Below are 115,343 nucleotides of genomic sequence, written 5' to 3'. Positions count from 1 at the left end.
CGCAACAAATTAGCCATCGTCGCCCGCCATATTTATTCTGATTCGCGTTTGCGGACCGGCTTCGCGCATAGATTTTCGCCGACAGCGGCCGAGTTGGATCAAGATTTACCGGCTTGGTCGCCAAGTCCGCGGTGGCTCAGGCCTGATCGATCGGCTCACGGTCCCGTGCGTAGGTGCGAAGGCCTTCCTCCAGCCCCCGCAGCCCGGCTTCGAGCTTGCCGTCCTCCTGGCAAAAGCCGATGCGGACATGACCGGGAGCGCCGAAATATTCGCCCGGCGCGACGATCACGCCGGAGCGCGCGATCAGCCACTCCGAAAAGGCGCGGCTGTCGGCGATGCCGGTCAGCGACGGGAAGCAGATGCAGCCGTCATCCGGCAACGCTCCACCCATCAAGCCTTGGGCGACCATGTCGTTGAACCATGTCTGAAAACGCGGCCGGCAGCGTTCGACATAGCTGCTCGAATGCTGCTCGAATGCAGCTCCGTTCGACAGGACGTGCGCGGCGATGGCGTGCGACAAGGTCGATACGCCGAATTCCACGCGACCGTTCAGGCGCCGCAGAGGCTCGAGCACTTCCGGCGCACCGACGATCCAGCCGCAGCGCAGCACGCCCAGGCCGTAGATCTTGGTCAGGCTCGACAGGCTGACGACTGCCGGCGACAGCGCCGAAGCCGGGCCTGCACGCCGCTCGCGCGCGGCATAATCCCCATAGACTTCGTCGACCACCAGCAGAAAGCCACGCCGCTCCGCGAGCTCGGCCAGGCCCCTCATCACGCCGGGTGCAATTCCCATGCCCGAAGGGTTGTGCAGATCGGACAGAACCACCAGCCGGGTGTTGGGGCGCAGCAGTGCCTCGATCTCGGTCACATCTATCGCGAACGCAGAACCGCTGCGGTGGAAGCAATCGGTCGAAGCGCCAGAGGCCTCCGCCAGGTGGCGGAACAAGTCGAAACCCGGGGTTTCGATCAGCACATGGTCGCCGGGCTTCACGAAAGCGCGATAGACCAGCGACAGGCCTCCCGTGGCACCGGTTGTGCAAAGAATTTGGTTGCGGTCGACCGCATAACGTTCGGCGAGCATGTCGCGGACGAAGGGATTTCCGTCGCCGAACGCGCTGACATAATAGCGCGAAAACTGGGGCTCGACCGCCTCGAGCACGGTGTGGCGCAGCAACTCGCGCGGTTCGGGTACCGAGCTTTCGAAAAGGCTGACCGCATTGCCCTGGCGCTGGCGGGCGGTGACGAGCGCGGCACGGACCCAGTCCGCATAGCTTCCCGCTTCGGAAGAAGGCGTCGGCATTGGCGTGGATAACTGGTTCGACATGACGCCTCTCTACCGCCGGCGGCCGGCACTAATTATTCTATCTCGTGAGGCCGGCGCGCCATTGCGCATAATTTGATCGCTTAACCGCCCAAAGCGCGGGTGGCCTTGCCGCGCGCCTCGAACCAGCCCTTGGCGAACCAGTAGACCAGACCGACGACCAGCCAGCCGCCGACCAGCATATAGGGGCGGGGGTCAGCTTCGATTCCGAAGATCCCGACCAGAAAGGCACAGATCACCCCCGCATAGCCGACAGCAACGACCGTTCGGGGGGACAGGCGCAGCGCCGAGCGGGCGTGGATCTCCGGATGCCGGCGCGCCACGACCGTAGCCGAGTAGGAGCAGGCCATATATTTGAGCATGGTCGGGACATTCACCGCCAGCAGCAGGAAGATGAGGCTGGGCGGAAGGAACAGCCCGGACATGGCGCAGACATAGCCGAGCAGTATCGCCCGGTGCGGCGTCCCGAAGCGGGGATGGATCGCACCGATCGCCCGCGGCAGAGCGCCGTTGCGGCCCATGGCGAACAGGCTGCGCGAGAAGGTAAGCGTGGCGGCGTTCATCGACTTGATGATCGAGAAGCAGGCGGCGCCGACGATCAGCGGCACCGCCAGACCGCCCAGCACCACCTGCGCCGCCTCGAGCAGCGGCGCCTGGCTCACCGCGAGCTTCGCCGGTCCGATGAGGCCGAGCGCGGTCAGCGCGACGAGCCCATAGACCAGCGCGGTCACGCCGATCGCAAGCGCGATACCGAGCGGGACGTTGCGCTGCGCATCGCGCACCTCTTCCCCGATCTCGACGGCGGACTCGATCCCCAGAAACAGCGAGATCATCAGCGGCACGACGGCAAGGATCGCCAGCGGTGGCGCATCGAGCGGATTGCCGACGAGGACGGGGTCGAAATGCGGCAGGCCCGTGCCGACGAAGATGGCGAGGATGATCAGCAACAGCGCCATCAGCTGCGCCTGTACCTTCGCTGCGATCGACACGCCGACATAGTTGAGCGCGAAGACGCTGGTTATCGCCACCGCCATCGCGGGTTTGAGCGGTATCGGAAAGACCATGCCGAGGTAGCTGACCATCACCTGCGACAGGATCGTCAGGGCGCCGACATTGGCGATAACGCGCAGCCAGGCGATCATGAAGCCGACACCCGGATGAATGAAGCGCGTCGGCCATTCGTAGGAGGCGCCCGACACCGGAAGCGCCGAGCCGAGATAGGCATAGGCGACCGCAAAGACCAGCATCGGCAACGCCGCGACCCCGATCGCAGCGAGCAGTCCCGATCCGGCGACGGCGGCGGTCGGCTGGAGAATGGAGAAGATCGAGACCCCGATGGCGGTGCCGGCACCGAAGGTGACGACGCCGACGAGTCCGACACTCTTGCGCAGCGTCGCGCGATCGGCGGGCGCGGTCACTTGGCGTCGACCAGAAAGGCGCGCAGATCGCGGGCCAGTGCGGTTCGGGCCCTGGCGCCCAGATAGGGCGCATGACCCGATTCATAGTGGCGGATGCTCGTCCGGGAGAGCGGTATGCCGGCATGGGCCAGCACGTAATCGGCCTCGCCCAGCGGGGTCACCAGATCGTAATAGCCGGTACCGACCATCAGCCGCATCGCCGGATTGCGGTTCATGGCCGTGGCGAGATCGAGCGCATAATTTCTTCCCACCGGCACCCCCGATCCGAAACCATAATCCCAGCGGCCGTTGACCTCGCGAAAGGCGATCGGCTCATAGGGGACGTCCAGATCAACCTTGAGCCCCTTGGCCGCATAGTCGGCCCAGGCACCGACGAAGCCCGGCACATATTGGCCCATCGCCGGATCGTCCGCGACCGGATCGCCGTCCGCTCCCTGCAATGGCAAGGTGAAGCGCGCATCGTAGAGGCCGAGCCGCTTCCCGTCCCCGGCCAGTAGCAGCTTCGCGAACGCACCACCCGCGATGCGCAGATCGGCGGCAACCACGTCTTTTTCTTCTAGGCCCACCAGCGATGCCAGTTCGCGAGCGACCGCCGTCCTGCGGTCGGCAGGCAGTTGCGAGCCGGCGTACAGCGCCGGGAGATAGGTCGTTTCGATGAAGCGCCTCGCCGCCTCGATCTGGCTCTCCGGGCTGCATCCCGCCGGCCCCTTGCCGAAATGGCAGGCGGTGGCGGCAAGCGACGGCAGAATGGAGAGATAGGTGCGATCGCCCTCGCCACGCGCCATGTCCATCGCTTGCCCGAGCATAACCACGCCATTCAGCGTCAGCCCATCCATGCTGCCGGTCTGGGTCGGGCCACCCGCCATCATCCGCGCCATCACCGCCGCGCGGACCGTGCCGTAGCTTTCGGCAACGATATATTTGGGCGAGTTGATACGGCCGTGGCGGCGCAGCCACTGCTGAACGACCTGAACCAGGGCGCCGGCATCCTGCTCCACGCCGTAGAAATCGGTGGTTCTGCCGCTGGACAGGACGCGGCTATAGCCGGTGCCCGGCGGGTCGATCAGCACGATATCGGCGACATCGAGCGGACTGTCGGGGTTGTCCACGGTTGCGAAGGGCGCGACGGTCTGCGGCCGGGTTGCATCGTCGAAGTCGACGCGGCGCGGACCCAGAAGGCCGAGGTGCAGCCACAAAGATGACGAGCCCGGCCCACCGTTGAAGGCAAAGACTACCGGCCGTTTGGCCGGCTCGCCGGTATCGTTGCGCACATAGCTGGTCACGAAAACGCTCGCGCCGGGCAGGAGGAACTCCTCGACCGCCGCGCTGTAGCGCAGCGTCGTCCCCCCGAATGTCCCGCGCCCCTCCGATCGGAAGATGCGTGGCTGTGCCGGGGCATTGGCGGAAACAGCCACCTGGGGCGGGGCGGCGATTGCCGGCAGCGTGGCCAGCCCGATCGCAAGCCCGATCAGGGCACGGTCAATCCACATGGACGTGATCCCCATAGCCGAATCCGACGGCATCATTGCCGCTGCCGGGGCCTGTGGTCGTCGAGGCGGGGCGAATGGCCGGCGCGATGGTGAAGGGCTCGATCCCCAGCGCCGTGTAGATTTCGGAGGGGAAGTAAACCGTTCCGCCCTTCACGACCATGCGCGGCCGCCGGATCGCGGCGATGTCGCGGGTCGGATCGCCGGGCACCAGCACGAAGTCCGCCAGCTTTCCCCGGGCAATGGTCCCCAGCCGATCGGCGCGGCCCAGGAACTCCTCGGCACCCAGGGTCGCGGTGCGCAGCGCCTCGGCCGGCGTCAGCCCCGCCTTCACATAGAGTTCGAGCTCGCGCAGGACGAAAAAGCCGGTTGCGTCGTCGGTACCGGGTAGCAGGCGAATCCCCTCCCTGTGCAGCATGCCGACCGTCTCCAGCATCTTGTCATAGCCAGCCTGATAGGCGTCGGCCTCGGCCTTGTCGGCGATCGTGACGAAGGAGCGTTTGCGATAACGCTGAAAACCGATCGGCATGTGCGAGAGGAAGTCTTCCTGCCCCATCGGCACCTGACCCGCGCGGCTCATCATCAGTTGCTCGAGAATGACGACCGTGGTGTCGAGCGCGGTGCCTCGCCGCTGCATCAGACGCACGGTTTTCTGGACCGGCTCCGATCGCAGGTCGAGCGATCCGCCGCGCGCCATCGCGGTCAGGCGCAGCGTGGTGCGACTGTCCTCCCCGGGCCGCAATATCCAGCCGAGCATCAGCTGGTTGAGGTGCGCGATCGAGTCATAGCCGTCCTCGATAACCCGGTCGGGCGTGTCGAAAGCCGGAACATGGCCGGTGACCCGCATACCCAATCGATGGGCCTCTGCCGCGATCGGCCTGACCCAGTCCGGACTCATGGAGTTGTAGATCTTGATCTCCGCATAGCCGCGATCGGCGTACCAGCGGACGTCCTTCAGCGCCTCGTCGATCGAGCCGGGGATGAACCCGTGGCGGGCCGAATAGGGGCTGCGCCCCTCGATGAACCCGTTGGCCTGGATGCGGGGCCAGGCGACCTGTCCGGCGTCGATCTTCTGCAGCAGATCCTGGAGGAATGCGTTGTCGTTGCCCATGTCGCGGGTCGCGGTGACCCCTGCAGCCAGATACAGCAGCCCCGAAGACAGGGTCGCGTGCGAATGCATGTCGTGCAGGCCGGGATAGAGAGTGCCGCCCTCGCCATCGATCACCGCCTGGTCCTCGGCAATCGGCAGGTGATCGTCCGCTATCACTTGCGTGATCGTGTCGCGCATGAAGACAACGGTCGAGAGGGGCGAGAGCTTGCCGCTGTCGGGGTCGAAGATCCGCACGTTGCGAATGCGGACGGGGCTGTCGAAGCGGTGCGCGAGCTTCCGCTGGAGCGCCAGGGCCTGCTCGGTCTCCAGCTCGACCCCAAGCCTGTCGAGTACGGGCACGGCGGCCTCATAGCCGGCTCTGACCGTTGTCCCTTCGGTGCCGGGTCCGAACACCGCGAACAGCTCGAGGTCTTTGTCGAGCAGCAGATAGCTGGGGTTGAGCTGTACCCCGGTGAGCCGCCAGGCGGTGACCTCTGTTGCGGCGTCGCCCTCGCCGAGCTTCAAGGTCCGGAGCTTCTCCATCGCGATCCGGCCGGAGGGCAGCACCGGGACGCTATGGTCGGGCCGGGCCAGCGCGGCGCGGGCATAGACCCAGGTCGCATAGGGGCTTCCGTCGTTGACGACATAGAGGGGCGGTTGTTTCGCGGTCACGCTGCCGGCGTCGGCCTGGCTGCTCCACAGGGCACGACCGTTGGCGAAGCGGTAGCTCTCCTCGACCGCGCCGCCCATCAGGGACGTTCCCTTGATCGCCCATGCGACGGGGATGCCATCCGGCCCGAAATTCAGTTCCTCCCTGTGCTTCGGGCCACGGCCATTATTGTCGACCTTGTAATCCACGACGGCGCGATCCCCGTCGGTGTCGATCACCACCGATCCGACCTGCTCGCCATTGGCGACGATCGAAAGCCGCTCAGTGGCGGCGAAGGCTGCAGCGGATATGCCGACAAGCAACGGCACCAGCAGCACATGGAGGAACGGTATCCTCATGCGACGAGATCTCGACCGGTGGCGCGCGCGTGAATATAGGCCGCCGCCGCAAGATCCTGCACGACGTGGCCGAGCGACTTATAGATCGTGATCTGCTCGACGCTTTCGCGTCCGACCAGCGTGCCCGCATGGACTTCCCCGATCTCGCCGACGACATGGCCATCGGTGACGAGCCCCGCCTCTCGAGCTATGGCGAGTTCCGCCGACTGGGCCAACACGCCCGGCCGGTAATCGGCGATGTAGCGGCTGGCGACGACCAGTGCCGCATCGACCTCTGCCGGGCCTAGATGGCTGGACCCGACGAGGTTTACATGGGTCCCATCGCGAACCCATTCGCGCAGCAGGATCGGCTCGGCCGAGGCGCTCACCGTGCAAATTATGTCGGCCTGCTCGGCCGCGCGCTGTCCCTCGGAAACCGGCTCCACCGCCACACCGAGTTCCGCCGAAAGCTTGCGAGCCAGCGCGCCCGCCGTGTCGAACGAACGCCCCCACAGCAGGATGCGGTCGAAGTTGCGCACATGGCTCAGCGCGCGGACATGGGTCTCGGCTTGCAGGCCGGTACCGAATATCGCCAGCACGCGCGCATCCGGCCGTGCAAGAGCATCGGTCGCCGCCGCTGTCGCACAGGCGGTGCGTATCGCGGTCACCGCATGGGCATCGCATATGCTTTCGAGCTCGCCAGTGGTGGCGGAAAAGGAGACCACGACGCCCAGATGGCGAGACCGCCCCGGTCGGTTGGGATCCTTGGCGATACTGAGCAGCTTGGCACCAAACCGGTCGATCGCGGGCAGGTCGCCCGGCATCAGTCCCAAGGTCGCATTCTCGGAAATGGGAACGATCTGTCGCAGCGGCTGCGCCTTGTTCGCCTCGGCCAGGCCGCGCATCGCCTCGCGCATCGCTGCGATGCAACCGGGATAGTCGAGGAGCCGCTCGACCTGTTCGCTGTCGTAAAAGGCGATGCTCATAATGATCTCCCGGGTCAACGAACGAGGGCGCGGATATCGTCGCCGATGGCTTTGGCCGTGGCCGCCACCGAATAACCGGTGTGACCGCCGTCATAATAGCGCAGCGTCACGCGGGCAGAATCCCAGCCCGACTGGTTCGCGAGCAGTTCGGCAGCCCCCATCGTCGTCTGGGTGTCATAGATGCCGTTCCCGATCAGCAGGCGGAAATCAGGGTTGAGGAGCATCATTTTGCTGATGCCCTTGTAATATGGCCAGTCGGCAAAGGGACTGGAACCGTCGCCCCAGATCCAGTCGTCGAGGCTGCCGATCTCGACCGCCGGCACATAGGGTTTCTTCCAGTCGACCTTGAGGTCCTCGCGCAGATAGACCGGCATGAAGCGCTGCACGGCGTGCGCCAGCACGTCTGCGGGATCGGGGCCGTTGCCCTGTTCGGTGATCGGCGCGGTGTAGCGTGCGTCCGACCGTCCCAGCAGCAGTCCGCGGTCGCGCAGCAGTTCGACCCGGTAGCGCTCCTTGGTGATCTTCAGATCATTGGCCAGATACCAGTCGGCGGAAATGCCGCTGAACTCCGCGAGGTGATCGGCGACGCGGCGCCGGTCGGCATCGGACGCCGCGCTGCCCTGATAGAGGGTGGTCAGATAGTCGCCCTTGGCGAAGCTGCGTGCATCGGCGAGGAATGTTTCGAGCGAGCGCCCCCTGCGGTCGGCCTTACCATGATAATAAGCGATCGCGGCGATCGTCGGCAGCGAAGCGACATAGCTGATGACATTGGCGGGACGCTGAGAATATTCGACGATATTGGCGGCCTGCCCGTACAGGAAGATGCCGGCCAGCTTCAGCGGCTGGGCGCTGTCGGCCAGTTGCCCGGCGATCTCTGCCGCGCGGTTGGTGCCATAGCTTTCTCCCATCAGATAGACGGGCGACCGTTCGCGGCCATGCGCCTTCAACCAGGCGCGGATATAGGCGACGAACTGCGCCGCATCCGCCTTAACCGAGAAATAGGCGCGGGGATCGGTCCCCCGTGCGACCCGGCTGAAACCGGTCGAGGCCGGATCGACGAAGACCATGTCGACCGCGTCGAGCGGTGAGGAGATATTGTCGACGAGGGCGAAGGTCGATGGATCGGCCTTCACATCGTCCGGATAGGCCACGCGCTTTGGACCGATGCCCCCGATGTGCAGATATTGAGAGGCGACGATCGGGCCGCCGTTGAATAGGAACATCACAGGCCGCTTCGCCGGATCGGACCTGTCACGGGTATACGCGAAGCTGACGATCCTCGCGCCCTCGGCCGCAGCGGTCGTCACCGACAGCCCCTCGACCGTCGCGGTGTAGGTGATCGTCTGCCCGCCGAACCGACCCTTGTGCCGGGTCACCACGGCAGCGTAATCGACTTGGTCGAGCACCCCCCGAACATCGCTCCGCCCCGCTGCGGCGGGCGCCGCAATGACGCCGCCCAGTCCTATGCCGATAGCCAGAACGGCGCCGCCGAAAGCTGTTGCGAACTTCATGCGCGAGAAACCCTCCGACTACGCAATCTATGTGTTGCATCGCGAAATGATTATGCGAAGTTCCGTTCGGCGCGCGGCCATTCTGCATAGAAAATTCGGCGCCTTCGCATCAGAGCCCGTGCGCGTCGCGCCCGTCTGCGGCGTTGCCGTGCTGGGGAGATCGGTCAGCATGAGGCAAGCTTAGCCGGCATTGCCCGCATCGCCGGTAGATTTATGTTGTGGAAGTACGGCCGCTCTCGGACATATTGGGCCGTACCTGGGGGATATCATGACCGAAGCCCTGACGCCGATCGACATCAAGATTCTGGAGCAGATTCAGAAGGACGCAGCGCTGTCGACGGCGGAACTGGCGGAACGTGTTGGCCTCTCGCAGTCGCCCTGCTGGCGCCGGCTCCAGCGCCTGCGCGACGAAGGCTATATTATCGGGCAGGTGGCCGTGCTCGACCGCAAAAAGTTCGGCGACAGCCTCTACATTTTCGCGACGCTCAAGATGGTAACGCTCAGCGACGAACTCCGCGCTGAGTTCAACCGCAAGATCGAAAACACGCCCGAGATCGTCGAATGTCACACCATCTTCGGCGAGCGCGACGTCATGCTCAAGATCATCGCGGAATCGCTCGACTGGTATCAGCAGTTCATTTTCCGTGTGATCCTGAAGCTGCCCGGCGTACAAGACGTCCAGTCGACGGTGACGCTTTCCGAAATCAAGCAGACGACAGCGATCCCGGTGCGCAAAAGCCGTCTCTAGATGCTTGCATAGCCGTACGATACGAAGACCTATAGCCGCCCAAAAGGCGCGCTGCCGGCCGCCCGATCAGGGGATCAGCACCGCCTTGATGCACTGGCCGGCGGCCTGTTCGCCGATCGCGCGATTGATGTCGGCGAGCGGATAGGTGGAGATGAGGCGGTCGAACGGGAAGCGGCCGGCGCGATGGAGGGCGACCAGTTCGGGGATGAAGCCGTCCAGATCGCTGTCGCCCTCGATGATGCCTATGATCCGATGGCCATAGGTGATCAGCGAGGCGAGGTTGACCGACAGGCTGCTCTCCGGGCTGGACGGTACGCCGACCAGTCCCAGCATGCCTCGGCTGGCGAGGCTGGCCAGCGCTGCCTCGACCACGGTCTCGCGTCCGCTCGATTCAAAGGCGAAGTCGACGCCTTCGGGAAGGACCGCGCGAATGGCGGCGCTGATGTCGCCCTGCATCGGGTCGATCACATGGGTCGCGCCGAGCTCCTGCGCGATGCGGCGGCGGGCTTCGACCGGCTCGACCAGAATGATCGTGGCGCATCCCTGGATGACGGCTCCCATCACGGCGGCGAGGCCGACGGGGCCGCCGCCGAAGATCGCGATGCTCGATCCCGTCGGGCAGGCGAGCGACCGCATCACGCCACCTGCGCCGGTCTGGAAGCCGCAGCCCAGGGGGCCGAGCAGTTCGATCTGAAGATCGTCGCCCTCGACCTTCACCACATTGCGTTCGCTGGCGAGCGCATGGCCGGCGAAGGAGGACTGGCCGAAGAAGTTGGAGGAGAGCGATTTGCCGTCGATGCTGAGCCCCGAGCTGCCGTCCGGGCGGCCGCCGGCATAGTTCAGAACCGGGAAGTCGCGGCAATAGGAGGGGTAATGCTCCTCGCATCGCGCGCAATGGCCACAGCTGGCGAAGCTGAGGACCACGCGGTCGCCGGGGGCGACCTTGGTCACGCCCGCGCCGACGGCCTCGACTACGCCCGACCCTTCATGGCCCAGCACGGCCGGGAGCGGGATGGGGATGAACTGGTCGCGCGTGATCAGGTCGGTGTGGCACAGGCCCACGCCCGCAATCCGCACCAGCACTTCGCCGGCGCGCGGCGATTCGATCTCGATCGGCTCGATGGAGAAGGGGGCATGGGGTTCGCGGGCGATTGCGGCGATGGTCTTCATGGATGTCCTCAATGGGCGGGAGAGAGGGTCATAGCGAGACGATGACGGACTTGGGTTCGAGATAGGCGTCGAGCACCTCGGAGCCATTTTCGCGGCCGATGCCCGACATTTTCATGCCACCGAACGGAAAGGCCGGGTCGGCCAGCAGCACGCAATTGACGAAGACGGTGCCGGCCTGAAGCTTGGCGGCGGTGCGATGCGCGGTCGACAGGTCACGGGTGAAGACATGGGCGGCCAGACCATAATCGCTGTCATTTGCGAGGGCGACAGCCTCCTCGACATCGTCGAAGGGCGCGGTGACGAGCACCGGACCGAACACCTCCTGGCGCGCGATCTCCGCATCGGGGGGCACGTCCCGGAGCACGGTCGGCGCGACATAGAAGCCGGATGAGGGCATCGCCACATCGGCCGCCAGCGTCTCGATGCCGGCGGCGCGCGCGCGATCGACGAAGGCGGAGACGCGCTGATGCTGGCGCGCGCTGATCAGCGGGCCCATGGTGCTCGACCGATCCGCGCTCGGGCCGAGCCGCTGGCCGGCGCCGAAGGCGAGGATGCCATCGATCACCCGGTCCTGGATCGACCGGTGCACATAGAGGCGCGTGCCTGCATAGCAGACCTGCCCGCTGTTGAAGAAGCAGCCCATCGCCAGTTGCGGGATCGCCTGATCCAGATCGGCGTCGGCGCAGAGGATCGAGGGCGACTTGCCGCCCAGTTCGAGGGTGACGCGCTTGAGCGATGGCACCGACGCGGCGAGGATCGACTGGCCGGTCGCTGTCGAGCCGGTGAAGGCGACTTTGGCGATAGCCGGATGATCGACGAGGGCCGCGCCCGTCGCGGCGTCGCCGGTTACGACCGACAAGACGCCTTCGGGCAGGCCGGCCTGTCGCGCAAGTTCGACCAGCCGCAGCGCGGTCAGCGGACTTTCGGGAGCGGGCTTCAGCACCACGGTGCAGCCTGCGGCCAGCGCCGGCGCAATCTTCCACATCGCCAGTACGATCGGGAAGTTCCACGGCGTGATCGCGGCGACGACGCCAACCGGTTCGCGCCGCGAATAGACATGATAGTCGCCGGGCGTGGTCGACAAAGTGCCCGCGCGACCGGCGAGCTTGGTCGGCCAGCCGGCATAGACGCGCAGCCAGTTGATCGCGACGGGGATGTCGAGCGCTTCGGTGACCGAGATCGGCTTGCCGGTATCCAGCGATTCAAGTGCGGCGAGGCGCGGCAGATCGGCTTCGATCGCGTCCGCAAAGCGGTGCAGCAGCCGCTCGCGCGCCAGCGGTGACAGATCTTTCCAGCCGGGCGCGTGCAGGGCGCGTTCGGCGGCGCGGACGATCTGGTCGACCTGAGCCGCATCGGCGCATGCGATCTCGGCGAAAGTCTCGCCGGTGCAGGGGTCGATATCCGCCATGGCTCCGCTCGTCGGCAGCCGATCGCCTGCGGCGGTCAACTCCAGCGCGGGGAGACGCAGATCTTCGAAACCCTGGATGGTTGCCACTCTTTATTCTCCTATCGGCGTCGGCGAAAGTCGCTGGGCGTCTCGCCCGCAAACTGGCGGAAAGCGCGGGTGAAATGGCTCTGGCTGGTGAAGCCCAGCCCCTCTGCGATCGTGGCGAGCGGCGTGTCCGACTGCTCGAGCATCTGGCGCGCCCGGTCGAGCCGCGCGCGCATGACATATTGATGCGGGCTGACGCCGGTCGCCTTCTTGAAGATCCGGCAGAAATGGGTCGGCGTGACGCCGGCCTGCGCGGCCATCGCCTCCAGGCTGTGATCGGCTTCGGGCCGCTCGAGGATCGCGTTCATGATGTGGTGGATGCGATAGGAGGAGAAGGCGGCGGTCGGTATCTCGGTCTTGCCGGAGGCGACGGGACCCCGCAGCATGTGGGCCTTCAACGCATCGACCAGCGCGCTGACATAGACGTCGCGCTCCGCCGTGTGCGGTGCGTAGAGTTCGCCCAGAACCTGGCGTGTCAGAGCGACGCCGAGCGGGTCCGAAAAGGCGAAGCGCATCCGCTTGAACTGATCGAGCGCGGGCGCCCGCTGCAAATCGTTGGATGCGACGCTGAGGGTCACGACGTCGAGCTCGCCGTCGACCAGCCAGCCGGTCGGCTGGCCGGAAGGAACGATGGTGGCGCAACCCGGCAGCGACGCGGTCTCGCTCCAGCCGTCGCGCTCCCAGGTCCGCACATTGGGCTTGCCGGCAATGTGCACGACGAACATCGGATCGGGCAAAGCGGGCAGGGTGTAGCTGCCGACGAACTGCCGCCAGCGACACAGCCTCCAGCGGCCATGTTCGTTGCCCAGCTCGATATCGGGGGCGCGGCCCAGGGCATCCGCAATGATGTCCTCGTCGTGCCAGCTCTGGCTCGTCATCGTCGACCTCTCCCCTCCTCAGGCGGGTGTCAGCCTCACGTCGAGATTTTTCAGGCCGTTGATGAAATTGGACCGGAAACGACGCGGCGGCTGCGCCACCTCGAAGGATTTAACATGCGAGGCGAGGAGGCCAAAGGCTACGCGCAGCTGCATCTCGGCAAGGCGCGAACCGACGCAGACATGCTGTCCGCTGCCGAAGCCGAGATGCTGAATGTTGCCCCGCGTGACGTCGAAGCGGTGCGGGTCGGCGAAGACAGTCTCGTCGCGATTGGCGGCGATGTACCACATGACCACCTTGTCGCCCTTGCGCAGCTTCTGCCCGCCGATCTCGGTGTCGGCGGTGGCGGTGCGCCGCATGTGCATGACCGGGCTGGCATGGCGCACCATTTCGCGCACGCCGGTCTTGAGCAGGTCGGGGTCCTGGCGGATCGCCTCCCACTGCCCCGGACTGTCGGAGAAGGCCGCGATGCTGTGGCTGATCGAGTTGCGCGTCGTCTCGTTCGCGCCGACCAGGGCGAGTATCAGATTGCCCAGGAATTCGCGGAAGGACACGGGCGCGCCGTCCACTTCCATCGTCGCCAGCAGCGTGGCGAGATCCTGTCCGGGCGCTGCCCGTCGTTCCTCGAACAGGCGCTGGGCGAAAGCGAGGAACTCGCCCATGATCTTCGCCATCGCCTCGGGCGACTGGCGGAAGTCGGGATCGTCCTCGCCGACGAAGGCGTTGGTCCAGTGGTAGAGATCGACCCACATGTCCGACGGCAGGTCGAACAGCTCGCACAGGGTGAGCAGCGGCAGCGGCGCGGAGAGCAGCGGGACGATATCGACCGTCTCGCCGAGCGGGATGCGCGCGATCAGCGCTTCGCAGCGTTCGCGCACGCGTTGCTCGATGCCGGCGAGCCGACCCGGCGCGACCGCCGGCATGATGAACTTGCGATATTGGGTATGGAGCGGCGGATCGACCGAAATGAAGGGGATACCGATCGCGGACTCGCCCGCTCCGGTCAGCCCCACTTCATTCTCGTTGAAGATCCTGTGCCCGCCATTCTCATAGGCCGACGAGAAGAGCCGGGGATTTTTCGACACCTCGACTATGTCGGCATAGCGGGTGAGCGCCCAGAAGCCGGGACCATCGCTCTCCGGATTCCAATGGACCGGACTTTCCCGCCGGAGGCGATCGAACAGGTCGTGCGGCACCCGGTCGAGATAGAGGTCCGGATCCTTGAGATCCGCAGGGGCGGTGGTCGTGGCCACGGGGACGCTCACCGGCCGGTCAGAAGCTGTAGCGGGCGCCGACGCCGAAGGTGCGCGGCGTGCCCGGGATCAGGAAATTATAAGGGAAGCCGGCCCCGCGCAGATCGAGGCCATAGGTATAGATCTTGCGGTTGAACGCATTGTTGATCCAGCCGCGAACCTGCACCGGTCCATGGGTCCAGGCGAGCGAGGCATTGACCTTCGCATAGCCGCCCTGCTGCAGCTCCGAATTGATCTGGCCCGTTCCCGTCGCGTTGGTCGCGTTGAACGGCGAGAAATATTGCCGGCTGAAATAGTTCATCACCGGCGAGAAGGTCACGCTGTCGGTGCCATTGTCGAAGAGCGTCCAGTCGGCGCCGAGCGTCGCCGTCCAGCGCGGGGCGAAAGGCAGCGAATTGCCCGACAAATCGGTGTTCTGCAGCGTGAGCGTCTTGTACTTCGCGCTGAGATAGCCGGCCGAGGCGTTGATCACGAAGCCGCGCACGACGCGATAGGTGGCTTCGACCTCGCCGCCATAGACTTCCGACTTGGGCGCATTGACCAGGAAGGACACCGGACCGGGGCGGGTGTCCTGCACCTGCTGGTTGCTATAGTCATAGTAGAAGCCGGCGGCCGACAGTGTCAGCGCGTTGTCGAGGAAGCGGCCCTTGATGCCCGCTTCATAGGCGTTGACCCGTTCCGGATCGATGTAGGTGATGCCGACCGATGAGGTGTAGCCGCCGCCGTTGAACGCGCCGGAGCGATAGCCACGGCTGTAGCTGGCATAGAGCAGCGTACCGCTGTCGAGCGTGTAGCTGAGCGCCACGCGACCGGTGAGAGCGTTGTTGCGCCCGGAGATCGCATAGCGGGCGGCGGGATTGTAGGCGCAGGTGCCGGGCACGCCGGTGCAGGGCACGGTCGAGGCGAGCGGGGTTTCCGCGCCGCCGATGTTGCCGGCGAAGAGATAGGCGAAGCCGTCGCTATAGCGCGCGCGATCCCAGGTGTAGCGGGCGCCCAGCGTCAGGACCAACTTGTCGGTCAGGTCGTAGTCGCCCTGGAGGAAGGCGGCGTAGGAGCGGCGGGTCTGGCGGTAATGCTGGAAGAAGCCGCCGTTCACGCCCGGCCCGAGGGCGCTGCCGATGTTGAAACGGTTGTCGGTGATCGTGCGGTCCCAGCCATAGAAGGCGCCGCCGACCAGCTTAAGCTTCTCGCCCTCGTAGTTGATCCGCGCTTCCTCGCTGAACTGGCGGAAGTTGGACCGCCAGTTGATGTCGAGCACGTCGAGCGGGGAGCCGTCGGCCGCCTGCTGAAGATTCTGCTTGCCGCCGTCATAGGAGGTGATCGAGGTCAGCGTGATTTCGGGTGTCAGTTCCAGCGCGACGTTCGCCGCGACGCCCCAGGCGTCGGTGCGGTTGTCGCCGATCCGGTTCTCGTCGACCTTGAAGAAGCCCTGGCCCGGCGTGGCGGGCCCGGTCAGGCCGTGCACGCCGGCCTGGGTTCCGCGATCACGGCCCGCATAGGCGCGGATCTTGATGTCGAGCCCGCCATTGCCCGGCTTGGCGCGCAGGTAGAAACGGCCCTGGAGCGTGTCGACGCTGTTCGCATCGCGGCCGCCTGCGGCCACGTTGCGGATCTGACCGTCACCCTTTTCGTAATTGCCGGCGACGCGGACGCCGACCTGGTCCTCGACGATGGTCGTCTCGACCGCGCCCTGGGCACGGAAGGTGTCGAAATTGCCGTAGCCTGCCTCGAAATAGCCGTTGCTGCCCTCGAGCTTCGGCGCGCGGGTCACGAAATTGATCGCGCCGCCCGTGGTGTTGCGCCCGAACAACGTGCCCTGCGGCCCGCGCAGCACCTCGACGCGATCAAGGTCGAACAGGCCCATGCCGTGGCTGGTGCGCGCGGCGATATAGACGTCGTCGATATAGACGCCGACCGGGGATGCCTGGTTGCTGTTATATTCGTTCGCGACCGAAATGCCGCGCAGCGAGAAATTGGGCTGGGTGCTGCCATAGGGGCTGCTGACCTGCAGGTTCGGCACCGCCGTCGCCAGATTGGCCGAATTGCTGATGCCCTTGTTCTGCAACGTGTCGCCGTTCAGCGCGGAAATGGCGAGCGGGACGGTCAGCAGCGACTGCGAGCGGCGCTGCGCGGTCACCACGATGTCGGCGACATCCTCGGTCACCGACGCATCCGCCGCCTGAGGTGCAGAGGTCTGGGCCTGGGCGACCGTGGCGATCGAAATGCCGGCGGCCAGAAAGGCGGGCAGGGACAATGTCCGGAAAGCAGTGCGCATAGACCTCTCCTCCATGTTGATCCGGCCTGTTCCGGCCGTTGGTCCTGACGCTGATGTAGGGGAAGACGCCCGCGCTGGCTTTACATGGCAATGACGCCGCTTTTGACATTTCTTGCGCGCCATATTGCCTCGCGGGGACCGGGTGATGCTTTTGCGATCGCGATAAGCGCGCGTGCCTCGGGACGCCGCACACCCTACGGAGAGGCGTCCCATGCATCCCTCACATTTCGCCGCGAGCAAGCCCGCTTCGCCGGCCGTCATCATGGCCGAGAGCGGCGAGACCATCAGCTATGCCGCGCTCGATGCCGCCGCCAATCGGGGCGCACATCTGCTGCGCCGGCTCGGCCTGCGACGCGGGGACGTGATCGCGGTGATGGCGGACAACGACGCGATGCTGTTCGACATCGGCTGGGCCGCCCAGCGGACGGGCCTGTATCTCACCAGCATATCGACCCGGCTGAGCCCCGCGGATGTCGCCTATATCCTGCACGACTCCGGCGCGCGGCTGTTGATCGCCTCCGACCGTCTCGTGTCGGTGGTCGCCGGTCTACGCAATGAATTGGCGGACGTGCAGGCCTTCCTGTTCGACCAGCCAGCACTGGGGATTGCGTCCTGGCGCGAAGCCTGTGCCGATCTGCCGTCGAGCCCGGTAGCGGACGAGAGCGCCGGCGCAGACATGCTCTATTCCTCGGGCACCACCGGTCGACCCAAGGGGGTCAAGCCCGCACTGCCGGAGGGGCCGATCGACGCTCCGACGCCGCTGATGGGGATGGGCACCGCGCTGTACGGCATGGGCGAGGATTGCGTCTATCTGTCGACTTCGCCGCTCTATCACGCAGCCCCGCTGCGCTGGGCGATGACGATCCACCGCCTTGGCGGTTGCGTGGTCGTCATGGAGAAGTTCGATCCGGAGGAGGCGCTGCGGCTGATTGAACGGTATCGGATAACCCACGCGACCTGGGTTCCGACGCATTTCGTGCGGCTGCTGCGGCTGCCCGACACGGTGCGGAACGGCTATGACCTGTCGTCGCTGCGCGCAGTCGTTCATGCTGCGGCACCCTGTCCCGCACCGGTCAAGCAGGCAATGATCGACTGGTGGGGGCCGATCGTCCACGAATATTATTCGGGGACCGAGTGCTGCGGCATCACCGCGCTGTCGGCCGAGCAATGGCTGGCGAAACCCGGCTCGGTCGGACGCGCCGTGCTCGGCACGATCCACATTCTCGACGAGGAAGGAACCGAACTGCCGGTCGGCGAGACCGGCGGGGTCTATTTCTCCGATGGTCCCGCCTTCTCCTACCATAACGATCCCGCGAAGACCGCGCAGGCGCATAGCCCGCAGGGCTGGGCGACGCTCGGCGACATCGGCCATGTCGACGGGGACGGCTATCTCTACCTCACCGACCGCAAGAGCTTCATGATCATATCGGGCGGTGTGAACATCTATCCGCAGGAGATCGAGAACCGCCTGACGACGCATCCGGCGGTGGCCGACATCGCGGTGATCGGCCTGCCCGACGAGGAAATGGGCGAGCGGGTCGTCGCCGTCGTCCAGCCGGCCGATGCTGCAGCAGATCATGCGGAGCTGGCGGCTGAGCTGACCCGCTTCGCGCGCGAGCAGCTGGGCGGGGTGAAGACCCCGCGGCAGTTCCTGTTCCGCGCCGAACTGCCGCGCGAGGCGACCGGCAAGATGATGAAGCGGCGGCTGATCGACGAGCTCAGGGGCGGGGACGCCGCCTGAGCCTCGCCGCCGGGGCCGCGCTCAGCGACCCCGCCACGTGGGTTCGCGCTTCTCGGCAAAGGCGCGCGGGCCCTCGACGAAGTCTTCCGAGCCCAGCATCGCCGCCATCGCCGGCCATTGCCATTGCTCGCGGATCGCGTCGGCCGTTGCCAGCCTAGCGCTCCGCCGGACAGATTCCTTGGTCGCGCGGATCGACATCGGGCTGCAGGCGAGGATCTGGTCCGCCCAGCCCCGCGCGGCGGTGAGGACATCGCCATCGGTGACCTCGTTGACGATGCCGATCTCGAGTGCCTCCGCCGCAGGCACGCGGCGCCCGGTCAGCAAAATGCCCATGGCGCGCGTTCGCCCCACGATCTGGGGCAGGCGCTGGATGCCGCCCGCCAGCGCGGCGAGCCCGACGCGGGGCTCGGGGAGAGCGAAGAAGGTGGTCGAGGCTGCGACGACGATGTCGGCCGCCAGCACGATTTCGAAGCCTCCGCCAAAGGCAGGGCCGTTCACCGCCGCGATCACCGGCTTGGTGAGACCTTCTCGCATAGTGAGCCCCCCAAAGCCGGATTCGGGCGTGAACATGTCGCCGCTCGCCGCCTGCTGTTTCAGGTCGTGACCCGCGCAGAAGGCTTTGTCTCCGGCGCCGGTGACGATCGCGACCCATTGCTCGTCATCGGTCTCGAAGGCGTCGAATGCCGCCGCCATGGCACGCTGGGCGCTTGCGTCGAGTGCGTTGCGGGCAGCGGGGCGGTTGATGGTGATGATGGTGAGGCGGCCGTCCCGCTCGACGATAACGGGCTGCTCGATCATGCCGCGAGCATCCCGGCGAGCCGCTCTGTGATGATCGCCTCGGCATCCCGGACCATGCGCGTGACGAGCTCCTGGCAGGTGGGGATATCGTGGATAAGCCCCTGGATCTGTCCCGCCCAGACGAGACCGGCATCGAGATCGCCGGTTTCAAGCGCGACGCGGCCGAGCGCGCCCGACACCAGCGGCCTGATGTCCTCGAAGGTCGCGTCCGGCCGGCTGCTGATCTCGACGACCCGATCGGACACGCTGTTCTTCGCGACCCGGCCGGTGTTGTGGAAGCGGCGGAAGATCAGGTTGGTCGACCGCTCGTCATTGTCGAGCAGGAACCGCTTGATCCGGTCGTGGATCGGCGCTTCGACCGTCGCGCAGAAGCGTGTGCCCATGTTCACGCCGTCGGCGCCCAGGGCGAGCGCGGCGGCGAGCCCGCGTCCGTCGCCGAAACCACCGCTGGCGATCATCGGGATCGTGATCCGGTCGGCGGCGGCGGGGATCAGCACCAGCCCCGGCACATCGTCCTCACCGGGATGGCCGGCACATTCGAAGCCGTCGATCGAGATCGCATCGGCGCCCATGCGCTCGGCGGAGGCGGCATGGCGAACCGCGGTGCATTTGTGGATCACCTTGATGCCATGCGCCTTCAGATCGTCGATATGCTCCTGAGGCTTGTGGCCGGCCGTCTCGACGATCCGCACGCCCTCCTCGATGATCGCGCGCCGATAGTCGGCATAGGGCGGCGGAGTGACCGACGGGAGGATGGTCAGGTTCACGCCGAAGGGCTTGTCGGTCATGCGGCGGCAGCGCTCGATTTCCCGGCGCAGCTCGTCCGGGGTCGGCTGCGTCAGCGCGGTCAGCATGCCCAGGCCCCCGGCGTTGGAGACGGCCGCAGCCAGTTCGGCCCTGCCGACCCACATCATCCCGCCCTGGACGATCGGATGCTCTATGCCGAACGCTTCGGTGAAGCGGGTGCGGATCGCCATCACAGCGCCTCCACGATAGTGACGTTGGCGATGCCGCCGCCTTCGCACATCGTCTGCAGGCCGTAGCGCAGGCCACGTGCCCGCAGCGCATGGACGAGGGTCGCGAGCAGCTTGGTCCCGCTGGCGCCGAGCGGGTGGCCGAGCGCAATGGCTCCGCCGTTGACGTTGAGCTTGGCGGGATCCGCGTCGAGGGCTTTGAGCCAGGCGAGCGGGACCGGGGCGAAGGCCTCGTTCACCTCATAGAGGTCGATCTGGTCGATCGAAAGGCCCGCGCGGTCGAGCGCCTTGCGCGTCGCGGGGATCGGCTCTTCCAGCATGATCACCGGATCGCCGGCCGAGACAGTCATGTTTACCAGTCGTGCTATCGGCGTCAGACCATAGGTCTTCAGCGCGCGTTCCGACACGATCAGCGCGGCCGAGGCGCCGTCGCAAATCTGGCTGGCATTGGCGGCGGAGATGACCCCGCCCTCGCGGAGCAGCTTGACCGAGGCGATGCCCTCCAGCGTGGCACCCGCGCGGATGCCCTCGTCGACCAGATGCGGGACGCCGTCGACGTCGAGCGGTACGATCTCGTCGCGGAAGGCCCCGGCCTCGGTGGCGGCAGCGGCCCGCAAGTGGCTCTCCAGGGCGAAGCGGTCGAGCGTCTCGCGGTCGAAGCCATATTTGGCGGCGAGCATTTCGGCGCCATCGAACTGGCTGAAATTGTCGACGCCATAACGCTGCCGGATGCGCGGGCTGATCGGGCCGGTGCCGATCCCCGTCTTTTCATGCAGTGACACGTTCGAGAACATCGGCACGCGGCTCATGCTCTCCGCGCCCGCCGCGATGACCACGTCCTGCATGCCGGACATCACCGCCTGCGCCGCGAATTGCACCGCCTGCTGCGACGAGCCGCACTGGCGGTCGATCGTCACGGCTGGCACGCTCTGGGGCAGGCCGGACGCGAGCACGGCGTTGCGCGCGAAGGCAAAGGCCTGCTCGCCCGCCTGGGTGACGCAACCGAGGATGACGTCCTCGATCGCGACCGGGTCGACGCTGGTGCGGGCGGCGAGCGCGTCGAGCACGACGCCTGCCATATCGGCCGGGTGCCAGCCCGCCAGTTTTCCATTGCGGCGTCCACCCGCAGTTCTGACGACATCGACGACATAGGCTTCGGCCATGGTCATGCTCCTTTGAAATCAGGGATGCGCTTGGCGAGGTAGGCGGCGAGCCCCTCGCGACATTCGGGCGAGCCGCCGGCACGCGTGATCGTGCGCGTCTCGCTGGCCAGCTGGGATTGCAGGTCGGTCTGGAAGCTGTCGCGCAGCAGGGCGCGGGCGGCACCCAGCGCGGCGCGCGCCGAGGCCGCCAGCGCTTTCGCTGCAGCCAGGCCTTCCTCGGCGAGCCGGTCGTCGTCGACCGTCCGGGTGACGAGGCCGATGCGCTCGGCTTCGTCCGCGCCGACCCGCCTGTTCGTCAGGATGATTTCCTGCGCCTTGCGCAGGCCGACGAGGCGCGGAAGCAGCCAGCTCATCCCGCCATCGGGCGTCAGGCCGAGGGCTCCATAAGCGGCCGTGAAATGCGCCGATCGCGCGCACAGCACCACGTCGCCCGCGATAGCGAGGCTCAGCCCTGCACCCGCCGCCGGCCCGTTGACGAGGACGAGCAGCGGTTTGGCCATAAGGGCGAAGCGTTCGATAGCGGCATGCAGCGTGGTCGCGAGTTCCTCGAGAAACACATCCACCTTGTCGCCGGCCGCGCGAAAGGCGCCGAGATCGCCGCCCGCGCAGAACAGCCGGCCTTCACCCGACAGCAAGACGCATCTTATGGCGTCGTCCTCCTCGCATCGGGTGGCGATATCCAGCAGGGCCTGCGCCAGGCGCATGTCGACCGCATTGCCGGCTTCTGGCCGGTTCAGCGTGACCCGCGCGACGCCGTCGGCGATCGACAGGCGGACGGGGCCGGCATCGTTCATCGCGGCGCCATCCGGATCGCTCCGTCGAGGCGGATCGTTTCGCCATTGAGCATGGGGTTCTGGACGATGCTTTCGACCAGCTGCGCGAACTCGGTCGGCTGGCCGAGGCGGCTGGGGAAGGGCACCTGCCGGCCCAGCGAGTCCTGCGCCTCCTGCGGCAGTGTCGCGAGGAGCGGGGTCCAGAAGATGCCCGGCGCGACCGTCATCACGCGGATACCGTAGCGGGCGAACTCGCGCGCGATGGGCAGGGTCATGCCGACGATGCCGCCTTTCGATGCGGCATAGGCGGCCTGGCCGATCTGCCCGTCATAGGCCGCGACCGAGGCAGTGTTGACGATGACGCCGCGTTCGCCGTCCGGGCCGATCGGATCGGCGTCGTGGATGCGCGCCGCGAACTTCGACAGCGTATTGAAGCTGCCCAGCAGGTTGACCGTGATGATCTTCGAGAAGTCGGGCAGGGGCAGCGCCGAGCCGTCGCGGCCGATCACCTTGGCGGGCGGACCGATGCCGGCGCAGTTGACCAGGATGCGCGCCTTGCCGTGCAGGCCTTCGGCCTCGGCGATCGCATCCTCGACGGCCTTCTCGTCGGTCACGTCGACCACGGCGAAATGGCCGCCGATCGCGGCCGCACGGCTGCGGGCCAGATCATGGTTGAGGTCGAAGATGGTGACCTTCGCGCCCGCCGTGGCAAGGCGTTCGGCTGTCGCTCCGCCGAGCCCGGAGGCGCCCCCCGTCACGATTGCGGCGATACCCCGAACGTCCATGCTCAGCTCCTCAAGAAACTTATGAGATTAATATGCACTCATGAGTGTATTGCGCATCTTCGGGTTTGGTGTCAATCAGCCCGCGCATGGAAGACGTGACCCCTTTTCGTTCGGCCGAGCAGAGGCTGGCCGACCGCGCGGCCAAGCGCGCCGCAGTGCTCAGGGCCGCAGTACGGATGTTCAACGAGAAGGGCTTCTTCGCGACCTCGCTCGACGATGTCGCGGCGAGCCTGGGCGTGTCCAAGCGCACCATCTATCATTATCTGTCGAGCAAGGATCAGGTGCTGCTGGAGTGCCTGACGATCGGGCTCGAACAGTTGCTCGAGGCGGCGGCACAGGCCCGCGCGGAACCGGGAACGGGGCGCGACCGGCTGGCGAAATTCCTGCGGCGCTATGCCGAGATCAACATGAACGATTTCGGCCGCTGCGTTATCCGGACGGGAGAGGAGGCGCTGTCGGCCGAAAGCCTGCCGCGCTATCGCGCGATGAAGCGCGAGATCGATGGCGAATTGCGCGGGCTGATCGCGCAGGCGGTCGAGGACGGGTCGATCGCGCCGGTCGACGTGAAGATCGCCGCTTTCACGGTGGCCGGCGCGATCAACTGGCCCGCCCGCTGGTACAAGCCGGACGGCGCCGAGAGCCCGGAAAAGCTAGCCGCGGAGATCGTCGATCTCCTGTTGAAGGGGCTGGATCGGCCGGGTGAAAAGCATCCGGTGTAGAGCACTATGCCTCGCCTTGGTGGGGGCGAGGTTCAAGCCTGTCGGCAAAAACCGTCGCCCCCCGTATTGCAGGTCCGCAGGCGCAAAGGCGCCCGCGTCAGGCCGGTTGATGCAGCCGGATGTTGAAGAGCGATCCCATGGTCAGGCGTCTGCCGGCCTTGGCTCCCGCCAGAACGGCGAGATCGATCACCGGCTCGATCAGGACGACGCTCATATAGGCCAGTCCGAAGGTGCCGATGCTGGCCATCGTGGCAGCGCCAAATCCTTGCCCGTAGAGCACCCAGAAAGCGACCCAGGCGACAATTCCGCCCTGATAGGCCATCGATAGGGACAGCGCCTGACGGTAGTCGAGATCGACATAGGCAGTGCCGGCCGGAACGATCCTGTTCGCGAGGCGGCTGATTCCCCACAGCGGCACCAGCACCGTCGTGACGTTCATCCCATATTGCGGCAGATCGGCCGGCGCGAACAGCATGCCCTGCATCAGCAGCCCCGCGGCGAGCCCGATCGCCGCAGCGCCAGGGCCGAAGATCAGGAGAAGCGTCGACCCGAGGATCAGATGCACCTCGGATACGCCGACGGGATGATGGGGCAGGAACTGAAAGAAGCCGAGGACAAGTGCGGTGGTGATCACACTGCGTGCCAGCAGGCTGCCGATCCCGCCATTTTGCCTAATGCTGTCAAGGGCCAGCTTGCCGGCAAGGCCGAATGCGGACACCGCCGTCGCATAACTCAGAACGATCTTGGCACTACTGACGACTCCAGGCTCGATGTGCATCGCAAACTCCTTCCGCTGAATTGAGAAATTGAAGGGACGTAGTCTCGACCGGCAAGCGCGTGCCTCGGTCTAAGGGCCGATATTGGCTGGTCTTCCCGATGATCTCTGGCGCTCTCCGGACCCCCGGGGCACTGCCGTTGCCGCCTGTATTGCGCGGCCGAGGGACGCGCTGGCAGACGAGCCCTTGAGCAGAGGATCGCGAGCGGCGCATCAGATGCGGCTCAGCGGAATGATGACGGGGTTGGCGCTCGTGCGGTCGATCGATGCGGTGATGCCATAGACCGATGCCAGGCGGTCTTCGGTCAGGACGTCAGCCGGCGTGCCGTCGGCGATCAGGTGCCCCTGCCCGAGCAGAAGCAAGCGATCGCAATAGCGCGCCGCCAGGGTGAGATCGTGGAGTATCGCGATGACCAGCGTGCCGGAACCGGCCTGCCGCTTCAGCAGGTCCATGACCTCGAGCTGGTGGCCCGGGTCGAGCGAGGCCAGCGGCTCGTCGACCACGAGCGCCGGGGCCTCGACCGCCAGCGCGCGCGCAAGCAGCGCCCGGGCTCGCTCGCCGCCGGACAGCTCGGTCGCGATCCGCTGGCGGAGCCCGCCGACGTCGGCGAGCTGGATCGCCCGGTCGATCGCTGCGGCATCTTCCGGCAACAGCCGTGACAACGGTGCCAGATAGGGCAGCCGCCCCAAGGCCACCAACCGCTCGACCGACAAGGGCCAATGCAAAGTCTGGCCTTGCGACAGATAGGCGATGGTCCGAGCCAAAGTCGGTCGGTCCATCGTCGCGACATCCCGATCGTCGATACGAATGTGGCCCGAGGCGACGGGAAGAAGGCCGAGGATCGCCCGCGCAAGCGTGGACTTGCCAGCGCCATTGGGGCCGATGATCCCGATCAGCGAGCCACCCTCGAAGGTCGCGCTGACGTCCTGCAGCACGGCCCGGCGGCCGATCGAAACAGACGCCGCTTCGATCTGGATCTTCACCATATGCGCTTCTCCCGGAGGAGGTGGAAGAGGAAGACCGGAACACCCATGATGGCAGTGACCACGCTCAGCTTGAGCTCATTGCTGGTCGGGACCAGGCGGACGCCGACATCCGCCAGCATCAGCAGCGCGGCACCCGCCAGCGCCGACGGCAGCAGGATCGCGGAGGGCGATCGGTCGGTGAACGGGCGGACCAGATGCGGCACGATCAGCCCGACGAAGCCTATCGCCCCCGATACGGCGACCGCGCCGCCGACCCCGATCGCGACGCCGATCAGCAAGCGCAGCCGCGTCTTGCGAAGGTCGGCGCCAAGTGCGCGCGCATTGTCTTCACCGAGGGTCAGTGCATCGAGCGTGCGACCGTCGATTATCAACAGCACCGTTCCGACCGCGATACAGGGCAATGCCAGCCAGATGTGGCTGAAGGATCGGTTCTCGAGGGACCCGAGCAGCCAAGTGGTGATCTCCATCGCGGCAAACGGGTTGGGCGACAGGTTCAGGGCGAGGCTGATTCCCGCGACAGCCAATGTCGCGACAGCAATGCCGGCCAGCACCAGGGTCAGCGGGCTTTCCGAGCGGCCGGCCAGCGCGAACAGCAGGAACAGCGCGGCGAGGCCGGTCAGGATCGCGAGGACCGGAAGCACCGCCGGATGAAGATCGGCCAAGCCGAAATAAAGCGCCCCGACCGCACCCAGCGACGAGGCGTTGGACGCGCCGAGCACCGAGGGCTCGGCCAGCGGATTGCGCAGATAGCCCTGGAGCGCGGCACCAGCGAGACCGAGCATCGCGCCGACGGCAAGGCCCAGCAGCATGCGGGGAAGGCGCAGTTCGAACAGGATGGTTTCGGCGATCCGGTCACCATGGCCGCCGAGCGCCGCGAGCAGACGCGCCTGCCCGATCGGCGCGGTGCCGATCAGCAATGACAGTGTCGCGGCGAGCATGAGAATAGCGATCAATCCCGGTACGAGAAGGTCATGTCTTCGGGCGATATTCACGGAAAAGGACCTCGCTTTGGATCGGTCACCCCGTCACGCTTGTGTCCCGGGGCCGTCTTGTTCATGGGGTGAGTCACCATGTGTCGATCGATTAAAACCTAGCCATGCGAAAACTCCTGTTTGCGGTTGCAGCATTTGCCTGCGTTGGGGCCACGGCGCCTTTGCCGAAGTCGGCGGCGCCGCCGAAACGGATCGTCTCGCTCAATCTGTGCGCCGACCAATATCTGCTGGCGCTGGCCGATCCCGGCCAGATCACGGCGCTGACGAGGTTCGCGCGCGATCCGGACATGTCGGCTGGCGCACGCGCCGCTACCCATATGCCGATGACACGCGGCTCGGCTGAGGATGTGATCGCGCTCGAACCCGATCTGATCGTCGCAGCACCCGGCCGGCGCAACGGGACGCGGGCGGCGATCGCGAAGCAGCACTATCCTACGCTCGATCTGTCCCCGGCCGAGAGCTACGATGCGATCATCGGCCAGATCCGCGATGTGGCTGCGGCCGTCGGCCATCGCGAACGTGGCGAGGCCATGATCCGACGGATGAACGCGGAACTTGCCGCTCTGCCCCGCGTCCGTAGCGGCCGGGTCGCCGCTTATTATCAGCGGCGCGGGTACATGACGGGAACCGGTACCCTGATCGACGACTTGATGCAGCGCGTCGGGCTGATCAACCTGGCCGGCAAGCTCGGCAAGCCCGCACTCTCGCAGCTCTCCATCGAGCAACTGGTCGCGGCTCATCCCGATTATCTGATCGTCGAGAGCGCGACCGAGCGGGTACGAGACCAGGGTACCGAAATGCTTCACCATCCCGCCCTCAGAGACATTCCGCGCATTCGGCTTCCGCAGGCGTGGACGGTCTGCGGCGGGCCAGCCTATGTCGAGGCAGCACGCAGCCTTGCGGAGCAGGTGGTCGCCGCGCAGCAGACTCCCACCCGCGCACGCTGACATAGGCCGTCCGAGAGGCGCGGCTCTGCCGGCTCCGCCTTTCCCTTTCCTGGTAACGCAAGCCTTCCCACCATGGCCGGTCGGCACCATGCGCAAGGCAGGCGCCTCGATCGAGGCGGCCGTCGGATCGTCCGGGCTGGGCGCCGCGCGGGCAATCATCAGAATTCGATGCCTGCCTGCGCCTTGACGCCCTGCTCGCGGAAAGGATGCTTGATCAGCGTCATCTCGGTAACGAGATCGGCGGCCTCGATCATCGCGTCGGGCGCATTGCGGCCAGTGACGAGAACATGGGTCATCGCGGGCCTGGCCGCGAGTACTTCGAGCACTTCGTCGAGCGGCAGATAGTCGTAGCGGAGGACGATGTTCAACTCGTCCGCGAGCACCATCTCGTAGCTCGGATCGGCTATCATGCGCTTGACCTCGTCCCACGCGCTGCGCGCCATCGCCATGTCGCGGGCGCGATCCTGGGTGTTCCAGGTGAAGCCTTCGCCCATCGGCTTGAACTCGATCTGGTCGGGAAAGGCATCGAAAACGACCTTCTCGCCGGTCGTCATCGCGCCCTTCACGAACTGGACGACGCCGACCTTCTTTCCATGCCCGATCGCGCGGACGACCATGCCGAGCGCTGCGGTGGTCTTGCCTTTCCCCTTGCCGGTGTTGACGATCAGCAGGCCCTTCTCGATCGTCTTCGATGCGACGATCCTGTCATGGGCGGCCTGCTTCTTCTTCATCTTCTCGGCATGTTGCTCTGCGGTGCGTTCCTTCATCGTCAGGCTCCCTGGAGCTGGGCGAGCAAGATGCCCGCACTGTTGGATTTGGGTTTCCACATGCCGCGGTCGAGCGCCTCGGCGAGACGGGCGGCGGTTTCACGCAAGGCGGCGGGATTGGCCTCGGCCATGAAGGCGCGAACCCTCTCGTCCTCGATGAAGGCTGCGTGGACAGCGTCGAAGTGGTGATCGCGAACGGCATGGGTGGTCGCGGCGAAGGCGAAGAGATAGTCGACCGAGGCCGCGATCTCGAACGCACCCTTATAGCCGTGGCGCATCACGCCCGCGATCCATTTGGGGTTGGTGACGCGGGCGCGGACCACCCGGCCGATCTCGTCCTCCAGCGTGCGGATGACCGGGCGTTCCGGGCGGCTGTGGTCATTGTGGTAGGAGCGCGGCCGCCTGCCCTTCAGATGCTCGACGGCGGCGGCGATCCCACCCTCGAACTGGTAATAGTCGTCGCTGTCGAGCAGGTCGTGCTCGCGATTGTCCTGGTTCTGGACAACGGCATCGGCCTGGCTCAGCCGCTCGCTGAACAGCGCGCGCTCGGCATCGCCCTCGACGCCGGAGCCATAGGCGTAGCTGCCCCAGTCGAGATAGACGTTCGCGAGATCGGCGCGGTCGTGCCACACCTTCTCGTCGATCATCGCCTGGAGACCGGCACCATAGGCCCCCGGCTTCGAGCCATAGACGCGATAGCCCGCGCGCAGCGCCGAGGCCTTGGGATCGCCGCCCTCCGCGATCAACCGTGCGGTCTCCTCGCGATAGCGCGCGGCGGCGGGATTGTCCTCGGCCGGCTCGTCCAGCGCCATCACCGCCCGGGCGGCAGAGTCCATCAGGTCGATCTGCTCGGGAAAGGCATCGCGGAAGAAGCCCGAGACCCTGAAGGTGACATCCACGCGTGGACGGCCCAGCTCGGTGACCTTCATCACCTCGAATCCGATCACCCGGCCCGACGTCCAGTCCCAGCGCGGCCGAACGCCCATCAGGGCGAGCGCCTGAGCGATGTCATCGCCGCCAGTCCGCATGTTGGCCGTGCCCCAGGCGCTTAGCGCCATCGCCCTGGGATATTCGCCTTCCTGCTGGAGGTAATCCTCTACCAGCAGCTGCGCCGAACGCTGGCCCAACTCCCATGCCGTGGCGGTCGGCACCGATCGCGTGTCGACCGAGTAGAAATTGCGGCCGGTCGGCAGCACATCGGGGCGTCCCCGTGTGGGCGCGCCGGAAGGCCCGGGGCGAATGAAGCGGCCATCGAGCCCGGCGAGGAGCGCGTTCCGTTCGGCGGTTCCGCACGCATCGACCCGACGCGACAGATCTCCCAGTACCATATCCATCACGGCTTCGGATGCCGGGCCGGGAGCGGGCCGCCCCTCGACCAGGGCGATAGCCAGCAGTTCCAGCCGCTCGACCGTGTCGCCCAGCGTACGCCAGAGGTCCTCCGAAAGCTCTTCGAGCTCTACGGGCCTGCCCCCCTCCCACGGATCGCTCATCCGGCAATCGAGCGGATCGAAACCGAGCCCCAGATCATCGGCAAGAGCACGCAGCAGCGAGGCCTGGCCAGGCAGGTCGTAGCCACGCGGCGTCCGCGACAGGGCGATCAGAAGATCGGTGCGCAACCGGCCCACGGGAGATTCCGTGAACACATGCAGTCCATCACGGATCTGCATTTCCTTGAGCTCGCACAGATAGTTGTCGAGTGCGGCCAGCGCATCGTCGCCATCGCCTATCGCACCGGCATCGGTGTCGAGCCCCTGCGAGCGCGCGAGGTTCAGGATCTCGCCCTTGAGATGGTGGATACGGCGCGGATCCATGCCGGCCGCGAGATAATATTCGTCGACCAGCGCCTCGAGCTGCTTGAGAGGGCCATAGCTCTCGGCGCGCGTCAGCGGCGGAGTCAGGTGATCGATGATCGCCGCGCCGATCCGTCTTTTCGCCTGGGTTCCCTCGCCCGGATCGTTGACGATGAAGGGATAGAGCTGCGGCACCGGGCCCGCGCAGACCTCGGGAAAACAGGCCTCGGACAGCGCCAGCGCCTTGCCGGGCAGCCATTCGAGATTGCCGTGCTTGCCGACATGGACAACCGCATGTGCCCCAAAATGGCGGTTCACCCAGAAATGGAACGCCAGATAGCCGTGCGGCGGAACCAGCGCCGGGTCATGATAGCTGGTCTTCGGATCGATATTGTAACCGCGCGCCGGCTGGACCGCGACTGCGACATTGCCGAAGCGGTGGACCGCCAGGCGGAAAGCACCGTCGCGGATGAATGGGTCCGACATGGGCATGCCCCAGCGCTCGGAGACCGCCTTCCTTACGGCTTCGGGCAGCGCACCGAAGGCCGCATGATAGTCGGCGAGCGACAGGGCGATCTCGCCGGGCCGGTCGATCGAGTCGAGCGCGTTGGTCACGCCCCCCAGCATGATCGGCATCAGCGCCGCGCCATCCCCTGGCGCATCGCCCACATCATAGCCCGCCTGGCGCAGCGCGCCGAGGATCGCGCCGGCACTTGCGGGCGTATCGAGGCCCACGCCATTGCCGATGCGGCCATCGCGATTGGGATAGTTGGCGAGGATCAGCGCGATCCTCCGGTCGGCGGCGGGGGTTCGCCGCAGCCGGGCCCAGCCGGACGCAAGATCGGCGACGAAGGCGACCCGATCCGGCGCAATCCTTGGAACGACGATGCCGCATTCGGTACGCGTGTCGAACCGCTCGGACGCCTTGAAGGCGATGGCGCGGGTGAACAGCCGGCCGTCGACCTCGGGCAGCGCGACATTCATCGCCAGATCGCGCACGCCGAGACCACGGGCGCTGTCACGCCAGGCGCCTTCCTCGACCCCGGCGAAGACGGTCTGCAGGATCGGGCAATCGGCCTGCTCGAGCACGGCGCCCAGGCGATCATCGCCGGGTGACGACGCGGCGAACGATGTCGCGTTGAGGATCACATCCGGGGCGGTCTCTCCGATCACGCCGCGCAACCAGTCGATCGCGAAGGGCTCGCGCAAGGACCGGACATAGACCGCGACTACGTTGAGCGCTCGCGCCTCAAGCGCAGAGACCAGCGCGTCCACCGCCTCAAGCGTGCCGGCGATGGTCAACGCCCGATAGAAGGTGACCAGTGCGACCGGCCGCCCCACCACCCAGCGGGCCCGCACATCATCGAGCGACGGCCGCTCATGCCCGTGCAGATGCAAGCCGGCATCGGCGACCGGGATCGGATCATCGGGCCGCCCCGCATCGAGCCCAATCAGCTGCGCGGCGTGGCGCAGGAAGTTCGTCGCATTCGTGACCCCGCCCTGCCGCAGATAGGCGCGCAGTCGTTCGCGAATGTCGTCGGGCAAGGTCGAAGCTGCATCGAGCGTCGGGTCGGGCTCGCGGCCGTCGGCGATCGCCACGAAGGCGATTCCTCGCTCGCGCGCCACGCGCGCGATCTCGTCGACGCCATAAGGCCAATAGGCCTTGCCGCCGAGCAGCACCACGCAGACGAACTTCGCATGCGCGATCACCTTCTCGACATAGAGGTCGACCGAATAGGGGTGCCTGAGCTGGAGCAGGTTGACGAGCCGGATCGACGGCGCCCCGTCACCAAGCGCTTCGGCCGCCCGCGAAAAGCATGCCAGATCACTGTCCGCCATCGTCAGGACTATGATCTCGCCCGGCGACTGGGCGAGATCGATCGCCTCGTCGCCGTTCGAAACCGTCCCGGGTGTGGCGGCCAGAAGATGCATCAGGCGCTGGCGCCGTTCAGCAATGCCAGCAACGCTGCCTCTATCGCTGGCTGATCGATACCTTTCTGACCGATCACGACGAGCTGTGACTGACGGACCTCCTCGGCTTTCCAGCTTCGATCATAATGATGCTGGATGCGCGGGCCGACCGCCTGGATGACCATCCGGGCCGGCTTGCCGGCGACCGAGACAAGGCCCTTGATCCGCAATATGTCATGCGTCTCGATGATCTCGGACATGGCGGCCAGGAGCGGCTCGATCCGATCGATATCGCCGCCCTTCAGTACGAAGCTGTCGAAATCGTCATGATCATGATCGGGGTCGGCGTCATGATGCGACGGGCGGGTGTCGAGATCATCCTCGGCGCCAGCGACCAGGCCCAGCAGAACCCCGATATCGACCGCGCCATGACTGGCCCGGATGACCTTCACGCCGCTGCGCGTATCTGCCGAAATATCGTTTTCGATCTGGCCGAGCTTGCCAGTGTCGACCAGGTCGGCCTTGTTGAGAATGACCAGGTCGGCACAGGCGAGCTGGTCCTCGAACAGCTCTTCGAGCGGGCTGTCATGGTCGAGTGTCGGATCGGCGGCACGGGCGAGCGCCAAGGCCGCCTCGTCACTCGCGAAGCGTCCCGCCGACACCGCGTCGGCGTCGATCACGGCGAGCACGCCGTCGACGGTCGCGCGGGTGCGGATGTCGGGCCACTGGAACGCCTTTACCAGCGGCTTGGGCAGGGCCAGGCCGGAGGTTTCGATGATGATATGCTCGGGCGGGTTGGGGCGATCGAGCAGCTTCAGCATCGTCGGCAGGAAATCGTCGGCGACGGTGCAGCAGATGCAGCCATTGGCCAGCTCGACGATGTCGTCCTCGGGACAGGCCTCTTCGTTGCAGCCGCGGAGCAGTTCGCCGTCGACTCCGACATCACCAAATTCGTTGACGATCAGCGCGAGCCGGCGACCTTTGGCATTCTCCAGGAGATGCCGGATCAGCGTCGTCTTTCCCGCCCCCAGGAAGCCGGTGATGACGGTCGTCGGTATCCTGCTCATGCGCAAGCACTCCGCCGGGCAGCGGACGGATCGACAGCAATGGCCTTCATCGGGACTCTCCCGGCACCTGAGCAGCGGTGGCGGGGCTTACCGTTCGATTGCCGAACGGCCGGCGCGCGACGACGGGCGGGCGCCAAAGGCACCCGTTGTCACGCAACCGTGCGGCACCCGCCGCATCGTTCGTCGCTCAGACGGAGAGAAACCGTGCCGTGACCATCCCCTGGATCAAGGCAAGAGCGACCGGTGCGTTGGCAGGTCTCCTGGCTCGCGGGTCACAGCTTGGTGCACGGCCTTCCCGGGGGCCCTAAGGCCTTCCCAGTGACTGTCCGCCTACCCGAAGGTCGGCCGACGATGGCACCTCGCTCACCGCTCACAGTTGCAGGGACAGCTGCGGATTTGGGATTGGCTCCCGCACCGCATTCCCATTTTAAGCCCTTTCGGGCACCAGCGCGATCTATGAGCCGAACAAAATCGATCGGCCCGACATGGCGCATAATCGGAATCGAAGCGCAGGCCAATCCTTCATTGCACCGCGCCATCGGTAACCCGCCGCGATCGGATCCGCACGGCCTCCGTCATACCTTTCCCCGCTCGGACGACCGCTTCTTGCGCAGATGACGCCAACCTACGACAATGCCGCTGATCGACACGATCAGCCCCGCAATCGACAGCAGGATCATCAGCCCATCTCGCAACGGCCGATATTCGAGCAATATCGGCAGATCGAAGCTGTGCAGGGCACTGAACAGCCAGCGATAGGTGCGGCGTCCCTGGATGGAGTGGCCGAGCAGCACGCCCGTCGAGGGATCGATGTACAGCCAGCTTGCCTGAGGGTCATCGAAGGCCAGCCGCAGCACCGGCAGCGGCCGGTCGTCGTGGCGCAGATCGCCCGTCGCATACCAGTAGAGGTCATATTGCGTGAGCAAGGCCGTTTCCACCAGCTGGCCCTCTCTGACAGATCGTCTGGCCAGTTTCGTCAGCGCTTCCAGGCTGTGACGAACCGGGGCCGCGGTTACGCCATCCAGCGCCCTGCCGCGATTCTCCGCATCGACGGCCAGGATCGTCGGCCGACCGCCGATGGTGAGGAAGCGCAACTCACGCGCGCCCTCCGCCATTCTGGCGAGCGCCGCGAGGTTGGTGGAGGCGAAGCGGGGAGGCTGCTCTCCGGCGTAGCGCTCGCCGATTTCGGCGCCGCCTTGGCCCATTGCCCCGAAGGGGCTCATCGATATCCAGCCGCTGAATATCCAGCCGATGAGGAACACGCCCCCGATCAGCCCGGCGATGTGGTGCCACTTCATCCAGCCCCGATAGGGACTGACGGAACTGGACCTGTATCGCGTCCTCATCCGGAGGCGCAGGATGCCGATCCACATGCCCGTGATCGCGCCGATGGTGCCGATGCCCGATGTCCAGATCACCGTCTGCCGCCAGGGTTCCTGACAGATCCGGAGCATTTCGAAATAGATCCAGTGCGGTACGGCACCCAGCCAGTTCCAGAAGCGCTCCCGGCGATCGGTGTTCTGGACGATCTCTCCGGTCTTCTGCGCAACATACGTGTCCGTGCCCAGGCCATCGGCCATCCGGACCCGCCAGAAGGGGGCGATCTTCGCATAGGCCCTCGTCACCACCCATTGGTCGTGCTCCACCAGCTCCGCAGATTCAGCGGCGGCCCCCGTCATCGCCTCGGCAATGTCGATGGCCCGGTTGCGGCCGACCGGCCCCAATAGTGCGCCAGTCCGCGCCGAAACCGCGTGCCGGCCATCCTTGTCGGTTATCCGATACACGGGTTCGTGCCCCGTCATCTCAAGGCGCATATCGTCCGGAAACATGGGGGCACCCAGCTTGGACAGCGCCTCATCCGGGCGGACCTTGACCTGCTCCCAGTCGATCGGTGCCGCTCGCGAGACACGCTCCGCATCCCGGAAGGAGGGGAAGGGGACGTACATCATCACCACGCCCGACAGGAACCAGATCGCGAAGAGCGCACACAGGACGATTCCGGTCCAGCGGTGGCTCCAGTAGAGCCACCGCTTTCCCCTTTTCAATGCTGCGTCAGAACGCAGCATTGATCGTGAACTCCACGTTGCGCGGATCGCCGAGCACCCACTGGGTGGTGCCATAGGTTGCGCGCGGATAGACTTCGTCGAACAGGTTCCGAACACGCACCCCTGCGCTGACCCCGTCCATGAAGGCCCAGCGCAGGCCCAGGTCGGTGAGCGTGTAGGACGGCAGCCGGCGCATATTGGCGGCATCCTGGAAGCGGCTGCCGACATAGCTGAGGCCGCCATCGATTACCCAGCCATCCGCGAACTCCCAGCTTGCAAAGGCGTTCGCGGTCCTCGCCGCAACGTTCGCCGGCCGGTTGCCGGCGCGCTGGAAACGGACACCGCCCACCGATTCCGCGAAGTCGTCATAGCGCGCCTTCAGCAGCGATCCGTTGAGGTTGATGCTGAAGCCCTTCACCGGTTCGAGGAAGAAGCTCGCCTCGATGCCCTTGGACGATTGCTGGCCGACCTGGATCTGGACCGTCGGAATCAGCGGATCGGATGACAGCAGCCGCTTCTTGGTGATCGTGTAGGCCGCAAAGGTCCATTGGCCCTTGCCGTCCCAGAAGACATGCTTGACACCGCCTTCCCACTGATCGCCGGTCGAAAGGTCGAACGCGCTTTGGGCGAGGCTTGTGGAGACGAGCGCGCCCACCGGATCGGCCGCGGTGGCATAAGAGGCGTAAAGCGACATGTCCGGAGTCGGGTTGAACACCGCGCCGACGCGGTAGGTCACTGCATCGGGAGTGGCGGTGAAATTGTTCGCCCTGTTGACATAATCGTCCTTGGTGATCTCGGGCCGGTCATAACGGATGCCGCCGATCACCGAGAGGCTGTCGCTGAACGCCAGCCGGTTCTCGGCGAAGATCGCATATTGGCGGATCCTGTTGATGTAGCGGGTCTTGGTCGCTGCATTGCCGGTCTGATCGATGAACGCGCCGACGATCGGGTTGACGATCGACACCAGCCTGGTCGCGTTATTGCCCGAATTGCTGACGTTCTTGTAGCTGATCCGGTTATAGTCGGCGCCGATCACCAGCCGGTTTTCGACGCCTCCACCCAGATCATTGGAGAAGGCGGCGGTCGTCCGGTTCCCGGTCTGTTTCTGGATATGGTAGAGCTCGAGGAAGCTCGACTGACGGATGCCCGCCGGCGTGGTGCCGGTCGCCGCGACATAAGTCGCGTTCTCCGAATTGTGCCAGTATTTGTTGGCGGTCAGATGATAGAAGGTGCTGCGGACCGAGATCGTCTCGCTCGGCTCCCATTCGAACTTCACCTGCGTCCAGTTGTCGCGGAAGCGCAGGTCGGCGTCGGTGACGTTGTAGTTGGTCTTGCGGATCGACCTGTCGAGGCGGTTGTCGATCAACGGCACGCCGAACCAGACGCGCGGCTTCTGCCGGCTGAAATCCTCCGACACGGTGATTGCCAGGGTTTCGGTCGGGCGGACGCGCAGCGCACCGGACAGGGCGATCGCGCTGGAATCTCCACGCGTCATCCAGCCATCGGACCGGCGATAGCTGGCATCGACGCGATAGCCGATCATGTCGTTCAACGGGCCGCCGCTGCCCCCGGCGATATTCCAGAAACCGAACGATCCCACACCGGCCCGAAAACTGTGCTGGAGGGTGTCGCCCGGCTGCTTGCGAACGACGTTCACGGCGCCGCCGATGGCACCCTCGCCGTAGAGGACCGAGGCCGGACCACGCAGCACCTCCACCGACTCCGCCATCCATGGATCGGCCGGAAAGGTCAGCGTGTTGTTGTACATGCGCATGCCGTCGTAGAGCGTCATCACCGAGTTGGTGCCGGTGAAACCTCGTGCGCTGAGACCGAAGCCGAACACCCCGGACGTGTTGACGATGCCGGTCGCGCGCGCCGCGGCATCCTGGATCGTCAGGTCGCCACGCAGCCGGATCGCATCGCCGTCGAGAATCTCGACGCTTGCCGGAGTCTCGAGAACGGTAAGGCCCAGTCGGCCGGCGCCCTCATTCGTCTTCCGAAGCTGCATGTCGCTGACGCCGGTGACGGTGATGGTCTGCATATCCGCGTCGGCATCGGTACCGCCCGCGTGGGCGGCCGGAAGGTGGAAAGGCGCAAAGATACAGCCCGCGAACAGGCAAAAGGTCTTGATGGTGGACATCACAAAAGGTCCCGGTTGCGAATGACGCAAGACGAGGCCCTGCCGACGTGCGCATGACACGACGACCCGCATGGCCCGCGACGCCGCAACGCGCCACGATCCAGACGGAGCGGCCCTCGCCGCTCGTTCGTCGCTCAGACGGAAATCACCGTGCCCCGGCCATCCCCTGGACCAAAGCAAGAGCGACCTAACGCCGGCAGGTCTCCTGGCTCACGGGTCATCACTTGATGCACGGCCTTCCCAGGCCTCGCATGATTTAGCGTCCGGCCCAGTGGCTGGCGGCTCGGGGCATGGTAGCCAGGCCGCACATGTGCATCGCGCTCGCCGCTTACAGTTGCAGGGACAGCTGCGGATTTGAGTGACACCGGATTTCACCGGCTCACCCGCACCGCATTCCCATTTTCAGTCCTTTCGGACACCGACGCGATCTATGCCCAAACACGGCTTTCGAGCCTCGCTTGGACGAAGCGTCCATTAGGAGGGTTAATACTGCCCCGCAAGAGTAGGCTGCCATATTGCACCTGGCTGAACAGCAGCGCGCAGCCGCATAGTCCGGGCGGCGATCCTGCCAGCGGACCGGGCGGATCTGTTAGGCGTCATACCCGACGTTGATAATAATCAAGCGCCGTCGTGACATGGTATAGCGAGCTTGCCGGCATGTGATCCACCAGCGCGTTGCCAAGCGGATCTATCCGATCGATCCAGCCTCCTGGAATCGATGGCGCCAAAAATGCCTGCCATGCTGCGTGGAGGATGTCCGCCACTCCCGACGGCCGGGCTGCGCGGCCCAGAGGTGCCATGAAGGCTTTCGCCGCTTCCATAGACGACCATAAGCGATACTGCGCGGTCGCTCTTTCCGGTCCCACCAGGTCCACGATTCGGCCCTTCGCGTCGATGCCGCTCAGCGCTCGCTGCAAGAGGCCTTCGATCCTCTCGTCCATGGCTATATTGCACATCGCCGCGTGGCGGGTCAGCAGCCAGACCCATTCAAAATGATGGCCGGGCTCGAACGACCGGCCCCCATCTAGAGGGCGCCATTCTTCGTCAAAATATTCCGACAGGACATTGGTCCGGCCAGTAATGAACCTGCTTTCGCACAACGCGACGAGCGCGGCGATGCGGGGGCTGAAATCGCCGCATAGCCCGACGTCCTGAAGGGCGAGAAACGCCTCAAGCAGATGCATGTGGGGGTTCTGGCGGCGTGGCAGCACGGCGCTGGGCCATTGTTCCGCATAGCCTCCCGCCGGATGAGCCATATCCTGGTCGAGAAAGGTCAGCGTGCGGTCGACAAGGTTGATGTAGCGGGGGTCGGCGTCGAGCCGGAGCAGGCTGGCCAGCGCCAGCAGAACGAAGGCATGCGCGTAGAGGTCCCGCCGGTCATCCACTATCGCGCCCTGTTGCGTGCAGGAAAAAGCCCACCCCTTCTGGGCGTCGGCATCGGTGTAGTTCCGGATCATCGAATGACCTGCCCGCAGCGCAAGGTCCGCGCCGCGGGGAAACCAGCCGTTAAGTGCCGCTGTGGAAAAGACATATATCTGCCGCGCCTGGACCATCAACCGGCGTGGCACATCGGCTTGCGGTGTGCCGCTCAGTGTCAGCCGCTCGACGAAACTGTCTTCATCGGAATCGTAGCCGGCGTCGCTCCACAAGGGCAGCGCGTCGCGGCACAGCCAATCGATCCAGAAGGTGGGGGCGGCAGGAGTCACAGACCGCTCAGGATCTGGGCAACGAACTTGTCCAGATTGCCGCCCTCGAACAGGAAGCCGGCGATCCCGGCGGCCGCTGCCGCCTCCATGTCGCTCGCCCTATCGCCGATCATGAAACTTGCGCCACGGTCGATATGATGACGATCGATCAGCCGGTTCAGCATGCCCGGCTCAGGCTTCCGGCAGGTGCAGCTATGTGCATAGCGTTCGACGCTTCCGGCGGGATGGTGGGGGCAATAGGCGATATCGTCCAGCCGCGCCGCGTCCGGCAAGTCGGCCTGCATCGCGGCGTGCACCCGGCCCACGGCGTCTTCCTCGAAATAGCCCCGTGCTATTCCCGACTGATTGGTCACCACGAACAGTCGATATCCCATGGCTGCCAGCCGGCCCAGCGCCTCTTGGGCACCGTCGATCCACCTTATGTCCCGCGGATCCGATAGATAGCCGGTGTCGACGATCAGGACGCCGTCCCGGTCGAAAAATGCCGCCCGGGCCGGTGCGCGATCCACGCGTTCTTCCTGCGAAAGCTCAGCGTGTGACATTTTCGTTCGGCATCTGGCTGGCGGTTGAATAAGCGTTTCTACGCTTGTTTGACATTGGCACAGCGGTCAAGTTCGGACGCGCGAATAACGGTTGGGGGTGGGGGATGCTGGCGCAGGTTGCGAAGATCGCGCTCATCATGCTGTCGGCAAGCCTCGCGGCCGCCGCCTGGGCGCGACCGTCGGCGTCCGATCTTGCGTCCAAGGCGGGCTGGCATTGGACGGTGGCCAGGGCTGGCGATTTCGATCTTGCGACCGCACGGCGTGCCGCCCGCGATCCTTCCGACGTGCTTACTGTCTATATCGAAGGTGATGGCTTCGCCTATGTATCGAGTGGCCGCCGCTCGATGGATCCGACCCCCAAGGATCCGGTGGCGCTGCGGCTGGCCCTCCAGCACCCGGGCAGCGGCGCGGTCGCGTGGCTGGCCCGTCCTTGCCAATATGGCCCTCGCGCACGCAATTGTCGCAGCGATTACTGGAGCATCGCGCGATTTGCGCCGGAAGTGATAGACAGCGCCAGTGTCGCGCTTGATCGGTTGAAGGCCGAGATGGGAGGGGCGATCCGGCTAATTCTGGTTGGTTATTCGGGCGGCGGCGCGCTGGCCGCGCTGCTGGCCGAGCGCCGTGGCGATGTCGCCGCGCTGGTCACCGTGGCCGCCAACCTCGATCTCGGTGCATGGGTCGAGATGCACCGCCTCACGCCACTGACCCTGTCGATCGATCCGGCTGCAAATGCCGGGCGTCTGTCGCAAATGCCGCAGGTCCATTTCGTCGGCGCGGACGACGATGTCGTGGATGAGAGGATCGCCCGCAGCTTCGTCGCCCGCATGGCGGGCGATGCTCCTGTCGCGATCGTGGTCATCCCGGATCAGGGCCATGGCTGCTGCTGGGCACAGCAGTGGCCTGCTCTTGCTCAGCGCCTCGAACTGACCCGGATCAAGGGTTGGCGTTGATCCGGAAAGATTGAGCCGTTAGCGACCGGCTGAAAGAACGGGATATTCGAATGGACAGCAACGAAATTTCCCGGCCTCATATTCTCGTGGTCGGTGATGTGATGATCGACCGTTACATCATCGGCGAGACAAGCCGCATCTCGCCGGAGGCGCCCGTGCCCGTCGTGATGGCCGGCCGCGAAGATATGCGGGGCGGCGGTGCCGCGAACGTGGCCGCGAATGTGCGGAGCCTGGGTGCTCGAAGCAGTTTGCTGACAATCTGCGGCGACGATGGTTCGGGACGCGATCTGTTCACGCTCATGGCAGCGAACGACGTCGACCTCGATTGCGTAATCGAGGCGGGGCAGCGCACGACACAGAAGACGCGGCTTATTTCCGGCGTCCAGCAGATCGCCCGCATCGATTATGATGCGGCGGTGGGCGATGCCGCAAGGGCCGAGCTCGCCCGGCGATTTGAAGTGCGCCTGGACGGTGTTCAAGCCGTCATCTTTTCCGATTATGACAAGGGTACGCTTGCCGATCTGCCTGCGTTGCTCGCGATCGCCCGGCGCCATGGCGTGCCTACCTTCGTAGATCCCAAAGCTGCGGATCGCGCCCGCTATCGTGGCGCATTTCTGCTGAAGCCCAACGCTCGCGAATTCCATGCTCTGTTCGGCGATTGCCGCGACGAGCAGATCGCTGATCGCGCCAGGCAAGGGATGGCGGAGATGAACCTCGACTATATGGTCGTGACGCGCGGTGCGAAGGGGGTGATGATGGTGTCGCGAAGCGGCGACGTTGTCGATCATCCGACCGAAGCGGTCGAGGTGTTCGACGTCACCGGGGCGGGCGATACGATCATTGCTGCGCTGGTCGTCGGCATTGCCCAGGGACTTCCCATCGCCGCCGCCATCGACCAGGCCAATATCGCGGCCAGTGTCGCGGTCTCGCGCCCCGGCACCTATGTCGTGACGCGCGCCGATCTCGAAGAAAGACTATACCGGCGCAGCCATTCGATGACCAAGCTGGCCCCCATCGACGTGCTGGCGAGAAAGCTTGCTCATTCCCGCGAATCCGGGAAGCGGATCGTCTTCACCAACGGCTGCTTCGATGTGCTTCATGCGGGACATGTCCGCCTGCTCGATGAGGCCAGGCGGCAGGGTGATATTCTCATTGTCGGACTGAACTCCGATGATTCGGTCCGTCGGCTGAAAGGCGCCTCGCGACCTGTGCATTGCCTTGCCGATCGCGCCGAGGTGTTAAGCGCTCTTGCCGCCGTAGATCATGTCGTGATGTTCGAGGACGATACGCCGCTGGACCTCATCAAGACGATCCGGCCCGACGTGCTTGTCAAAGGCGGCGACTATACTGCGGACAGCATCGTTGGCGCCGATCTCGTCCGTGAGGCCGGCGGGCAGGTCGTGATCATACCGACGCTGGCTGGGCGTTCGACCACAGCTATTCTTGCAGCACTGCATGCCTGATGCGGTCTCGAGATCGATAGCCATGCATCAATGTTGTGCTAAAGCTGACCACTCTGGGCTTCCCCAGGTTGAAACGGGCGGCGTCGCTCCTCGGAAGCAAAGGCAGGAGAGTGGCTTCAATATGTCGCGAGGGCTGGCTCCAACCGCTTTTCCAGCCCTGCCGCAGCCTGCATGTGCAGCCCTCCGGCTGGCTGTCCGCTTCCTCTTTAGGACGAAAAAACTGCCATCATGACCACTCCTCAGACAAATTTGACGGTCGAGCAGGCGCTCACCCAGGCGCATGCTCACTGGAATGCCGGTCAGGCCGATCAGGCCGAACAGCTGTGCCAGCAGGTGCTCGCGCTATGGCCGGGGCAGTCCGACGCGCTGCATCTGATGGGGCTGATGGCGCATGCCTATGGCAATCTCGATCTGGCGATCGATCACCTGCGCCGCGCCTCCCTCGCGCCGCGGGCGCCTGCGATCTACCTGAGCAATCTCGCCGAAATGTGCCGCCAGGCCGGACAACTGGCCGATGCCGAGCAGGCCGGCCGCCGCGCCGTGGCGATGGACGCCATGATGGTCGCAGGCTGGAACAATCTCGGTATCATCTTGCAGGAAGCCGGAAAGCTGGAAGAAAGCCTGACCTGTCTCCAGCGGGTGGTGACACTCCAGCCGGACTATCCGGAGGCGCACAATAATCTGGGCAATACGCTGAAGCGCCTGGGGCGACTTGATCAGGCCCGGTCCCATTATGAGCAGGCGCTGAAGCTCGCGCCATCCTATGCCGAAGCGTTCAGCAACCTGTCCAACTTGCTGAATGATCTGGGGCGGCCCGACGAAGCCTTGGCTTCGGCGCGTCGTGCGATCGACGCCAATCCACGTCTTTCCGACGCCTATATAAATGCGGCGGCGGTTGAACTGGCGCGCGACCGCTATGATGAGGCTTTGCGTTGGGTCGATTCCTTGCTGGCCTATGCGCCTCTGCATGTCGGTGCGCTGGGCGTCAGGGCGACGATATTGCGCAGGCTGAGCAGGTTGGACGAGGCGCTGGCCGACGCTCGCCGTGCCGTCGCTGCTGCGCCCGATAATGGCGAGGCGCAGAATATCCTCGGGGAAGTCCTGCAGGCCCAGGACAAGATAGACGAGGCGCTGGCGGCGTTCGATCGCGCCGCTGGATCGCTCGGCTTTGCGCCGGAAAAGGCGCTGATCAACCGCGGCGTCCTGCTCATGGAGCAAGGCGACAAGGACGCCGCGAAACAGGCCTTCGACGACGTGCTGAAGCAGTTTCCGCGATCCGCCTCGGCATGGTTCAACATGGCGGATCTGCATCGTTTCACGCCGGGCGATCCTGGCCTTGCGGCAATGGAGGCGCTGATCGGGCCTGGCGGGTTGCAGACGGAGTCCGACCGCACAGCGTTGTATTTCGCGATCGGCAAAGCATGGATGGACATCGGCGATGCCGAACGGGCCTTTACCTATCTCGACGAGGGCAATCGCCGGAAACGGTCGACATTCGCCTATGATGCGGCCGCCGTCGACCGCTGGTTTTCGGACATCATCGCGGCCTTTCCCGCCGAGCTGATCAGTCGGCCGGCGATAGCCTTGCCGGAAAGCGATCTGACGGTTTTCGTCGTTGGCATGCCGCGATCGGGAACCACGTTGGTGGAGCAGGTCCTGGCGTCGCATCCTGCCGTCTTCGGCGCGGGCGAACTGTCGACGCTGCAATCACTGGTCAACCAGGCCGGTGGCGTTCCAGCGGTGGCGCAGAAGTTATCCCCGGAGAACGAAGCCTTGCTGGGTCGCCAGTATCTCGACGCGGTGAGACCGATGGCCGGTTCCCATCGGCGGTTGATCGATAAAATGCCTTCGAACTTTCTTTTTGCGGGCCTGATCGCCCGCATCCTGCCCGAAGCACGCATCATCCATGTGCGCCGCGATCCTGTGGACACCTGCCTCTCCTGTTATACCAAGCTGTTCACCCGCGAGCAGCTCTTCAGCTATGATCAGGCCGAGCTGGCGGCCTTCTACCGCAACTACGAACGTCTGATGGATCATTGGCGCGCCATATTGCCGGCTGATCGCCTGATCGAGGTTCGCTATGAGGATGTGGTCGGCGACATTGAAACCGAAGCCCGTCGCCTGACGGACTTTTGCGGGCTCAACTGGGATCCTGCCTGCGTCGAGTTCCACAAGACGTCGCGCACGATACGAACTGCAAGCCTCAATCAGGTTCGCAGCCCGCTCTACTCCAGCAGCATCAATCGCTGGCGTGCTTATGCGCCCCACCTCGGGCCGCTGCTGGCGGGGCTCGGCGTCGATCCGGCCGCTGCGCCGGCAGATTCGGCTGAGGCCGCTGCTGCGAGCCCGGGCAAGCGAACTGGCAAGGCCGGCGCCAGGCGCGGCGTAAAGCCGACGGCTGCCGATTGAACGTCGCCGCCATGGACATCAGGGAGATCGAGGGCCAGGCGCGTGCGTTGCTGATGGCCGGCAGGGGAGCGGAAGTCGAGGCGATGATCCGCCCGCTCCTGGCTTCGGGTACCGGCGCGGTCGCATTATGGGCGCTGCTTGCGCAGGCCTTCCGGGTGCAGGGCCGGGTCGCAGAAGCAAAGCCCATTCAGGAAATGCTGGTGGATGCATTGCCGGGGCATCTTTCGACACGGTTCGATCTGTCGGAGACGCTGCTGCTGCTCGGCGACTTCGAGCGCGGCTGGCGGGAATATAGCTATCGCTATAGTCTGGCGCATACGGCGCGCATCGAACGCAAGGTGCAGCGCCCACGCTGGGACGGACGCCCGATTCCGGGCCAGACGCTGCTGATCCACGACGAACAGGGCTATGGCGACACCTTCCAGTTCATGCGCATGGTCGCCTGGGCGAAGCAGCGCAGCCAGGCGCATGTGGTTCTCGAAATCAATCACGACATGGCCAGCATCGCCAGCCGGATGCAGGGCTTCGACGCCATCACGCTGCGCGGCGAACTTCCCCCGCCATTCCAGGTCCATTGCGAGATGATGAGCCTGCCGATGGCGATGGGTTTGCAGCTGAGCGATCTGCCGGGCGATCCCATGCCATATCTTGCGGCTTTGCCCGAGCGGCGGGAGATATGGCGCAAGCGGCTTGCACCCTATGAGGGGCTGAAGGTTGCCTTTCTCTGGGCAGGGCGGCCCACGCATCTGAACGACGCCAACCGCTCCATGTCGCTGGCCACGCTGGCGCCGCTGGCACAGGAGGGCGTGACGTTCTTTGCGATCCAGAAAGGGCCGACCGAAGGCGATGCGCTGACCCCACCGCCCGGCATGAATATCGTCAGCCTGAGCCCCGACATCGGCGATTTCGAGGACACTGCGGCCATCCTTTCCGAGGTGGACCTGCTGATCTCGATCGACAGTTCGCCAGTCCATCTTGCCGGGGCGCTCGGCCGCCCGGCGTGGGTGATGCTGCCACTTCTTCCCGACTGGCGCTGGTTGCAGGAGCGTGAAGACACGCCATGGTATCCATCGGTTCGGCTTTTCCGCCAAACCGAATGGGGACGTTGGGATCAGGTCGTCGAACGGGTCGCGGCGGCTTTGGCGGAGCGGCGGGCCCAAGGCTGACCGGTGAAAGGTCGATAGCTGCGACCATGCTCCCACCGATGAGGTGGGCATCAGCCTTTACGTGGTACTACGGCATCGTTGACGACACGTTTTGTTGAGATAAGGCGACGACCGTCGCTCAATAAAGACGACGTGGGATGGGGATGCGCGGCAGGGGGGGGCAGGAAATCCGGTGAGCGTTGGCGGCAGGGCTGATGGGAAGTTTTAACTCTTCCCGGCCTAGCTGTTGCCGATCGCACCGGTCTGAAACGACCATAACTGCGGCGTAATAGATAGGGCGGCAATGGCGCATATACATTATAACCGGGCGATCCTGGCAGGTTCTTCGCTGGCAGTGATCGGCCTTGCGCTTGTCGCGACATCGCCGCTGCAGGCCCAGAATGTGACCATCACCGGCACGACTGTCGGACAGCAGGACGTGACCGGGACGATCGGCCAGTTCGTGGTCACCAACACGGGCACGATCACCGGCGGGGTTACCGCCGTCGACATCGATTCCGCCGGGTCTGTAGGCACCCTCACCAACAGCGGTACGCTGTCAGGCCTCACCAACGGCCTGAGCAATAATGGCAGCATCGGTTTGCTGTCGAACAGCGGTCTGATCCGCGGCGCGCAAAAGGGTCTCGGCAACCAGAGCACGATCACCAATATCGTCAACACATCGACGGGTACGATCCTGGGCGGGACTGCAGCGGGGCTGCAGAACGACACCTCGATGGGCACGGTGACCAATGCCGGTCTGATTTCCTCGGGATCTGCGGGCTTCGCCAATTATGGCACGCTGGGCCTTCTGGCCAACAGCGGCAGCATCAACGGTGGTCCGCAGGGTATTTATCTCGACGGCAATTCGAACACCGGCACGATCAATAACAGCGGTACGATCACTTCGGGTCAGACCGCCGTTCAGGTGAGTGGTACGCTTTCCTCTCTGATCAACAGCGGTTTCATCGGCAACGCCACGAACGGCATCAACCTGGCGGGCACGCTGGGGACGCTTGTCAACGAGGCGGGCGGTACGATCAGCGGCGTCAATGCGATTTACATATCGGGCAGCCTTGGTGGTTTCAGCAACAGTGGCGTGGTCAGGGGGAGGATCGACAATCAGTCGGCAAATGATCTGACGATCACCGGCGGCGCGACAGGCACCATTGGCACCCTGACCGGTACGTCAGGCATCGGCACCATCAACAACACGCTCAGCAATCTCATCTTTGCATCGGGCAATCTGCTGCTCAACGACCGGATCATTGCCACCGGCCGCACCGTCAGCAACACGGGCGCAAACCTGTCGCTCACCAGCAATATCAGCATCACCGGCAACTATAGCCAGACGGCAGGCACGCTGAATCTGAATCCCGGCACCAGCAGCCTGATCGTCAGCGGCGCAGCAAACATCACCGGGGGAACGATCGCCGGGAGCTTGTCCAGCACCGGCAATTTTCTCCATGGCAGCTATACGCTCGTCAGCGGCTCCAGCCTCAATCTGACCGGCGCCACTGTCTCGATCAACAGTATCACCGGTCTGGCTCGATCCAGCAGCACGGTCGGGAACGCCCTGCTGCTGTCGATCGCCAACGACTATGTCGGCGGCACGCTGGCGACGCTCAACAACGCCGCTGCGCTGACGAGCAGTGCCACCGGTCTGTACGTCGCCACGACCGGCAGCATCGGCACGGTCACCAATAGCGGTACGTTCGGCGGCGCTCAGTTCGGGGTCAACAATCGCGGCACGATCGGCACGCTGGCCAATAACGGCCTGATCACCAACGCGAACTTCACCGCCTTGTGGAATCAGGGCAGCATCGGTCAGCTGACCAACACCGGCACGATCAGCAACAGCAGCTGGGCGATCCTCAACAGCGGCACCATATCGACGCTGACCAACAGCGGCATCATCAATGGCGCCGGCATTGGGGTCCAGAACAATAGCGTCATCACTGTCGTCAACAACAGCGGCACGCTGTCGGGCGGCAGCAATGCCCTTTCCGGCACCTTTGGCACGGTCATCAACAGCGGTGTTATCCGTGGCAACATCAACCGGTTTGGCGGCTCGATCGGTACGATCATCGGCGGCAGCGACGGCACCATCGGCACCTTTACCGGCCTCAACAGCGGCACCCAGGGTACGATCGGCGCGAGCGGCAATCTGACCTTCGCCTCGGGCGCGCTGCTGCTCAACAATTCGATCGCCGCCGCCGGCATTGCCGCGAGCGCGCTGACCGTCAGCAATACGGGCGCCGACATCACGCTCTCGACGATCGTCAACGTCAACGCCAATTTCAACCAGACTGCGGGTACGCTGAACCTTGGCACCACGGGCCAGCTCGCCGTCACGCAGGCCGCCAGCATCACCGGCGGCACCGTGGTCGCCAATGCCAGCGGGATAGCGGCGAACACAACCTATCTGAGGGGCGCTACGGCGCGCACCCTGGTGACGGGGGGCAGCGGGTCCAGCTATACCGGCACCAGCCTTTCGATCAGCAGTGGCATCGCAGGCCTTTCATTCTCGCCGACGGCCAGCGGCAATGATCTGCTGCTTGCGGTCAACAATGATTATATCGGCGACACGCAGGTTTCGATCAGCAACGCCGACACGATCAGCGGCGTGGAAACTCCTTTCTATGTCGCCAGCTCCGGCAGCATCGGGACGTTCACCAACAGCGGCACGCTGACAGGCCTCAGCAACGGCCTGAGCAACAATGGCAGCATCGGTTCCCTGTCGAACAGCGGCCTGATCAGCGGCGCGCAAAAGGGTCTCGGCAACCAGAGCACGATCACCAATATCGTCAACACATCGACGGGTACGATCCTGGGCGGGACTGCAGCGGGGCTGCAGAACGACACCTCGATGGGCACGGTGACCAATGCCGGTCTGATTTCCTCGGGATCTGCGGGCTTCGCCAATTATGGCACGCTGGGCCTTCTGGCCAACAGCGGCAGCATCAACGGTGGTCCGCAGGGTATTTATCTCGACGGCAATTCGAACACCGGCACGATCAATAACAGCGGTACGATCACTTCGGGTCAGACCGCCGTTCAGGTGAGTGGTACGCTTTCCTCTCTGATCAACAGCGGTTTCATCGGCAACGCCACGAACGGCATCAACCTGGCGGGCACGCTGGGGACGCTTGTCAACGAGGCGGGCGGTACGATCAGCGGCGTCAATGCGATTTACATATCGGGCAGCCTTGGTGGTTTCAGCAACAGTGGCGTGGTCAGGGGGAGGATCGACAATCAGTCGGCAAATGATCTGACGATCACCGGCGGCGCGACAGGCACCATTGGCACCCTGACCGGTACGTCAGGCATCGGCACCATCAACAACACGCTCAGCAATCTCATCTTTGCATCGGGCAATCTGCTGCTCAACGACCGGATCATTGCCACCGGCCGCACCGTCAGCAACACGGGCGCAAACCTGTCGCTCACCAGCAATATCAGCATCACCGGCAACTATAGCCAGACGGCAGGCACGCTGAATCTGAATCCCGGCACCAGCAGCCTGATCGTCAGCGGCGCAGCAAACATTACCGGCGGAACGATCGCCGGGAGCTTGTCCAGCACCGGCAATTTTCTTCAGGGCAGCTATACGCTCGTCAGCGCCTCCAGCCTCAATCTGACCGGCGCGACCGTATCCATCAACAGCATCACCGGTCTGGATCGATCCAGCAGCACGGTCGGGAACGCCCTGCTGCTGTCGATCAACAACGACTATGTCGGCGGCACGCTGGCAACGCTCAACAACGCCGCGACGCTGACGAGCAGCGCCACCGGTCTGTACGTCGCCACGACCGGCAGCATCGGCACGGTCACCAACAGCGGCACGTTCGGCGGCGCTCAGTTCGGCGTCAACAATCGCGGCACGATCGGCAGGCTGGTCAATAACGGCCTGATCACCAACGCGAACTTCACCGCCTTGTGGAATCAGGGCAGCATCGGTCAGCTGACCAACACCGGCACGATCAGCAACAGCAGCTGGGCGATCCTCAACAGCGGCACCATATCGACGCTGACCAACAGCGGCGTTATCGATGGCGCCGGAAATGCGGTCCAGAACAACAGCGTCATCACCGTCGTCAACAACAGTGGCACGATGTCGGGCGGCAGCAATGTCCTTGCCGGCTCCTTTGACACGATCATCAACAGCGGTGTGATCCGTGGCGACATCAACCGGTTTGGCGGCTCGATTGGTACGATCATCGGCGGCAGCGGCGGCACCATCGGCACCTTTACCGGCTTCAACAGCGGCACCCAGGGCACGATCGGCGCGAGCGGCAATCTGACCTTTGCCTCGGGCGCGCTGCTGCTCAATAATTCGATCGCCGCCGTCGGCATTGCCGCGAGCGCGCTGACCGTCAGCAATACGGGCGCCGACATCACGCTCTCGACGATCGTCAACGTCAACGCCAATTTCAACCAGACTGCGGGTACGCTGAACCTTGGCACCATGGGCCAGCTCGCCGTCACGCAGGCCGCCAGCATCACCGGCGGCACCGTGGCCTTCGGTGGCCTCTCCTCCACCGCCAACTATACTGCTGGTTCCACCATCGGGACGCTGATCGTCGGTGGTGCCGGCTCGAACTATGCTGGCGCAACCATCAGCGTCGATGGCGTTTCGGGGCTTGCCGCGGCTGCGGCAACCAGCGGCACCAATCTGGTGCTGGGGGTCGGCAACCATTATGTCGGTGGTACGCTTGGCACGCTCAACAATTCGGGTAGCATCAGCGACGTCAGCTACGCGGCCTATGTTGCCGCGACTGGCAGTCTGGGAACGCTTGTCAACAGCGGCACGCTGGCTGGCTCGATCGCCGCGATCTATAATGCCGGCGTGCTCGGTCCGATCGTCAATACCGGCGTAATCGCGGGCGACATCGAAAATGCTTCGTCGTCCGAACTGCGCATCACCGGTGGCAGCGGCAGCATCTTCGGTACGCTCACCGGCTTTGGCGCCGACAGCCAGGGAACCGTGACCAACACCGCCAGCGATGTTGTGCTGACCGGCAATCTCCTGCTCGACAACGTCTTCAATCTCGGCGCGCAGAGGATCGTGGCCGATGGGGCGACGCTCAGGCTGGACGACGTCGTCCGCGTGAACGGCAGCTACACCCAGACGGGCGGTATGCTGGTGATCGGTGTTACGTCGAGCGCGGTTTATGGACAGTTGCAGGTCAGCGGGTCGGCGAACCTGGCGGATGCCACCGTCAGGATGGTGACGCTGGGTAGCGGGACCATCGCAGCGGGCGACGTCTATACGGTCGTGACTGCTGGCGGTACCCTTACCTACAGCAATCTGACAGCGTCCGTGACGGGGCTGCGGGGCAGTTTCTCGACCGTCTCGGCCAATGGCGAAACCGGTCTGCAGCTGGCGTTGAATTCACCGCCGCCACCGCCGCCGCCGCCGCCGGTCTCGCCGCCACCGCCGCCGCCGCCACCGCCGGTCTCGCCGCCACCGCCGCCGCCGCCACCGCCGGTCTCGCCGCCACCGCCGCCACCGCCGGTCTCGCCGCCACCGCCGGTCTCGCCGCCACCGCCGCCACCGCCGGTCTCGCCGCCGCCGCCACCGCCGCCGCCGCCGGTTTCACCGCCACCGCCGCCGCCACCGCCGCCACCGCCGGTTTCGCCGCCGCCGCCGTCCAGCACCTTCACCTCTAACGGGGTGCAGGCAGGTGGTGCCGGCGTGGGAACCGGGGCTGCGCTCGATGCGATCGCGGATACTGGCGGCGCTGGCGCAACGCAGGTCATAACCCAGGTCTTGTTGCCGCTCGCGGTGCTGACACCGGACCAGCAGCAGCGTGGCATCGTTCAGCTCGCGCCTTCGCAGCTGACGCCGCAGGTCATTGCCGTCGCGGTGTCACCCGCGGTGAACGCGGTCGTGCAACATCAGGAGGTGCTGGCCGCCAATTTCAGCGGTCGTGAGGAACGGGGCATGGCAGCTGGCTCGCAGGGGCAGCGCGGATCCGTGTGGGGACAGTTCTTGCTCAACACGGCCAAGCGCGGCGACAGCGGTGGGTCCTCTCCTTATAGGGCGCACAGCTATGGCGTGATCGTCGGCGCCGACCTGATCGGTACGTCTAACCTTGTCGCCGGCGGTGCCCTGAGTTGGGTACGCAGCAGCGCAAATGGGCGTTCCGATCTTTCCGGCAGCCAGACGCGCCTGAACAGTCTGCAGGCTACGGGGTACTTCACTTGGCAGCCGGGTGAAGCCGACACCCCCGGTCTTACGATCGACGGGCAGCTGGGCTTCGGCTATAATTTCTATCGCCAAAAACGCCGGATCGATTTCCTGAGCCAGACTGCGCGCGCGTCTTTCGAAGGGCAGCAATATCTGGTGAATGTGCGCGCCAGCTACACGATCCCGCTGGGAGATACTGCATCGATCACGCCTTTTGCTGGTCTGCGCGAGGTCCATCTGAGGAATGCCGCCTATGCGGAACGCGGCGCCGGTGCCGCCAATCTGCAGGTGCGCAAGCTGAACGTGGACTCGTTCGGTCACGAAATCGGCATACAGACATCGGCGATTGTCGAATCGGCATCGGGCAGCTTCGCACCGTCGCTGAAGCTGGGTTGGGTGCATAATTATACCAATGCCCCGATCCCGCTGACCGCAGTGCTTGGTGGCGTGACCTTCACCAGCGCATCGGCGCGCGGGTCTCGCGATGGTGCGGCAGTCGGCGCTGGCCTGACGTTCACGCAATCCGACAGCTTCCGGATAGGCGTGCAATATGACGGTGAGTTCCGCCGCGCCTTCCAGAGCCATACCGCCACGGTCAAACTGAGGTACAATTTCTGATGGGTACCGGCGGCAGGATCAGGGAAACCCTGGAGTCCTGCCGCCGTGCATCGAGGTATATCCTGCAACGCTGATGTAATTGGCACATTCGGCGGGGGCGAAGCGGCCGAGGAGGCTGCGGACACCCCGCTAATGCTCCGACGGTTCGTTCAGCTGCGCGTCTCCGAAGCCGTGGAGGCCTGGAGACCTGCTCGATCGGGTCGAGACCGGGCATGGCGACAGGAAGAAGATCTGTATGCTGGCCTGCCGCGCAGCAGTTCTCAGTTCGCGGCTGTCCTTGTGGCTGCCGAGATTGCCGATGCCCGCAATTGTCGTGAACGACTCGCAAGAGGTGGTACGTTTCGCCGATGTCGGCTCCGATGAGCTGAGGACGCTCCGGATAGCGGATAGAATGCGGCGATTGATTGGAAATGCGCGCTCGACGTGGCGCTGGCCGAGGGCGTAACGAGCATATGGCGGGGCAAGGCCGGTCCGGATGCGGAGATTGCGGTTTGAACGCTTCGGTCTTCGATACGCATTTTGCTGCGGCACCACCCGAAGTGCGAGAGCGCCTCGATAGGATCGCGGCCGAGGTGGAAGGCCGCGTTCCTTTGGCTGTTCGCTGTATCGCCTATCGGATGCCCGCCTTCAGGATCGGTCGCACTTTTTTCTACTTCGCTGCCTTCAACAAGCACATCGGCGTTTATCCGCCGCTTCAAGGGCCGGATGTCCTGCTCACCAGCCTGGCATCCTATCGGGGCCCTAAGGGCAGTCTCAAATTCCCCCACTCCGAACCGCTTCCGCTCGAACTCATCGGTGACGCGGCAGAACAACTGGCGGACCAGTATAAGTAATCCCGACGCACCGCGGCATTGCAGCATACGCGATCTGTTCCGCTCCGCCCTATGCTCGAGCCCTGATGAACCGGGGCGTTTCATCCCCGTCCATCCCCCTCACCGCAGCAATTCCCCGGCGATGATCACCTTGCGGATCTCGGTCGTTCCCGCGCCGATCTCGAGCAGTTTCGAGGCGCGGTAGAGCCGGTTGATCTCGGACTCGCGCATATAGCCGGTGCCGCCGAAGATCTGGACGGCGTCCGACACGACGCGGGTGCATTGTTCGGCGGCGTACATGATCGCGGCGGCGGTCAGCTTGTGGATTTCGCCGCGCCCGCCCGCGCCATGGTCCAGCGCATTGGCCTCGGCCAGGGTGCGATAGCAGAAGGTCTTCATCGTCTCGACGGCGACATACATCTCGGCGAGCTTGCCCTGAACGAGCTGGAAATCGCCGATCGGCCGGTTGAACTGGGTCCGCGTCTTCGCATAGTCGATCGCAAGATCGAGCGCGCGTTCGGCCATGCCGACGTTGATCATCGCGACGATCGCGCGTTCGAGGTCGAGGCCGCTCATCACGACGCCGACGCCCTTGTTTTCGGTACCGACCAGATTGGCGGCCGGCACGACGCAATCGTCGAACAGCAGCTCTGCCGTCGTCGACCCCCGAAAGCCCATCTTGTCGAGCTTCTGGGCAACCTTGAAACCGGGGAAGTCCTTCTCGACGATGAAGGCCGAAATGCCTTTCGCGCCCGCCGCGCGATCGGTCTTGGCATAGACCAGGATGACATCGGCAACGGGGCCATTGGTGATGTACAGCTTGCGACCGTTGAGGATGTAAGTGTCGCCCTCGCGCCGCGCGGTGGTCGCCATCGATCCGAGCGCATCCGAACCGGCGCCGGGCTCTGTGAGGCCCAGGCAACCGATCATGCTGCCGTCGCACAGGCCCGGCAGATAGCGCGCGCGGATATCCGCAGAGGCATTGCGCGCGATATTGTTGAGGCAGAGATTCTCATGCGCGACATAGCTCAGCGCGATCGAGTGGTTCCAGCGCGCAAGCCCCTGGGCGATCAGGCCCGATGTGAAGAAGTCGCTGCCGGCCCCGCCCTCTTCGGGAGAGACGGTGACGCCGAGAAAGCCCATCGTCCCGAGGCGGGGCATGACATGCTCGGGCCACCACTCCTCATTGTCCATCCGCGACTGGAGTGGCCAGAGTTCATCCTGCGCAAAGCCGCTCGCGAGATCGAGGATCTCCTGCTGCTCCGGGGTGAGGCCGAAGCTGGTTTGCGGGACATTGGGGAGGGCGGGGGCATTCATGACGATGCTCATCCTTGCTGATATGTCGACGACCGACGGTCGAAGGCCGGCGGCAGAATTCGAGTGGGGCTGCTCAGGCGCATCATGCACCTTTCCAGTCGGGTTTGCGCTTTTCGGCGAAGGCGCGCGGCCCTTCCTGCGCATCCTGGCTGCGATAGGCGGTTTCCCAGGCGTGGCGCGCTGCCCGGAGCGCGGCCGTCTTGCCCATCTCGGTCGCCAGATGGACGGTTTCCTTGCCGGCCAGGACCGACAGCGGGGCGTTCGCTGCGATCGTGCGGGCCAGGGTCAGCGCTTCCTCGATCAGCCGGCCTGGTTCCGCGACCCGGTTGACCAGCCCGATCTCATAGGCGCGCTGCGCGGTGATCGGTTCGCCCGTCAGGACGACCTCCATGAAGATCCGCTGCGGGATCATGTGGATCAGCGGCGCCGCCCAGGGCGAGCCGCGTCCGACCTTGGCCTCGGTGATCGCAAAGCGCGCATGGGTCGATGCGACGCACAGGTCGCAGGCCTGCGCGATCAGCCAGCCGCCGGCATAGGCGACGCCGTTGACCGCCGCGATCGTCGGCTTCGTCACGGTCAGGTTGTCGCCGGGCACTGGAAACATCGATGGCGGCGGAACGACCAGCTTGAGCTCTGCCATCTCCTTCAGGTCGCCGCCCGCGCAGAAGGCCTTGTCGCCGGTCGCGGTCAGGATCGCAACCTTCAGCGCAGGGTCCCGCTCGAAGCGCTCCCAGCCCGCGAACAGGCCCTCACGGACCTCGCGACCCAGCGCGTTGCGCGCCTCGGGCCGGTCGATGGTGAGGATCGCGATGCCGGGTTCGGGCACGTCGAAGCGGACGGCGTCGGTCATTCAATATCCCCTCGTCATAAGCGCATGCGCATCGCGTTCGAGGCTTTCCCGAAAATCGGGATGGGCGATTGCGATCAGGCGCCGCGCGCGTTCGGCGAGCGAGGCTCCCTTCAGTTCGGCTGCGCCATGTTCGGTGACGATGATGTCGGTCTCGCTGCGCGCCGTGGTCACCGGCCCCGACAGGGCCATGACGATCCGGCTCGCGGCACCACCCTGCGCGGTCGACGGCAGGGCAATGATCGACCGGCCGCCGCGCGACCGGCTCGCGCCGCGCACATAGTCGACCTGACCGCCGGTGCCGCCCATATAGGCGCCGCCGATCGCCTCGGCGTTGATCTGCCCGGTGAGGTCGACCTCGATGGCCGAATTGATCGAGACCAGTTTGGGCAGGGCGCTCAATATCGCATCGCCATGGGTGATCTCCGACCCGCACAGCCGCACGGCCGGGTTCTCGTGGACGAAATCATAGAGGCGGCGGGTGCCGATGAAGGCGCCGGTGATCGATATGCCACGGTCGACCGTCTTGGTGGCGTTGGTGATCGCGCCGGCTTCGACGAGATCGACGAAGGCGTCGCCGATCATGCCCGTGTGGATACCCAGATCGCGCCGATCGACCAGCAACTGCGCGATGGCGTCGGGCACGGCACCGATGCCGAACTGCAGGATCGACCCGTCCTCGATATAGGCGGCGCACAAGGCCGCGGTCGCCCGGTCGGCGTCGCCGATGCGCGCGGGTGGAACACTGACCAGCGGGCGGTCGCTGGGCACGACATAGTCGATCTCGGACGCGTGCAGCAGGTGATCGCACGGCACATAGGGCACCTGCGCATTGACTTCGGCGATCACGACCCGCGCCTCGGCGACCGCCTTGCGGACATAGTCGTTGATCACGCCATAGCTGTGATAGCCCTTGGCATCGGCCGGGCTGACCTGGACGAAAGCGACGTCGCAGCCGATCAGGCCCTGGCTGATCATGGTGCCGATCTGGCCGACATGGCAGGGAATGATGTCCAGCACGCCGGCCTTGGACAGGCTGCGCAGCGAGCCGAGCGCTCCCATGCTCGAAAAGCGGATATGGTCGGCATGCTCGGGCTTGATGACGCCCGAGAAGCTCGACCCGGCAAAGGCGGACAGGGGGCCGAGCGCCGCGCGCTGGTCGAGAAGCGCCTCTATCAGCGTCAGCGGCTCCCCGCAGGCCTGGCCCCAGACGATGGCATCGCCGGGCTTGATGATGCCGCTGAAATCCAGCGCATCGGGTTCGATCGTCCGGGTCATGCGATGCTACTCATCGATCTTGAAATAGTCGGGTTTGGCGATGGTCCATTGATCGCCCCAGATCTGGTTGCCGCCGTCGACATGGACGACTTCGCCGGTCATGAAGGACCCGCCCCGTCCGCCGACCATGCAGACCGCGTCCGCGATCTCCTCGGCCTGGCCGAAGCGCTTCATGACGTTGGTCTGGATCATGGCCTTTACCGCCGCGGGGTCATAGGCGTTCATGCCGCTCGTCGAGATCAGGCCCGGCGCCACGCAGTTGACCCGGATGTTCAGCGGCGCCCACTCGATTGCCACCGTCTTCGACAATGCGATGACGCCTGCACGCGCCGCCGCCGTATGCGCGACGCCCGGCATGCCGCGTCCGGCCACCGCGACGACGTTGACGATCGACCCCGGCCTCTCCGCATCGCGCCACTGCCGCGCGGCCGCCTGCATCATGTGCCATGTGCCCATCAGATTGGTGTCGATGACGGCGTTGAAACCCTTGGGCGCGATGTCGATCGCTGCACTGGGAAACTGGCCGCCGGCATTGTTCACCAGCAGATCCAGGCCGCCGAAGCGGTCCTGAACCGCCGCGAACAGTTGCGCGACCGCGTCCGGGTCGCGGATGTTTACCGGATGCACCATCAGCTCGGCCGAGTAGCGCGCGAGCGACGCGGCGGTCTCTTCGAGCTTGTCCTGTTTGCGGCCGCAGAGGACGACCTGGCCGCCCAGGCGCGCAACCCAATGCGCGATCGCGCGGCCCAGCCCCGATCCGGCCCCCGAAACGACCACCCTCTGTCCGTCGAAATAGCCGTCGCGGAGGGCGGGCGCGGCCGCCGCCAGTTGATCGTCGGTTCTGCCGTAAGCCGTCATATCTTGCGGTCCCGCCCTTCCCAGTAGGGACGCCGCAACTCGCGCTTCAATATCTTGTTCGCCGGCGTCAGCGGGAAGTCGCCATCCCAGAAGGTGATGCTGCGCGGCACCTTGTAGCGTGCGATCAGCCCGCGACAGTGGTCGATCAGCTCTTCCTCGCTCGCCTGGACATCGTCGTGCAGGCGGACGATCGCGTGGACGGCCTCGCCCCATTTCTCGCTCGGGATGCCGATGACCGCGCATTGTCGGACGGCCTGGTGCAAGGCGAGCGCATTCTCGACCTCCTGCGAATAAACATTCTCTCCGCCCGAAATGATCATGTCCTTCACGCGGTCGACGACATAGACGAAGCCTTCCTCGTCCATCCGGCCGCCGTCGCCGGTGTGCATCCATCCGCCGCGCAAAGCGGCGGCCGTCTCCTCCGGGCGGCGCCAATAGCCCAGCATCATATTCTCGCCCCGGACGGCGATCTCGCCGACCTCGCCGCGCGGAACTTCGTTGTCGTCCTCGTCGACGATCCTGATCTGTACGCCGACGGCCGCGCGTCCGGCCGCGCGATAGACGCCGCGCTTCCGATAGTCGCCGCGCAGAGCGTAGTCGGGCAGGATCGCGCACACCGGGGAGAGTTCGGTCATGCCATAAGCCTGGACGAAGCGGGCGCCCGGAAAGGCTTTCACGGCGCGGTCGAGCAAAGTCTCGGTGATGGGCGATGCGCCATAGAGGAGCGTGGTGAAGCTCGACGTGTCGGTCTTGGCGAAGTCCGCGTGCTCGATCAGCATCTGGATCACGGCCGGGACAAGCAGGCTTTCGGTCGCACGGTGCGTCTCGATCAGCCGCAGCGCCTCGGCCGGCTCGAACTGCGGCATTATTATCGCGGTGCCGCCGCTGCCCATCAGCGACAGGCTGGGCCAGGTGCCGGCGGCGTGGAACATCGGGCCATTGAGAAGATAGCGGGCGCTCTCGCCGAAAAGCCCTTCAGCCCAGCACATCATCGCATCGCTGATGACGTTGCGATGGCTCAGCATCGCCGCCTTGGAGCGACCGGTCGTGCCGCCGGTATAGCCGAGCTGGTAAAGATCGTCGCCGCCGCGCCCTGCATCCTCGCCGGGTCCGTGTTCGGCAATCAGCGCCTCATAATGGGGAAGGCCGTTGTGGCTGTTCCCGATCGCGATCATCCGCAGCGACGGCCGGCCGGCATGGAGCTGCCGCGCGGTGTCGAACATGCGGTCGTCCACGAACAGCAGGTCGGGTTCGCAGTCCTCTATACCGTCGGCCAGTTCGGCGACCGACCAGCGCCAGTTCAGCGGCACCACCACCCCGCCCGCGCGGGGGATCGCCGCGAGCAGCTCGAAATAGCGGTCGTTGGTAAGTGCCAGAACGGCCACGCGATCGCCATTGCGCACGCCCATCGCGCGCATCGCTGCGGCCATGCGCGCGACGCGGTCGTACAGTTCGCTCCAGCTGCGATGTCGGTCGCCGTCCAGCGTGGCAGGGTGGCGCGGACGAACCTGCGCCGTCCGCGCGAGCATCGCGCTGACGCCGATCGACGGGCGCGGGGGGATGCCATGGTCAAAATCCGACATTGTCGCCTCCCTTCAGCGCGAGCATCTCGCGCGCCTCGGCCGCCGTCGCGACCTCGAGTCCCAGGCCTTCGAGGATCTGGCGAACCTTGATGACCTGGCTGGCGTTCGATTCAGCGAGTTTGCCGGGGCCGATCCACAGATTGTCTTCCAGGCCCACGCGGACATTCCCGCCCATCGCGGCCGCCATCGCCGCGATCGGCATCTGCGATCGTCCGGCACCGAGCACCGACCAGCGATACTGATCGCCGAACAACCGGTCGGCGGTGCGCTTCATGTGCATGACGTCGTCGGCATGGCTGCCGATGCCGCCGAGCAGCCCGAAGCAGGTCTGGATGAACAGCGGCGCCTTTACGAGGCCGCGCTTCCAGAAATGATGGAGGTTGTAGAGGTGGCTGGTGTCGTAGCACTCGAACTCATAGCGCGCGCCCGTCTCGTTGATCGCGCGCAGCGCATATTCGATGTCCTTGAAGCTGTTCCGGAACACGAGATCGCGGGAGTTTTCGAGCATCTCCCGCTCCCAGTCATGTTCGAAGCTGTCGAACCGGTCGAGCATCGGGAACAGTCCGAAATTCATCGACCCCATGTTGAGCGACGCGATCTCCGGGGCCCAGCGCACGGCGGGCGCGATGCGCTCCTCGATCGGCATGAAGGGTGATCCGCCCGTCGTCAGATTCACGACGACGTCGCAGCGTTGCTTGATCACCCGCAGAAAGGGTTCGAACGCCTCCGGCGTCTGGTCCGGCCGCCCGTCCTTCTCATTCCGGGCGTGAAGGTGGACGATCGAGGCGCCTGCCTCCGCCGCGCCGATCGCCGCCTCCGCGATTTCCTCTGCGGTGACCGGAAGGTGGGGCGACATCGATGGCGTGTGGATCGACCCCGTGACCGCGCATGTGACGATCACCTTGCGCGCCTGAGAGCGTGGCACTGCTTCTCTCCCTACCGATATCGTTTCCGGTTGACGCAAAGATGAACGACATTCATTATAGTGTCAACGCGCTTCACGAGAATGGCGCAGGCCCGGGGGAGAACGCCGCACATGCCCAGAATCGCTGCGGAGAAGATGGAGGCCAGGCGCGAGTCGATCGTGCTCGCCGCGCGATCCATATTCGTGGCCAAGGGCTATGCCGCCGCCACTGTCACCGATATCGCCCAGGCGGCGGGCATCTCCGACGGGCTGCTGTACCGCTATTTCGGCGGCAAGCGCGAACTGCTGATGGAGGTGTTGGAGGTCTTCTACACCGACATCATCGCGGGCACCGAGCGAGCGATCGGCGAGGAGCCGACTTTCCAGCGCAAACTCGAGGTTCTGGTGCGCAGGCACCTGCAGGCCTTCGCCGACGACCCCGATCTATGCCGCCTCTTCATCAGCGAGGTCAGAACGCTCGACGACTATGTCGGCTCGACGACGCAGGAGCTGAACCGCCGCTATACCCATATCCTGACCGACCTCATCGCCTGGGGGCAGGAGCGCGGCTTCATCGCTCCCGACACCGACCCTCGGCTGGCCCGCGACTTCCTGTTCGGCGGGATCGAACATCTGGCCTGGCGTGAGATCGCCAGTGGCAGGACGATCGACGTCGCTCATCGCACCGCTCAGGTCGTCCGGCTGCTGATGGCCGGTCTCAGAGGAGGAGAGATCGCATGACGGCCCGCCCTTTCACGTCGGTACTCGTCGCCAATCGGGGCGAGATCGCCGTACGGATCCTCAGGACCGTTCAGGCGCTGGGGATGGAGGGCATGGTCGTCTATCACGCGGCCGACGCCGGTTCGCCCGCCGTGCGAATGGCGGACCGGGCGATCGAGATCAGCGGCGCCACGCCGGTCGCAGCCTATCTCGATGCGGCGCAGATCGTGGCCAAGGCCAGCGCGGCGGGGGCGCAGGCGATCCACCCCGGCTATGGCTTTCTTTCGGAGAATGCGGAGTTCGCCAAGGCCGTCGCCGAAGCCGGCATGGTCTTCGTCGGCCCGACGCCTGAGGCGATCGAGCTGATGGGCGACAAGGTCCGGGCGCGCAACTTCGTCGAAGCGCGGGGCTTTCCCGTGGCGCCCTCGGCGATCGAGGATGACGATCCTGTCAGTTTCGTCGACCGCGCGAGAGCGGTTGGGGCGCCGTTGCTGATCAAGCCGTCGGCCGGTGGCGGCGGCAAGGGTATGCGGATCGTGCGCGATCTCGCCCTGCTCGACGAGGAGATCGAGCGGGGCCGTTCGGAGGGGCTCCGCTATTTCGGCGACGGCCGGCTCTATGCCGAACGCTATGTCGAGCGTCCCCGGCACATCGAGGTCCAGGTGCTGGGCGATGCCCATGGCAATGTCGTCCACCTGTTTGAACGCGAATGTTCGATCCAGCGACGGTTCCAGAAGGTCGTCGAGGAAAGCCCCTCGCCGGGGCTGACGCCCGAGGAGCGGACGCAAATCTGCGATGTGGCCGCCGGGATCGCGCGCGCGGCGAACTATCGCAATGCCGGTACGGTCGAGTTCATCTACGGCGCAGGCGAGTTCTACTTCCTCGAGATGAACACGCGGCTTCAGGTCGAGCATCCGGTAACCGAGGAGGTGACAGGGATCGACCTCGTCGCGGAGCAGCTTCGGATCGCGAAAGGCGAACCCCTTGGTTACGGGCAGGACGAAATATGCGTCCGCGGTCATGCGATCGAGGTTCGCCTCTATGCCGAGGACTCGGCGCGCGACTTTTCGCCGACGACGGGGCCGATCCTTGCCTATCGACCGCCGCAAGGAATCCGCGTCGATTCCGGCGTGGCCGAAGGGGGGGCGGTGACCGCCAATTTCGATCCGATGCTGGCGAAAGTCATCGTCCATGGCGACAGCCGGGAGCAGGCGATCGAGCGGGCGAAGCAGGCTCTCGCCGACTTCGTCCTGCTCGGCTGCAAGACCAATGCGGGCTTCCTCCAGCGGCTGCTGGCAGACCCGGATTTTGCGGCGGGCGACATGCACACCGGCTCGATCGCCGAGAAGCCCTGGCTGGCGCAGGAGCCGGAGCTCGACCAGCAGCGCTTGATTGAACTTCTGGGGGCAGCGGCATTGCTGCTGGTCCCGGTGCGCACTGCGGCCGACGCGGTGTCGCTGCAGCATGCAGCAATGGGGGCCTGGCGGAACTGAGATGCAGCACCATATTTCCGTCAACGACGTCCCGCACCGGATCTGGCTCGGCCGGTCTGCCGATGGCTATGTCCTGCATGCAGGCGATGCGGTCGCGCCCGTCGCGCTGCGCCATGATGCCGACGGGCAGTTCATTTTCGAGACGGGCGGACGGCAGGTGCCGATGGTCATCGCCGTCGATGGCGACGTCGTCCACATCCACCTGGATGGCGAGGCCTATCGTCTCGCCTATACCGATGCCGCCACTTTCCATGCGGCAGCCGCCGGCGGTGCGGCCGGCGATGTCGTCAGGGCACCGATGCCCGGCGTGGTCATCGCAAGCCCGGTCGCAGCGGGCGACGCCGTCGCCGCCGGCGACACGCTGATCGTCATCGAGAGCATGAAACTGGAAACGGCGATCAAGGCACCCCGCGCCGGCACTGTCGAGACCGTGTCTTTCACGCTCGGGCAGACGTTCGATCGCGATGCCATATTGGTCAAGCTGGTGTCGGAAGGAGAATAGCGTGGCGAGAATCCTGTCCACGATCGACACGTCTTCCGAGACATTTCGCGCCAATAGCGCCCATAACAGGGGGCTGGCCGAAGAACTGCGCAGACGCCAGCACGCCGTCCGCCGCGAACGGCCGCAACGGGACGTCGAACGGCTCGCACGGCAGAACAAGATGTATCCGCGCGATCGTCTCGAGGCGCTTCTGGACCCGGGGACGCCGTTCCTCGAATTCTCCACGCTTGCCGCCAACATGGCCTATGACGGCGAAGCGCCCGGCGCCGGCCAGATTTCCGGCATAGGCATCGTTGCGGGTCAGGAAGTCGTCATCCATGCCGACGATTCCTCGATCAAGGGTGGCGCCTGGTATCCCTTGTCGGTCAAGAAGATCGTGCGGGCACTCGACATCGCGATCGAGAATCGCCTGCCGATGATCCACCTGTGCGACAGCGCAGGCGGCTATCTGCAGCTGCAGCGCGAATTGTTCGCCGACCGCTATTATGCGGGGCGCATCTTTCGCAACCAGTCGATCCTGTCGAAGATGGGCGTGCCGCAGCTTGCGGTGGTCCTCGGCCACTGCACGGCCGGCGGTGCCTATATCCCCGCGCTCAGCGATTACAGCGTCATCGTTCGCGGGACCGGTGCGATTTTCCTCGGCGGCCCGCCGCTGGTCAAGGCTGCGACCGGGGAGGTCGTGACCGTCGAAGAACTGGGCGGTGCGGACATGCATACCACAGTGTCGGGCACGGCCGATTATCCCGCCGCCAGCGAAGCCCATGCGCTGGCCATCGCGCGGGAGATCGTCGGCAGCTGGACGCCTGCGGAAAAGACGCCGATCGACCGGATCGCACCCGAAGAGCCGCATTACGATCCCGAAGAATTGTACGGCATATTGCCGCGCGACAGCCGCACCGCCTTCGACATGCGCGAACTGATCGCGCGGATCGTCGATGGCAGCCGCTTCCACGAATATCAGCCGGCTTATGGCACGACGCTGATCTGCGGCTATGCCCGTATCTGGGGCTACAAGGTCGGCATCCTCGCCAACAACGGCGTCCTGTTCAACGACAGCTCGCTCAAGGGCGCCCATTTCATCCAGCTCTGCGACAAGAACCGGACGCCGCTCCTGTTCCTGCAGAACATCACCGGTTTCATGGTCGGCAAGGAATATGAACGGCGCGGCATTTCCAAGGATGGCGCCAAGCTGATCATGGCGGTGTCGGGCGCCAGCGTTCCCAAGTTCACCATCAACTGCAACGGGGCCTTCGGCGCGGGCGTCTATGGCATGTCGGGCCGGGCCTTCGACCCGCGTTTCCTGTTCAGCTGGCCCGGCAGCGGAACGTCGGTGATGGGCGCGGAGCAGGCCGCCAATGTCCTGTCGGAGATAAAGATCCGTCAGCTGGAGCGCGAGGGGCGGACATTGTCCGAAGCGGAGATCGCTGCCATCCGCGACCCGGTGCTCGAAGATTACAAGCGCGAGCAGAGCGCCTATTACGCGACGTCGGAACTCTGGGACGACGGGATCCTCGACCCTGTCGATACGCGCAACGCGCTGGGCATGTGCATTTCGGCGTCGCTCAACGCCCCGATCGACCCGCCCCATTATGGCGTCTTCAGGCTTTAAGGAGCGGCTCATGTCCGACGATTTTCGACTGCTTCCGAGCGACGAGTTCGCCCATACGCCGGACGCTGCGGTCAACTATAACGAGAGCATCTATACCAACGCGTTCGATCGAAAGACCGGGGTCGGCGGCTGGATGCGCGTCGGCAATCGTGTCAACGAGGGCTATGCCGAAAAGTCGGTCGTGCTTTATCTGCCCGATGGACGGATCGCCTGCGCCTTCGGCCGCCCGAGCATATCGACCAATGCAGTGTTCGACGCGGACGGCCTGAAGGTCGATATCGTCGAGCCCTTCCGCCATCTGCGGCACAGCTATGTCGGCGAGATCATGGTGCTGAGCGATCGCAACATGCTCCGCGACCCGTCGACCCTGTTCGAGAAGGCGGATCGCGCGCAGGCCGACATCGTCTGGGACCATAAATCGGCCTGGCCGCTCCATGGTGGAGAGCCGACCCGCGACGATGTGCGCACCATGTACGGCCGGGATTTCTCTCGCGGACATTTCAACCAGCACAGCGTCGTGACCGGCCATGTCGTCATCGGCGACGAGCGCTGGGAGGTGGATGGCTTCGGCTGGCGCGACCATAGCTGGGGGCCGCGCTACTGGCAGAATCTGTTCATCCACCGGCTGTTCATGGCGACCTGGCCGAGTGGCAGGGGGGCGAGCCTGCTGAAGATATTCTCCCCCGACGGCATCGGGCGATCGGAGGGTGCGCTGCTGATCGACGGCGAATATCATGATGTGATGGACCTGTCCGTCGTCACCGACTGGGACGACAACAAGGAACCCACCAGGATCGGCATCGCGGTGCGGACGGCGACCCGGTCGGAGCGCATCGACATCGAGATCGTCACCGCGGCTCCGCTGCGCAACCGGCGGAAGGACGGCGACGTCACGCTGATGTCGCGCATCGTCGAGGCCAATGCCCGCTATCGCTGGGATGGCGAGGAATGCTGGGGGATGGTCGAATATATCGAGCGGGTCGACGACGGCCGACTGGTCGGCTGGCCGATCTGATGACGGCGCAAGCGACCGAACTGCCGGCGCAGCATGCCGATCTGATCGCAGCGGTGCGACGCAGGCTAGGTAGCGGCGTCAGCGTAACCAACGTCACAATCCCGACGCTGGGGGGCATCAACCGCACGATTTTGTTCAATGTGGTCGATGGGGGAACGACCAGGCGCTACGTGTCCCGGCAGGAGACCTATGTCGATCCCGACAGCCCCTTCCTGGCGACCGGCGATCAGTTCCGGGCGATGCGGATCGCCTTCGACCATGGGTTGCCCGTGCCCGAGCCGATCTTCGAATATGATCCGGCGGACGGCATGGGAAACGGCTTCGTCACCGCCTTCGCGGCGGGCGAGACGATGCCCAAGCGCATCCAGACCGGGGCTGCTTTCGACGCGGTGCGGCCAGGGCTCGTCGCCGAAGCGGCTGACATATTGGCGCGGATTCACGCTCTCCCGTCGGAGGGCTTCGCTTTTCTCGCGCAACGGGCGGACAGCGTCGACACGGTAGCCGCGCATCGCGATCTCTATGATGGCTATCGCCAGCCCCGTCCCGCCATCGAGGCGGGGTTTCGCTGGCTGGAGCGTCATCGCCCACCCGCCGGTGATCGCGCTTTCCTGCACGGCGACTTTCGCCTCGGCAATCTGATGGTCGACGCGGCGCGGGGCATATCGGGCGTGCTCGATTGGGAGTGCGCGCATCTGGGGTCTCCGGCGGAAGATCTGGGCTGGTTCTGCACGCGATCCTGGCGCTTCGCGCGGCCCGACCTCCCCGCTGCCGGCCTGGCTTCCCGGCAGGACCTGCTCGATGCCTATCGCGCAGCGGGCGGGCGATCCTATGACGCCGACGAAATCCGCTACTGGGAAATCTTCGGCCTGGTGCGCTTTGCGGTGCTCAACATGATGCAGAATCACGGCCATGTGTCGGGGCAGCGGCGCGGGCTCGTCTATGCCGCCTGCGGGCGCAATACGGCGCTGGTCGAATATGATCTGCTGATGACGTTGGCGGGCCGCTATGAATGATGCACTGAGACCCCAGTCCCCCGACATGGCGGACATCCTCCAGACGGTGCAGGCCTTCCTCAAGGAGTGCGAGCCGCAACTCGCATCCGAAGACCGGTACAAGGCGCAGGTTGCGTCCTATCTGCTGGGGATCTGCGCGCGGGAGATCGCTTATGGTCCCTCCCGCCGGGACGGTGCCGAAGCGCTCTGTGCCGACATTCGCGCCGGCCGACGCGATGGCGACTGGGACGGCCTGCTCGATCAGCTGCTCGAGGAAGCGCGCGCTGCGGTGCAGGTGACCAAGCCCGGCCATCTTGGAGAAACGGCATGAGCGGCGTGCAACTGAGTGTCGACGAGGGCGTGGCCCGGATAGTTTTCGAGGATGAGGCCGGTCGCAACGCCGTCACGCTCGATTTCTGCCGTGCGTTCGCGCGGGCGACCCGACAGGCGGTGACCGATCCGGCCGTCAAGGTGATCCTGCTGACCGCCAAAGGCCGGTTCTTTTCGGTCGGCGGCGATCTGGCGGACATGCTCGCCCATGTCGACACGGTGCGCGACCATGTCCATGAGATGACCGACCTCTTCCATGTGGGTATCCGCCATCTGCATCATGCGCCGGTCCCGGTCGTGGTCGCGCTGCACGGCATGGCGGCGGGCGGGGGCATGAGCATCGCGCTGGCCGGCGATCTGATCATTGCCGGGCGGTCGGGCAAGTTCAACAGCGGCTATACGCGATCCGGCCTTACCCCCGACGGTGGACTGAGCTGGCTGCTGCCCCGGCTGGTGGGCCCCGTTCAGGCTTTTCGCATCATGGCGCTCAACCAGACGATCGGATCGGAGGAGGCCCTGCGGCTAGGCCTCGTCACCAAGGTCGTCGAGGATGCGGATCTCGACCAGGAGGTCGAAGCGATGGTCGCGATGCTGCGCAGCATGCCGGTGGGCGTGCTCGGTGCGCTGAAGAAGCTGACCCGCGAAGGGGGCGACAGGAGCTTCGAAGCGCAGCTCGACATCGAGGGCGACATGATCGCGCGGCGAGCGGCGAATCCCGAGACGCTGGCGATCCTGCGGTCTTTCCTTTCGGGCGGATGAGCGCCTAGCGCTGGTCTGGCCGGGCGATATGCGCGGCGAACCCCGTGCCGCCCGGAATGTCGGGCTTCAGGACCTGGCGGTCGTCATAGTCACCGCCATTTTCGCTGCGGTAGCCGATCGGGGCTGCGTCGAAGATCGACAGCAGCCGCCCGACATAATCGGCGGCCAGCATATCCGCCGCTTCTGCCGTGAGACGTGTCGTCTGGAAGGCCACCCAGGGCGCGACGACGTCGAGCCCGATATAATGCAGGATTCCGTGGTTGATCGGGAAGAGCAGGTCATCGATCGGTCCGTGAATGCCCCGCGCGCCGAACTGCGCCTCGCGCCCGCCGGTGGTGACCGCCAGCATCGCGCGACGTCCCGCGAGCAGGCCTTCGCCATAGCGCAGCCATTGCCCCGTGCCCTCCTTGGGAACGCCGATCGCGAAGCCGGTGGCGAACACCCGGTCGACCCAGCCTTTCAGGATCGCGGGCATCGAGAACCACCAGAGCGGGAATTGGAGGATGACGGCATCGGCTGCGAGCAGCCGAGCCTGTTCGGTGGCGATGTCCTCCAACTGGGCGCCGGAGGCCTGCGCCATGCCCGATTCACGATGGTAGATCAGGCGCTCGTCGGCAAAGTCGCGCGACGGAAAATCCTCCGCGTCGGCGGTCGCCTTGAACTGCATCGCGTAGAGATCGGACTGAGTGACCACATGCCCCTTCTCGCCTAGCCCGGCGATGGCCCGATCCCTTAGGAAGCCGTTCAGGGACCGGGGCTCGGGGTGGGCGAAGACGATGTGATAATGCCTCGACGCCGCCGGCGCGGGGGATGCGGTGGACGGCATTTTGCTAACCCTCCTGACATTCGCCATCGCGCCTCACATGCTGAGGTGAGGGCATCGTCGTGACGCGTGGCGCGATGGTGCGGATTGCGCGCCGCAGATCAAGTCCCGACCGCCAAGTTGGCCGCCACGAACCTGGATTCGCCCAGAGCGATGTTCGGTCGCGATGTCCAGAGCAAGCACAAGTCTCATCTTTGCAAGATTTGCACAGGTCATGTTCCGAGTTTCGGCTTTTCGGACGGCTGCTCCCGCCGCATAGTTGCCGCACGCCGGATAAGGCGTCGCCACCAAGGCGGGAGAGGAATGGCGCGATGAAGCAGGATGAATATGCCGAGTTTCTCCGTCCGGACGCTACGAAGCGCCCTGTCAGCCGGGATTATCTGGAACAGCTCGGAGTCGATCTCGAAGCCGACTTCCCGGGCTCCACGCCTGAGGATTTTCTCGAATATCCGGTGCTGGGCGAAGGCGGCTGGTTCATCGTCGTCAAGCATCAGCGCACCCTTGCGACGGTGAGCCGGAAGCCCTGGCGCCTGCTGGGGCCCATTACCTTGCTGTCCGACGGGCTGGACTTCGATTGACGACAGAAGGTGAGCCCGCAACGGGCCGCTCTTCCGGGGAGGATGCATATGTTGATCGGTGTTGACGTTGGCGGCACGTTCACGGACGTCGTGGCGATCAAGGATGGCGACATCCGGACCGTGAAGGTTTCGACCGATGTCCGGAACACGGAGCGCGGCGTGCTGGCCGGCGCCAAGGAAATGGGCGTCGAAAACGCCGACATTTTCAGCCATGCGAGCACGCATGGGCTGAACGCCATCATCACGCGCCGCCTGCCTAAGATCGGCTTTCTGGCGACCGAAGGGCATCGCGACATATTGGACGCGGGACGCACCTGGCGCCCGACGGCGGACCTCACCAATCCGCATTGGCGCCGCCCGTTCGGCGACGCTGCCAAGCCGCTGGTGCCGCGCTATCTGCGGCGGGGGATCACCGAGCGCATCACCGCCGACGGTTCGGTGCTGATCCCGCTCGACGAAGCGCAGGCACGCGAACAACTGGGGGTGCTGCGCAAGTGCGAGGTCACGGCAGTCGCGATCTGCCTGCTCAATTCCTACGTCAATCCGCAGCACGAGATCCGGCTGAAGGAGATCGTGCGCGAGGAGTTGGGTGATATCCCCTGCTCGATTTCCAGCCAGGTTTCCCCGCTGGCCAAGGAATATGCACGCGCGTCGACCACCGTGATCGACGTGTTCATGCAGTTGATCTACGGCGATTATACGCTTCGCCTGAACGACGGCCTGCGCGACCTGGGTTTCGAGGGCGAACTCAATTATGCGAACTGTGCGGCCCAGTTGGTCGCGGCCGACGTGGCGATGCAGCGTCCGTTCGAGATCGTCTTCGCCGGCCCCGCCGCCGGCACGATCGCCAGCGCGCATTTCGGACGGCTCATCGGTACCAGCAACCTGCTCTGCGCGGATATCGGCGGCACATCCTGCGACATCAGCCTCGTCAGCGATTTCCGGCCCTATGTGAACACCACGTTCGAGCTGGAGCATGATCTGATCGTCAACGCTCTGTCGGTCGAGGTGTCCAGCATCGGTGCGGGCGGCGGCAGTCTCGTTACGATCAGCCCGGCCGGCGAATTGCTGGTCGGGCCCGGAAGCGCGGGTTCGGATCCGGGGCCGGCCTGCTACGGCAAAGGCGGTCAGCAGCCGGCGGCGACCGACACCTGCCTGCTGATGGGGATCATCGATCCGGACAGGTTCGCGGGCGGCCGGATGCAGCTCGACAAATCGCTGTCGCTCAAGGCGTTCGAAGCGCTCGACACGACCCTGTCGCTGCAGGATCGCATCCGCTACGCCTTCTATGTCGGGATCAACAATATCGCGGAAGGGCTGACGAACGTCGCCATTCAGCATGGTATCGATCCGCGCGACTACAGCATCGTCGCCTTCGGCGCGGCGGGCCCCATGCTGCTCCCGGCGGTGCTCGACCGCGTCAACGCCGCCGAGGTGATCGTGCCGCCGCATCCGGGCCTGTTCTCGGCCCTCGGCCTCGTCAGCTCGGAGCAGACCTATAGCGACAGCCGGAGCGCCTATACGGTGCTGACGCCCGACGCGGCCGAGGATATCGAGCGCGTCTATAGCGAGATGGAAGCGCAGATGCGCGAGCGCTTCAAGGATCGCCATCCCGATCCCGTCTTCGTGCGCGCCTTCGACGGCCGATTGCTGGGGCAGAGCTGGGAGACCCCGTTCATCCCCATTCCGCCCGGTGCGATCACGGCCGAGACCATCGAGACGATGATCTCCAATTTCCACGACACCTATGAGATGCGCTCGGGCAACCGCTTCCCCGGCCTGCCCGTGCAGGGCGTCACCTATCGGATCGAGACGCTCGTCCCCACGGCCAAGGTGGACTATCCCAAGCTGCCGAGGCGCGAGAGCGGCCAGCCCACCCCCAGCCGCACGATCGAGCTCCACTATCTCGATAGCCAGCCGATCCCGGCCAACGAATATCAACGGGCGGAGCTCCGCTTCGGCGACGAGATCGTCGGCCCGGCCATCATACGCGAGGAATCGTCGACGACCTTCATGCTGCCCGGGCAGAAGCTGGTGGTCGGCGAATATGGCGAACTGCACATCAGCCGCATCGAGAAAGACTGAGCGAAGACCGAACATCCGCAGCGCTTCCATCGAAGGACAACAGCATGGCTTCTTCCATCACGGATACCCTCGCGGCGCCCAGGGATCGCGACGAACCATCGGCGCAGACGCCCGCCGCATTGTCTTTCGACGATCTGCCGCTGCGCGCACTGACCGACGAGCAGTTCCTCGCTCGCTACAAGACCGACCGCTTCACCGCGTCGATCCTCGCCAGCCGCATGCGCTATGTGGTCAAGCATATGAGCACGGTGCTGCTCACCACCGCTTTCTCGATGATCCTGCGTGACTGGTATGATTTCGCCGCGACCATATCGGGTCCGCGCGACATGAATTATCCGATGAGCACCGGATCGGACAGCCTGTCGATCTTCATGTTCACCATGCCCGAGGGCATCCGCAACACGATCGAGGAGTTCGGCCCGGAGAATCTCCGGCCCGGCGACGTCATCATCGCCAACGACCCCTACCGCACGGGGCTTCACGTCAACGACGTCAGCTTCATTCGCCCGGTCTTCTACCGGGGCAAGGCGGTCGCCTTCGTGACGATCCGCGCGCACCAGCTCGACATGGGCGGCGTCGTCGCCGGGGGGTTCAGCGGCAACAAGAAGAATGTCTACGAGAACGGCCTCGTGATCTCGCCGACGCTGCTCTACCGCGACGACAAGCCGGTGCGGTCGGCGTTCAACTTCATCTTCGACAATGCGCGTTATGGCGAGCTGCTGCTGCCCGACATCCGCTCGCTCTATCAGAGCCTGCTGCTCGGCGAGCGCCTGCTGCTCGAAAGCATCGAGCGCTATGGCATCGACGCCTATCTCGGCGCGATCCGCTACAGCTGCGACGTCTCGGCGGACTCGATGCGCGAGGCGATCCGGACCAAGATACCCGATGGGGTGTACGAGGCCGAGGACGGCATCGATGCCGATGGCGTCGACGATACGCGCGATTATCGGCTGAAGCTCAAGCTCACCAAATATGGCGACAATATCGAGCTGGATTTCACCGGCACCTCGCCGCAGGCCCGCGCCAGCATCAATTGCGGCCCGCTCGACGTGAAGGCGGCCGCGGGCGTCGCGCTGAAGATGCTGATCGAACAGCAGAGCCCGCTGTCGTCGGGCTGCTTCCGCAACATCGACGTCGTCATTCCGCCCGGCACCTTCTGCAGCGCGACGCCGCCCGGCGGGCCGATCTTCATGTATTGGGAAGCCTCGATCACGGTGCTGCTCGCCATCTACAAGGCGCTGGCTCCGGTGCTGGGCGAGGACGCCATCGGCGGCGATTATGGCTCACTGATGCTGCACAATGGCAGCGGCCTGACCAAGTCGGGGCAGCCCTGGCTGACGGTCGGCAACTGCGGCGGCGAACATGGCCCGTGGGGCGGGACCAAGGCCGGCGATGGCGACAGCTACACCGTCTTCCACGTCAGCAACAATCTCGACCCCGCGACCGAGGCGGTCGAGTCCGACGTGCCGGTGGTCGTGATGCGCAAGGAATATGTCGCCGACACAGCCGGGCCGGGCGAGAATCGCGGCGGCGCGGCGGTCCGGCGCGACACGCTGTGGCTGGCCGATGGCGAGCATCTTTCGATCGCCCTGCACGCCAAGGAGCCGAGCGGGATCGGCGTCTATGGCGGGCGGCCGGGCACGACGCAGGCCTGCTGGCTGTTTCCCGGGGAAGAGGAAGGGGGTGCTGGCCTCGGCCCGCTGCTGCCGGCCGACGACTCCATCCTCGCCCAATCGGTGCCCGTGGTCGGGCTGCTCGACCCGGAAACCAAGCGCGTCGATCCGAATGGGCGCTATTATTACTACGCCTCGCGCAAATCCTGGGCGGTCAAGGCCGGCGGGGCGTTCCGCTTCCAGACCGGGGGCGGCGGCGGCTGGGGTAACCCGCTGGCGCGCGATCCGGAGCGGGTGAAACGCGACGTGCGCGACGAATATGTGACGATCGAGGGCGCCTATCGCGACTATGGCGTCGTGATCGAGGGCGATCCGATCAACGCGCCCGAACAGCTGGTCGTCAATGTCGAGGCGACCGCGCGGCGGCGCCGGGAAATGGCCGCCGCCTGAGCCGGGCGCCCGAGCCTTGCCTGTGCAGCGCGTGAACATCCTGCGACACCATGCCGAACGCGGATCGTCGGCGCTGGCGCGGGCATGCTATAGCTTTGCGGAGGGCGACCGGCCGCAGGAGAGAGCATGGATACGCTAGAGGGCATGCGCACCTTCGTTCGCGCCGTTCAGCTGGGCAGCCTGTCGGCGGCGGGGCGCGAGATCGGCCTTTCGCCGGGGTCCGTATCGCGCAAGATCAGCCAACTCGAACATGCGGTCAGCGCTCGCCTGCTCAATCGGACCAGCAGGAAGCTCGCATTGACGACGGCCGGCCGGGTCTATTTCGATCAGGCCTGTAAGATACTGGACCAGATCGACGCGCTGTCGCAGTCGATGGCAGAACAGCAATCGGCCCCGCGCGGCTTGCTGGCGGTTCACACCCGCGCCAGCATTGCCGAGAAATTCCTGTCGAACGCGCTCCCCAATTTCCTGCTGGCCTATCCCGACATCACGCTGAGGCTCGTCCTGTCGGAAGACAATCTCGACCTGTTCGCCAACAAGATCGACCTTAGCATCCGCATCGGCACGCCCGAGGAGCAGGATCTGACGATGCGCCGCCTGTCGCAGGGGCTGGAGCGGGTCCTCTATGCTAGCCCGCTCTACCTCGCGAGCCATCCGGAAATCCGCGAACCCGAAGACCTGCTTCAGCATAATTGCCTGTCCTTTCCGCAGCCGGGCCTCGGCGAAAAGGGGGAGGCTGTCTGGCACTACCGATCCGCGACCGGCCCGCGCGAACTGCGCGTGTCGGGCAATTTGCAGGTCAATGACGCCAACATCCTGCACAATGCCGTCGTGATGGGGATCGGCATCGGCCTTCTGCCGGCATGGCTGATCGCCGACGATCTGAGCTTCGGCCGGGTCAAGCGGGTGCTGCCCCATTATGAGTTCACCCAGACCGTGCTCGATCACGGCCTCTATGCAGTGTTTCCCACGACCGAGCTGATGCCGCCCAAGGTCAGGGTCTTCCTCGATTTCCTGATCGCGACGTTCCGGAAATTCGAGCCGGAGATCGGACGGATGGCGATGGATGCCAAGCGCCATTCGGCAGACAGCGGGCGTCACCCTCCGGATGCGCTGCGATGGGTGAGGCCCAGCATCGAGAACCGCCGCATCAACCAGCGCTAGGGTGGGCGAGGCCATAGCCGGTCAGAGACATGTAACGCAGATAGAGACAGTGGAGAGAGGATATGACGGACATGACAGGCACCAGCACCATGCGGCGCTTTTCCGGCAAGTCGGTGCTGGTGACGGGCGGTGGCGCCGGCATCGGGCGCGCCGTCGCTTTGGAGTTCGCGAAGGAAGGCGCCAATCTGATCGTCGCCGACGTCGATGAAGCGGCGGGCGGCGAATGCGTCGATCTCATCCGGCAGGCCGGCGCGCAGGGCGAGTTCATCCGTGCGGACGTGGCCAGCCCCGACGACGTCTCGGCCCTGTTCGCCACCATCGCGCGGAGCGGTACGCCGCTCGACATCGCGATCAACAATGCGGGGATCGAGGGTCATGTCGCGCTGGTCGAGGATCAGCCCGACGCGAATTTCGATCGCGTCTTCGCGGTCAACGTGCAGGGCACCTTCCAGTGCATGCGCGAGGAGGTGAAGCTGATGAAGCCGCGCGGAGCGGGGGTGATCATCAACTTCGCGTCGATCGCGGCGCATGTCGGCTTTGCCGGGCTGTCGGTCTACACCGCGTCCAAGGCGGCGGTGCTGGCGATGACCAAGTCGGTCGCGCTCGAACTGGCGCAGAGCGGGGTGCGGGTCGCATCGGTCAGCCCAGGCCTGGTACAGACGGCGATGCTCGAGCGCTTCTTCGCGGCCGACGCGAACGCCAAGCAGCAGATGACCGCAAGCCTGCCGCTCGGCCGGCCCTGCGATTCCTATGAGGTCGCGCGGGGCGTGCTGTTTCTGGCGTCCGACGATGCCAGCCTCGTCCTGGGACAGACGCTGAACCTCGACGGCGGCTGGGCCTATGTGAAATCCTGATCGGGCAGAGGATCGGGTTGGAAGGGATTCAGGGGAAGATCATGACGTCATCGTTCGAAGCGGCGCAGCGCGCCCGGTCCTGGCTGTTCGCGCCCGGCGACAGCGAGAAGAAGATGGACAAGGCGCGCGGATCCGAGGCGGATATCGTCATCATCGACCTCGAGGATGCGGTGGCCGAGGGCGAGAAGCCGGCGGCCCGCCTGCTGGTCCGTGCCTTTCTGGAAGCGCATTCGGCCGAACGTCACCGCCTGTGGGTCCGCATCAACCCGATCCAGACGCCCCATGCGCTGCTCGATCTGGCCGCGATCATGCCCGGAAGGCCGGGCGGGCTGATGCTGCCCAAGCCGCGCGGACGCGCCGATGTCGAACGGCTCGATCATTATCTGATGGCGTTCGAGGCGGCCAATGGCGACATGGAGCGCCAGACCGCCGTGATCCTCGTCGCGACCGAGACGCCCGAAGGGCTGCTGGCCACCGGCAGCTATGGCGACATGCCGCGTCTGGCGGCAATGACATGGGGCGCGGAGGATATCGCGACCGCGCTCGGCGCGACGACCAACCGCGATGCCGATGGCCGCTATGGCTTCACCTATGAACTGGCACGGACCTTCTGCCTGACCGGTGCCGCCATCGCCGGGGTGCCGGCGGTCGAGACGATCCACGGCGACTTCCGCGATGAAGCCGGCTTGGCGGCCCTCGCCGCCAAGGTGCGACAGGACGGCTTCCGCAGCATGCTCGCCATCCACCCCGCGCAGATCCCCGTCATCAACGCAGCTTTTACCCCCACGGCTGAGGAATGCGCCGCCGCGCAGGAGATCGTCGACCTGTTCGCGGCGAACCCGACTCTCGGGACGATCGGCCACAAGGGCGCGATGCTCGACCGTCCCCATCTTGTGCGCGCACAGGCGGTGCTGGCACGGGCGCGGGGGTGAACGGGGGCGCTGCTGGAGGTCGCGCCGCTCAGTGCTTGAAGCAGTGCTCCCGATGCCAGGCGAGAAAAGCGGGATGCGGACGTTCCAGCGCGCGCTGCGGAGGTATCGCAAAACCGGTCTTGTTGATCAGCGACCTGATGCTGTCCGGATCGTTGGCCTGACGGCTGACCAGGATTTCAAGGTCGTCCGACAAGGCGATCAGGCCGCGATCGAACATCCAGTGGACCGTCCCTGAAAGTGCGATTCCATTGGTAACGATGTCGGGTCCGCCGCGCTCCACTGGGCGGATGTGCGCGGCCTCGACCTCGGCCCGGCCTCCGCCATTGATGAGTTTCAGTCCGGTTACCGCGCATCGCGAGTCATAGGCCGCGACCACGCGGCGGCGGAACAGTCGATCGCGGACCAGGCGTGACCCTAGATTGGCCACACGGTCTCGTTCGATTTCGAACGCGAATGGCGCGCGTTCTTCGAACAGGGTGGCGTCGGGCGTAGCGCCGATCCTGGGGAGGAAGCTCAAATCTTCCGCCAGACCAACGTCGATGATGCAGTTGAAGTCGTCAGTCGATAGGGGCCGCACCGCCGCCTGCGCTCGCCCCGAGATTTTGCCCTGGTCGTTAAGGACGCCTCGTTCGACCAGCCCCAGCGGTCCGTTGAACGGGACGGGATTGGGGAAGTCGAGATATGTGCCGGGTTCGATCAGGGCGACATACATGCTCTTTGCGGCCGGGTCGGGCGTCACATGCGCAACCTTCGCCACGGCAAAATAGCCGCGCGTATCCCGGACCTTGCGGGGCTCATAATAGATGATCCAGTCGCCTATGCAGGCACTGACCCGGCCGAGATATTGCTTGGGAAACTGATAGCGCTCGGCCGGGCTGTCGTCATAGATCGAGTCCGTTCGATGGACGAAGATCCCTTTCGCCATTGCAGTCAGTCCTTCGCGACGACGGAAACGATGCTTCTGCGAAGAGGTGTCGCGCATTGCTTCGTCATTCGCTGAAGAAATCCTCGTCGATCCGTTTGACCTCGATCGATCGGTAGCGCCGGACGCCGACGTCGAACTCGATCATCAAATCGCACAGCCGCTCGCCATCGATCAGGATTATCCGCTGCTGCAATCCGCTGGCATAATCCTGCGCCTGCTTGCTGAACGACGAGGTCGTGACGAACACACCCTTGCTGGCGCCGAGCCCGACAAGGCTGCCCACAAACCCCTGTATCTCCGGCCGTCCAACAGCCGAACCGGGGGCATAGCGCTTCGCCTGAACATAGATGCGATCGAGGCCGAGACGGTCTTCGTCGATGATACCATCGATGCCACCGTCCCCCGATTTGCCGAGACGTCGCGCGGCGTCTTCGTGCGAGCGCCATAGCCCATCGCGACCAGCAACTCGACGATCAGGCGTTCGAAAAAGGCTGGAGACTGCTCGATGATCCGCGCGAGAAGATCGGCCTTCAGAGCGGATGTGAGAAGGCCGCTTGCAGCATCGATCTGTTCTTCGGGGGTCGCACCCGAAGCGGTCGCTTCTGCCACCGCCGCAGCCTGATCGATCGGCTGCGATGTTCCCGTCTGGTCGTAAAATGCCCTGAAAGCAGGGTATCCCTTCAGCCTCTCGACGTCGATCCGACCGGGCTTCTGGGCCAGCAACGCCTTTCCTGCATCGGTCGCGACAAACACGCCGCGCTGCGGGCTGGCAATCAGCCCCGCCTTGGCCATGTAGAATTTGGCCCAGTGAATGCGGTTGTGCAGCACTCGCTGCTTTCCGCTGGGCAGCATCTCCTCTCGTTCCTCGCCAGACAAGCCCAGTCGGTCGGCGATCGTCTCGGCGGCTGCCGGCACGCGTATTGCGCCCTCGGCCGCGACCGTGAGGACGGGAAGCATGAGCGCCTGATAATCGGGGATCGCCATGGGGTGCTGAGTAACAACGGCCATGCTCATCGCAAACAGGAAAACGTGCGTATCCCGTCACGTCGAAGCTGGTTGGTGGATAGTCCGACAACAGGCGAGGAGACCCTGCTTACCCCATTCTGCCCCGGCGCGCGCGGTGTTCCGCGAGGATCTTTTCCACCGCTGTGACGATCGCCGCTTCGGCCTCGCGGATCATCTCGGTCGGGCCGGCGACGGAGAGGATCAGCGGGCGGGGATCGCGGTCCTGCCGCAGCGGCCAGGCGATGGCGCCGACGCTGGCGATGTAGCGGCCATAGCCGACGCCATGGCCGGCCGCGCGGATCGCGGCGATCTCTTCGGCGATATGCGCCATGTCCGGGGTCTCGCGGCTTTTGGCGGGCAGCTTGCGCACGCGCTGGCCCAGTTCGGCGATCTCGCGGTCGCTCCGGCAGGACAGGGCGACCAGGCCGATGATCGAACCGAACAGGGGGGCATGGGTGCCCGGGTCGATGTTCAGCGTCAGCGGGTTGCGGCCGGGGCGGACGCGCAGAAACTCCATCCACAGGTCGTTCTGGCCGACGATCGAGACGGTCTCGCCGGTCGCCTCGCCCACCTGCCGGATCAGATCGTCGAGATGGCCCTGGACGAAGCGTGCCCCCACCCAGCGGCCGAGGTTCGACAGCCGCAGGCTGGGCTCATAGCGTCTTTCGAGCGGGTCGAAGGCGAGATAGCCGAGCTGCACCATCGTCTTGAGCAGTGCCAGCGTGCTCGATTGCGGCCATGTCAGCGCGCGTTCGATCGCGGTCGCCGTCATCGGGCGCTGCTCCGCTTCGAACAGCTCCAGCACGGCGAAGACCCGCGCGGCCGATTTGACGATGCCGTCACCGTCCATGGCGGGGCTCCCGACTCCAGTCGCCGGGCACGCCCTTGGCCGGGAAGCCATGGCTTTCGAGCAGCGCCGGAATCAATTTCGCGATCTCCTTTTCCGATGCGCGCACTTCGTCGATCGGGCCGCCGATCGACAGTACCAGCACGGGGGCCGTCGGCTGGCGCTGCAGCGGCCAGCTCAGCACGCCGATATGCGGGATGAAGCGGCCGTAGCCGGCACTGAAGCCCTCCGCACGGATGCGGGCGACATGCGCGAGCACTTCGTCCAGATCGTCGACCCGCTCGCCGAGCAGGCTGGCCCGCCGGTTGACCCGCTCGGCGAGCCGCGCAATTTCGGCATCGCCCTTCGTCGACAGGGCGACGCGGCCCATGTTCGACCGGAACAGCGGCCCTTTGAGTCCCGGATTGATGTTCATGCGCAGCGGCCGGCTGCCCGCTTCGACCAGCAGGAACTGCATCCGCAGGTCGTTCTGACATGAGATGGTGACGGTCTGCCCGGTCATTGCGGCGCAATCCTCGACCAGCGCGTCGAGGTCGCGGCGCTCGTCGGCGCCGTCGATCCAGTCGCCGAGCCGCGCCACCCGGATCGTAGGCGAATAGCGGCGTTCGATCCGGTCGAAGGACAGATATCCGAGCGCGACCATGCTCTTGAGCAGCGCCAGCGTACTCGACTTGGGCCAGTCGAGCGCGCGCTCCACCTCGGTCGCGGTCAGGCCATCGCGGCGGCGGTCGAACAGTTCGAGGATCGCGAAGACACGCCCCACAGACTTGACGACATCGTCCGCGCTCATCTCCGCATCCGTCGTTCTGCCATCGCCGCCTCCCGGTCGCGCCAGGCCATTCCACCTCACGCTACGGACAGCGGCGGCTGCGGGTCAATGGGAGCAGGAATGAAATGCTCGAAAACACATATCTGTCCAGCAATGCGACGGCGGCGGATTATGCGCATTGGGCGATGCGATGAAACACAGAAACATGTTTTTGCTTATCGCATTCATGATGACGTTGACCCGTCATGGAAGCGCAACCTAGCCTTGTGTCCGAGGTGGATGCGCAGACTCCAGCAAATGGGTACCCATGTCCGGATATATCGACATCGTATGCAATATCTTCACGCCTGAGGCCGTCCAGAAAGGCTGGACCGGCCTCGACGAGACTTTCAAGGAACAGGTCCGCATGGATCCGGCGCTGCGGCCCGGCATCGCGATCGAGGACTATCTTCGCAAGATGGACGCCGCCGGGATCGAGCGGTCGCTGCTGATAGCGGTGCGCGCCGGCGACCTGCGCGTGCGCGGCAGTTTCGAGGTTCCCTATGAGGCGATCGCCGAAATCTGCGACCGCCATCCCGACCGCTTCTCCGGGCTCGCCGGGGTCGATCCGACGCGCGGCATGCAGGGGCTGCGCGATCTGGAGAAGGGTGTGCGCGACTATGGCTTCGTCGGCGCGCACTGGTACCCGCACTGGTTCTCGATGCCACCCAACGCGCCGCAGATTTACCCCTATTACGCCAAGTGCTGCGAGCTCGACGTGCCGATCATGATGCAAGTCGGTCACAACCTCGTCTACTCGCGCGAGCGCCGGCTGCCGTCGGTCGCGCAGCCCATCCTGCTCGACCAGGTCGCGATCGACTTTCCCGAGCTCGTTCTGATCGGCATCCACGTCGGTGTTCCGTGGACCGAAGAGATGATCTCGATGTGCTGGAAGCACGACAATGTCTACACGGCGGGCGACGCCTATGCGCCCAAGCACTGGCCAAAATCCTATGTCCATTATGCCAACAGCTATGGCAGCCATAAGGTGCTGTTCGGGACGGACTTCCCGGTGATCGACCCGGAGCGGGCGGTGCGCGAGGTGGGCGAGCTCGGCTTCCGGCCCGAAGCGCATGCGAAACTGATGCGCGACAATGCGCTGCGCATCTTCACGAAGATTCCGCGATGACCGGACCCGGCGTCCGCGCCTATCCGGGCAACCCCGCGACCCTGCCGCCCGGATTCCAGCCGATGACCTTCGGCAATGCGATCCGGGCAGCCTGCGCGCGGAACCCGGAGAAGCCGGCTGTCCTTTATAACGACCAGGTCCGCACCTATGGCGAGCTGGTCCGACGGAGCGACGCGCTGCGCGATGCGGCCATCGCCGATCTGGGGCTGCGCAAGGGCGACACGGCGGCCATCGTCGCTCGCAACTGCATCGAATATCTCGAGGTGGTCGCGGGGCTGCCCGATGCCGGCGTCGGCGTCGCCACGATCAACCCGCGCCTCACCCCGGCGGAAATCAAGGTCGCGATCGAGGACTCGCGCGCCCGGCTCGTCATCTGTGACGAACAGAGCATCGGGCTGGCGCGGGAGGCAGGCCTCGATCCGTCGGTCCGCCTGATCGCGCTCGGGTCGGATTATGAGGCGCTGCTGGCGTCGGCGCGCCGGCCCGATGCCTATCCCCGGATCGAGGAATGGGACGTGTGGACAATTCCCTACACCTCGGGGACGACCGGGCAGCCGAAAGGCGTGCTGCTGTCGCATCGCTCGCGCATGCTGGTCGGGCTCATCTCGGGCTCGGAGTTCGGCTGTTTCGGCTATGACGACGTCTTTCTCGCCATGGCGCCGATGAACCATGGTGGGGGACTGGGCTTTCCTGCGGCGACGCTTGCCAGTGGGGGGACGGTCGAGATCCTCGACCGCTACAACCCGATCGAGACGCTCGACCGGCTCAAAAATGGCGGCATCACCGGCGTGTTCATGGTGCCGACCCATTTTCAGATGATCTTCGAGCTGCCGGCCGAGGTCACCGATCCCTATCGCCGCCCGCCGATCAAGACGATCATCTCCAACGCCGCGCCGCTGCCGCAGGCGATGAAGGAGAAGATCATCCCCTGGTTCGGCGAAGGGATCCTTCACGAAATCTACGCGTCGACCGAGGCGGGGCTGGTCTGCAACATGCGCCCGGCCTGGCAGCTCCAGAAGGAGCGCTGCGTCGGCACGCCGATTCCCCATGTCGCGGTCGAAATCCGCCGCGAGGACGGAAGCGTTTGCGACGTCGACGAGGTCGGCGAACTGTTCAGCCGCTCGCCGATGCACTTCAACGGCTATTGGCATCGCGAGGAAGAGACGGCCGCCGCGATCCAGGGTGACTGGGTGACCGTGGGCGACATGGCCCGGCGCGACGCCGACGGGTTCATCTATATCGTCGACCGCAAGAAGGACATGGTGATATCGGGCGGGGTCAACATCTACCCGCGCGAGATCGAGGAGGTGCTGGTCCGCCATCCCGCGATCATCGAGGTTGCGGTGGTCGGTATGCCTGACGAGCGCTGGGGCGAAACGCTCAAGGCCTTCGCCGTTTTGCGAGAGGGCATGACGCTGACCGCCGAGGAGGTCGGCGACTTCTGCGCGGGCAGGCTCACCGCCTATAAGATTCCGCGCGCGCTGGAGATCATCGAAGCGCTGCCGCGCAACGCGAACGGCAAGGTTCTGAAGCGCGAGCTGCGCGATCGCCCGGCCTCGGCGGCCTGACGACGATGTCCCGCCAACCATCGAGCCTGGGGAGATAAACGATGGTGAGGACCGACGACTCCGCCCCCGCACCCGACGAGCGTTATGGCTGGTATGCCGTTTCGGTTCTGGTCCTCGCCTACACCCTCTCCTATGTCGACCGGCAGATACTCACTCTGATGGTCGAGCCGATCAAGGCGTCGCTGCAGATCAGTGACGTCCAGATCAGCCTCCTCCATGGCCTCGCCTTCGCGGTCTTCTACACGCTGCTCGGGCTGCCGATCGGACGGCTGGCCGACCGCTACCGCCGCGTCACGATCATCTCGACCGGCGTGTTCGTGTGGAGCGCCATGACGGCGCTGTGCGGGCTCGCGCGCAATTTCGGCCAGCTGTTCGCCGCGCGGGTCGGCGTGGGCGTGGGCGAGGCGGCGCTGTCGCCGGCCGCTTATTCGATGATCGCCGACTATTTCGGCCGCAAGACGCTGCCCAAGGCGATGTCCTTCTATACCGGAGCTATCTACCTTGGTGCCGGCCTTGCCCTGATCGCGGGTGGCACGCTGGTCGGCCTCGCGCCGCCGATCGACCTTCCTTTTGTCGGGCATCTCGAATCCTGGCAGACGGTGTTCCTGATCGTCGGCGCGCCGGGTGTGCTGGTCAGCCTGCTGGTGGCGACCTTGCGCGAGCCGGTCCGGCGCGGCGTCGATCCCGCCAAGGCGGACTTCCCCAGCGTGGGCGAGCTCTTCGCCTATCTGGGCACGCATCGTTCGAGCTTTGCGCTGCTGATCCTCGGCTTCGCTGCCTCGGGGCTGATGTGGAACGGCGCAACCGCCTGGATCGCAACCTTCTTCATCCGCCATTTCGGTTTTACCGCGCCAGAGATCGGGCTGGTCTTCGGTGTCATCCTGCTCGTCGTGGGCAGTGCCAGCATCATGGTGGGGGCCTGGCTCTCGGCAATCCTGTACGCGCGGGGAATGGCTGACGCCAATGTCGTCGTCACGGTGGGGGCGGCTTGCATCGCCGTTCCCTTCGGTGTCGCCGCGCCGCTCGTTGCCGACCCGCAGCTGTCGCTTCTGTTGTTCGCGCTGTTCGTCGTCGGAGGAGCCATGCCCTATGGCTGCGCCGCCGCCGCCCTGCAGGAGATCACGCCCAACCGGATGCGCGGCCAGGTTACGGCGATCTACTTCCTCTGTCTGAATCTGGCGGGCATCGGCCTGGGCCCGACCGTCGTCGCGCTCTTCACCGAGAAACTGTTCGGCGATCCGCGCTTCGTGGGCCTCGGCCTCGCGCTGACCATTGGCCTCGCTGGCCTTTTGTCGGCCGCGCTGCTCACCTCTGCACGACGACCCTATCGGCGCTCATTGGCGTCCATCAGCCAGGCACGGGATGCCGCCGGTTAGAGAAATATTCTTCGGGAAAAGGGGACTATCATGACGAACAAGCATAGGTTCGCCACGCTGAGTGGCTTTCTGTCGGCGTCCATCCTGCTCGCGTCCGCGGCGCAGGCGCAGGAACAGCAACCCCAGGAGGAAGGCCTCGGTGACATCGTCGTCACCGCACAACGCCGCTCCGAAAGCCTGCAACGTACCGCTGTTTCGGTCACCGCGATCGATGCCGCCGCGCTCGAACGGCAGCAGATCACCGACACCAAGCAGATCGTGTTCAATGCCCCCAACCTGACCGGCAACAACAATGTCGGGCAGAACACCGCGACGACCTTCTTCATTCGCGGTGTCGGTACCACCGAGAATCTCGCAACGGCGGACACCAGCGTCGGCCTCTATGTCGACGACGTCTATATCTCGCGCCAGGCGGTGAACAATTTCTCGCTGTTCGACGTCGAGCGCATCGAGGTGCTGCGCGGGCCGCAGGGCACGCTTTACGGTCGCAACACCAATGGCGGCGCGATCAAGATCGTGCCCAAGGCGCCGGACGCCAAGACCGCCTTCGCCCTCTCGGGCTCCTATGGCAATTACGACCGCTGGGAAGGGCGGCTCTCCGCCAATGTACCGCTCAGCGACCGCATCTTCGTGCGCGCCAATCTGCTCGTCCAGCAGGGCAATGGCTATATCTACAACCGCACGCTCGACAAGAAGGTCAACGATCAGGACTATGCCGGTGGCCGCATCGCGGTGCGCGCGCTGCTCACCGACAGCCTGACCTTCGACTATGCGTTCGACTATGGCCGCGACAAGACCAATGGCGGTTATGCCTCCGACATTGCCGGATCGCTCCGGCCCTCGACGGGCGACCTGTTCACCGTCGTTTCGGGCACCGATGCCAGCGGCTATGCGCGCGGCATGGGGCATTCGGGCAAGCTGTCCTGGGACGTCAACGACGATATCTCGGTGGAATCGATCACGGCCTGGCGCTCGACCAAGCAGAACCTGCTGCTCGACCTCTCCGATCAGCCTGTTCCGCTTTATGTCCTCGACCAGAAGCAGCTCGCCAAGCAGTTCAGCGAGGAGATCAAGGTCAACGCGACGCTGAGCGACGCGCTCAAGCTGACCGCCGGCTTCTTCTACTTCGACGAGAATATCGACGCGGACGTGACCGACACGACCCGCAGCGCGCCCACCGCCGCGCCGAGCATCTTTCGCAAAGTCTTCGAAGTCGACGTGAACAGCTGGGCGGCGTTCGGCCAGCTCGAATATGCGGTTCTCGACAATGTGAAGCTGGTGGCGGCCGGTCGCTATACACATGAGAAGCGCGAACTGACGGTCACGCAGACGAGCAACCTTGCCGGGCCGCTGTTCAACTTCACCACCGCCGATCTGCTGACCCGCGCGGCCGCCGGCCAGGATTTCGACAATAAGCGTACCTTCAACAAGTTCACGCCCAAGATCGGGATCGACTGGACCGTCAATGACGACCTGTTCGCTTATGCATCCTGGACCAAGGGCTTCCGCTCGGGCGGCTGGACCGGCCGCGCGCTGCGCGTGGATCAATATATCAACTTCGATCCGGAAGAGGTCGAGAGCTGGGAAGCCGGTACGAAGGTCAGCCTGTTCGACCGCAAGGTGCGTTGGAACAGCTCGGTCTTCTACATGAACTACTCGAACCTCTTCAACACGCTGACGGTCAATGGCGCCTTCACGGCGCAGCTGGCCGACGCGCGCATCTATGGTCTGGAGAGCGAACTGACGATCCGCGCCGCGCCATGGCTGGACCTGTTCACCAATGTCGGCCTGCTCAACGCGCGCTACAAGGGTAACCGCCCCGCCAACCTCGCGGACAAGCTGCAGCGCGCGCCGTCCTTCCAGGGCAAGGCCGGCTTCTCGGTGGACAAGCCGCTCGGCGCGGGCAGCCTGCTGGTCACCGGCGACGTCTTCTACACGGCGCATTATCTGGTGACCCCGGCCAACCTCGCCTTCACCGCGCCGCTGGTGCCCGTGAACAGCAACCGCAGCGGCGATTTCGCGCTGGTCAACGCCTCGGTTGGCTATCGCTGGGGCGCAGACGATAATTACCAGCTGACCCTGTCCTGTTCGAACTGCTTCAACCGGGAGTATTTCGACGCACAGACGGTGATCGGCCGCTATGCGGCGGCCTATGCGGGTGCACCGCGCTTCTACAAGCTCACCGGGACCGTGAAGTTCTGAACCCTGGAGCGGTCGGGGCCCTGCAGGACGTGCGCGCGTGAGCGCAGCGCAACCGGCATGACCTCGGCCGCTCCATCTGCTACCGTCTAGTTTTCAGAGGCGGTATAACATTACATTGACAAGCGGCGGCGCCGTTGGGAGGAAGCGTCATGACAGACGACCCTTCCTCCGACGCCCCGATCCTGCTGACAGACATCGTTCTGCGCAGGGACGCCCGCCCGGTTTTGTCCCGGCTATCGCTTCAGGTTGCAGCCGGGGAAATCTACGCGCTGCTTGGCGGCAATGGCGCGGGTAAGTCGACGACGCTGTCGGTGCTGCTCGGCTTCCTGCGGCCCGAAGCGGGGACGGCGCGCGTCGCCGGCATAGACCCCGTCGCGGCGCCCGATGCCGCGCGTCGGCGGATCGCCTATCTGCCGGAAAATGTCGCGCTGTACGATCAGCTCTCGGCCCATGAGAATATCGCCTATTTCATGGCGCTTACAGGCAGCGAACCCTCTTTGGCGGAGATGGACGCCGCGCTCGATGCGGCCGGGCTGCAGGGCGAGGCACGTCACCGGCGGATCGCTGGCTTCTCCAAGGGGATGCGGCAGAAAGTGGCGATCGCCATGGCCGTCCTCCGCGACGTGCCCGTGCTGCTCCTCGACGAACCGACCAGTGGCCTCGACCCCCGCGCAACGGCGGATTTCAACGCGCTGATCGGCCGGCTGAGGGGGCGAGGTACCGCGATCCTGATGGTCACGCACGACCTGCTGGGCGCGGCAGACTGCGCCGACCGGATCGGTTTTCTCGCTGATGGCCACATCGTCGAGGAGGTGCGCCCTGCCGACGGCATCGACGTGATGGCGCTGCACCACCGCTATGGCGAGGCAGCCGCTGCATGAGCCTCGTGCTGCTCATTGCGCGGAACGAGGGCCGGCTGATGCGGCGCAATCGGGTGGCGCAGCTGGCCGTGCTCATGCTGTTGCTGCTATCGGTCGTGGCCACGCTGACCTCCGTCGCTCATCGCGATGCGAGCGACGCGCTGCGTGCACGTTTTCAGGCGCAGGCAGACAGCGCCTTCGACGGCCAGCCGGCCCGGCACCCGCACCGCATGGTCCATTATGGTCATTTCGTCTTCCGCCCGCTGCCGGCGCTGGCAGCCTTCGATCCGGGCGTCGACCCCTTCACCGGCAGCACGATCTTCCTGGAGGGGCATCGGCAGAACAGCGCCAATTTCGGCGACGTGCGCCAGTCGTCGCTGCTCGCGCGCTTCGGTTCGCTCACCCCCGCCTTCGTGCTGCAGGTCCTGGCGCCGCTCGTGCTGATCTTCGTCGGTTTCGGTGCGGTCGCGCGCGAACGCGAACAGGGGACGCTGCGGGTGCTCAAGGCGCATGGCACAACCACCGGCGCGCTGGTCGCCGGCAAGCTGCTGGCGCTCGGCACGATTGCCGCCCTAATGCTGCTGCCGGCGCTATTGTCGCTAGCGTGGTTGGTCGCGGTCGAGGGGGCCGCTCTCGCTGCCGCTTTTGCGCTCGGGTTTGGCTATGCCGGCTATCTGCTGCTTTGGACGGTGGGGATTGTCGCGGTGTCCAGTGCGGTGCGCAGCGCACGCACGGCTCTGATGGCGCTGCTCAGCCTGTGGGCCTTCGCGATCGTGCTGGTGCCGCGTGTTGCACCCGACGTCGCGCTGGCGATGGTTCCGTCACCCACCCGGCTGGAAACCGACATCGCCGTTCACCGCGATCTGCGGCGCATCGGCGACAGCCACGACCCCGACGATCCCCATTTCAACGCGTTCAAGGCCGACGTTCTCCGCCGCTATGGCGTGGACACGGTCGAGCTATTGCCGGTCAATTATCGTGGCCTGCTGGCGATGGAGGGGGAGCGGCTGACGTCGGGCCTGTTCGACGCCTATGCGCGCGCGCAGTTCAAGGGCGAGCGCGAACAGGGCAACATCGTCGCCGCCTTCGGCCTCCTCAGCCCGACGATCGCGCTCCGCAGCCTTTCGATGGCGCTGGCAGGGACCGATCTGGAAGCGCACCGCAGCTTCCTTCAGCAGGCCGAAGCCTATCGCTATGCGATCGTCCAGCAACTCAACCAGCTGCAGGCCGAAGCTGTGACCTATGCCGACGATGGCAGTCGGAACTCCGACCCCGAAGCTGGTCGACGGGTGCGCATCGATCCGCGCCACTGGCACGATATTCCCGACTTCGCCTATCGCGGACCGAGCCTGCACGAACGCTTGATGGCGGCGGGGCTGAGTGCGGCGGTGCTGTTGGTCTGGGCGCTCCTTGTCGGACTGGCGTTGCGCGCCGCGATGCGGCGGCTGGGGAGGGCGTTCTGATGTCGCTGTGGCTTCACGAACTGCGCCTGTTTCTGCGCCAGCCGGTCGCGCTGCCGACCTTGCTGCTGATGCTGCTTCTGTCCGGTGCCAGCGTCTGGGCAGGGTTGAGCGAGGTCGCCCGACAGCGGGAAACGATCGCCCGGATCCAGCCGCAGCAGGCGGAAGACGAGGCCGCCCTCGCCGCCTGGGTGCCCGAGCGCGGCGACGCCGGCGACGCCGCCTATTACAGCTTCCATCCGACCTGGGATGCTCCTTCGACTCTGGCCTTTGCCGCGCTCGGCCAGCGCGACATAGCACCCTATATCCTGCGCATCCGCGCGCTCGCGCTTGAGGGGCAGATTCACGAAAGCGAGAATTACAATGCCGAACTGGCGCTGCCGGGTCGGTTCGACTGGGCTTTCGTGCTCGCCTATCTGGCGCCGTTGTTCCTGATCCTGTTGCTCCACGACATCTTCTCCGGCGAGCGGGAGGCGGGAAGGCACCAGTTTCTCACCGTCATGGCCCGGTCGTCGCGCAGGATGTGGGCGCGGCGCGTGCTGCTGCGCGGCGGATTGCTGAGCGCGATGCTGCTCCTGCCTTTCGCGGTCGGCGCGCTGTTGTCAGGAAGCGGCCTTCCCGCGCTCGCGGTTGCGGGCGTCGCGGCGCTTTATCTGATAGTGTGGACGTTGATCTGCGTCGGCGTGGCGCGCGCCGGTCGTCGCTCGCTCGCCAATGCGGCGTCGCTTGCTGCGCTCTGGCTGTTCCTGACCCTTGTCGCGCCGGGGCTCGCATTGCTGGCGATCAACGGAGCGATTCCGGTTCGGCAGGGCGTGGAACTGACGCTTGCCCAGCGCGAGGCCGTCCATGCCGGCTGGGACAAGCCCAAGGCCGCGACGATGGACGCCTTTTTCCGCTATCATCCCGAATGGCGGAATACTCCGCCGGTGGAGGGGGGCTTCCACTGGAAATGGTATCATGCCTTCCAGCATCTCGGAGACCGAAGCGTGGCCGATCAGGCCGCTGCCTATCGCGACGGGCTCAAGGCACGCGATCTTTGGACCCGGCGGATCGGCTATGTGCTGCCCGCTGTCGGCGCGCAGGTGGCCATCCACCGGCTGGCGCAGACCGACCTGGAAGCACAACAGGCCTACGAGGATCGCATCCGCGCCTATTATGACCGGCTACGCCGTTTCTATTATCCCTATATCTTCGACGACCGGCCGTTCACCGCCGAAGACTTCCAGCGCGCGCCGCGCTGGCAGGAGGCGCCGCCGGCATGATCGAAGCCGGACGGGCGCTCCTGTTGCAGCCGACCTATTGCAGCAGGACCGGCTCCCCATTCCCGGCCTGCCGCTCGAACAGCCGCCGATAATGGCCGCCGGTGATCGCGAGCAGGCGGTCATGCGGGCCATCCTCGACGATCCGGCCATGGTCGAACACCAATATCCGGTCGAGCGCGCGCACGGTCGAGAGACGGTGGGCGATGACGATCGCGGTCCGCCCTACCATCAGCCGCTCCATCGCCTGCTGGATCGCCGCCTCGGACTCCGAGTCCAGGCTGGAGGTCGCTTCGTCGAGGATCAGGATCGGCGCGTCCGCCAGAAAGGCGCGGGCGATCGCGACCCGCTGGCGCTCGCCACCCGACAGCTTGACGCCGCGTTCGCCGACCAGCGTGGCATAGCCCTTGGGCAGGCGTTCGATGAAGCCATGCGCATTGGCGAGCCGGGCCGCCTGTTCGATCTCCGCCTGCGTCGCGCCGGGACGGCCATAGCCGATATTCTCGGCCAGCGAGCGGTGGAACAGCACTGGTTCCTGCGGGACGATGGCGACCTGCCGGCGCAGCGTTTCCTGCGTGACGGCGGCAATATCCTGACCGTCGATCGACACCTGCCCTGCCTCGACATCGTAGAGGCGCTGGATCAGCTTCACGAAGCTGGTCTTGCCGGAACCCGATGGCCCGACGAGACCGACGCGTTCGCCGCCCGCGATCGACAGGTTCAGCCCCTCGTAAAGCGGGCTGGTCTGGCCGGCATATCGGAAGCGGACCGCGTCGAAGCGGATCGTGCCTGCGGTCACGCGCAGCGCGCGTGCTCCAGGAGCGTCGACGACCGCCGGTGGCTCGTCATGCAGCTGCACCAGTTCTTCCATCTCGTTCACCGAGCGCTGCAGCATGTGCACATGCTGGCCAACGTCACGCAGATAGCCGTGGACGAGCAGGTAGCTGGTCAGGATGAAGGCGACGTCGCCCGCGCTCGCACGCCCGGCCTGCCATAGCCACAGGGCGCCGCCCGTTACGCCCATCCGGATCAGCCACAGCAGCGCCAGCTGGCCACTGCCGGCCCAGGTGAAGGCCATCCACGACCGCCATGTGCGGCGGTGCCATTTGTTGACGGTCCGCGACAGCCTCTCGTCCTCGCGGGCTTCGCCCCCGAAGGCTTTGACCACGGCATTGGCGCCGATGGCGTCCGACAGCACGCCGCCCAGCTTCGTGTCCCACTGGTTGGACAGGCGGGCGATGGGCGCCAGCACGCGAGTCGCCAGGCCGAAGGTCACGGCGACATAGGCGAAGGCGCCGAGCGCCATGCCAAGTCCGAGCAGGGGCCAGTCGAGCCCGAGCAGCACCACGGTTCCCGCCAGTACCGTCAGCGACGGCAGCAGCGAGAGCAGCAACACGTCGTTGAGCGTGTCGATCGCCCACATGCCCCGGCTGATCCGGCGGACGGTCGATCCGGCGAAGCTGTTGGCATGCCATTCGGTCGACAGGCGCTGGACGCGCGCGAAGGCCTCCTGTGCGACGTCGCGCATCATGCCGAGCGTCAGCGGGATGATCGCCCACCAGCCGAGATGGCGAAGGACCACCATCGCCAGGCCGAGCGCCGACATGATCGCAAAGGCGTGGATGGCGCCCGCGCGGTCGCCTGCGCCGACGGCATCGATCAGCCGCCCCGCGAGCAGCGGAACGAAGATTTCCGTCAGCGTCCCGGCAAGCATCGCGAGCGTGCATAGCAGGACGATAGCGGGCCTGCGCAGCCAGTGGAGGAAGGTGAAGGTCAACACGCTGCGCAAGACATTGGCGCGCGGAAAAAGGTCGTCCTGATCGTCGTCCATGATCATCTCCGCGCCCGAGGCGCGGTCCCGTAAACAGTAAGGTAGGGGGCGGTCTCGTCAAAGAGCCGCGGGCGTCAGGGGTTCGGGTGGCCCCTACGGCGCGAGGGCATGTGCGTATCTGTCATCATGCCCTCCTTTCGAATCAATGGACGACGTGTCGATTAGCAGAAGGCGAGCGCGCTTGCCATGGTGGCGTCAGTCGGAGGCTATCTTCAGAACCGGCGTTCGACCCGAATGCTGACCGTTCTGGGACGAAGCGGCGTTTCCTGCCGGGCGAGCCGCAGCGAGAAGGGATTGCCGAAACCGAAACTATTGCCCCGACCGTTGAGCATATTGGTGATGGTGAACGCGACCGTCGTGCGCTCGCGCGACAGCGTCAGCCCCGCATCCGCCTGCCAATAGTCGCCCATCGGCGCCGCAAGGACCGGGTCGAAGCTCAGCCTTGCGCTGCCCGCATAGCGGGCGGCGGCGAAAGAGGTCATGTCGAAGGCGCCGAGACTGGTCTCGTAGCCGAGCCTGAGGCGCCCGGAATAGTCGGGGACGACGGGCAGTCTCGTATCGTCGCCGATCGCCGCCGCCGCTGCCGACGGGCGGTCGAGCCGGGCGTGCTGCACCGTGGCATTGCCATCGATCCGGAATCGGCCGGGCTTCCAGGAGAAGGCCAATTCCAGTCCGTAGTTCCGCGCGCTGCCGGCGTTTATCGTCCGGATCAGGCCGTCGTCGCCGACTGTATCGCTTTGCACGTTCCGCCAGCGAAGGCCGAACAGCGCACCGTGGACCTGCATTCCCGGGGCGACACGCGCCCGCCATCCGAGTTCGAGGCTTTCCAGCTTATCCGAGCGGAACCCGCTCAGGCCGGGGTCGCCATCCGGGTTCAATCCGCCCGGGCGGATTGCCTTGGCATAACGGAGCCAGAGGGTTCGTCCGCTTTCGGGATGCCAGGACAGGTCCGCGGAGGGAGTCAGTCCAAATCGCTTCACCTGGCTGGCGCGCACCCCTTCCAGTTCGTCCTTCACCTTCGACAGGAAAGCGCGGACGCCCAGAGTGGCTGTCCAGGCACCGCCCAATTGCTGGCTCGCCTCGCCGAACAGTGCGGCTTCCAAGGTGTCGCTGTGCAGCGTCGTGACCCGCACCTGCGTCGAGGCCGGCGGCAGGAACGTCCCGCGCGCGCTGTTCTCGACGCTCAACAGGGCGGCGCCGAGCACCCACGGTCGTGCGGGGGAGGGGTCACTGAGGCGCCACTCCTGACTGAACAGACGGACGTCGCGCGCATCCTGATAGGCAAGCGGCGCATCCAGCCCGATCGACGGTGCTGCCGCGCTGGCATCGTAGCGGCTCTCGACCTCGTGCTTGACGAAAGCGGTCGCGGACAAAAGGTCGAGGTCGGACAGGACGCCCCGGATCGTGACCGATCCGGTCAGGAAGTCGTTGTCATGCGGCTCTGCCAATCTTGTCGAACGCCGCAGGCCCCGTGTCGCATATTGACTGTCGTCGGCATCGATCCACTGCGCGACGCCGCCGATGTCGACGGTCCAGTCCTCGGCGGGCTTCCACCGCACCGACGCGCGACCGCCATAGCGGCGCGAATCGTTCACGTTGCTGCGGGAGCGGCCGGTATCGTCGATCCAGCCGCCGCTCCGCTCCGCATAGCCCACGAGGCGCAGGCCCAGCTTGTCCTCGACCAGAGGCGCGTTGATGGTGGCATCGATCACGCCGCCGGTGCTGCCCTGCGCGGTCGTTCTGCCTTCGACAGCGGCTGTCGCTCCCCAGGTCGCGAGATCGGCCTTGCGCGGCACGATGCGGACGATGCCGCCAAGCGCTCCGGTGCCGTAGAGCGTGCCTTGCGGGCCGCGCAGTATCTCGACATGGTCGATGTCGATGAGGCGGAGGTCCGGATCCGGGGTCGCATAGCTGACCCGGGCGTCATCGAGAAACAGGCTGACCGTCGATTGGGTCGGCCCGTTGAACGCGCTGTCCGCGACGCCCCTCAGGAACAGCCTGTCGCGCCCGGGGCCCAGGTTTGTTGCGAAAATCCCTTCCGTGTCGCCTGCAAGCTCCTGCAGCCCACGGCCTGCGATCAATCCGTCGGGAAGGCTGGGCCTGACGATGGAGACGGCGACCGGGATCGTGGCCAGCGCCTCATCCCTCTTGGAGCCGCTGACAACGATCTCTTCGCCCGCATGGTCGACAGGCTTGTCGACGGTCGGCCCAGCTTGTGTCGCAGTCTCGAGGCGCCAGAGTCCGGCCCCGGCACGGATGACGCGAAGTCCGCTGCCCCGCACGATCCGTCCAAGCGCATCCTGGGGGTCGAAGGTGCCTCTGATCCTGCGCACATGGCGTCGGGGCAGGGCGCCGGCGGCACCCACGGATTCTCCCGTCTGCCGCGAGAAAGCGAGCAAGGCCTGGCCCAGATCCGATGCCGGTATGTCCAGCTGCACGGGCGCCGCATGTGCAGGAACGGCGCATGCGAAGAGGTCAGCGAGCAGCCACCAGACGAACGGTCTTACCTTGCGTGTCGGCCCTGACCGGCAGCAGCGCGGTGACCTGGGAAAGAAGCTTCGAGCCGTCACCGATATTGAGAACCCCGGACATGCGCAAATCGGCAATCTGCGGATCGACCGATATTCTTTGTCCCGAATAGCGTCCGACATCGATGGCGACCAGAGCCAGCGGCGAATTGTCATAGACGAGGCGGCCCTGCCGCCAGCTGCCGACCGAGGCTGTTGGGGCCTGTCTTATCGTGGCATCGCCGCTCTCCTCGTCGAGATCCAGGCGATGGCCTGCCGTCAACATGATGGGGGAGCCGTCACGGGGCGTAACGCTCAGCCGCCCCTCGCTTACCGCGACGGTGGTATGCGGGGGGGCGACGATCAGGTCGAATTGCGTTCCGATGTCGCGAATTTGCACCGAACCGGTGTCGATCACCATCTGCCTGGATGGATCGTGACGGATGTCGAAATGGGCGATGCCTCCGGTCATGCGGATGGAGTCTCCGGCATCGGCGAGGACCAGTTCGCTCTTCCCGCCCAGCGCGATGCTGCTGCCGTCGCGCAGGGCGATGGTCCGTCCGGCATCCGCCGTACGATAGGTCGACGACGAGGAGTGCTGACCGAACGGCATCTGCTGCGGCATCGCGACAAGCGCAAGGCAGGCTGCCAGCGCCAGGCCGCCGCCGGCCCACCAGCGGCGGCGATGCGGCTTCCCGGCGGCGGGTTCCGGCTCTTCCACATCGTTGGCCGGGATGAGGGTGAGGATCGCATCGCGACTGGCCTCGATCTCCTGGTCGAGCAATGCGACGCTGTCATAGGCGTCGCGATGGCGCGGATCGCGTTCCAGCCAGTCGGCGAACGCCTCCCAATCCATCTCGTCGGACGCCGACGCCACGTGCCAGCCTGCGGCTTCGTCGCGGATTTGCGCGTCCTCCTGTTCAATGCCTTCCATTGCGCTCCTCCTGCGCCGCATCCACCCTCGTTGACGATAGACGCCGCCGCATGCCGATCACCCCAGTCCGATCGCGGGTCATCATGCCATCAGCTCCCGCAGATGCCGTAATGCCACCGCTATGTGCTTCTCGACCGCGCTGCGGCTTATCCCCAGTTCGGCCGCCACTTCTCCATGGCTCAGCCCGTCCAGCTTGTGCCGCCTGAACACTCTGGCCGCACCAGGCGGGAGCTGCCCGATCGCTTCGGCAAGCCTGCGGAGACGATCGCGTCCCTCGAGCACGGCCAAAGGCGATGGCGCATGATCCGTCACTTCGCCCGGCCCTGCCGGGTCGACATCATGCTCGACGGCGATCCAGTCGCTTTCTCGCTTCGTCCTCCGTCGACGCTCGCGCACCCGGTCGAGGACGATGTTCATGCCTACTTTGTGCAGATAGGCGAGCGGATTGGCGATCGGACCCGACTCGGCTCGCGAGATATGAAGCCAGATTTCCTGCAGCACGTCCTCGGCTTCACCGGGGTCGCCGGTTCTGGCCGTGAAGAACCGCAGGAGTTGGGGGCGATGGGCGGCCAGCACGTTCGTCAGGCCGGAAAGCTGTTCGGATTCGTCCCTGACCGCCTGTCTCCCCATATCAGCCTTTGAGCTTGGCGTTCACCTGGCCCAGCAGCTTCTGTATCTCGCCGCGCCGACCCGAGTCGGCGACCTCCCGGCCCGGTCGGGCAGGAGCCGCCAGAGCGGTCTTCAGCGCCTTGGCCGCATCCGCATATTGCCCCTGGTGAAACAGGAAGTCTCCCCAGAAATAGTTGGAATCGATGCCCTGCGGGTTCGCCTTCAACCCCGCCAGCAGCTCCGCGCGCGCCTTGTCGCTGCTGCCGAAGCCGATCGGCCAGCCGGGCACCTGATAATAAAGCGCGCCGAGGCTGGTATGCGCCGAACCGCCGAGCGCGTTGCCGTCGATCTTCTCCGCCTTCTCCAGCAGCGACTTGGCTTCCTTCGCCAGCGAGAGGCCGCCCATGCCACCCTTCAATCCGGCAAGCGTCGAGGTGACGATGCCGTCCCAGATCAGCGGCTCGGCGCGGTTCGGGGATGCGGCAACGAGCGCGTCGGCCTGGCCCTTGAGCCTGGCCATCGCATCGGTCTGCGCGGCGGCGGGGGTGCCGTACTTCACTTGGGCCCAGGCGCCCGCAAGTGCCATGGTGCGGTCGCTAATGCCGTCGGCATGAGCGGGTGCAAGGGCAGTGCCGAGCGCAAGCGCGGCCAGGATATAACGAGCCTTCATCATCGTCTCCATATTGTCAGTTGAAGATGGCTGCCGCCTTGCGGTCGTTGGCGGCGAGGGCCTTGTCGATCATCGTCGGCATCAGTGCATTCAGGCGGACGAAGAGCGATTCCGGGAAGCCGATCACGACGTCGCGCTCGCCCTTTTCGATGGCGCTGGCGATCCGGTCGGCGACATATTCGGGCGCATCGAGATGCATCTTGGTGATCTCGGCCAGCGCCAGCACGCGTTCGGAGTTCAGCGGCGTCCGCACTGCGCGCGGTGCGACATGCGTCACCTCCACGCCGCTACCCGCCAGTTCGCGCCGCAGCGCCTGGCTGAAGCCTTTCAGCCCGGCCTTGGCGCTCGAATAGCTCACGAAATGGGCGAAGGGGATCGAACCGAAGACCGACCCGATGTTGACGATCCGCCCCTGTCGGCGCGCCCGCATGCCCGGCACCACCGCCCGCGATAGCATCGCCGGTGCGATCAGATTGATGACGTAGCCCGTCCAGAGATTTTCGGGCGACTGATCCTGAAGCGGGCCGAAATACTGGATGCCTGCCAGGTTCACGAGCATGTCCGGCCCGAGGTCGTCGAGTTTCGCGCCGAGGTCGGCGATACCCTCGAAGCTGCCGAGGTCGGCGATCATCTCGCTGTTCGCCTCGGGCGAAGGCAGGCGATCGATGCCGACCACATGCGCGCCTCGCTCGACCAGTCGCTGGCACAGCAGCGAGCCGATGCCTCCAGCCGCGCCGGTGATGGCGATGCACTGTCCATCAAGCTGCTTCATGTTCGAACTCCATGGGTATCGTTGCGAAGAGGGCGCCGAACAGATCGAAGATCCGATCTGCCATGGCGATGATCGCCGCCGCATCCTCGGGGTCTTCGATGCTGTCCATCAGCCCCTGGAAGAAGCGCATATGGTCCTGGTCGAGGGCGCCATGCGACTGCAGATAGGTGAATGCGGAACTGGGCAGGCCGAGGCTGGTCCGCAGCGCGTCCGCGCCCTGGCTTGCCAGCGCGATGCTGGTGCTTTCCAGGACATAGACCATGCCGAAGAAACTGGCGGGGTTGCCCTCCCGGATCGTCCGATAGGCATGGTCGACCATCGCCTTCGTGGCCGGGGACGGACCCAGTGCCACGGCACGTTGCGGGTCGCCGCCCAGCGCGGCGATGTCGTTGAGGATCCAGTGCTCATGGCCGGTCTCCTCCTCGATATATTCGTCGAGGGCGGCGACGAGCGTCGGGCGGTGGCCCAACCGCTGGCGGGCCTCCTGCATCAGCGGCACCGTGTGGCGGACATGATGATAGGCCTGCGCCAGATAAGCGGCATAGGTCTCGCGGCTGATCCTGCCCGAAAGACCGGCCTGGATCTGGGGCACGCGCAGAAGGCGTGCGCGTGCCGGCAGCGTTCGCAGCACGAGCCGGTCGAACAGACCGAAGCTCTCTTCACGGGCAAGAATCTCGCGTCGACGCAGCCGGCCGTTCGCCGTCAGCGTGCCGTCGACCGGCAGGAACGGCTTTGTGCAACGCCATTCGCTCACACGAGCATAATCGGGAAGCGCGGCGTTGACGGCCGCAATCGCCGGCGCGACGTCGGCGGCCGGCGAAGAGGGGACGATGAGGGCGGACAGCGCAGCCTCGCCATCGCCATGGACCATCGCCTGGGCGATCTCGGGACGCGCCTTAAGCAGCGTCTCGATCCATTCGGGGGAAATGTTGCGGCCGAAGCCCGTGACGATCAGGTTCGACTTGCGACCGTCGATGACGAGCCGACCGTGGTCATCGAACCGTCCGATGTCGCCGGTTCTGATCGGTGCCTGCTCCCGAGGCTGGCCGACGAGGCCGAGATAGCCACTGCCTTCGACGACGATCTCGCCGTCCTTGTCGATCATGACGCGGACATGACCCAGCGGCTGTCCCACGCTACCGCGACCGGACCGGTCGCCGGGCGCTTCGATCGCGACGACCGATCCGCATTCGGTCAACCCATAGCCCTGCACCAGCGGCAGGCCGATCCGGTCGGCGCGCAGCAGCAGATCGGGGGAGATATGCGCACCGCCCACAGCGACGAGGTTCAGCGCGGGAGGAGCCCGGCCAGCCGCTTCGCACGCCGCGAGAAGCCGCCCGAGCAGTTCGGGCACGAGGATCAGGCTGGTGGCGCCCGTCCGCTCGATCGCTGCCAGCATGGCTGCGGCATCCGGATCGAACATCCGTGCGAAGCCGATGTCTTCGAGGCGGGGAACCATGTAGGTGCCGCCGGCGATCAGCGTCGCATAGAGACCCGCGACATTTTCCAGCAGCACGGCAAGCGGCAGCATCGGCAGATGCAGCCCCGCCTTGTCGCTGCCGACGCGCTCGACGACCGCCCTCGCGGTGGCGAGCATAGCTTCGTCCGAGAGGCAAATGCCCTTGGGCGTTCCGGTCGAACCGGACGTATAGCTGATCTTGGCGGTGCCCTCCGGCAACGCAGCGGGCGGATGATCGAACCGGACGATGCCGTCGGCCTTTATGCTTGCGACGACGCCGGCGTCGCGAAGCGCGTCCTGCCGCTGCGTCGGGGTGAAAAAGGGCGGAACGGGAACGCAGGCGCGGCCGAGCGAGAGCAGCGCGAGATCGGCCACGACCCAATCGATGCCATTGCCCAGCTCGATCGCGACGGGGCCCGTCGGCCCGGCTTCGGTTTCGATCATCTCGGCCATCGCGTCGATGGCCAGCGGGAGGTCCTCATAGCGGATATGGTTGGGGCCATCGCTCAATGCGACCTTTCGGCCCCGCTCGCCTGCCGCAGTCAGGATCGCGTTCAGCAGCGCGCTCATTGTACCCGGCTCCGGGTGGCGAATTTTGCGAGGAGCGCGGCACCGTCCGCTATCTCCCCGCAGCAGATCACCGGATCGAGCTGGTAATAGCGTCCCCAGCTGTCGGCATTGGCAAGGCGCGTGGGGTCGGCAGCGTGCAGCTCGACGAGCGGGATGCCGACGCGGGCGAGCATCGACCGGAGTGGGCGGGTCAGCGTGGCCACCGCCACCCGGTGGCTCGTGCGCAAGGTTTCGGCGGTTTCGCACCAGAGTTCGATCAGGGAACGTGACGGGGTCGCGGCAAGGCAGCCGATCTCGACGATCTCCGAGCGGGCGATGTCCTTGTCGAGCGCTGCGGACACCAGCGCCTCGATCGGCTGGTCGAGATAGGTTTCGAGGAAAAGCCGTCCCTCGGCCGCGTCACGGATGCCCAGCGTCGCGGAAGGGTGCCGGGCCTCGCCGCGAACCTGAATCCAGGCGGGGTAGTCGAGGCAGGGGGTGGCCGAATGTATCCGGTCGAAACGGTCGACCACGAAATCCTTGAGTAGCTGGTCCATCTTTACACTCGCACTGTTTGGATGGGAGACGCCACCGGTTCGGCGTCACCCCAGTGCGAGGGCCGGGATTTCTGCACTGCGGGAAATACGAGCAGTGAGGCGGACTGCGATCCGCCTCCGCCCACCGCGCCCGGTCTACATCAGGTCTCGGGCCGAGCCCGCACGGCTGCCACCACCTTGCGCAACTCGGCGACGCCGACCGCGCCGGGCAGCAGATAGGGGCCGATCAGCAGGCCGGGCGTTCCCGTCAGTCCCAGCATGCGGGCATAGCGATCCGACCGCCCCAGCAGCGCGTCGATGTCCTGCCGCCGCGCCGTCAAATCCTTCTGGAGCCTCGTCCAATCGACGCCCGCGCGGTTGGCGGCGGTCCGAATGGCGGCGCTGTCGAGCTTGCCCTGCGCCGCCATCAGCGCTTCGTTGAAGGCGGTATGGCGCCCCTGAAACTCGGCGGCGATCGCCGCGCGGGCGGCCTCGGTCGAGGCGCCGCCGAAGATCGGCCAGTCGCGATAGAGAAGCCGGACCTTGGGGTCTTCGCGCAGCAGCGCCTGCAGTGCCGGATGCACCTTGCGGCAATAGGGGCAATTATAATCCGAGAAGAGCACGATCGTGACGTCGGCACCCTCCGGCGCCACAGCAGGGGCGATCGGATCGGTCATGATGGCCTGTCGGATCCGGCGGGCCATGTCGCCGGCGGACTGATCCTGCCTGGCGATGCGCGGCTGCTGGCTGTGGGCGCTGCCGGTCATGCCCAGCAGCAGGGCGGCGATGACGGCCCAGCGGGCCGGTGCGATCGTCATTCTCACTCCTCGATCAGGGCGATGCCGTCGGCCAGCGCGGCGCGCGAAATCTGCCCCTGTTCGATGCGCCTTACCCGTCCCGACGCATCGATGAAAAGCGTCGTCGGCAGAACACCGCTGTCAGAAGCGCGCAGCAGTGCCTGGGCCTCGTCGAGCAGAACGGCTTCGTCGCCGAGTCCTTCGCGCCGCAGGAAGGTCTGCACCGTGGTCGCGCTTTCCCCCGCGTCGACAAGCCGGATCGGCACGTCCGATCCAGCGGCAGCGCGGACCAGCATCGGCAGTTCGCGACGACAGGGGCCGCACCAGGTCGCCCAGAGGTTGAGCACCAGCGGCCGTCCGCGATAGTCGTCGAGCCGCACGGTACTCCCGGAAATGCTGCGCAGCATGATTTCGCGCGGCAAGGCGAAAGGAGCCGGGCGGAGCCATGCCTGAACCGCAAGGGCGGACGCTGCGCAGAGCCCGAGCAGCGCGATACCGATGAGCAGGGCGGCCCAGGGACGCAGCGCTGCCACTATGACGAGCGCAGCCGCTGCAATACCGGCCCAGGGCAGAAAGCCGCCCTGCCAGATGGCAAGCGCGGAGAGCGGGTCGTCGGCATAGAGGCGCGCGTGGGCGGCGACGAACGCCGCGCGTGCCACGATCAGGCCGGCTGCGACGGCGAGCCATCCGATCCGTGCGGGGTTCGGCAGCGCCCATCGCCGGCCGATGGCGCTGGTTCCAGCCAGGAATCCCCAGATCGCCAGCAAAGCGACGAGGCGCTCGCCGGCAATCGCCAGCGGGCCGAGGCTCAACATCGCGCGCTTGCCGTGGCTGTCAGCGGTGGTGTCAGTCTTCGGCCACCGGCAGCCACACCGCGCTGGCAGCGTCGCCACCCCATCGGATCGTCTGTGTCGCCTTCACATAATCACCGGGCTTGGCATCCATGATCGAGTCCACCCAGCTCTGTGGGTTGCGGTCGTAGAGCGGGAAGAGGCTCGACTGGACCTGGACCATGATCCGGTGCCCCGGCAGGAAGACATGGTCCACATTGGGCAGCTCCCAGCCGAAGGCATAGGTCTTGCCCGGCTTGAGCGGCGCGGGTGTCGCGAAGCCGCTGACATAGCGGCCCCGGAAAATCTCGATGCCGATCGCCAGCTGATAGCCCGCCATGGTCGGATTGGCGCTGTTCTCCTCCGGATAGACGTCGATCAGCTTCACCACGAAATCGCCGTCGCGTCCGCTCGTCGCGGCGCGCAGGTCGACCTTGGGCGCGCCCTTGATATGGACCGCCTTGTCGAGCACGCCGGTCGAATAGCTCAGCACGTCGGGCCGGCCGTCGACGAAGCGCTGGTCGCGCACCAGCCAGGTCCGCCATTCCTCGCCCTGCATATGGACCGGGCGGGGTAGCATCGGCACCGGCTTGGCCGGGTCGGAGACATAGCTGTCGCTGCCCGCCTGCGGCTTGCTCCAGGACAGGCCGAAATCCCTGCTCAGGTAGAGCGGCTTATAGGTGCCGGCCGGCCATTTCGGCGAGACCTCCCAGCGGTTGGCGCCGGTCGCATAGGTAAGCACGGGCGGCGTGTCGCACTTCGGCGGTGCACTCTTCAGGTGGCAGTCGAGGAAGGGCTTCATCCAGCGCGTGCGGAACTGCAAGCCGGTATCGCCTTCCCATTTGAGCGGCCCGAGTTCGCGCGCCTCGTAATTGACCTGCGAATGCCGCCAGGGGCCGATGACGAGGCTCAGCATCCCATCGGCTAGGGACTGCTTCGCCAGCGCCTTGTAGACGGCGGGCGCTCCATAGCTGTCTTCCTGGTCCCATTGCCCGACGACGAGCATCGTCGGCACGGTCAGCTTGCGCTCGCCGAGCAGCTTGTCGACCGCTTGCCCCTGCCACCAGGCGTCGTAGCTCGGATGCTCGAGCACCTTGCGCACCACCGGCAGGTCCAGCAGCCCGTAGCGGAGCGCATAGGCCATCGCCGAGCCCGCCTCGAGATAGGCGGCATATTCGTCGCCTGTGCCCTTGGGCACCGCGCCGCCACCCTTCTTAACCGTCTGGCCGAGATCATAGTCGAAGCCGAAGGTGCGGAAGGCGCCGTTGTGGAACCAGTCGTCGCCCATCCAGCCGTCGACCATCGGGCTCTGCGGAACCGCCGCCTTGAGCGCGGGATGCGGATCGATCAGCGCCATCAGCGAGGTGAAGCCGAGATAGGAGGAGCCGGTGATCCCGACCTTGCCGTTGCTCTCCTTCACATTCTTCACGAGCCAGTCGATCGTGTCATAGGCATCGGTGGCGTGATCTACCTCGGTGGCGTTGAGCGGACCGCGCAAGGGGCGGTTCATGACATAGTCGCCCTCGGAGCCGTCGAGGCCGCGGACATCCTGATAGACCCGGATATAGCCGTCGTTGACGAACTCGGCGTCGGCGACGGGCAGGATCTCCTCGATCCGCTGGCTGCGGTTGCGCGACGTCATCTTGTTGGCGTTGTACGGGGTGCGGCTCAGCAGGATCGGAGCGTCGGTGACGCCCTTGCGGTGGATGATCACCGTGAACAGCTTCTTGCCGTCGCGCATCGGGACCATCTCGACCCGCCGGACATAGTCGGCCTCTGGGCGGACCCAGTCATATTCGGCGACCTGCTCGTTCGCCATGGTGTCGGTCGGGGCCGGCGTCGCCTGGGCGGCGGAGAGCGTGGTTGCGATGGCGAGGGCGAGCGGAGCGAGCGCGAAGCGAGCATGTGTGATCATGTCACATGGGTGGCCCGCCGAACCCGCTCCGGTCAAGCCCCCGATCGCGGCTCAATCGCTCGGCGCCAGCTCCGCTGCCATCGCCTCGCGCATCATGAACTTCTGGACCTTGCCGGTGACCGTCAGCGGGAAGGCGGGGACCAGCCGGACGTGCCGCGGCACCTTGTAATGGGCGATCCTACCCCGGCAATGTTCGATCACCGCGCCCTCGCTGAGCGTCGTGCTGCGCGCGATCACCCAGGCGCAGACCTCCTCGCCGAAGCGGTCGTCGGGGACCCCGAAGACCTGCGCATCGACGATGTCGGGGTGAGTCAACAGATGCTCCTCTATCTCGCGCGGATAGATGTTCTCGCCGCCCCGGATGATCATGTCCTTGATCCGCCCGACGATGCGGCAATAGCCCTGCTCGTCGATCGTCGCGAGATCGCCCGTGTGCATCCAGCCCTCGGCATCGATCACCTGGGCGGTCTTCTCGGGATCGTCCCAATAGCCGAGCATGACCGAATAGCCGCGCGTGCACAACTCGCCGGGCTCACCGATCGGGAGCGTGTTGCCGTCGAGATCGACGACCTTGGCCTCGAGATGCGGCTGGACCTGTCCGACCGTCGAGACGCGCAGTTCGAGCGGATCGTCTATCGCCGACTGGAAGCTGACCGGGCTGGTCTCGGTCATGCCATAGGCGATCGTCACCTCGCGCATATGCATCCGGTGAAGCACCGCCTGCATGATGGCCGTGGGGCAGAGCGAGCCCGCCATGATGCCGGTCCGCAGCGATGTCAGGTCGAAGCCGCCGAAGTCCGGATGTTCAAGCATTGCTACGAACATAGTCGGCACGCCGTAGAGCGCGGTGCAGCGCTCCTCCGCCACCGCCGCCAGTGCTGTCGCGGGGTCGAAGGCGTCGCCCGGCAGGCACATGGTCGCGCCGTGCGCGACGCAGGCGAGATTGCCCATGACCATGCCGAAGCAATGATAGAGCGGCACCGGGATGCAGACGATGTCGGCGGGGGTGAGCCCGATCCGACGCCCGACCATATAGGCGTTGTTGACGATGTTCCGGTGCGACAGCGTCGCGCCCTTGGGCAGGCCCGTCGTGCCGCTCGTAAACTGGATATTGGTCGCGTCCTGCGGCTTCACATCGGCCGGCAGCGGCGTCGTCGGATCGCTCGGGAGGGCGCCGATCGGCATGCACCCCGGATGCTCGCCCTCGCCGATCGACAGGACCAGGCGAAGCTCGGGCAGGTCGGCGCAGACCTCGGCGAGCATCGCGACATAGTCGCTCGACTTGAAGCGGGGCGCGATCACCAGCGCCGCACAGCCGACCATCGCCACGGCACGCTGCATCTCGATCGCGCGATAGGCGGGGTTTATGTTCACCAGCACCAGCCCGGCGCGTGCGGCGGCGAACTGGACCAGCACCCATTCGAGGCAATTGGGCGACCAGATGCCGATCCGCTCACCCGGCCGCAGCCCGGCTCCGATCAGCCCGCGTGCGAGATCGTCGACATGCGCGAGCAGTTCCGCATAGCTCAGGCGCACGCCTTGATGGCGGACAATCAGTGCCGTCGCGTCCGGCTGCCGTGCTGCCGTCTCCGCGAGCAGGTCGCCGATCGTGATATCGAGCAGCGGGGGTGTATTGCCGCCGCGAACCTGCGAAAGCGTCACGCGGCCCCCCGCTGCCATTCCTGGTCGCGCAGCTCCTTGCGACGGATCTTGCCGCTGACGGTCTTGGGCAGGTTCGTCACGAACTCGATCTTTCGCGGGTATTTATACGGTGCGGTCGTCGCCTTCACATGATCCTGCAGAGTTTTCACGAGCGTCTCCGACGGTTCGTAGCCGGGCGCGAGGATCACGAACGCCTTGACCACTTCGCCGCGCGTCGGGTCCGGGCTCGACACGACCGCGCTCTCGGCGACGGCAGGATGTTCGAACAGCGCGCTTTCGACCTCGAACGGCCCGATGCGATAGCCCGAGGAGAGGATCACGTCGTCCGACCGGCCGACGAACCAGAAATAGCCGTCTTCGTCGACGATCGCGCGGTCGCCGGTCAGGTACCAGCCGTGCCGTCGCGTGTCGGCGGTGCGTTGCGGATCGTCGCGGTAGCGCGCGAACAGACCCGGCGGCAGGGACTCCGCGATGCGCAGCGCGACATCGCCTTCCTCGCCGGCGGGCATGCGCCGTCCATCCCCGTCGATCACGGCCAGATCGAAGGCGGGGGCGGGGCGGCCCATCGATCCCTGGCGCGCGGCTCCGGGGCGGTTGGCGCACAGCAGCACGGTTTCGGTCTGGCCATAGCCGTCATGGATGTCGAGGCCGGTGGCCCCTTTCCACAGATCGATCACCTCGGGGTTCAGCGGCTCGCCCGCGCTCACGCAGTGGCGCAGCGAGGGGAAGGTCCGCCCGCCGATGTCGCCGCGCACGAACATGCGATAGGCGGTAGGCGGCGCGCAGAGCGTGGTCACCGGCATGCGTTCGAGCAGGTCCATCGTCGCGGCTGGATCGAAGGCGGCATTGTGGTGGACGAAGATCGTCGCGCCCATCAGCCAGGGCGCGAACAGGCTGCTCCACGCGGCCTTGGCCCATCCGGTGTCGGACAGGTTCCAGTGGAGGTCGCCGGGCTTGAGATCGAGCCAGTAGCTGCCGGTGATCCGGTGCGCGAGCATATAGCCGTGCGAGTGGATCGTCATCTTCGGCTGGCCGGTGGTGCCGCTCGTGAAATAGCACAGCGCATCCTCGTCGAAGCGGGTGTCGTCGAGCGGGGGGAGTGGCTGTGTGGCATCGCGCAGCGCGTCAAAGTCCAGCCAGCCTGCGCGGGGCCCGCCGATGTGGAGCCGGACGATGTCGGCGTCGCCCAGCGCCTTGTCGACGCGTTCGGCCATGTCGCCGGTGGCCGCGACGCAGCGCGCCTCGGCCGCCTGATGGCGATAGGCGATGTCCTTCGCCATGAGCTGGGTCGTGCCGGGAGAGGCGACCGCACCGATCGCGATGCAGCCGAGCATCAGCTCCCACCATTGCTGCTCACGGTTGAGCAGGATCAGCACCGTGTCCCCCCGGCGCACCCCGGCTGCCGCCAGCACCGCCGCCGCACGTCCGGCGGCGGCGGCGATGTTGGAGAAACTGCGCTCGACCGTCCGGCCGTCGGCATCGACCCACAGCATCGCCGGATCGCCGGGCCGCAGTTCGGCCCAGCGCCCGATGACGTCGCGCGTGAAGTTGAACAGGTCCGGCCGGTCGGGAAGGTCGAGCATCGTCATTTTGCTTCGTTGATGATGTGCAACTGGGTGAATTCGTGCAGCCCCTCCTCGGCAAACTCTACTCCCAGGCCCGACTGCTTCGCCCCGCCGAACGGAATGGTCGGCCCGAAGTCGAGATGCTGGTTGATCCAGGTCGTCCCGCTTTCCATCCGGCTGGCCATGTCGCGCAACTTTTCGCGGTCGCTGCCCCACACCGAGCCGCCCAGACCCATGGCCGACGCATTGGCCCGCGCCAGCGCATCCTCCGCATCGTCGAAGCGGATGATCGGCAGGATCGGCCCGAACTGCTCTTCGTCCACGATCCGCGTGCCGTCGGCGATGTCACGGACGATGGTGGGGCGCACGAAATAGCCGGGCCGGTCTTCGATGGTGCCGCCGGCGACGATCGTGCCGTTCGCCCTGGCGTCGTCGAGGAAGCCCTTCACCTTCTCATATTGCGCAGCATTTTGCAGCGGTCCGATCTGGACGCCCTGCTTCAGCCCGTCGTCGACGATCGCTTCCTCGGCCAGACGGCCGAGCTCCGCACAGAGCGCGTCGTAGATATCCGAATGCGCATAGACCCGCTTGATCGCCAGGCAGACCTGCCCCGCATTGAGGAAAGCGCCGCCGAAAATGCCGGGCGCAACTTTGGCCGGATCAGCATCGGGCATCACGATCGCGGCGTCGTTGCCGCCCAGTTCCAGGGTCAGGCGCTTGATCGAGGCGGCAGCGCTGGCCATCACCTTTCGGCCGGTCTCGGTCGATCCGGTGAAGCTGATCTTGGCGATATCGGGATGCGCGGTCAGCTTGCCGCCGAGATCATTGGCATCGGTGACGATATTGACCACGCCGGCCGGGAAGATGTCGGCCATCAGCGCGCCCATCTTGAGCGTCGTCAGCGGGGTCGTAGGCGCCGGCTTCACCACCATCGTGTTGCCGGCCAGCAGCGCGAGCGGCAGCTTGAAGGCGACGATCAGGACCGGGAAATTCCACGGGATGATCGCGCCGACCACGCCCAGCGGGCGACGACGCTGCTCGACCCGGTGGCGGGCATCGTCCTCCAGGATGCGGACCGGCAGCTCATGCGAGGCGAGCTGGCGGATGAAGGCCTGGGTATAGGCGATCTCGGCGGTCGCCTCGGGCAAGGGCTTGCCCTGTTCCTGCGTCAGCAGGCGCGCAAAGGCCTCGGCTTCGGCCTCGATCGCGTCGGCCAGCTTCAGGATGATGGCGCGCCGTTTCTCGATCGGCTTGGCGGCCCAGGCGGGGAAGGCGCGCTTGGCGGCGGCGACCGCTTCGTTCAGCTGATCTTCGGACCCGCGGGGGCATGTCGCCAGCACTTCTTCCGTCGCCGGGTTGACGACCTCCATCGTCATCGCGCCGTCCACCAGACGGCCGTCGATCAACAGCTTATAGTCGGTCATGATCCTCTCCTCATGGGCCGCGATCCTTGTGGTCGCGGCCCCTCATCCTGTCAGAATTTATAGCCGATCGTCGCACCATAGGTGCGCGGTGCGCCGACATGGTTGTAATCGAAGCCGAATCCCCCGGTGAGATCGACCCGAGAGGTGACATAGAATTTGTTGGTCAGGTTCTTGCCCCAGATCGATACCGAAACGGGCCCCCGTTCGAAATCGATATGCCCGCCGAACAGGGCATAGGCGGACTGCCGCAGCCTCGGCACGTTGAACACCTCGAAATATTGGCTTGAGACATAGCTGATGTCCGGGTGGAGGCTCAGCTTGCCGGCGTCGTCGTCCATCAGCGTGATGTCGAGCCCGGCATTGGCGCTGACCGAGGGCGCGTTGGACAGGCGATTGCCCTTCACGTCGACGCCACTCAATATGCCTTTCTTGATCTTGGCGTTGAGCAGGCCGAGGCTGGCACGCACGGACAGAAACTCGCTCGCGCGGGCGTTGAACTCGACCTCGCCGCCGAAGATTCGCGATTTGTCGACGTTGACCAGGGTCTGGGCGGCGGTTTGCGGGCTGACGTTGATAAACTGCTGGTTCTTGTAGAGATAATAGAAGCCGGCGAGGTTCAGCGTGATGCGGCGGTCGGCCAGTTGCAGCTTCGCTCCGCCCTCGAACGCATCGATCGTCTCGGGTTTCGCGACCGATGCTTCAGAAGGATCGAAAAAGGCCTGCGCGTTAAAACTCGGCGCGCGATAGCCGCGGCTGTAGCTTGCATAGATCATGCGATCACGGTCGATCTTGTAATCGATACCGATCTTGCCCGAGATATTGTCGTTCTTGAAGCTGAGCGTGGTCGGGGGAATCAGCGTCGCCACCAGCGATCCGTCGACGCCCAGCGCATCCGAGCGCAGGCCTTTTTGTTTGCCGTCGTCGCGGGTGTAGCGCAGGCCGCCGCGCAATGTGAAGCCGCCGCCGAAATCATAATGCATGTCGGTGTAGAGCGCATAGCTGTGCTTGAGCTGGTCGAAGCTGTTGACCACGCTGCAGGCGGCGGGCAGCCCGGCCGCGCAGTCGGCGGCGTCGATGGTGCCGCTGCCGTCGATATCGGCATCCTTGAAGATGCCGAAGTCGGTCGTGTTGAAAACCTTCTCGCGGTTGTAATAGGCGCCGAGGATGAACTCGAACGGGCCGCCCCAGCTGCTGGCGAGGCGCAGGTCCTGCGACAGCTGGCTGGCGCGGTCGCCGTAGAAGATTTCGAGCGTCTTGTTGGGAGCGCCGTCGGTATCCTCGCCGAAGTTCAGCCGCCCCTTGTCCCAGGACGACACCGACACGATCGACAGATCGTTGCCGATGTCGAAGGTCGAGGTCAGCGCCAGGGCATAGGTGCGGGCGCGGCGGCGCGGCGTGTAGTTGGACTCGATTTGGCGACGGCCGATACCGGTGCGGAAATAGCTGCTGCCTTGCCCGAGCGACTCATAGAGGCCGACGCCGACCCCGTCCGGCCCAGGCGCGGCAAAGATGCCGTAGTTGCGGGGGTTCTGATAGCTGGTCGAGGCGCGCAGGAGGAAGGATGTACCGTCCTTCGGCTCCCACAGCATCGACCCGCGCACGGCATATTCGCGGGTGCCGTTCAGATCGGGCTGACCGGGAAGCTGGTTGCGGAACCAGCCTTCTGCGCGCGCGGCTGTGAAGGCTACGCGCGCGGCGACCGTCTCGCCCAGCGGCAGGTTGATCGCGCCATTGGCCTCGTGGCGGTTGTAATTGCCATAGCCGAGATTCAGATAGCCCTCGACCTTGCCGAGGTCGGGCTTGTGGCTGATCAGGTTGACCGCGCCGCCGGTGGTGTTCTTGCCGTAGAGCGTGCCCTGCGGTCCGCGCAGCACTTCGACCCGCTCCAGATCGTACAGAGCGACTCCGAGAAAGGCGAAATTGCCCTTGTAGACCTCGTCATAATAGGTCGCGACCGGTCCAGACTGGTTGAGGCTGTAGTCGGACATCGACACGCCGCGCAGCGCGAAGATCGGGGTGCCGTCGCCGACGGTCGAGGTCAGCTGGAGATTGGCGACCTTGCTGACGAGGTCGTCCGCGCTGGTCAGGCGCTGTTTGCGAACGGCATCGCCACCGATCGCCGACACGGAAATGGGCACATCCTGCAGGCGCTCGCTGCGCTTCTGCGCAGTAACGACGATCTCCATGCTCTCGTCGACCGCATCGTCCGTGGCCGCCTGCGCCATGAGCGCCTGGCTGGACAGGCCGGTGAGCAGCATGGCTGCGATGCGAGATGTCCGGTGCACGCGTGCCGAAATCGTCATCATTTTTCCCCTTCGTGTCTTGTTGCATCATGGGCGCGCTCGCTCGCCGCCAGCCGGGCGACGAGGTCGGCGCGCAGGGCAGCCCGTTCGATCCGCAGCGGCTTTTCCCGCAGCCTTCGGATCTCCTCCCTGGTGTAGGGCTGGAAACCTGCCGGGACGTGATCCGGGTCGAAGCGGATCAGCGTCCAGTTCAGGAGTTCTGCCAGCTGGTCGTCGGGAAGGGGCGTTGTCGCCACCCCCGGCACCCGGCCGAGAAATTCGCGTCCGCCTGGCACGGCGAGCAGGCGCGACACCTGCCCGGCGAGCGGCGGCGTCGATGTGGGCGTGCCGCCGCCATCGGGCCGGTGGCAGCCCTGGCACTTCACGATCCAGTTGATATGCGCCCGCCGGGGATCGGGGACCCCGGGCATGGCGCTATTCGTCGCGGCCGCTGCGGCGGCCGTTCCGATCGCGAGGATCGCAAGAGCCGCCGTCAGCCTCATTTGGCCGGGAGCTTCGGTTGCAGCCGGGCGACCGCTGCGGCGTCGAGGGGCGCGCCGCTTTCGCGCGCGGCCTTCACCTCGGCGGCGGTGAAGGCTTTTACGGCACTACCGCCACCGGCGATCGTGCCAGTTACATGGGTAAGGACCGCCGCGACGGACTCGTCGTCGAGGCCGCCCTGCGCGGGCATCATCCCGCGATAGGCCTTGCCCTCGACGGTGATCGGCCCTGCAAGTCCGCGCGTGACCGCGAGGATCAGATAGCGGCGGCCATCGGCCATGCCGGCCAGTGCGCGCACGTCGGACTGCAGGGGCGGGAACGCTCCCGGCACGCCCTTGCCGGTCGCCAGATGGCAGGCGGCGCAGCGCTGGTAGATTTTGGCGCCGTCGGGGGCGGATTGGGCCGGCACCGCCGCGAGCAGGACCGCGAGCGGGAGGACGAGCGACCAGCGCTGCATCACTGGCTCTCCAGCGCGGTGCCGAGGATCACGGCCGTCGAGCAGTTATAGATCGAGCCGCTCTCGGTCCCTAGGCACCAGTTGATGTCGTTGTTCGCCTGCGGCCGGACCATCGGGCGGTCGCTCTCGTTGCGGTTGCACAGGCAGCGCCCGCAGGACGATTTGCCGCAGCAATCATTATAGCTGATGATGTAGGAGCGCCCGTCGGCCGGATTGAGACAGGTTCCGATCCAGGTGATCGGTGACATTTCGGTGCCGGGCGGGCAGGCATTGGCGGTACCGCCGCAGCAGGAGCAGAGGAAGCCGTCAATCGCGCAATAGCGCCAGTAATCGCATTGGGTCTGGTCACCGGGATCCTGCGGGTTGCCGCTCGTCTGCGGCGGCAGGCCGCTCTTGCCGCCGCCATGGGTCGAGGCGACCGCCCGGGATACGGGCAGCACGGGGATGACGGCCGCGCCGGTAATGGCGCCTCCGATCAGGGTCAGCAGGCTTCGGCGCGACGTACGGCTGGCGACCATGCGCACGGCCCGTTCGGCAAAACGATCTATGTTGGACATGGGAGCAGCCCCCTCTTGCTCGTGGTGGCGCTCAGGCGCCGGCCAGATAGTGCTGGATCGACGCGACACCGCGTTCCTTCGCTTCGAACAGGCTTTCGAGATGTTCGCGGTTGTTGATCAGCCCGAGCGACGCGATGCGGCCCTGTTCGTCGAGCAGGACGGCATAGGGCAGCTTGGAAACGCCCAGCGACCGGCCCAGCGTTTCCGACAGGACATAGGGCATGCCTGCCAGCCCTTCCTTCATGATCAGGCGGCGATGCGCGGTCTCGTCACCGTCGCTGGCGAGAACGGTGTCGACCCAGCCCGCCTCGGCGCGCGCGGCGGAGCGGAGCACCGGCAGCAGCGTCTTGCAGATCGGGCAGTCGGGCGAGAGGAAGAAGAGCAGCTGGCTGCGCCCCTCGCGCTTGCCGCCGATGCGGACGTCCTGCCCATCGAGCGCCGTCAGCGTCACCTCCGGGCCCTTGTCGCCCACGGCGACCTTCTGGTGCAGCGTCAGCGCGCCGGCCGGGGCGATCCGTTCGTGCAGCACGCCGACCTGACGGGCGAGGGCCATCACCAATATGCCGAGCACGCCGACGGCAATCCACAACATGATCTGCGAAGCGAGTACGAAGCCGGTCATCGTGCAAGGCTCCTTGCCGAGGAGGATGCCGAGGCGATTTCGCCTGCGGCGAGATACAGCGCAAAGAAGGTTAAGGCGCCGAAGACGGAGAGGATATTGGGGCTTCCCGCAGGCAGCACCGCCGCCAGTGCCGCAAGCGCGGCGAGCAGGGCCGCGCGCAGTACGGGATAGGCCTCGGTCGATCGCGACGGGCCGCTGAGGCTGCAGCCGCAATCGAAGCGATCGCCGCGCTGCCGCGCCCGCCAGAGCAGCAAGGCGTAAGCCGACCATAGCAGCACAGCCAGACCGCATCCGGCGGGCCGTGCGGCCGGGATCAGCAGCGAGAGGGCGGCGCCCGCTTCGATCGTGGCTGCGGACAGCGAAAGCGGCTGGCCGAGCGATGGAGGCAATCCGGTCAGCTGCGCCGCCGCTGCCGCGAGCCGCTCGCGGGCGGCCAGCTTGTGGACCGCTGCCGATGCCAGCACGGTGGCGAGGAAATAAGGAAGGATCTCGCCCATCGCGGTCACCGGGCCGCCGTCATCGTCATCGGGTCGTGGACGACCTGCGCGATGCTCCGCTGAAGCTTGCCGCTTGCGGCGTCATAGACGTCGAGCGATCCGTCGGCCCGCGACGCGACCAGAAGCGGAGCGGCCTGTGCGGTAACCTCGATCGATATGGCCGGATTGGCGAGCGGGATTCGCGCGACCCGCTGGCGCTTGGCGGGGTCGACGACCCAGACCTCGCTGCCGCCATCCTTGTGGGTACCTTCCTTGCCGGCCGGGTTCATCAGGACATAGACGCGGCCCGCGGTGTCGCTGCTGATCACCTGCCAGCCGCCCGGCCGCCATTCGCCTTCAGCCGTCTTTTCCTTGGGCATCGGGAAAGTGCCGAGGTCGCGGGCCACGTCGCCGCCGAAGTCGATGCCATGGAGGTTGCCTGTGAAGGTGGCGAACCAGGCGGTGCGCCCCACCATCGTCGGGGTCATGAACATCGCGTCATGGTCGATGTCGTTGATCGCTTTGCTGGTGGTGCTCGATGCGACCTGGCCGGCGGCGTCGAGCGTGATGCTCGTCATCGTGCCGTCGGCGCACAGCGAGGTGAAGCCGCGCGCACCCGTCGGGTAGACGAGCGAGCAACCCGGCAGGTCGATCTCGTTCAGGATCGAGCGGGCGTCGAGGTCGATCACCGATACGGAAGATGCCGGCGTGAAGTTGAACAGCAGCGCCCATTTTTCGCCATTGGTGAGTTGGAAGGCGTTGCGCAGGGTTACGAACTGGCCGCGCTTGCCGCCCGGCAGGGCGATCTCGCCCTTGGGCTTGAGCGTCGCCTTGTCCCAGATGGTGATGACGTCGGTGCGCTCGCCGCGCGTCAGCCGCGCATGGAAGGTCTCGGCGACATAGATGTCGGGCCGGGTCGTCGACGGCAGAAGCGTACCGAACTGCGCCACGGGGATCTGTCCCTTCACCGCGCTATGTTCGGCGGCGACGTCGACGATGGCCGCGCGGCCGTCGAGGATGCTGTTAAAGTGCAGGTCCTGCACATAGATCCAGCTGGCGGGATATTTCGGGGTCAGTTCGAGCACGTTCGGGATCGGCTCGACCGGCAGGGGATTCGGATAGGGACTGGCGCCCACCGCCGCTCCGCTCGTCAGCGACAGCACAAGCGCCGCCATCATGGTTTTTCGAGTCATCGGATGCCCGCCTCCCTGTGTCCGCCCTTTTGGTGTGACGGACGAAAGTTTGTCATACGTCCAAAATATGTCAAGCGACAAAAATATAGCCGGACTTGTGGTCCCGGATGCCGAGGATTAGGGCATCCCGATCAGAGTCTTGAGGGCCCCGAGTTGACCGATTTCATCGTTCCCGATTTGCGAATCACTCCGCGGGAAGGGGGCTATGCGCGCGGCCAGGAGGGCTTCGAACAGATCCTCCACGCCGCGCTCAAGATTCTGGTCGAAGAGGGATCGAAGGCGCTCACTCTGCGCAGGATTGCCGCTGCCTGCGGCATGAAGGCGGGCAACCTCGCTTATTATTTCCCGTCGAAGGACGAGCTGCTGCGCGAGTTGCTCAACGCTATCATCAGCAGCTACGAAGAGGCGTTCGACGTCATCGTCCACGATCCCGAGGCTACCGCCGAGCAGCGGCTGCAGCGACTCGTCACGCTCGTCCTCGAGGATATCAGGAGCAAGAAGACCACCCGCGTCTTCCCCGAGCTATGGGCGATGTCGAACCATGACCCGTTCGTGCAGGAGCGGGTCCACGAGCTTTACGAACGCGCGCGCGTCGCGATCAACGAACTCATCGCGGAGATAAACCCGCGCCTGCCCGTCGAGGAGCGCAAGCTGGTCGCGCTGTTCATATCCGCGTCGATGGAGGGGCTGACGATGTTCGCAGGCTATGAAAAGCCGTTCGAGGCGCGGATGCCGGTACTGGAACGGATCGCGTTCAAATCCTTCATCCATCTCATCGGCTCGCTGGAACCGGGCGAGATCGATCTGCCGCCGCAATCCTGAAACGAAGAAGGCCGACGCGCCATCGGGCGGCCGGCCTCCGTTCGTACTGCGCTTCTTCAGGCGATGTAGTGGGCGGTCGTCTTGGCCGCGATCTCATCGGCCGTGACGCCCGGCGCCGTCTCGATCAGGCGGAAGGGCGACTGATGGTCGGGACGTTGAAACACGGCGAGATCGGTGACGATCATGTCGACGACATTCTTGCCGGTCAGCGGCAGCGTGCAGGCCGGAATGAACTTCGGGCTGCCATCCTTGGCGCAATGCTCCATCACGACGATGATCTTCTTGACGCCGGCGACGAGGTCCATGGCGCCACCCATGCCCTTCACCATCTTGCCGGGGATCATCCAGTTGGCGATGTCGCCCTGCTCGGACACTTCCATCGCGCCGAGGACGGTCAGGTCGATATGCCCGCCGCGGATCATCGCGAAGCTGTCGGACGAGGAGAAATAGCTCGACGAGGGCAGTTCGCTGATCGTCTGCTTGCCGGCGTTGATCAGGTCGGCATCCTCCTCGCCCTCATAGGGGAAAGGGCCGATGCCGAGCATGCCGTTCTCGGACTGCAGCGTGACGGTCATGCCGTCGGGAATGTTGTTCGCCACCAGCGTCGGAATGCCGATGCCGAGATTGACGTAGAAGCCGTCCTGCAGTTCGCGGGCGGCGCGCGCCGCCATCTGGTTGCGGTCCCAGGCCATTATGCCGTCTCCCTCTGCCGCACGGTTCGGAACTCGATCTTCTTCTCATAGGGCGCGCCGAGCACGAGCCGCTTCACATAGATGCTCGGCACATGGATGTGATCGGGATCGAGGCTGCCGGTCGGCACGATTTCCTCGACCTCCGCCACGCAGATCTTGCCCGCGGTCGCCGCCGGCTGGTTGAAGTTGCGCGCGGTCTTGCGGAAGATCAGATTGCCGCTCTCGTCGGCCTTCCAGCCCTTGATGATCGACAGGTCGGCGCGGATGCCGCGTTCGAGCACATAGGTCTCGCCGTCGAACTCCTTGGTCTCCTTGCCCTCGGCAACGAGCGTGCCGACGCCGGTCTTGGTGTAGAAGCCGGGAATGCCTGCGCCGCCGGCGCGCATCCGCTCGGCGAGCGTACCCTGCGGGCAGAATTCGACCTCGAGCTCGCCCGCCAGATATTGCCGTTCGAACTCCTTGTTCTCGCCGACATAGGAGGCGATCATCTTGGCGACCTGGCGGGTACGCAGCAGCTTGCCCAGGCCTTCGCCGTCGATGCCGGCATTGTTCGAGGCGACGACGAGCTTCTTCACGCCAGAGGCCTGGATCGCGTCGATCAGGCGATCCGGCACCCCGCACAGGCCGAAGCCTCCGGAGCAGATCGTCATTCCGTCAAACAGAAGCCCGTCGAGCGCGGCTTCCGCGCTATCGTAGATCTTGGTCACGGC

The 115,343-nt window shown here is 65.4% G+C and carries 92 protein-coding genes, 1 pseudogene and 2 riboswitches; of the genes and pseudogenes, 32 read left to right on the top strand and 61 right to left on the bottom strand.

Annotated elements, in window-relative coordinates; all coding sequences use genetic code 11:
* Nucleotides 1–136: 136 nt before the first annotated feature.
* The 6 genes from G6P88_RS10180 to G6P88_RS10155 all read right to left on the bottom strand — a co-directional run bounded on the left by G6P88_RS10180 (nucleotide 137) and on the right by G6P88_RS10155 (nucleotide 8,800).
* A complete protein-coding gene (locus tag G6P88_RS10180; protein ID WP_226946511.1) occupies nucleotides 137–1,300 on the bottom strand; it encodes a pyridoxal phosphate-dependent aminotransferase in 1,164 nt (387 codons plus the stop codon).
* A gap of 104 nt (nucleotides 1,301–1,404) precedes the next feature.
* Complete coding sequence (locus G6P88_RS10175) at nucleotides 1,405–2,739, bottom strand: APC family permease (RefSeq protein ID WP_165323052.1); 1,335 nt, start codon at nucleotides 2,737–2,739, stop codon at nucleotides 1,405–1,407.
* On the bottom strand, nucleotides 2,736–4,229 hold the full coding sequence (locus tag G6P88_RS10170; RefSeq protein ID WP_165323051.1) for a S10 family peptidase: 1,494 nt from the start codon (nucleotides 4,227–4,229) through the stop codon (nucleotides 2,736–2,738). Before G6P88_RS10170 ends, G6P88_RS10175 begins: the two co-directional genes overlap by 4 nt.
* A complete protein-coding gene (locus G6P88_RS10165) occupies nucleotides 4,219–6,324 on the bottom strand; it encodes an amidohydrolase family protein (protein ID WP_165323050.1) in 2,106 nt (701 codons plus the stop codon). Before G6P88_RS10165 ends, G6P88_RS10170 begins: the two co-directional genes overlap by 11 nt.
* Complete coding sequence (locus G6P88_RS10160; RefSeq protein ID WP_165323049.1) at nucleotides 6,321–7,289, bottom strand: ornithine cyclodeaminase family protein; 969 nt, start codon at nucleotides 7,287–7,289, stop codon at nucleotides 6,321–6,323. The genes G6P88_RS10165 and G6P88_RS10160 overlap by 4 nt, the downstream gene beginning before the upstream one ends.
* A gap of 14 nt (nucleotides 7,290–7,303) precedes the next feature.
* Nucleotides 7,304–8,800 carry a S10 family peptidase gene (locus tag G6P88_RS10155; protein WP_165323048.1) on the bottom strand — a complete coding sequence of 499 codons (1,497 nt, stop codon included), beginning with the start codon at nucleotides 8,798–8,800 and terminating at the stop codon, nucleotides 7,304–7,306.
* Nucleotides 8,801–9,068: 268 nt separating this feature from the next.
* Here G6P88_RS10155 and G6P88_RS10150 point away from each other — a divergent pair, with 268 nt between their 5' ends.
* On the top strand, nucleotides 9,069–9,548 hold the full coding sequence (locus G6P88_RS10150; RefSeq protein ID WP_165323047.1) for an Lrp/AsnC family transcriptional regulator: 480 nt from the start codon (nucleotides 9,069–9,071) through the stop codon (nucleotides 9,546–9,548).
* A gap of 66 nt (nucleotides 9,549–9,614) precedes the next feature.
* Here G6P88_RS10150 and G6P88_RS10145 read toward each other — a convergent pair whose 3' ends face one another.
* From G6P88_RS10145 to G6P88_RS10125, 5 genes are read right to left on the bottom strand one after another with little or no spacing between them, the layout of a single operon-like run.
* Entirely contained in the window at nucleotides 9,615–10,718 is a 1,104-nt protein-coding gene (locus tag G6P88_RS10145) for an NAD(P)-dependent alcohol dehydrogenase (RefSeq protein WP_165323046.1), read from the bottom strand.
* 28 nt (nucleotides 10,719–10,746) lie between these two features.
* Nucleotides 10,747–12,213, bottom strand: coding sequence for an aldehyde dehydrogenase family protein (locus G6P88_RS10140; protein ID WP_226946510.1), 1,467 nt, complete (start codon nucleotides 12,211–12,213; stop codon nucleotides 10,747–10,749).
* Between the two features lie 11 nt (nucleotides 12,214–12,224).
* The gene (locus G6P88_RS10135; RefSeq protein WP_165323045.1) at nucleotides 12,225–13,088 is read right to left on the bottom strand and encodes a helix-turn-helix domain-containing protein; all 864 of its coding nucleotides are present in this window, start codon (nucleotides 13,086–13,088) and stop codon (nucleotides 12,225–12,227) included.
* Between the two features lie 18 nt (nucleotides 13,089–13,106).
* On the bottom strand, nucleotides 13,107–14,339 hold the full coding sequence (locus tag G6P88_RS10130) for a cytochrome P450 (protein ID WP_165325105.1): 1,233 nt from the start codon (nucleotides 14,337–14,339) through the stop codon (nucleotides 13,107–13,109).
* A 19-nt stretch (nucleotides 14,340–14,358) separates the two neighbouring features.
* Nucleotides 14,359–16,614 (bottom strand): TonB-dependent receptor, encoded by a 2,256-nt coding sequence (locus G6P88_RS10125; RefSeq protein ID WP_226946509.1) that lies wholly within the window; start codon nucleotides 16,612–16,614, stop codon nucleotides 14,359–14,361.
* A gap of 211 nt (nucleotides 16,615–16,825) precedes the next feature.
* Here G6P88_RS10125 and G6P88_RS10120 point away from each other — a divergent pair, with 211 nt between their 5' ends.
* The gene (locus G6P88_RS10120) at nucleotides 16,826–18,355 is read left to right on the top strand and encodes an acyl-CoA synthetase (RefSeq protein ID WP_165323043.1); all 1,530 of its coding nucleotides are present in this window, start codon (nucleotides 16,826–16,828) and stop codon (nucleotides 18,353–18,355) included.
* 21 nt (nucleotides 18,356–18,376) lie between these two features.
* Here the strand turns inward: G6P88_RS10120 and G6P88_RS10115 are convergent, their stop codons facing one another.
* The 5 genes from G6P88_RS10115 to G6P88_RS10095 are packed head-to-tail and all read right to left on the bottom strand — an operon-like array spanning nucleotide 18,377 to nucleotide 22,848.
* Nucleotides 18,377–19,153, bottom strand: a complete 777-nt coding sequence (locus tag G6P88_RS10115) for an enoyl-CoA hydratase-related protein (protein WP_165323042.1) — start codon at nucleotides 19,151–19,153, stop codon at nucleotides 18,377–18,379.
* The gene (locus G6P88_RS10110) at nucleotides 19,150–20,130 is read right to left on the bottom strand and encodes an NAD(P)H-dependent flavin oxidoreductase (protein WP_165323041.1); all 981 of its coding nucleotides are present in this window, start codon (nucleotides 20,128–20,130) and stop codon (nucleotides 19,150–19,152) included. Before G6P88_RS10110 ends, G6P88_RS10115 begins: the two co-directional genes overlap by 4 nt.
* Nucleotides 20,130–21,290 (bottom strand): acetyl-CoA C-acetyltransferase, encoded by a 1,161-nt coding sequence (locus tag G6P88_RS10105; protein WP_165325103.1) that lies wholly within the window; start codon nucleotides 21,288–21,290, stop codon nucleotides 20,130–20,132. The genes G6P88_RS10110 and G6P88_RS10105 overlap by 1 nt, the downstream gene beginning before the upstream one ends.
* 2 nt (nucleotides 21,291–21,292) lie before the next feature.
* Nucleotides 21,293–22,084 (bottom strand): enoyl-CoA hydratase/isomerase family protein, encoded by a 792-nt coding sequence (locus G6P88_RS10100; RefSeq protein ID WP_165323040.1) that lies wholly within the window; start codon nucleotides 22,082–22,084, stop codon nucleotides 21,293–21,295.
* Nucleotides 22,081–22,848 (bottom strand): SDR family NAD(P)-dependent oxidoreductase, encoded by a 768-nt coding sequence (locus G6P88_RS10095; protein ID WP_165323039.1) that lies wholly within the window; start codon nucleotides 22,846–22,848, stop codon nucleotides 22,081–22,083. The genes G6P88_RS10100 and G6P88_RS10095 overlap by 4 nt, the downstream gene beginning before the upstream one ends.
* A gap of 86 nt (nucleotides 22,849–22,934) precedes the next feature.
* Between G6P88_RS10095 and G6P88_RS10090 the strand changes: the two genes are divergently transcribed.
* Nucleotides 22,935–23,567, top strand: a complete 633-nt coding sequence (locus G6P88_RS10090; RefSeq protein ID WP_165323038.1) for a TetR/AcrR family transcriptional regulator — start codon at nucleotides 22,935–22,937, stop codon at nucleotides 23,565–23,567.
* 97 nt (nucleotides 23,568–23,664) lie between these two features.
* Here the strand turns inward: G6P88_RS10090 and G6P88_RS10085 are convergent, their stop codons facing one another.
* From G6P88_RS10085 to G6P88_RS10075, 3 genes are all read right to left on the bottom strand, one after another.
* Complete coding sequence (locus G6P88_RS10085; RefSeq protein ID WP_165323037.1) at nucleotides 23,665–24,345, bottom strand: energy-coupling factor ABC transporter permease; 681 nt, start codon at nucleotides 24,343–24,345, stop codon at nucleotides 23,665–23,667.
* Between the two features lie 210 nt (nucleotides 24,346–24,555).
* Nucleotides 24,556–25,329, bottom strand: a complete 774-nt coding sequence (locus G6P88_RS10080) for an ABC transporter ATP-binding protein (RefSeq protein ID WP_165323036.1) — start codon at nucleotides 25,327–25,329, stop codon at nucleotides 24,556–24,558.
* On the bottom strand, nucleotides 25,323–26,267 hold the full coding sequence (locus G6P88_RS10075; protein ID WP_165325101.1) for a FecCD family ABC transporter permease: 945 nt from the start codon (nucleotides 26,265–26,267) through the stop codon (nucleotides 25,323–25,325). The genes G6P88_RS10080 and G6P88_RS10075 overlap by 7 nt, the downstream gene beginning before the upstream one ends.
* A gap of 158 nt (nucleotides 26,268–26,425) precedes the next feature.
* On the opposite strand from G6P88_RS10075, the gene G6P88_RS10070 reads away from it, so the two are divergent.
* Entirely contained in the window at nucleotides 26,426–27,268 is an 843-nt protein-coding gene (locus G6P88_RS10070) for an ABC transporter substrate-binding protein (RefSeq protein WP_165323035.1), read from the top strand.
* 158 nt (nucleotides 27,269–27,426) lie between these two features.
* Here G6P88_RS10070 and cobO read toward each other — a convergent pair whose 3' ends face one another.
* From cobO to G6P88_RS10035, 7 genes are all read right to left on the bottom strand, one after another.
* Nucleotides 27,427–28,035: a cob(I)yrinic acid a,c-diamide adenosyltransferase gene (gene cobO / locus G6P88_RS10065; protein ID WP_165323034.1), complete on the bottom strand. Its 609-nt coding sequence runs from the start codon at nucleotides 28,033–28,035 to the stop codon at nucleotides 27,427–27,429.
* A 2-nt stretch (nucleotides 28,036–28,037) separates the two neighbouring features.
* Nucleotides 28,038–31,757 carry a cobaltochelatase subunit CobN gene (gene cobN, locus G6P88_RS10060; RefSeq protein ID WP_165323033.1) on the bottom strand — a complete coding sequence of 1,240 codons (3,720 nt, stop codon included), beginning with the start codon at nucleotides 31,755–31,757 and terminating at the stop codon, nucleotides 28,038–28,040.
* Nucleotides 31,757–32,803 carry a cobalamin biosynthesis protein CobW gene (cobW, locus tag G6P88_RS10055; RefSeq protein WP_165323032.1) on the bottom strand — a complete coding sequence of 349 codons (1,047 nt, stop codon included), beginning with the start codon at nucleotides 32,801–32,803 and terminating at the stop codon, nucleotides 31,757–31,759. The genes cobN and cobW overlap by 1 nt, the downstream gene beginning before the upstream one ends.
* Nucleotides 32,804–33,036: 233 nt before the next feature.
* Nucleotides 33,037–33,267, bottom strand: a riboswitch (cobalamin riboswitch).
* Nucleotides 33,268–33,378: 111 nt separating this feature from the next.
* Complete coding sequence (locus G6P88_RS10050) at nucleotides 33,379–34,869, bottom strand: PepSY domain-containing protein (RefSeq protein ID WP_165323031.1); 1,491 nt, start codon at nucleotides 34,867–34,869, stop codon at nucleotides 33,379–33,381.
* A complete protein-coding gene (locus G6P88_RS10045; RefSeq protein WP_165323030.1) occupies nucleotides 34,856–36,988 on the bottom strand; it encodes a TonB-dependent receptor in 2,133 nt (710 codons plus the stop codon). The genes G6P88_RS10050 and G6P88_RS10045 overlap by 14 nt, the downstream gene beginning before the upstream one ends.
* A gap of 178 nt (nucleotides 36,989–37,166) precedes the next feature.
* Nucleotides 37,167–37,426, bottom strand: a riboswitch (cobalamin riboswitch).
* Between the two features lie 158 nt (nucleotides 37,427–37,584).
* Complete coding sequence (locus G6P88_RS10040) at nucleotides 37,585–38,694, bottom strand: AGE family epimerase/isomerase (protein ID WP_165323029.1); 1,110 nt, start codon at nucleotides 38,692–38,694, stop codon at nucleotides 37,585–37,587.
* Nucleotides 38,691–39,203 (bottom strand): D-glycero-alpha-D-manno-heptose-1,7-bisphosphate 7-phosphatase, encoded by a 513-nt coding sequence (locus G6P88_RS10035; RefSeq protein WP_226946507.1) that lies wholly within the window; start codon nucleotides 39,201–39,203, stop codon nucleotides 38,691–38,693. Before G6P88_RS10035 ends, G6P88_RS10040 begins: the two co-directional genes overlap by 4 nt.
* 137 nt (nucleotides 39,204–39,340) lie before the next feature.
* Here G6P88_RS10035 and G6P88_RS10030 point away from each other — a divergent pair, with 137 nt between their 5' ends.
* From G6P88_RS10030 to G6P88_RS20215, 6 genes are all read left to right on the top strand, one after another.
* Nucleotides 39,341–40,186 (top strand): hypothetical protein, encoded by an 846-nt coding sequence (locus G6P88_RS10030; protein WP_226946506.1) that lies wholly within the window; start codon nucleotides 39,341–39,343, stop codon nucleotides 40,184–40,186.
* Between the two features lie 50 nt (nucleotides 40,187–40,236).
* On the top strand, nucleotides 40,237–41,649 hold the full coding sequence (gene rfaE2, locus G6P88_RS10025) for a D-glycero-beta-D-manno-heptose 1-phosphate adenylyltransferase (RefSeq protein WP_165323027.1): 1,413 nt from the start codon (nucleotides 40,237–40,239) through the stop codon (nucleotides 41,647–41,649).
* Nucleotides 41,650–41,877: 228 nt separating this feature from the next.
* Nucleotides 41,878–44,058, top strand: coding sequence for a tetratricopeptide repeat-containing sulfotransferase family protein (locus tag G6P88_RS10020; RefSeq protein ID WP_165323026.1), 2,181 nt, complete (start codon nucleotides 41,878–41,880; stop codon nucleotides 44,056–44,058).
* 11 nt (nucleotides 44,059–44,069) lie between these two features.
* Nucleotides 44,070–45,224 (top strand): glycosyl transferase family 8, encoded by a 1,155-nt coding sequence (locus G6P88_RS10015; protein ID WP_165323025.1) that lies wholly within the window; start codon nucleotides 44,070–44,072, stop codon nucleotides 45,222–45,224.
* Nucleotides 45,225–45,507: 283 nt separating this feature from the next.
* Nucleotides 45,508–52,014: an autotransporter domain-containing protein gene (locus G6P88_RS10010; RefSeq protein WP_165323024.1), complete on the top strand. Its 6,507-nt coding sequence runs from the start codon at nucleotides 45,508–45,510 to the stop codon at nucleotides 52,012–52,014.
* A gap of 617 nt (nucleotides 52,015–52,631) precedes the next feature.
* Entirely contained in the window at nucleotides 52,632–52,847 is a 216-nt protein-coding gene (locus tag G6P88_RS20215; RefSeq protein WP_206335739.1) for a hypothetical protein, read from the top strand.
* 99 nt (nucleotides 52,848–52,946) lie between these two features.
* Here G6P88_RS20215 and G6P88_RS10000 read toward each other — a convergent pair whose 3' ends face one another.
* The 6 genes from G6P88_RS10000 to kce all read right to left on the bottom strand — a co-directional run bounded on the left by G6P88_RS10000 (nucleotide 52,947) and on the right by kce (nucleotide 59,634).
* Nucleotides 52,947–54,155: an acyl-CoA dehydrogenase family protein gene (locus tag G6P88_RS10000; protein ID WP_165323022.1), complete on the bottom strand. Its 1,209-nt coding sequence runs from the start codon at nucleotides 54,153–54,155 to the stop codon at nucleotides 52,947–52,949.
* A gap of 70 nt (nucleotides 54,156–54,225) precedes the next feature.
* The gene (locus G6P88_RS09995) at nucleotides 54,226–54,993 is read right to left on the bottom strand and encodes an enoyl-CoA hydratase/isomerase family protein (RefSeq protein ID WP_165323021.1); all 768 of its coding nucleotides are present in this window, start codon (nucleotides 54,991–54,993) and stop codon (nucleotides 54,226–54,228) included.
* Nucleotides 54,994–56,268 (bottom strand): acetyl-CoA hydrolase/transferase family protein, encoded by a 1,275-nt coding sequence (locus G6P88_RS09990; protein ID WP_165323020.1) that lies wholly within the window; start codon nucleotides 56,266–56,268, stop codon nucleotides 54,994–54,996.
* 6 nt (nucleotides 56,269–56,274) lie between these two features.
* Entirely contained in the window at nucleotides 56,275–57,126 is an 852-nt protein-coding gene (locus G6P88_RS09985) for an SDR family oxidoreductase (RefSeq protein ID WP_165323019.1), read from the bottom strand.
* Nucleotides 57,123–58,709, bottom strand: a complete 1,587-nt coding sequence (locus G6P88_RS09980; protein WP_226946505.1) for a long-chain-fatty-acid--CoA ligase — start codon at nucleotides 58,707–58,709, stop codon at nucleotides 57,123–57,125. Before G6P88_RS09980 ends, G6P88_RS09985 begins: the two co-directional genes overlap by 4 nt.
* Nucleotides 58,696–59,634 (bottom strand): 3,5-dioxohexanoate:acetyl-CoA acetone transferase, encoded by a 939-nt coding sequence (kce, locus tag G6P88_RS09975; protein ID WP_165323018.1) that lies wholly within the window; start codon nucleotides 59,632–59,634, stop codon nucleotides 58,696–58,698. Before kce ends, G6P88_RS09980 begins: the two co-directional genes overlap by 14 nt.
* 111 nt (nucleotides 59,635–59,745) lie before the next feature.
* Between kce and G6P88_RS09970 the strand changes: the two genes are divergently transcribed.
* Genes G6P88_RS09970 through G6P88_RS09935 form a run of 8 tightly spaced genes read left to right on the top strand, consistent with a single transcriptional unit; the run spans nucleotide 59,746 to nucleotide 67,033 of the window.
* The gene (locus tag G6P88_RS09970) at nucleotides 59,746–60,354 is read left to right on the top strand and encodes a TetR/AcrR family transcriptional regulator (RefSeq protein ID WP_165323017.1); all 609 of its coding nucleotides are present in this window, start codon (nucleotides 59,746–59,748) and stop codon (nucleotides 60,352–60,354) included.
* Nucleotides 60,351–61,826, top strand: coding sequence for an acetyl-CoA carboxylase biotin carboxylase subunit (locus G6P88_RS09965; RefSeq protein ID WP_165323016.1), 1,476 nt, complete (start codon nucleotides 60,351–60,353; stop codon nucleotides 61,824–61,826). Before G6P88_RS09970 ends, G6P88_RS09965 begins: the two co-directional genes overlap by 4 nt.
* A gap of 1 nt (nucleotide 61,827) precedes the next feature.
* Complete coding sequence (locus tag G6P88_RS09960; RefSeq protein ID WP_165323015.1) at nucleotides 61,828–62,328, top strand: acyl-CoA carboxylase biotin carboxyl carrier protein subunit; 501 nt, start codon at nucleotides 61,828–61,830, stop codon at nucleotides 62,326–62,328.
* Nucleotides 62,291–63,937, top strand: a complete 1,647-nt coding sequence (locus G6P88_RS09955; RefSeq protein WP_425594444.1) for an acyl-CoA carboxylase subunit beta — start codon at nucleotides 62,291–62,293, stop codon at nucleotides 63,935–63,937. The genes G6P88_RS09960 and G6P88_RS09955 overlap by 38 nt, the downstream gene beginning before the upstream one ends.
* Before the next feature lie 10 nt (nucleotides 63,938–63,947).
* A complete protein-coding gene (locus G6P88_RS09950; RefSeq protein ID WP_226946504.1) occupies nucleotides 63,948–64,952 on the top strand; it encodes a DUF7064 domain-containing protein in 1,005 nt (334 codons plus the stop codon).
* Nucleotides 64,952–65,965, top strand: a complete 1,014-nt coding sequence (locus G6P88_RS09945) for a phosphotransferase family protein (protein ID WP_165323012.1) — start codon at nucleotides 64,952–64,954, stop codon at nucleotides 65,963–65,965. The genes G6P88_RS09950 and G6P88_RS09945 overlap by 1 nt, the downstream gene beginning before the upstream one ends.
* Nucleotides 65,958–66,275 (top strand): DUF6285 domain-containing protein, encoded by a 318-nt coding sequence (locus G6P88_RS09940; RefSeq protein WP_206335738.1) that lies wholly within the window; start codon nucleotides 65,958–65,960, stop codon nucleotides 66,273–66,275. The genes G6P88_RS09945 and G6P88_RS09940 overlap by 8 nt, the downstream gene beginning before the upstream one ends.
* The gene (locus G6P88_RS09935) at nucleotides 66,272–67,033 is read left to right on the top strand and encodes an enoyl-CoA hydratase/isomerase family protein (RefSeq protein WP_165323010.1); all 762 of its coding nucleotides are present in this window, start codon (nucleotides 66,272–66,274) and stop codon (nucleotides 67,031–67,033) included. Before G6P88_RS09940 ends, G6P88_RS09935 begins: the two co-directional genes overlap by 4 nt.
* A 4-nt stretch (nucleotides 67,034–67,037) precedes the next feature.
* Here the strand turns inward: G6P88_RS09935 and G6P88_RS09930 are convergent, their stop codons facing one another.
* Nucleotides 67,038–67,859: an NAD(P)H-dependent oxidoreductase gene (locus tag G6P88_RS09930; protein WP_165323009.1), complete on the bottom strand. Its 822-nt coding sequence runs from the start codon at nucleotides 67,857–67,859 to the stop codon at nucleotides 67,038–67,040.
* A 308-nt stretch (nucleotides 67,860–68,167) separates the two neighbouring features.
* Here G6P88_RS09930 and G6P88_RS09925 point away from each other — a divergent pair, with 308 nt between their 5' ends.
* The 6 genes from G6P88_RS09925 to G6P88_RS09900 all read left to right on the top strand — a co-directional run bounded on the left by G6P88_RS09925 (nucleotide 68,168) and on the right by G6P88_RS09900 (nucleotide 75,532).
* The gene (locus tag G6P88_RS09925) at nucleotides 68,168–68,434 is read left to right on the top strand and encodes a hypothetical protein (protein WP_165323008.1); all 267 of its coding nucleotides are present in this window, start codon (nucleotides 68,168–68,170) and stop codon (nucleotides 68,432–68,434) included.
* A 48-nt stretch (nucleotides 68,435–68,482) separates the two neighbouring features.
* Complete coding sequence (locus tag G6P88_RS09920) at nucleotides 68,483–70,519, top strand: hydantoinase/oxoprolinase family protein (RefSeq protein WP_206335914.1); 2,037 nt, start codon at nucleotides 68,483–68,485, stop codon at nucleotides 70,517–70,519.
* Nucleotides 70,520–70,563: 44 nt separating this feature from the next.
* On the top strand, nucleotides 70,564–72,582 hold the full coding sequence (locus tag G6P88_RS09915; protein WP_165323007.1) for a hydantoinase B/oxoprolinase family protein: 2,019 nt from the start codon (nucleotides 70,564–70,566) through the stop codon (nucleotides 72,580–72,582).
* A 126-nt stretch (nucleotides 72,583–72,708) separates the two neighbouring features.
* Nucleotides 72,709–73,746 (top strand): LysR family transcriptional regulator, encoded by a 1,038-nt coding sequence (locus tag G6P88_RS09910; RefSeq protein WP_165323006.1) that lies wholly within the window; start codon nucleotides 72,709–72,711, stop codon nucleotides 73,744–73,746.
* 62 nt (nucleotides 73,747–73,808) lie between these two features.
* A complete protein-coding gene (locus G6P88_RS09905) occupies nucleotides 73,809–74,600 on the top strand; it encodes an SDR family NAD(P)-dependent oxidoreductase (RefSeq protein ID WP_165323005.1) in 792 nt (263 codons plus the stop codon).
* Between the two features lie 41 nt (nucleotides 74,601–74,641).
* Nucleotides 74,642–75,532: an HpcH/HpaI aldolase/citrate lyase family protein gene (locus G6P88_RS09900; RefSeq protein WP_165323004.1), complete on the top strand. Its 891-nt coding sequence runs from the start codon at nucleotides 74,642–74,644 to the stop codon at nucleotides 75,530–75,532.
* 28 nt (nucleotides 75,533–75,560) lie between these two features.
* Here G6P88_RS09900 and G6P88_RS09895 read toward each other — a convergent pair whose 3' ends face one another.
* The 5 genes and pseudogenes from G6P88_RS09895 to G6P88_RS09880 all read right to left on the bottom strand — a co-directional run bounded on the left by G6P88_RS09895 (nucleotide 75,561) and on the right by G6P88_RS09880 (nucleotide 79,099).
* Entirely contained in the window at nucleotides 75,561–76,457 is an 897-nt protein-coding gene (locus tag G6P88_RS09895; protein ID WP_165323003.1) for an HNH endonuclease, read from the bottom strand.
* Nucleotides 76,458–76,521: 64 nt separating this feature from the next.
* Nucleotides 76,522–76,848 carry a restriction endonuclease gene (locus tag G6P88_RS20310; protein WP_247710587.1) on the bottom strand — a complete coding sequence of 109 codons (327 nt, stop codon included), beginning with the start codon at nucleotides 76,846–76,848 and terminating at the stop codon, nucleotides 76,522–76,524.
* 383 nt (nucleotides 76,849–77,231) lie between these two features.
* Nucleotides 77,232–77,414, bottom strand: a pseudogene (locus G6P88_RS20305) (winged helix-turn-helix domain-containing protein); the annotation flags it as partial.
* Between the two features lie 136 nt (nucleotides 77,415–77,550).
* Nucleotides 77,551–78,312 (bottom strand): IclR family transcriptional regulator, encoded by a 762-nt coding sequence (locus G6P88_RS09885; RefSeq protein ID WP_165323002.1) that lies wholly within the window; start codon nucleotides 78,310–78,312, stop codon nucleotides 77,551–77,553.
* Nucleotides 78,302–79,099: an IclR family transcriptional regulator gene (locus G6P88_RS09880; protein ID WP_165323001.1), complete on the bottom strand. Its 798-nt coding sequence runs from the start codon at nucleotides 79,097–79,099 to the stop codon at nucleotides 78,302–78,304. Before G6P88_RS09880 ends, G6P88_RS09885 begins: the two co-directional genes overlap by 11 nt.
* 286 nt (nucleotides 79,100–79,385) lie before the next feature.
* Here G6P88_RS09880 and G6P88_RS09875 point away from each other — a divergent pair, with 286 nt between their 5' ends.
* The 7 genes from G6P88_RS09875 to G6P88_RS09845 all read left to right on the top strand — a co-directional run bounded on the left by G6P88_RS09875 (nucleotide 79,386) and on the right by G6P88_RS09845 (nucleotide 88,974).
* Entirely contained in the window at nucleotides 79,386–80,246 is an 861-nt protein-coding gene (locus G6P88_RS09875) for an amidohydrolase family protein (RefSeq protein ID WP_165323000.1), read from the top strand.
* Nucleotides 80,243–81,814 carry a class I adenylate-forming enzyme family protein gene (locus G6P88_RS09870; protein ID WP_165322999.1) on the top strand — a complete coding sequence of 524 codons (1,572 nt, stop codon included), beginning with the start codon at nucleotides 80,243–80,245 and terminating at the stop codon, nucleotides 81,812–81,814. Before G6P88_RS09875 ends, G6P88_RS09870 begins: the two co-directional genes overlap by 4 nt.
* 41 nt (nucleotides 81,815–81,855) lie before the next feature.
* Nucleotides 81,856–83,190: a spinster family MFS transporter gene (locus G6P88_RS09865; RefSeq protein ID WP_165322998.1), complete on the top strand. Its 1,335-nt coding sequence runs from the start codon at nucleotides 81,856–81,858 to the stop codon at nucleotides 83,188–83,190.
* Nucleotides 83,191–83,220: 30 nt separating this feature from the next.
* The gene (locus G6P88_RS09860; protein ID WP_165322997.1) at nucleotides 83,221–85,392 is read left to right on the top strand and encodes a TonB-dependent receptor; all 2,172 of its coding nucleotides are present in this window, start codon (nucleotides 83,221–83,223) and stop codon (nucleotides 85,390–85,392) included.
* A gap of 149 nt (nucleotides 85,393–85,541) precedes the next feature.
* Nucleotides 85,542–86,273, top strand: coding sequence for an ABC transporter ATP-binding protein (locus G6P88_RS09855; protein ID WP_165322996.1), 732 nt, complete (start codon nucleotides 85,542–85,544; stop codon nucleotides 86,271–86,273).
* Nucleotides 86,270–87,715: an ABC transporter permease gene (locus G6P88_RS09850; RefSeq protein WP_165322995.1), complete on the top strand. Its 1,446-nt coding sequence runs from the start codon at nucleotides 86,270–86,272 to the stop codon at nucleotides 87,713–87,715. Before G6P88_RS09855 ends, G6P88_RS09850 begins: the two co-directional genes overlap by 4 nt.
* A complete protein-coding gene (locus tag G6P88_RS09845; RefSeq protein WP_165322994.1) occupies nucleotides 87,715–88,974 on the top strand; it encodes a DUF3526 domain-containing protein in 1,260 nt (419 codons plus the stop codon). Before G6P88_RS09850 ends, G6P88_RS09845 begins: the two co-directional genes overlap by 1 nt.
* A gap of 34 nt (nucleotides 88,975–89,008) precedes the next feature.
* On the opposite strand, the gene G6P88_RS09840 is transcribed toward G6P88_RS09845, so the two are convergent.
* The 21 genes from G6P88_RS09840 to G6P88_RS09740 form a co-directional block, all read right to left on the bottom strand.
* Nucleotides 89,009–90,802, bottom strand: a complete 1,794-nt coding sequence (locus G6P88_RS09840; protein WP_165322993.1) for an ABC transporter ATP-binding protein — start codon at nucleotides 90,800–90,802, stop codon at nucleotides 89,009–89,011.
* Between the two features lie 212 nt (nucleotides 90,803–91,014).
* Complete coding sequence (locus tag G6P88_RS09835; RefSeq protein WP_206335968.1) at nucleotides 91,015–93,240, bottom strand: TonB-dependent receptor; 2,226 nt, start codon at nucleotides 93,238–93,240, stop codon at nucleotides 91,015–91,017.
* Nucleotides 93,241–93,277: 37 nt separating this feature from the next.
* Nucleotides 93,278–94,243, bottom strand: coding sequence for a FecR family protein (locus G6P88_RS09830; protein WP_165322991.1), 966 nt, complete (start codon nucleotides 94,241–94,243; stop codon nucleotides 93,278–93,280).
* 81 nt (nucleotides 94,244–94,324) lie between these two features.
* A complete protein-coding gene (locus tag G6P88_RS09825) occupies nucleotides 94,325–94,873 on the bottom strand; it encodes an RNA polymerase sigma factor (RefSeq protein WP_165322990.1) in 549 nt (182 codons plus the stop codon).
* 1 nt (nucleotide 94,874) lies between these two features.
* A complete protein-coding gene (locus G6P88_RS09820; protein ID WP_206335913.1) occupies nucleotides 94,875–95,525 on the bottom strand; it encodes a hypothetical protein in 651 nt (216 codons plus the stop codon).
* Nucleotides 95,526–95,538: 13 nt separating this feature from the next.
* Entirely contained in the window at nucleotides 95,539–96,294 is a 756-nt protein-coding gene (locus G6P88_RS09815; protein ID WP_165322988.1) for an SDR family NAD(P)-dependent oxidoreductase, read from the bottom strand.
* Nucleotides 96,281–98,323, bottom strand: coding sequence for an AMP-binding protein (locus tag G6P88_RS09810; protein ID WP_165322987.1), 2,043 nt, complete (start codon nucleotides 98,321–98,323; stop codon nucleotides 96,281–96,283). Before G6P88_RS09810 ends, G6P88_RS09815 begins: the two co-directional genes overlap by 14 nt.
* On the bottom strand, nucleotides 98,320–98,859 hold the full coding sequence (locus G6P88_RS09805) for a thermostable hemolysin (RefSeq protein WP_165322986.1): 540 nt from the start codon (nucleotides 98,857–98,859) through the stop codon (nucleotides 98,320–98,322). Before G6P88_RS09805 ends, G6P88_RS09810 begins: the two co-directional genes overlap by 4 nt.
* 140 nt (nucleotides 98,860–98,999) lie before the next feature.
* The gene (locus G6P88_RS09800) at nucleotides 99,000–99,656 is read right to left on the bottom strand and encodes a DsbA family protein (protein ID WP_165322985.1); all 657 of its coding nucleotides are present in this window, start codon (nucleotides 99,654–99,656) and stop codon (nucleotides 99,000–99,002) included.
* A gap of 2 nt (nucleotides 99,657–99,658) precedes the next feature.
* On the bottom strand, nucleotides 99,659–100,450 hold the full coding sequence (locus G6P88_RS09795; protein ID WP_165322984.1) for a TlpA family protein disulfide reductase: 792 nt from the start codon (nucleotides 100,448–100,450) through the stop codon (nucleotides 99,659–99,661).
* 31 nt (nucleotides 100,451–100,481) lie between these two features.
* On the bottom strand, nucleotides 100,482–102,380 hold the full coding sequence (locus tag G6P88_RS09790; RefSeq protein WP_165322983.1) for a CocE/NonD family hydrolase: 1,899 nt from the start codon (nucleotides 102,378–102,380) through the stop codon (nucleotides 100,482–100,484).
* Between the two features lie 51 nt (nucleotides 102,381–102,431).
* The gene (locus tag G6P88_RS09785) at nucleotides 102,432–104,060 is read right to left on the bottom strand and encodes an AMP-binding protein (RefSeq protein WP_165322982.1); all 1,629 of its coding nucleotides are present in this window, start codon (nucleotides 104,058–104,060) and stop codon (nucleotides 102,432–102,434) included.
* The gene (locus tag G6P88_RS09780) at nucleotides 104,039–105,631 is read right to left on the bottom strand and encodes an AMP-binding protein (protein ID WP_226946802.1); all 1,593 of its coding nucleotides are present in this window, start codon (nucleotides 105,629–105,631) and stop codon (nucleotides 104,039–104,041) included. The genes G6P88_RS09785 and G6P88_RS09780 overlap by 22 nt, the downstream gene beginning before the upstream one ends.
* Nucleotides 105,628–107,031: an aldehyde dehydrogenase family protein gene (locus G6P88_RS09775; protein WP_165322981.1), complete on the bottom strand. Its 1,404-nt coding sequence runs from the start codon at nucleotides 107,029–107,031 to the stop codon at nucleotides 105,628–105,630. The genes G6P88_RS09780 and G6P88_RS09775 overlap by 4 nt, the downstream gene beginning before the upstream one ends.
* 50 nt (nucleotides 107,032–107,081) lie before the next feature.
* Nucleotides 107,082–109,337 carry a TonB-dependent receptor gene (locus G6P88_RS09770; RefSeq protein WP_226946801.1) on the bottom strand — a complete coding sequence of 752 codons (2,256 nt, stop codon included), beginning with the start codon at nucleotides 109,335–109,337 and terminating at the stop codon, nucleotides 107,082–107,084.
* The gene (locus G6P88_RS09765) at nucleotides 109,334–109,816 is read right to left on the bottom strand and encodes a cytochrome c (protein ID WP_165322980.1); all 483 of its coding nucleotides are present in this window, start codon (nucleotides 109,814–109,816) and stop codon (nucleotides 109,334–109,336) included. The genes G6P88_RS09770 and G6P88_RS09765 overlap by 4 nt, the downstream gene beginning before the upstream one ends.
* On the bottom strand, nucleotides 109,813–110,271 hold the full coding sequence (locus G6P88_RS09760) for a c-type cytochrome (RefSeq protein WP_165322979.1): 459 nt from the start codon (nucleotides 110,269–110,271) through the stop codon (nucleotides 109,813–109,815). Before G6P88_RS09760 ends, G6P88_RS09765 begins: the two co-directional genes overlap by 4 nt.
* On the bottom strand, nucleotides 110,271–110,828 hold the full coding sequence (locus tag G6P88_RS09755) for a methylamine dehydrogenase light chain (RefSeq protein ID WP_165322978.1): 558 nt from the start codon (nucleotides 110,826–110,828) through the stop codon (nucleotides 110,271–110,273). Before G6P88_RS09755 ends, G6P88_RS09760 begins: the two co-directional genes overlap by 1 nt.
* A gap of 31 nt (nucleotides 110,829–110,859) precedes the next feature.
* A complete protein-coding gene (locus G6P88_RS09750) occupies nucleotides 110,860–111,450 on the bottom strand; it encodes a redoxin family protein (protein WP_165322977.1) in 591 nt (196 codons plus the stop codon).
* A complete protein-coding gene (locus G6P88_RS09745; RefSeq protein ID WP_226946828.1) occupies nucleotides 111,447–111,947 on the bottom strand; it encodes a MauE/DoxX family redox-associated membrane protein in 501 nt (166 codons plus the stop codon). The genes G6P88_RS09750 and G6P88_RS09745 overlap by 4 nt, the downstream gene beginning before the upstream one ends.
* Nucleotides 111,948–111,952: 5 nt before the next feature.
* Nucleotides 111,953–113,119: an amine dehydrogenase large subunit gene (locus G6P88_RS09740; protein WP_226946800.1), complete on the bottom strand. Its 1,167-nt coding sequence runs from the start codon at nucleotides 113,117–113,119 to the stop codon at nucleotides 111,953–111,955.
* Nucleotides 113,120–113,272: 153 nt separating this feature from the next.
* On the opposite strand from G6P88_RS09740, the gene G6P88_RS09735 reads away from it, so the two are divergent.
* The gene (locus G6P88_RS09735; RefSeq protein WP_226946799.1) at nucleotides 113,273–113,941 is read left to right on the top strand and encodes a TetR/AcrR family transcriptional regulator; all 669 of its coding nucleotides are present in this window, start codon (nucleotides 113,273–113,275) and stop codon (nucleotides 113,939–113,941) included.
* Between the two features lie 56 nt (nucleotides 113,942–113,997).
* On the opposite strand, the gene G6P88_RS09730 is transcribed toward G6P88_RS09735, so the two are convergent.
* The gene (locus G6P88_RS09730; protein ID WP_165322974.1) at nucleotides 113,998–114,633 is read right to left on the bottom strand and encodes a 3-oxoacid CoA-transferase subunit B; all 636 of its coding nucleotides are present in this window, start codon (nucleotides 114,631–114,633) and stop codon (nucleotides 113,998–114,000) included.
* The gene (locus G6P88_RS09725; RefSeq protein ID WP_165322973.1) at nucleotides 114,633–115,340 is read right to left on the bottom strand and encodes a CoA transferase subunit A; all 708 of its coding nucleotides are present in this window, start codon (nucleotides 115,338–115,340) and stop codon (nucleotides 114,633–114,635) included. The genes G6P88_RS09730 and G6P88_RS09725 overlap by 1 nt, the downstream gene beginning before the upstream one ends.
* Between the last annotated feature and the right edge of the window lie 3 nt (nucleotides 115,341–115,343).

Source organism: Rhizorhabdus phycosphaerae (assembly GCF_011044255.1).
Lineage (GTDB): Bacteria > Pseudomonadota > Alphaproteobacteria > Sphingomonadales > Sphingomonadaceae > Rhizorhabdus > Rhizorhabdus phycosphaerae.
Note: the sequence above shows the minus strand (reverse complement) of the source record. Positions and strands in the feature narration are given on the sequence as shown.

What these genes read in the sequence shown, in the direction of transcription:
- G6P88_RS10015 (WP_165323025.1), top strand. Translation starts at nt 44,070, where the DNA reads ATGGACATCAGGGAGATCGAGGGCCAGGCGCGTGCGTTGCTGATGGCC.
- G6P88_RS09825 (WP_165322990.1), bottom strand. Translation starts at nt 94,873, where the DNA reads ATGGGGAGACAGGCGGTCAGGGACGAATCCGAACAGCTTTCCGGCCTG.
- G6P88_RS09880 (WP_165323001.1), bottom strand. Translation starts at nt 79,099, where the DNA reads ATGAGCGCGGACGATGTCGTCAAGTCTGTGGGGCGTGTCTTCGCGATC.
- G6P88_RS09805 (WP_165322986.1), bottom strand. Translation starts at nt 98,859, where the DNA reads ATGGACCAGCTACTCAAGGATTTCGTGGTCGACCGTTTCGACCGGATA.
- G6P88_RS10115 (WP_165323042.1), bottom strand. Translation starts at nt 19,153, where the DNA reads ATGATCGAGCAGCCCGTTATCGTCGAGCGGGACGGCCGCCTCACCATC.
- G6P88_RS09865 (WP_165322998.1), top strand. Translation starts at nt 81,856, where the DNA reads ATGGTGAGGACCGACGACTCCGCCCCCGCACCCGACGAGCGTTATGGC.
- G6P88_RS09885 (WP_165323002.1), bottom strand. Translation starts at nt 78,312, where the DNA reads ATGGACGGTGACGGCATCGTCAAATCGGCCGCGCGGGTCTTCGCCGTG.
- G6P88_RS10085 (WP_165323037.1), bottom strand. Translation starts at nt 24,345, where the DNA reads ATGCACATCGAGCCTGGAGTCGTCAGTAGTGCCAAGATCGTTCTGAGT.
- G6P88_RS10105 (WP_165325103.1), bottom strand. Translation starts at nt 21,290, where the DNA reads ATGGCCGAAGCCTATGTCGTCGATGTCGTCAGAACTGCGGGTGGACGC.
- G6P88_RS10120 (WP_165323043.1), top strand. Translation starts at nt 16,826, where the DNA reads ATGCATCCCTCACATTTCGCCGCGAGCAAGCCCGCTTCGCCGGCCGTC.
- G6P88_RS09970 (WP_165323017.1), top strand. Translation starts at nt 59,746, where the DNA reads ATGCCCAGAATCGCTGCGGAGAAGATGGAGGCCAGGCGCGAGTCGATC.
- G6P88_RS10100 (WP_165323040.1), bottom strand. Translation starts at nt 22,084, where the DNA reads ATGAACGATGCCGGCCCCGTCCGCCTGTCGATCGCCGACGGCGTCGCG.
- G6P88_RS09740 (WP_226946800.1), bottom strand. Translation starts at nt 113,119, where the DNA reads ATGACTCGAAAAACCATGATGGCGGCGCTTGTGCTGTCGCTGACGAGC.
- G6P88_RS09840 (WP_165322993.1), bottom strand. Translation starts at nt 90,802, where the DNA reads ATGGACGACGATCAGGACGACCTTTTTCCGCGCGCCAATGTCTTGCGC.
- G6P88_RS10160 (WP_165323049.1), bottom strand. Translation starts at nt 7,289, where the DNA reads ATGAGCATCGCCTTTTACGACAGCGAACAGGTCGAGCGGCTCCTCGAC.
- G6P88_RS10155 (WP_165323048.1), bottom strand. Translation starts at nt 8,800, where the DNA reads ATGAAGTTCGCAACAGCTTTCGGCGGCGCCGTTCTGGCTATCGGCATA.
- G6P88_RS09785 (WP_165322982.1), bottom strand. Translation starts at nt 104,060, where the DNA reads ATGGCAGCGGGGGGCCGCGTGACGCTTTCGCAGGTTCGCGGCGGCAAT.
- cobN (WP_165323033.1), bottom strand. Translation starts at nt 31,757, where the DNA reads ATGCATCTTCTGGCCGCCACACCCGGGACGGTTTCGAACGGCGACGAG.
- G6P88_RS10150 (WP_165323047.1), top strand. Translation starts at nt 9,069, where the DNA reads ATGACCGAAGCCCTGACGCCGATCGACATCAAGATTCTGGAGCAGATT.
- G6P88_RS09780 (WP_226946802.1), bottom strand. Translation starts at nt 105,631, where the DNA reads ATGACGATGCTCGACCTTCCCGACCGGCCGGACCTGTTCAACTTCACG.
- G6P88_RS09895 (WP_165323003.1), bottom strand. Translation starts at nt 76,457, where the DNA reads ATGGCGAAAGGGATCTTCGTCCATCGAACGGACTCGATCTATGACGAC.
- cobO (WP_165323034.1), bottom strand. Translation starts at nt 28,035, where the DNA reads ATGAAGGAACGCACCGCAGAGCAACATGCCGAGAAGATGAAGAAGAAG.
- G6P88_RS10135 (WP_165323045.1), bottom strand. Translation starts at nt 13,088, where the DNA reads ATGACGAGCCAGAGCTGGCACGACGAGGACATCATTGCGGATGCCCTG.
- G6P88_RS20215 (WP_206335739.1), top strand. Translation starts at nt 52,632, where the DNA reads ATGCCCGCCTTCAGGATCGGTCGCACTTTTTTCTACTTCGCTGCCTTC.
- G6P88_RS09750 (WP_165322977.1), bottom strand. Translation starts at nt 111,450, where the DNA reads ATGACCGGCTTCGTACTCGCTTCGCAGATCATGTTGTGGATTGCCGTC.
- G6P88_RS09955 (WP_425594444.1), top strand. Translation starts at nt 62,291, where the DNA reads ATGCCATATTGGTCAAGCTGGTGTCGGAAGGAGAATAGCGTGGCGAGA.
- G6P88_RS09845 (WP_165322994.1), top strand. Translation starts at nt 87,715, where the DNA reads ATGTCGCTGTGGCTTCACGAACTGCGCCTGTTTCTGCGCCAGCCGGTC.
- G6P88_RS10110 (WP_165323041.1), bottom strand. Translation starts at nt 20,130, where the DNA reads ATGGCGATCCGCACCCGCTTCACCGAAGCGTTCGGCATAGAGCATCCG.
- G6P88_RS10095 (WP_165323039.1), bottom strand. Translation starts at nt 22,848, where the DNA reads ATGGACGTTCGGGGTATCGCCGCAATCGTGACGGGGGGCGCCTCCGGG.
- G6P88_RS10020 (WP_165323026.1), top strand. Translation starts at nt 41,878, where the DNA reads ATGACCACTCCTCAGACAAATTTGACGGTCGAGCAGGCGCTCACCCAG.
- G6P88_RS10080 (WP_165323036.1), bottom strand. Translation starts at nt 25,329, where the DNA reads ATGGTGAAGATCCAGATCGAAGCGGCGTCTGTTTCGATCGGCCGCCGG.
- G6P88_RS09925 (WP_165323008.1), top strand. Translation starts at nt 68,168, where the DNA reads ATGAAGCAGGATGAATATGCCGAGTTTCTCCGTCCGGACGCTACGAAG.
- G6P88_RS09965 (WP_165323016.1), top strand. Translation starts at nt 60,351, where the DNA reads ATGACGGCCCGCCCTTTCACGTCGGTACTCGTCGCCAATCGGGGCGAG.
- G6P88_RS09795 (WP_165322984.1), bottom strand. Translation starts at nt 100,450, where the DNA reads ATGTTGAGCCTCGGCCCGCTGGCGATTGCCGGCGAGCGCCTCGTCGCT.
- G6P88_RS09775 (WP_165322981.1), bottom strand. Translation starts at nt 107,031, where the DNA reads ATGACCGACTATAAGCTGTTGATCGACGGCCGTCTGGTGGACGGCGCG.
- G6P88_RS10075 (WP_165325101.1), bottom strand. Translation starts at nt 26,267, where the DNA reads ATGCTCGCCGCGACACTGTCATTGCTGATCGGCACCGCGCCGATCGGG.
- G6P88_RS09870 (WP_165322999.1), top strand. Translation starts at nt 80,243, where the DNA reads ATGACCGGACCCGGCGTCCGCGCCTATCCGGGCAACCCCGCGACCCTG.
- G6P88_RS09985 (WP_165323019.1), bottom strand. Translation starts at nt 57,126, where the DNA reads ATGACGGCTTACGGCAGAACCGACGATCAACTGGCGGCGGCCGCGCCC.
- G6P88_RS10090 (WP_165323038.1), top strand. Translation starts at nt 22,935, where the DNA reads ATGGAAGACGTGACCCCTTTTCGTTCGGCCGAGCAGAGGCTGGCCGAC.
- G6P88_RS10000 (WP_165323022.1), bottom strand. Translation starts at nt 54,155, where the DNA reads ATGAGCATCGTCATGAATGCCCCCGCCCTCCCCAATGTCCCGCAAACC.
- G6P88_RS09945 (WP_165323012.1), top strand. Translation starts at nt 64,952, where the DNA reads ATGACGGCGCAAGCGACCGAACTGCCGGCGCAGCATGCCGATCTGATC.
- G6P88_RS09990 (WP_165323020.1), bottom strand. Translation starts at nt 56,268, where the DNA reads ATGACCCGGACGATCGAACCCGATGCGCTGGATTTCAGCGGCATCATC.
- G6P88_RS09930 (WP_165323009.1), bottom strand. Translation starts at nt 67,859, where the DNA reads ATGCCGTCCACCGCATCCCCCGCGCCGGCGGCGTCGAGGCATTATCAC.
- G6P88_RS10010 (WP_165323024.1), top strand. Translation starts at nt 45,508, where the DNA reads ATGGCGCATATACATTATAACCGGGCGATCCTGGCAGGTTCTTCGCTG.
- G6P88_RS10030 (WP_226946506.1), top strand. Translation starts at nt 39,341, where the DNA reads ATGCTGGCGCAGGTTGCGAAGATCGCGCTCATCATGCTGTCGGCAAGC.
- G6P88_RS09815 (WP_165322988.1), bottom strand. Translation starts at nt 96,294, where the DNA reads ATGAAGCAGCTTGATGGACAGTGCATCGCCATCACCGGCGCGGCTGGA.
- G6P88_RS09730 (WP_165322974.1), bottom strand. Translation starts at nt 114,633, where the DNA reads ATGGCCTGGGACCGCAACCAGATGGCGGCGCGCGCCGCCCGCGAACTG.
- G6P88_RS09980 (WP_226946505.1), bottom strand. Translation starts at nt 58,709, where the DNA reads ATGTCGGATTTTGACCATGGCATCCCCCCGCGCCCGTCGATCGGCGTC.
- G6P88_RS09765 (WP_165322980.1), bottom strand. Translation starts at nt 109,816, where the DNA reads ATGAGGCTGACGGCGGCTCTTGCGATCCTCGCGATCGGAACGGCCGCC.
- G6P88_RS10180 (WP_226946511.1), bottom strand. Translation starts at nt 1,300, where the DNA reads ATGCCGACGCCTTCTTCCGAAGCGGGAAGCTATGCGGACTGGGTCCGT.
- G6P88_RS09920 (WP_206335914.1), top strand. Translation starts at nt 68,483, where the DNA reads ATGTTGATCGGTGTTGACGTTGGCGGCACGTTCACGGACGTCGTGGCG.
- G6P88_RS09940 (WP_206335738.1), top strand. Translation starts at nt 65,958, where the DNA reads ATGAATGATGCACTGAGACCCCAGTCCCCCGACATGGCGGACATCCTC.
- G6P88_RS09855 (WP_165322996.1), top strand. Translation starts at nt 85,542, where the DNA reads ATGACAGACGACCCTTCCTCCGACGCCCCGATCCTGCTGACAGACATC.
- G6P88_RS09860 (WP_165322997.1), top strand. Translation starts at nt 83,221, where the DNA reads ATGACGAACAAGCATAGGTTCGCCACGCTGAGTGGCTTTCTGTCGGCG.
- G6P88_RS10045 (WP_165323030.1), bottom strand. Translation starts at nt 36,988, where the DNA reads ATGTCCACCATCAAGACCTTTTGCCTGTTCGCGGGCTGTATCTTTGCG.
- G6P88_RS10070 (WP_165323035.1), top strand. Translation starts at nt 26,426, where the DNA reads ATGCGAAAACTCCTGTTTGCGGTTGCAGCATTTGCCTGCGTTGGGGCC.
- G6P88_RS09960 (WP_165323015.1), top strand. Translation starts at nt 61,828, where the DNA reads ATGCAGCACCATATTTCCGTCAACGACGTCCCGCACCGGATCTGGCTC.
- G6P88_RS10145 (WP_165323046.1), bottom strand. Translation starts at nt 10,718, where the DNA reads ATGAAGACCATCGCCGCAATCGCCCGCGAACCCCATGCCCCCTTCTCC.
- rfaE2 (WP_165323027.1), top strand. Translation starts at nt 40,237, where the DNA reads ATGGACAGCAACGAAATTTCCCGGCCTCATATTCTCGTGGTCGGTGAT.
- G6P88_RS10050 (WP_165323031.1), bottom strand. Translation starts at nt 34,869, where the DNA reads ATGCTGCGTTCTGACGCAGCATTGAAAAGGGGAAAGCGGTGGCTCTAC.
- G6P88_RS09900 (WP_165323004.1), top strand. Translation starts at nt 74,642, where the DNA reads ATGACGTCATCGTTCGAAGCGGCGCAGCGCGCCCGGTCCTGGCTGTTC.
- G6P88_RS09905 (WP_165323005.1), top strand. Translation starts at nt 73,809, where the DNA reads ATGACGGACATGACAGGCACCAGCACCATGCGGCGCTTTTCCGGCAAG.
- G6P88_RS09810 (WP_165322987.1), bottom strand. Translation starts at nt 98,323, where the DNA reads ATGAGCGCGCTGCTGAACGCGATCCTGACTGCGGCAGGCGAGCGGGGC.
- G6P88_RS09830 (WP_165322991.1), bottom strand. Translation starts at nt 94,243, where the DNA reads ATGGAAGGCATTGAACAGGAGGACGCGCAAATCCGCGACGAAGCCGCA.
- G6P88_RS10170 (WP_165323051.1), bottom strand. Translation starts at nt 4,229, where the DNA reads ATGTGGATTGACCGTGCCCTGATCGGGCTTGCGATCGGGCTGGCCACG.
- G6P88_RS09745 (WP_226946828.1), bottom strand. Translation starts at nt 111,947, where the DNA reads ATGGGCGAGATCCTTCCTTATTTCCTCGCCACCGTGCTGGCATCGGCA.
- G6P88_RS09755 (WP_165322978.1), bottom strand. Translation starts at nt 110,828, where the DNA reads ATGTCCAACATAGATCGTTTTGCCGAACGGGCCGTGCGCATGGTCGCC.
- G6P88_RS10125 (WP_226946509.1), bottom strand. Translation starts at nt 16,614, where the DNA reads ATGCGCACTGCTTTCCGGACATTGTCCCTGCCCGCCTTTCTGGCCGCC.
- G6P88_RS09770 (WP_226946801.1), bottom strand. Translation starts at nt 109,337, where the DNA reads ATGATGACGATTTCGGCACGCGTGCACCGGACATCTCGCATCGCAGCC.
- G6P88_RS09950 (WP_226946504.1), top strand. Translation starts at nt 63,948, where the DNA reads ATGTCCGACGATTTTCGACTGCTTCCGAGCGACGAGTTCGCCCATACG.
- G6P88_RS09790 (WP_165322983.1), bottom strand. Translation starts at nt 102,380, where the DNA reads ATGATCACACATGCTCGCTTCGCGCTCGCTCCGCTCGCCCTCGCCATC.
- G6P88_RS10165 (WP_165323050.1), bottom strand. Translation starts at nt 6,324, where the DNA reads ATGAGGATACCGTTCCTCCATGTGCTGCTGGTGCCGTTGCTTGTCGGC.
- G6P88_RS09820 (WP_206335913.1), bottom strand. Translation starts at nt 95,525, where the DNA reads ATGATGAAGGCTCGTTATATCCTGGCCGCGCTTGCGCTCGGCACTGCC.
- G6P88_RS09800 (WP_165322985.1), bottom strand. Translation starts at nt 99,656, where the DNA reads ATGACGATCGCACCGGCCCGCTGGGCCGTCATCGCCGCCCTGCTGCTG.
- G6P88_RS09910 (WP_165323006.1), top strand. Translation starts at nt 72,709, where the DNA reads ATGGATACGCTAGAGGGCATGCGCACCTTCGTTCGCGCCGTTCAGCTG.
- G6P88_RS09995 (WP_165323021.1), bottom strand. Translation starts at nt 54,993, where the DNA reads ATGACCGACGCCGTCCGCTTCGACGTGCCCGAACCCGGCATCGCGATC.
- G6P88_RS09850 (WP_165322995.1), top strand. Translation starts at nt 86,270, where the DNA reads ATGAGCCTCGTGCTGCTCATTGCGCGGAACGAGGGCCGGCTGATGCGG.
- G6P88_RS09875 (WP_165323000.1), top strand. Translation starts at nt 79,386, where the DNA reads ATGTCCGGATATATCGACATCGTATGCAATATCTTCACGCCTGAGGCC.
- G6P88_RS09915 (WP_165323007.1), top strand. Translation starts at nt 70,564, where the DNA reads ATGGCTTCTTCCATCACGGATACCCTCGCGGCGCCCAGGGATCGCGAC.
- G6P88_RS09760 (WP_165322979.1), bottom strand. Translation starts at nt 110,271, where the DNA reads ATGCAGCGCTGGTCGCTCGTCCTCCCGCTCGCGGTCCTGCTCGCGGCG.
- cobW (WP_165323032.1), bottom strand. Translation starts at nt 32,803, where the DNA reads ATGAGCAGGATACCGACGACCGTCATCACCGGCTTCCTGGGGGCGGGA.
- G6P88_RS09935 (WP_165323010.1), top strand. Translation starts at nt 66,272, where the DNA reads ATGAGCGGCGTGCAACTGAGTGTCGACGAGGGCGTGGCCCGGATAGTT.